At 66.7% G+C, this 97,255-nt stretch carries 87 protein-coding genes and 1 pseudogene (1 of these 88 cut by a window edge); 27 read left to right on the top strand and 61 right to left on the bottom strand.

Annotated elements, in window-relative coordinates; translation table 11 throughout:
- Nucleotides 1-128 precede the first annotated feature (128 nt).
- Nucleotides 129-2,240: a phenylacetic acid degradation bifunctional protein PaaZ gene (gene paaZ, locus IEX43_RS16375; protein WP_188812673.1), complete on the bottom strand. Its 2,112-nt coding sequence runs from the start codon at nt 2,238-2,240 to the stop codon at nt 129-131.
- Nucleotides 2,241-2,385: 145 nt separating this feature from the next.
- Here paaZ and IEX43_RS16370 point away from each other — a divergent pair, with 145 nt between their 5' ends.
- Nucleotides 2,386-2,829, top strand: coding sequence for a PaaI family thioesterase (locus IEX43_RS16370; protein ID WP_229666504.1), 444 nt, complete (start codon nt 2,386-2,388; stop codon nt 2,827-2,829).
- A gap of 25 nt (nt 2,830-2,854) precedes the next feature.
- Here IEX43_RS16370 and IEX43_RS16365 read toward each other — a convergent pair whose 3' ends face one another.
- Nucleotides 2,855-4,912 carry a S1 family peptidase gene (locus IEX43_RS16365; protein ID WP_188812671.1) on the bottom strand — a complete coding sequence of 686 codons (2,058 nt, stop codon included), beginning with the start codon at nt 4,910-4,912 and terminating at the stop codon, nt 2,855-2,857.
- Nucleotides 4,909-5,628 carry a tyrosine-protein phosphatase gene (locus tag IEX43_RS16360; RefSeq protein ID WP_229666503.1) on the bottom strand — a complete coding sequence of 240 codons (720 nt, stop codon included), beginning with the start codon at nt 5,626-5,628 and terminating at the stop codon, nt 4,909-4,911. The genes IEX43_RS16365 and IEX43_RS16360 overlap by 4 nt, the downstream gene beginning before the upstream one ends.
- 98 nt (nt 5,629-5,726) lie before the next feature.
- Here IEX43_RS16360 and IEX43_RS16355 point away from each other — a divergent pair, with 98 nt between their 5' ends.
- On the top strand, nt 5,727-6,557 hold the full coding sequence (locus tag IEX43_RS16355) for an SGNH/GDSL hydrolase family protein (RefSeq protein ID WP_188812669.1): 831 nt from the start codon (nt 5,727-5,729) through the stop codon (nt 6,555-6,557).
- Nucleotides 6,558-6,567: 10 nt separating this feature from the next.
- Here IEX43_RS16355 and IEX43_RS16350 read toward each other — a convergent pair whose 3' ends face one another.
- A complete protein-coding gene (locus IEX43_RS16350) occupies nt 6,568-7,176 on the bottom strand; it encodes a GNAT family N-acetyltransferase (protein WP_188812667.1) in 609 nt (202 codons plus the stop codon).
- A 75-nt stretch (nt 7,177-7,251) separates the two neighbouring features.
- On the opposite strand from IEX43_RS16350, the gene IEX43_RS16345 reads away from it, so the two are divergent.
- Complete coding sequence (locus tag IEX43_RS16345; RefSeq protein WP_174177928.1) at nt 7,252-7,485, top strand: DUF6480 family protein; 234 nt, start codon at nt 7,252-7,254, stop codon at nt 7,483-7,485.
- Nucleotides 7,486-7,494: 9 nt separating this feature from the next.
- Here IEX43_RS16345 and IEX43_RS16340 read toward each other — a convergent pair whose 3' ends face one another.
- The 5 genes from IEX43_RS16340 to IEX43_RS16320 form a co-directional block, all read right to left on the bottom strand.
- Nucleotides 7,495-8,379, bottom strand: coding sequence for a 3-hydroxyacyl-CoA dehydrogenase family protein (locus IEX43_RS16340; RefSeq protein ID WP_188812665.1), 885 nt, complete (start codon nt 8,377-8,379; stop codon nt 7,495-7,497).
- Nucleotides 8,376-9,224, bottom strand: a complete 849-nt coding sequence (locus IEX43_RS16335; protein WP_188812663.1) for an enoyl-CoA hydratase/isomerase family protein — start codon at nt 9,222-9,224, stop codon at nt 8,376-8,378. The genes IEX43_RS16340 and IEX43_RS16335 overlap by 4 nt, the downstream gene beginning before the upstream one ends.
- Nucleotides 9,224-10,450 carry a thiolase family protein gene (locus IEX43_RS16330; RefSeq protein ID WP_188812661.1) on the bottom strand — a complete coding sequence of 409 codons (1,227 nt, stop codon included), beginning with the start codon at nt 10,448-10,450 and terminating at the stop codon, nt 9,224-9,226. Before IEX43_RS16330 ends, IEX43_RS16335 begins: the two co-directional genes overlap by 1 nt.
- A gap of 141 nt (nt 10,451-10,591) precedes the next feature.
- Complete coding sequence (locus tag IEX43_RS16325) at nt 10,592-11,269, bottom strand: pentapeptide repeat-containing protein (RefSeq protein ID WP_188812659.1); 678 nt, start codon at nt 11,267-11,269, stop codon at nt 10,592-10,594.
- A complete protein-coding gene (locus tag IEX43_RS16320; RefSeq protein ID WP_188812657.1) occupies nt 11,269-11,727 on the bottom strand; it encodes an SRPBCC family protein in 459 nt (152 codons plus the stop codon). Before IEX43_RS16320 ends, IEX43_RS16325 begins: the two co-directional genes overlap by 1 nt.
- A gap of 129 nt (nt 11,728-11,856) precedes the next feature.
- Between IEX43_RS16320 and IEX43_RS16315 the strand changes: the two genes are divergently transcribed.
- Complete coding sequence (locus IEX43_RS16315; RefSeq protein WP_066280975.1) at nt 11,857-12,033, top strand: CsbD family protein; 177 nt, start codon at nt 11,857-11,859, stop codon at nt 12,031-12,033.
- 184 nt (nt 12,034-12,217) lie between these two features.
- Here IEX43_RS16315 and IEX43_RS16310 read toward each other — a convergent pair whose 3' ends face one another.
- A complete protein-coding gene (locus IEX43_RS16310) occupies nt 12,218-13,288 on the bottom strand; it encodes a DNA polymerase IV (protein ID WP_446686675.1) in 1,071 nt (356 codons plus the stop codon).
- Nucleotides 13,289-13,476: 188 nt separating this feature from the next.
- Here IEX43_RS16310 and IEX43_RS16305 point away from each other — a divergent pair, with 188 nt between their 5' ends.
- Nucleotides 13,477-14,412, top strand: a complete 936-nt coding sequence (locus tag IEX43_RS16305) for a type IV toxin-antitoxin system AbiEi family antitoxin domain-containing protein (RefSeq protein WP_188812655.1) — start codon at nt 13,477-13,479, stop codon at nt 14,410-14,412.
- Nucleotides 14,413-14,625: 213 nt separating this feature from the next.
- Here IEX43_RS16305 and IEX43_RS16300 read toward each other — a convergent pair whose 3' ends face one another.
- The 8 genes from IEX43_RS16300 to IEX43_RS16265 all read right to left on the bottom strand — a co-directional run bounded on the left by IEX43_RS16300 (nt 14,626) and on the right by IEX43_RS16265 (nt 24,085).
- Entirely contained in the window at nt 14,626-16,086 is a 1,461-nt protein-coding gene (locus tag IEX43_RS16300; RefSeq protein ID WP_188812653.1) for an amino acid permease, read from the bottom strand.
- A 174-nt stretch (nt 16,087-16,260) separates the two neighbouring features.
- A complete protein-coding gene (locus IEX43_RS16295; RefSeq protein ID WP_104184636.1) occupies nt 16,261-16,596 on the bottom strand; it encodes a Rieske (2Fe-2S) protein in 336 nt (111 codons plus the stop codon).
- Nucleotides 16,593-19,121 (bottom strand): nitrite reductase large subunit NirB, encoded by a 2,529-nt coding sequence (gene nirB / locus IEX43_RS16290; RefSeq protein ID WP_188812650.1) that lies wholly within the window; start codon nt 19,119-19,121, stop codon nt 16,593-16,595. Before nirB ends, IEX43_RS16295 begins: the two co-directional genes overlap by 4 nt.
- Nucleotides 19,121-19,468 (bottom strand): molybdopterin oxidoreductase, encoded by a 348-nt coding sequence (locus tag IEX43_RS16285; protein ID WP_188812648.1) that lies wholly within the window; start codon nt 19,466-19,468, stop codon nt 19,121-19,123. The genes nirB and IEX43_RS16285 overlap by 1 nt, the downstream gene beginning before the upstream one ends.
- Before the next feature lie 124 nt (nt 19,469-19,592).
- Nucleotides 19,593-21,329: an ABC-F family ATP-binding cassette domain-containing protein gene (locus IEX43_RS16280; RefSeq protein WP_188812646.1), complete on the bottom strand. Its 1,737-nt coding sequence runs from the start codon at nt 21,327-21,329 to the stop codon at nt 19,593-19,595.
- Between the two features lie 169 nt (nt 21,330-21,498).
- A complete protein-coding gene (locus IEX43_RS16275; RefSeq protein ID WP_188812644.1) occupies nt 21,499-22,368 on the bottom strand; it encodes a metal ABC transporter permease in 870 nt (289 codons plus the stop codon).
- Nucleotides 22,369-22,370: 2 nt separating this feature from the next.
- Nucleotides 22,371-23,114, bottom strand: coding sequence for a metal ABC transporter ATP-binding protein (locus IEX43_RS16270; RefSeq protein ID WP_188812641.1), 744 nt, complete (start codon nt 23,112-23,114; stop codon nt 22,371-22,373).
- A complete protein-coding gene (locus tag IEX43_RS16265; RefSeq protein WP_229666502.1) occupies nt 23,111-24,085 on the bottom strand; it encodes a metal ABC transporter substrate-binding protein in 975 nt (324 codons plus the stop codon). The genes IEX43_RS16270 and IEX43_RS16265 overlap by 4 nt, the downstream gene beginning before the upstream one ends.
- A 108-nt stretch (nt 24,086-24,193) precedes the next feature.
- Here IEX43_RS16265 and IEX43_RS16260 point away from each other — a divergent pair, with 108 nt between their 5' ends.
- Nucleotides 24,194-24,955, top strand: coding sequence for a CPBP family intramembrane glutamic endopeptidase (locus IEX43_RS16260; RefSeq protein WP_188812639.1), 762 nt, complete (start codon nt 24,194-24,196; stop codon nt 24,953-24,955).
- On the opposite strand, the gene IEX43_RS16255 is transcribed toward IEX43_RS16260, so the two are convergent.
- The 4 genes from IEX43_RS16255 to IEX43_RS16240 all read right to left on the bottom strand — a co-directional run bounded on the left by IEX43_RS16255 (nt 24,952) and on the right by IEX43_RS16240 (nt 29,939).
- Entirely contained in the window at nt 24,952-26,712 is a 1,761-nt protein-coding gene (locus IEX43_RS16255) for a hypothetical protein (RefSeq protein WP_188812638.1), read from the bottom strand. The two genes, IEX43_RS16260 and IEX43_RS16255, sit on opposite strands and share 4 nt — an antisense overlap.
- A gap of 75 nt (nt 26,713-26,787) precedes the next feature.
- Entirely contained in the window at nt 26,788-27,714 is a 927-nt protein-coding gene (locus IEX43_RS16250; RefSeq protein WP_188812636.1) for a carbohydrate ABC transporter permease, read from the bottom strand.
- Between the two features lie 2 nt (nt 27,715-27,716).
- Nucleotides 27,717-28,661: a carbohydrate ABC transporter permease gene (locus tag IEX43_RS16245; RefSeq protein WP_188812635.1), complete on the bottom strand. Its 945-nt coding sequence runs from the start codon at nt 28,659-28,661 to the stop codon at nt 27,717-27,719.
- A 3-nt stretch (nt 28,662-28,664) separates the two neighbouring features.
- Entirely contained in the window at nt 28,665-29,939 is a 1,275-nt protein-coding gene (locus IEX43_RS16240) for an ABC transporter substrate-binding protein (protein ID WP_188812633.1), read from the bottom strand.
- Between the two features lie 212 nt (nt 29,940-30,151).
- Between IEX43_RS16240 and IEX43_RS16235 the strand changes: the two genes are divergently transcribed.
- The 4 genes from IEX43_RS16235 to IEX43_RS16220 all read left to right on the top strand — a co-directional run bounded on the left by IEX43_RS16235 (nt 30,152) and on the right by IEX43_RS16220 (nt 33,721).
- A complete protein-coding gene (locus IEX43_RS16235; protein ID WP_188812631.1) occupies nt 30,152-30,592 on the top strand; it encodes a VOC family protein in 441 nt (146 codons plus the stop codon).
- 22 nt (nt 30,593-30,614) lie between these two features.
- Nucleotides 30,615-31,580 carry a 1,4-dihydroxy-2-naphthoyl-CoA synthase gene (locus IEX43_RS16230; RefSeq protein ID WP_188812629.1) on the top strand — a complete coding sequence of 322 codons (966 nt, stop codon included), beginning with the start codon at nt 30,615-30,617 and terminating at the stop codon, nt 31,578-31,580.
- A gap of 13 nt (nt 31,581-31,593) precedes the next feature.
- Nucleotides 31,594-32,775, top strand: coding sequence for an AMP-binding protein (locus IEX43_RS16225; RefSeq protein ID WP_188812627.1), 1,182 nt, complete (start codon nt 31,594-31,596; stop codon nt 32,773-32,775).
- Between the two features lie 64 nt (nt 32,776-32,839).
- Nucleotides 32,840-33,721 carry a 1,4-dihydroxy-2-naphthoate polyprenyltransferase gene (locus IEX43_RS16220; RefSeq protein ID WP_188812625.1) on the top strand — a complete coding sequence of 294 codons (882 nt, stop codon included), beginning with the start codon at nt 32,840-32,842 and terminating at the stop codon, nt 33,719-33,721.
- 30 nt (nt 33,722-33,751) lie between these two features.
- Here IEX43_RS16220 and IEX43_RS16215 read toward each other — a convergent pair whose 3' ends face one another.
- Nucleotides 33,752-34,063 (bottom strand): DUF4229 domain-containing protein, encoded by a 312-nt coding sequence (locus IEX43_RS16215; RefSeq protein ID WP_188812623.1) that lies wholly within the window; start codon nt 34,061-34,063, stop codon nt 33,752-33,754.
- Nucleotides 34,064-34,125: 62 nt separating this feature from the next.
- On the opposite strand from IEX43_RS16215, the gene IEX43_RS16210 reads away from it, so the two are divergent.
- Nucleotides 34,126-34,518, top strand: coding sequence for a PLD nuclease N-terminal domain-containing protein (locus IEX43_RS16210; protein WP_188812621.1), 393 nt, complete (start codon nt 34,126-34,128; stop codon nt 34,516-34,518).
- 34 nt (nt 34,519-34,552) lie between these two features.
- Here the strand turns inward: IEX43_RS16210 and IEX43_RS16205 are convergent, their stop codons facing one another.
- From IEX43_RS16205 to IEX43_RS16160, 10 genes are all read right to left on the bottom strand, one after another.
- A complete protein-coding gene (locus tag IEX43_RS16205) occupies nt 34,553-36,040 on the bottom strand; it encodes a dynamin family protein (protein WP_188812619.1) in 1,488 nt (495 codons plus the stop codon).
- Entirely contained in the window at nt 36,037-37,920 is a 1,884-nt protein-coding gene (locus IEX43_RS16200) for a dynamin family protein (RefSeq protein ID WP_188812617.1), read from the bottom strand. Before IEX43_RS16200 ends, IEX43_RS16205 begins: the two co-directional genes overlap by 4 nt.
- A gap of 53 nt (nt 37,921-37,973) precedes the next feature.
- Nucleotides 37,974-38,714, bottom strand: a complete 741-nt coding sequence (locus IEX43_RS16195) for an IniB N-terminal domain-containing protein (RefSeq protein WP_188812616.1) — start codon at nt 38,712-38,714, stop codon at nt 37,974-37,976.
- Nucleotides 38,715-38,863: 149 nt separating this feature from the next.
- A complete protein-coding gene (locus IEX43_RS16190) occupies nt 38,864-40,945 on the bottom strand; it encodes a LuxR C-terminal-related transcriptional regulator (protein WP_188812614.1) in 2,082 nt (693 codons plus the stop codon).
- A 1-nt stretch (nt 40,946) separates the two neighbouring features.
- Nucleotides 40,947-43,052, bottom strand: a complete 2,106-nt coding sequence (locus IEX43_RS16185) for an Hsp70 family protein (protein ID WP_188812612.1) — start codon at nt 43,050-43,052, stop codon at nt 40,947-40,949.
- Between the two features lie 150 nt (nt 43,053-43,202).
- Nucleotides 43,203-44,339 (bottom strand): c-type cytochrome biogenesis protein CcsB, encoded by a 1,137-nt coding sequence (ccsB, locus tag IEX43_RS16180; RefSeq protein WP_188812610.1) that lies wholly within the window; start codon nt 44,337-44,339, stop codon nt 43,203-43,205.
- Nucleotides 44,339-46,108 (bottom strand): cytochrome c biogenesis protein ResB, encoded by a 1,770-nt coding sequence (resB, locus tag IEX43_RS16175; RefSeq protein ID WP_188812608.1) that lies wholly within the window; start codon nt 46,106-46,108, stop codon nt 44,339-44,341. The genes ccsB and resB overlap by 1 nt, the downstream gene beginning before the upstream one ends.
- The gene (locus IEX43_RS16170; protein WP_188812606.1) at nt 46,108-46,863 is read right to left on the bottom strand and encodes a cytochrome c biogenesis CcdA family protein; all 756 of its coding nucleotides are present in this window, start codon (nt 46,861-46,863) and stop codon (nt 46,108-46,110) included. The genes resB and IEX43_RS16170 overlap by 1 nt, the downstream gene beginning before the upstream one ends.
- Nucleotides 46,864-46,877: 14 nt before the next feature.
- A complete protein-coding gene (locus IEX43_RS16165) occupies nt 46,878-47,492 on the bottom strand; it encodes a TlpA family protein disulfide reductase (RefSeq protein ID WP_229666501.1) in 615 nt (204 codons plus the stop codon).
- A gap of 2 nt (nt 47,493-47,494) precedes the next feature.
- On the bottom strand, nt 47,495-48,175 hold the full coding sequence (locus IEX43_RS16160) for a histidine phosphatase family protein (RefSeq protein WP_188726884.1): 681 nt from the start codon (nt 48,173-48,175) through the stop codon (nt 47,495-47,497).
- 211 nt (nt 48,176-48,386) lie between these two features.
- Between IEX43_RS16160 and IEX43_RS16155 the strand changes: the two genes are divergently transcribed.
- The 3 genes from IEX43_RS16155 to IEX43_RS16145 all read left to right on the top strand — a co-directional run bounded on the left by IEX43_RS16155 (nt 48,387) and on the right by IEX43_RS16145 (nt 50,401).
- Nucleotides 48,387-48,935: a YceI family protein gene (locus IEX43_RS16155; protein WP_188812605.1), complete on the top strand. Its 549-nt coding sequence runs from the start codon at nt 48,387-48,389 to the stop codon at nt 48,933-48,935.
- Between the two features lie 109 nt (nt 48,936-49,044).
- Nucleotides 49,045-49,509 carry a hypothetical protein gene (locus IEX43_RS16150; protein WP_188812603.1) on the top strand — a complete coding sequence of 155 codons (465 nt, stop codon included), beginning with the start codon at nt 49,045-49,047 and terminating at the stop codon, nt 49,507-49,509.
- A 109-nt stretch (nt 49,510-49,618) separates the two neighbouring features.
- Nucleotides 49,619-50,401, top strand: coding sequence for a hypothetical protein (locus IEX43_RS16145; RefSeq protein WP_188812601.1), 783 nt, complete (start codon nt 49,619-49,621; stop codon nt 50,399-50,401).
- Between the two features lie 62 nt (nt 50,402-50,463).
- Here the strand turns inward: IEX43_RS16145 and IEX43_RS16140 are convergent, their stop codons facing one another.
- The gene (locus IEX43_RS16140) at nt 50,464-51,168 is read right to left on the bottom strand and encodes a redox-sensing transcriptional repressor Rex (protein WP_066278751.1); all 705 of its coding nucleotides are present in this window, start codon (nt 51,166-51,168) and stop codon (nt 50,464-50,466) included.
- Nucleotides 51,169-51,286: 118 nt separating this feature from the next.
- Entirely contained in the window at nt 51,287-51,541 is a 255-nt protein-coding gene (locus IEX43_RS16135; protein ID WP_066278753.1) for a glutaredoxin family protein, read from the bottom strand.
- A 100-nt stretch (nt 51,542-51,641) separates the two neighbouring features.
- Between IEX43_RS16135 and IEX43_RS16130 the strand changes: the two genes are divergently transcribed.
- Nucleotides 51,642-52,460 carry an HAD family hydrolase gene (locus IEX43_RS16130; RefSeq protein WP_104184663.1) on the top strand — a complete coding sequence of 273 codons (819 nt, stop codon included), beginning with the start codon at nt 51,642-51,644 and terminating at the stop codon, nt 52,458-52,460.
- Nucleotides 52,461-52,582: 122 nt separating this feature from the next.
- Here the strand turns inward: IEX43_RS16130 and IEX43_RS16125 are convergent, their stop codons facing one another.
- The 10 genes from IEX43_RS16125 to IEX43_RS16080 all read right to left on the bottom strand — a co-directional run bounded on the left by IEX43_RS16125 (nt 52,583) and on the right by IEX43_RS16080 (nt 64,726).
- Nucleotides 52,583-52,681 (bottom strand): 30S ribosomal protein bS22, encoded by a 99-nt coding sequence (locus IEX43_RS16125; protein WP_003792170.1) that lies wholly within the window; start codon nt 52,679-52,681, stop codon nt 52,583-52,585.
- Nucleotides 52,682-52,829: 148 nt separating this feature from the next.
- Complete coding sequence (locus IEX43_RS16120) at nt 52,830-53,042, bottom strand: helix-turn-helix domain-containing protein (RefSeq protein WP_066278759.1); 213 nt, start codon at nt 53,040-53,042, stop codon at nt 52,830-52,832.
- 142 nt (nt 53,043-53,184) lie between these two features.
- On the bottom strand, nt 53,185-54,330 hold the full coding sequence (locus IEX43_RS16115) for a 3-deoxy-7-phosphoheptulonate synthase (protein WP_229666500.1): 1,146 nt from the start codon (nt 54,328-54,330) through the stop codon (nt 53,185-53,187).
- Between the two features lie 215 nt (nt 54,331-54,545).
- Entirely contained in the window at nt 54,546-55,874 is a 1,329-nt protein-coding gene (locus IEX43_RS16110) for a glycoside-pentoside-hexuronide (GPH):cation symporter (protein WP_188812599.1), read from the bottom strand.
- Between the two features lie 54 nt (nt 55,875-55,928).
- A complete protein-coding gene (locus IEX43_RS16105; RefSeq protein WP_188812687.1) occupies nt 55,929-56,948 on the bottom strand; it encodes an acetylxylan esterase in 1,020 nt (339 codons plus the stop codon).
- 2 nt (nt 56,949-56,950) lie between these two features.
- The gene (locus IEX43_RS16100; protein WP_188812597.1) at nt 56,951-59,542 is read right to left on the bottom strand and encodes a glycosyl hydrolase family 95 catalytic domain-containing protein; all 2,592 of its coding nucleotides are present in this window, start codon (nt 59,540-59,542) and stop codon (nt 56,951-56,953) included.
- A 62-nt stretch (nt 59,543-59,604) separates the two neighbouring features.
- A complete protein-coding gene (locus IEX43_RS16095) occupies nt 59,605-61,104 on the bottom strand; it encodes a rhamnulokinase (RefSeq protein ID WP_188812595.1) in 1,500 nt (499 codons plus the stop codon).
- Nucleotides 61,101-63,137, bottom strand: a complete 2,037-nt coding sequence (locus IEX43_RS16090) for a bifunctional aldolase/short-chain dehydrogenase (RefSeq protein ID WP_188812593.1) — start codon at nt 63,135-63,137, stop codon at nt 61,101-61,103. Before IEX43_RS16090 ends, IEX43_RS16095 begins: the two co-directional genes overlap by 4 nt.
- Nucleotides 63,138-63,143: 6 nt before the next feature.
- Complete coding sequence (rhaI, locus tag IEX43_RS16085) at nt 63,144-64,310, bottom strand: L-rhamnose isomerase (protein ID WP_188812591.1); 1,167 nt, start codon at nt 64,308-64,310, stop codon at nt 63,144-63,146.
- Nucleotides 64,311-64,378: 68 nt separating this feature from the next.
- Complete coding sequence (locus IEX43_RS16080) at nt 64,379-64,726, bottom strand: L-rhamnose mutarotase (protein WP_188812589.1); 348 nt, start codon at nt 64,724-64,726, stop codon at nt 64,379-64,381.
- Nucleotides 64,727-64,878: 152 nt separating this feature from the next.
- Here IEX43_RS16080 and IEX43_RS16075 point away from each other — a divergent pair, with 152 nt between their 5' ends.
- Nucleotides 64,879-65,892, top strand: a complete 1,014-nt coding sequence (locus tag IEX43_RS16075; RefSeq protein ID WP_188812587.1) for a LacI family DNA-binding transcriptional regulator — start codon at nt 64,879-64,881, stop codon at nt 65,890-65,892.
- On the opposite strand, the gene IEX43_RS16070 is transcribed toward IEX43_RS16075, so the two are convergent.
- Nucleotides 65,889-66,263 carry a DUF7793 family protein gene (locus IEX43_RS16070; protein WP_188812586.1) on the bottom strand — a complete coding sequence of 125 codons (375 nt, stop codon included), beginning with the start codon at nt 66,261-66,263 and terminating at the stop codon, nt 65,889-65,891. The two genes, IEX43_RS16075 and IEX43_RS16070, sit on opposite strands and share 4 nt — an antisense overlap.
- Before the next feature lie 176 nt (nt 66,264-66,439).
- Here IEX43_RS16070 and IEX43_RS16065 point away from each other — a divergent pair, with 176 nt between their 5' ends.
- From IEX43_RS16065 to IEX43_RS16045, 5 genes are all read left to right on the top strand, one after another.
- Nucleotides 66,440-66,649, top strand: coding sequence for a hypothetical protein (locus IEX43_RS16065; protein WP_188812584.1), 210 nt, complete (start codon nt 66,440-66,442; stop codon nt 66,647-66,649).
- Between the two features lie 3 nt (nt 66,650-66,652).
- Nucleotides 66,653-67,489: a phosphotransferase gene (locus tag IEX43_RS16060; protein WP_188812581.1), complete on the top strand. Its 837-nt coding sequence runs from the start codon at nt 66,653-66,655 to the stop codon at nt 67,487-67,489.
- A gap of 22 nt (nt 67,490-67,511) precedes the next feature.
- Nucleotides 67,512-68,576, top strand: a complete 1,065-nt coding sequence (locus tag IEX43_RS16055) for a spore photoproduct lyase family protein (protein WP_188812579.1) — start codon at nt 67,512-67,514, stop codon at nt 68,574-68,576.
- Between the two features lie 53 nt (nt 68,577-68,629).
- On the top strand, nt 68,630-69,496 hold the full coding sequence (locus tag IEX43_RS16050) for a hypothetical protein (protein ID WP_188812577.1): 867 nt from the start codon (nt 68,630-68,632) through the stop codon (nt 69,494-69,496).
- A gap of 163 nt (nt 69,497-69,659) precedes the next feature.
- A complete protein-coding gene (locus tag IEX43_RS16045) occupies nt 69,660-70,685 on the top strand; it encodes a DUF808 domain-containing protein (RefSeq protein ID WP_188812575.1) in 1,026 nt (341 codons plus the stop codon).
- A 4-nt stretch (nt 70,686-70,689) separates the two neighbouring features.
- Here IEX43_RS16045 and IEX43_RS16040 read toward each other — a convergent pair whose 3' ends face one another.
- From IEX43_RS16040 to IEX43_RS16015, 6 genes are all read right to left on the bottom strand, one after another.
- Nucleotides 70,690-71,373 (bottom strand): DUF1961 family protein, encoded by a 684-nt coding sequence (locus tag IEX43_RS16040; protein ID WP_188812573.1) that lies wholly within the window; start codon nt 71,371-71,373, stop codon nt 70,690-70,692.
- Entirely contained in the window at nt 71,374-72,078 is a 705-nt protein-coding gene (locus IEX43_RS16035) for a rhamnogalacturonan acetylesterase (RefSeq protein ID WP_188812572.1), read from the bottom strand.
- A 26-nt stretch (nt 72,079-72,104) separates the two neighbouring features.
- On the bottom strand, nt 72,105-72,977 hold the full coding sequence (locus tag IEX43_RS16030; protein ID WP_188812571.1) for a carbohydrate ABC transporter permease: 873 nt from the start codon (nt 72,975-72,977) through the stop codon (nt 72,105-72,107).
- Entirely contained in the window at nt 72,977-73,987 is a 1,011-nt protein-coding gene (locus tag IEX43_RS16025) for an ABC transporter permease (RefSeq protein ID WP_229666499.1), read from the bottom strand. The genes IEX43_RS16030 and IEX43_RS16025 overlap by 1 nt, the downstream gene beginning before the upstream one ends.
- Before the next feature lie 89 nt (nt 73,988-74,076).
- Nucleotides 74,077-75,606, bottom strand: a complete 1,530-nt coding sequence (locus IEX43_RS16020) for an extracellular solute-binding protein (RefSeq protein ID WP_188812570.1) — start codon at nt 75,604-75,606, stop codon at nt 74,077-74,079.
- A 143-nt stretch (nt 75,607-75,749) separates the two neighbouring features.
- A complete protein-coding gene (locus IEX43_RS16015; RefSeq protein ID WP_188812569.1) occupies nt 75,750-76,433 on the bottom strand; it encodes a YesL family protein in 684 nt (227 codons plus the stop codon).
- A 241-nt stretch (nt 76,434-76,674) separates the two neighbouring features.
- Between IEX43_RS16015 and IEX43_RS16010 the strand changes: the two genes are divergently transcribed.
- Together IEX43_RS16010 and IEX43_RS16005 are read left to right on the top strand one after the other, a co-directional pair.
- Complete coding sequence (locus IEX43_RS16010; protein ID WP_188812568.1) at nt 76,675-77,925, top strand: Gfo/Idh/MocA family protein; 1,251 nt, start codon at nt 76,675-76,677, stop codon at nt 77,923-77,925.
- Nucleotides 77,898-81,290 (top strand): family 78 glycoside hydrolase catalytic domain, encoded by a 3,393-nt coding sequence (locus IEX43_RS16005; protein ID WP_229666498.1) that lies wholly within the window; start codon nt 77,898-77,900, stop codon nt 81,288-81,290. Before IEX43_RS16010 ends, IEX43_RS16005 begins: the two co-directional genes overlap by 28 nt.
- Nucleotides 81,291-81,300: 10 nt before the next feature.
- Here the strand turns inward: IEX43_RS16005 and IEX43_RS16000 are convergent, their stop codons facing one another.
- The 6 genes from IEX43_RS16000 to IEX43_RS15975 form a co-directional block, all read right to left on the bottom strand.
- Nucleotides 81,301-82,590, bottom strand: coding sequence for an ABC transporter substrate-binding protein (locus tag IEX43_RS16000; protein WP_188812567.1), 1,290 nt, complete (start codon nt 82,588-82,590; stop codon nt 81,301-81,303).
- Between the two features lie 137 nt (nt 82,591-82,727).
- Complete coding sequence (locus tag IEX43_RS15995) at nt 82,728-83,996, bottom strand: MFS transporter (protein ID WP_188812565.1); 1,269 nt, start codon at nt 83,994-83,996, stop codon at nt 82,728-82,730.
- Between the two features lie 5 nt (nt 83,997-84,001).
- Nucleotides 84,002-84,631 carry a Poxvirus protein I5 gene (locus IEX43_RS15990; protein WP_188812564.1) on the bottom strand — a complete coding sequence of 210 codons (630 nt, stop codon included), beginning with the start codon at nt 84,629-84,631 and terminating at the stop codon, nt 84,002-84,004.
- Nucleotides 84,632-84,650: 19 nt separating this feature from the next.
- Complete coding sequence (locus IEX43_RS15985) at nt 84,651-85,568, bottom strand: carbohydrate ABC transporter permease (protein WP_066278817.1); 918 nt, start codon at nt 85,566-85,568, stop codon at nt 84,651-84,653.
- Nucleotides 85,565-86,518 (bottom strand): carbohydrate ABC transporter permease, encoded by a 954-nt coding sequence (locus tag IEX43_RS15980; RefSeq protein ID WP_188812562.1) that lies wholly within the window; start codon nt 86,516-86,518, stop codon nt 85,565-85,567. The genes IEX43_RS15985 and IEX43_RS15980 overlap by 4 nt, the downstream gene beginning before the upstream one ends.
- Nucleotides 86,519-86,565: 47 nt before the next feature.
- Nucleotides 86,566-87,858: an ABC transporter substrate-binding protein gene (locus IEX43_RS15975; protein ID WP_188812557.1), complete on the bottom strand. Its 1,293-nt coding sequence runs from the start codon at nt 87,856-87,858 to the stop codon at nt 86,566-86,568.
- Between the two features lie 173 nt (nt 87,859-88,031).
- Here IEX43_RS15975 and IEX43_RS15970 point away from each other — a divergent pair, with 173 nt between their 5' ends.
- Both IEX43_RS15970 and IEX43_RS15965 read left to right on the top strand, forming a co-directional pair.
- Nucleotides 88,032-90,047 carry a beta-galactosidase gene (locus IEX43_RS15970; RefSeq protein ID WP_188812556.1) on the top strand — a complete coding sequence of 672 codons (2,016 nt, stop codon included), beginning with the start codon at nt 88,032-88,034 and terminating at the stop codon, nt 90,045-90,047.
- A gap of 294 nt (nt 90,048-90,341) precedes the next feature.
- A pseudogene (locus tag IEX43_RS15965) lies at nt 90,342-91,529 on the top strand (DUF222 domain-containing protein); the annotation flags it as partial.
- Between the two features lie 428 nt (nt 91,530-91,957).
- Here IEX43_RS15965 and IEX43_RS15960 read toward each other — a convergent pair.
- From IEX43_RS15960 to IEX43_RS15950, 3 genes are all read right to left on the bottom strand, one after another.
- Complete coding sequence (locus tag IEX43_RS15960) at nt 91,958-93,316, bottom strand: ABC transporter substrate-binding protein (protein WP_188812554.1); 1,359 nt, start codon at nt 93,314-93,316, stop codon at nt 91,958-91,960.
- 316 nt (nt 93,317-93,632) lie between these two features.
- Nucleotides 93,633-94,574 carry a carbohydrate ABC transporter permease gene (locus IEX43_RS15955; protein WP_102975962.1) on the bottom strand — a complete coding sequence of 314 codons (942 nt, stop codon included), beginning with the start codon at nt 94,572-94,574 and terminating at the stop codon, nt 93,633-93,635.
- A complete protein-coding gene (locus IEX43_RS15950; protein ID WP_188812552.1) occupies nt 94,564-95,508 on the bottom strand; it encodes a carbohydrate ABC transporter permease in 945 nt (314 codons plus the stop codon). The genes IEX43_RS15955 and IEX43_RS15950 overlap by 11 nt, the downstream gene beginning before the upstream one ends.
- 369 nt (nt 95,509-95,877) lie before the next feature.
- Here IEX43_RS15950 and IEX43_RS15945 point away from each other — a divergent pair, with 369 nt between their 5' ends.
- Nucleotides 95,878-97,146, top strand: a complete 1,269-nt coding sequence (locus IEX43_RS15945) for an ABC transporter substrate-binding protein (RefSeq protein WP_188812551.1) — start codon at nt 95,878-95,880, stop codon at nt 97,144-97,146.
- A gap of 51 nt (nt 97,147-97,197) precedes the next feature.
- Nucleotides 97,198-97,255 carry the 5' portion of an acetylxylan esterase gene (locus tag IEX43_RS15940; protein WP_188812550.1) on the top strand. 1,112 nt of this gene lie beyond the right edge of the window, so only the first 58 of its 1,170 coding nucleotides appear in the window; it begins with the start codon at nt 97,198-97,200; the stop codon falls past the right edge of the window.

Raw genomic sequence — 97,255 nt, 5'->3', positions numbered from 1 at the left:
GCCCGGGACCGGCAGGCCAGCACACCCTCATCCTGCAACAGGAAACGGGCTACGAAAAAGGTAACGAGGGTCACACAAAAACGGGCGGTAAGTGAGAGAGGGTGCCCAGGTGCGTCTTGGGTGCGGGGCTACTTGGCTACGAGGGTGAGGACGTCGTAGGTGGCCACGATCTCGTCGTTCTGGTTGGTGAGCACCGCGTCCCAGGCCACCTCGCCGTACTCGTCGGTTTCGCGCGGGGTGATCTTCTTGGCGGTGAGCGTCACCCGGATGGAGTCGCCCGCCGCCACGGGAGTGATGAACCGCAGGTTTTCCAGCCCGTAGTTGGCCAACACCGGCCCCGGAGCCGGCTCCACGAACAGCCCGGCACCCCAGGCCAGCAGGAGGTAGCCGTGCGCCACGATGCCGGGGAAGAACGGGTTGGCTTCCGCCGCCTCATGGTTGGTGTGGGCGTAGAAGGTGTCGCCAGTGGAGTTGGCAAAGGCGGTGATGTCCTCCAAGGTGACCTGCCGCAGGTCGGAGCGGACGGCGTCGCCAATCCTCAGGGTCTCCAGCGACTTCCGGAACGGGTGCGTCCCTTCACTCTCGACGGTGAAGTTGCGGTCCGCGCCCGCGTGCCACACACCCGTGACGGCGGTGAGCATGTTCGGTGAACCCTGGATGGCAGTGCGCTGCATGTGGTGCATCACCGAACGGATACCGCCCAGTTCCTCACCGCCGCCGGCGCGGCCGGGCCCGCCGTGGACCAGGTGCGGTACGGGCGAGCCGTGGCCCGTCGACGAACGGGCGTCCTCGCGGTTGAGCATCAGCACGCGGCCGTGGTGCGCGGCGATGCCGGTCACCAGTTCGCGGGCCACAGCGGGATCGTTGGTGCACACCGAGGCCACCAGGGAGCCGCCGCCGCGGGCGGCGAGGCGCACGGCGTCGGCAACGTCCTTGTACCCGATCACCGAGGACACGGGACCGAACGCCTCCAGGGAATGGACTTCCTCCGCTTCGGGGTCCTGCCAGTTCAGCAGGACGGGCGCCATGAACGCGCCGCCGTCCACCACGCCCGTGGATCCGTCCGCTGACGTGACCGACGGCGAATCGAGCGTCCCATAGGCCAGCTCACCGCCGTTGTCCAGCATCGTCTGGACGGCGGCGCGCACGTCCTTGAGCTGTTCCACCGAGGCGAGCGCGCCCATGGTGACGCCGTCCGCGCGCGGGTCGCCGAGCACCACACGCTCCTGGATGCGCTTGCCGATGGCGGCAGAGACAGCCGGAACCATCTCCTGCGGCACGATGGCGCGGCGGATTGCGGTGCATTTCTGGCCCGCCTTCGCCGTCATCTCCGTGACCACGGACTTCACGAACGCGTCGAATTCCGGGGTTCCCTCCACGGCATCCGGTCCGAGGATGGCGGCGTTGAGGGAGTCGGTCTCGGACGTGAACCGGACCCCGCCCTGCACCACGTTGGGGTGCGACTTCAGGGACAGGGCCGTGGATGCGGAGCCGGTGAAGGCCACCAGATCGCGGTAGTCCAGGACATCCAACAGGCCGCGGACGGAGCCGGAAATGAGCTGCAGCGAGCCCTTGGGAAGGATGTTCGATTCGACGATGGCCTTGACCACTGCCGCGGCCACGTACCCGGTGGGGGTGGCGGGCTTGACGATGGTGGGGACGCCGGCAAGGAAGGCCGGGGCGAACTTCTCCAGCATGCCCCAGACGGGGAAGTTGAAGGCGTTGATCTGCACGGCCACGCCGGGGATACGGGTGTAGATGTGTTCACCGGCGAAGGAGCCGTCCTTGGACAGCACCTCCATGGGTCCGTCCACCACCACCTGGGAGTTGGGCAGCTCGCGGCGGCCCTTGGACCCGAATGTGAAAAGGACACCAATGCCGCCGTCGATGTCGATCATCGAGTCCACCTTGGTGGCGCCGGTCTGGGCGGAGAAGGCGTAGAAGTGCTCGCGCCGGGCGTTGAGGTACTGCGCCAACTCCTTGAGCTTGAGGGCGCGCTGGTGGAAGGTGAACTGGCCGAGTTCCTCCTGGCCGGTGGTGCGGCCATAGTCAACGACGGCGGCCAGGTCCAGCCCCTCGGTGCTCACTTTGGCCAGGACCTCCCCCGTGCTCGCGTCCCGGACCGGCGTTGCGGAAGCTGCCGCTCCGGCGTCGGGCGTCCACCACGAATCCATGATGAAGCTGGGCACTGTCTCCACGGTGTCGACCGTGGCCTGGGGAGCTGTGGCTGTGGTGGTCATCGTTGACGGGTCCTTCCAACAAGGGGGCAGGCAAACAGGACGAGCCATTACTGACCGTCCGTTCGGTAATATATTCACCATACATGAAGTGCCGTGCTGCACACTAGAAGGCCAGGACGGTATTCGGCCACCACAAGGAGAATTTATGAGCGCCCCATCACCCATGGATGCTGCCGAGAGCAAGCCTTCGGCGCACGAGCTGTGGAAGATCACCCTCGGCGAACTGGACGAGAAGATGGGCGTCAGGATCGTTGAGGAGTCCGTCCAGCGCGTGGTGGCCACCATGCCTGTGGAGGGGAACCGGCAGTCATTCGGGCTGCTCCACGGCGGGGCGTCACTGGCCGTGGGTGAAGCGGTGGGTTCCTGGGCGGCCGTGATCCATGCGAGCACGCTGGGCAAGACGGCGGTGGGCGTGGACGTTTCGGCAACCCACCACCGCTCCGCGCGGGAGGGGCAGATCACCATCACGGCCACGCCCATCCACCTGGGCGGCACGCTCACCACCCACGAGGTGCTCATCACCAACGAGGCCGGCCAGCGGCTCTGCACCCTCCGCATCACCAACCTGCTGATGCGGCGCCACAAGTAGCCTGTTGGCCTGTCAGTTGGCGCCGTTATTCCGGCGTGCGCTGCCTCCGGCGGCGGACAAGTGCCATCAACAAGGTTCCGACGGCGATCGCCCCCGCGGCCGCGCCTGCTGCGGGAAGTGCGTTGGCACCCGTGTACGCCAGGCCGCCGCTGGCACGGTCCCGGGAGTAGGCGCCTGACGCGTCCGCGGGAGGGGTGGCGGCAGGCGCAGGTACGACGACGGCGTCCTGGCCAGCCGGGGAGGATTCCGTCGGCGACGGGGCCGGGTCAGCCGGGGCGGGCAACGGGCTGGCCGGGGGCTCTTCCGGCTCCGGCTGCACCGGCGGGGCCGGTTCTTCCGGGGCAGCGGCGGCGAACTCGAAGTCCGCAGCACCGGAGACACTGAACCCGTTGACCGTTTCCGCGGCAAACCGGAGTGTTTCCTTGCCCTCCGGCGCCGGGAAGCTCCAGGTTCCGTCTGCGTTGACGGGTACCTCTATGGTGTCCTGCTCACGGAGGGTGATCCGGACTTTTGAGTCGGCAGCCACGGCAGAGGCAGGGGCCGCAGCGACGGTGCCGCTGATGACCTGCCCCGGTTCATAGGTGGTGCCGGGCGCGGGAGAGGACACCGAAGGCGTGTTCAGGAAGAGTTCCAGCTGGTAGCCGGGCAGCACGGCCAGGCTGTCCGCCAGGGTGGCCCCGACGGCGAAATTCTCCACCACGTTGCCCTGCTCATCAGGCGTGTCTCCGGCGGCATGGGTGCCCACGGCATAGTTGCCGCTGACATACGGGCCGCCGGAATCACCGCCGCTGGACTGGACGCCGTAGGACAGGAAGCCGTTAAACGCCCGCAGGTCGTTGGGGTCCGCGGCGTAGCCGGGCCCGGGCACCACAAAGATCCCCACCGCATCCACCGTGCCGCAGGACCAGGCCGAAGTCCGCCCCGAACGGCACACTGGCATCCCTGCCACGGGCTCGGCTGTGCCGATGATCTTGACGTCGGGTTCCGGCTGGGACGCGTCGCCCCAAGTGCTCGCTGCCGGCAGCGGGTCCAGGTCCGCACGGAGGGATTCGACCACCGCGATATCGGTTCCCACGTTGCCCGGGTCGTCCGGCTGCAGCGGGTCATCCACGCTCCCGGGGCGCAGGACCGGGCTGTTGCCAGGGCCGCCGAACTGGCTGAAACCGAACCTCCCGAGCAGCCCGGTCCGGTTGAACTGGAATTCCAGCTCCGCCGTTTCCGCCGCCCCGTCCGAGGCACAGTGGCCGGCCGTGAGGACGGCCGGCAGGCCTGCCGGGTCAAACGCCGAAAAGCCCGTGGAACAGATCCAGCCGGTGTCGGCGATGTAGCCCACTCCCCCGGGAACCTCGGCTTCCGGCGCAAGCGGCGTGCCGTCGTCGAGCTCCACGTTGGCAAACCGGGCAACAAACTCCGCCGGCGATTTCCTGCCGGCGTCCGCCGCTTTGGAGCTTCCGGGCCCGGCAGCCGGGGCACCGGTACCGTCCGGGGCCGCTTCCGGCGCGTTGACGCCACCGGTCCGGATGACGAACTTTCCTCCGGAGGTGACCACCGCCTGCATTCCCTGCAGCCCCACCTCGGCCACGTACGCCTGGAACAGCTGCTCCGTGCTCAGCGCCAGCTCGGAGCCGGGGTTCGGCGCGGCGGGGTTCGGTGAAACAGAATCCGGCAAAGCAGGCACCGAGCCGTCGGCCGTCGGCGCCTCCAGAACAAGGCCCGGGATGCCGGGAGCGAGCGCCGCAACCGCGCCCTGGAGTTCGGCACCTGTTCCGGACACCACGATCTGCCCCTCCTGGAGCCGGGTGCCCGCATAACCGGGGACGGCCCGGAGCTGCCCGGGCGCGGCTGCGGCCCGGGTACCGAGTTCCCCGGCGGCGGCGAACTGTTCCGGGGTGAGGCCGAGGTCCCGCTGCACGGCATCGGCAAGGGCGGCGTCCGGCAGGGAGGAAGAGCCCGGGCCACCGGTAACAGCCCCCTCCGAAGGAGGAACCACAGCCCAGCCCGGCGCAGCCACAACAGCGGAGGATGCGAGGACGCCCGCCGCCGCGCCGAGGGAAAGGAAACGGCGGACGCTGCGCCCCCTCATCGGGACACCCCCGCTCCGCATAAGGCCCGGACGGCGTCAAGCTCCGCGGCGCTGAGTCCGTTGTCCAGCAGGAACGCGCGGGTATCGAGGCTGCGCACGAATTGCGCCACGGCCTCTCCGCGCGCCTCAAGCAGCGGGGCCAGTTCCGCCTCGCTGAGGTAGCGTTCGCGCGCATGAGGCGGGCCGTGGGTGCGGTAGCGCTCGTTGATGCCGCGGGCCGCGCGCCGGTAGCCGTCGGCGATGTCCTGCCCGGAGTCCCCGGCAAGGTCCTGGACCATGGCCGCCACCATGCCGCTGCGGTCCCGGCCGGCCGCGCAGTGCAGCACCACGGCGCCGCGGGCCGAAGCTGCCGCAAGCTCGCGGAAGACGCCCACCAGCTTGTCCGGGAACAGCCGCGCGTTCTCCGGGTAGTGGGCCGGATCGTTGAGGTAGGGGCCGGTCACGGCGGTAAAGCGCGGATCGCCCGGCTTCTCCGTGGGCGCGGAAACCACCACCATCCCGGACCAGGCTGCCCCGCCCACCACGGGATCGGTGTCCCGGCGCTGCGCCTCCGCCTCGTTGCGGAGGTCAATCACCGTGCGGATGCCGTCGTCGTACGCCTGCCGCCAGCCCGATTCGGTGAGCCACTCGCGCCTGCCCATGCGGTAGACGCCGCCGGCCACATGCCAGGCGTTGACAGCACCGTCCCAGTCCATGGGCCTGCCCGGTTTCTTCATCCGCACAGCTAATCACACCGGCCACAGGAGGTGCACGTCACAGCCAGGTAGTACGGTGGCTCGTACTTGCCTTCTTCCACCCGTTCAAGGAGAGCCACTTGGGAAATATCACCGTACGACGCCGTCGCTCGGCTTTTGCAGCAGGCCTCGCCACCCTCGCCATGGCGGCAGGGCTGGCCACCGTGCCTGCACAGGCTGCGGACAAGACCAAGTACATTGCGCTGGGAGACTCCTTCGCCGCCGGGCAGGGAGCCGGGCCGTACCTTGACGACTGCTATCGCAGTGACAACACGTATTCAGAGCTCGCCGACGGGTCCAAGGCGATCAAACTGATGGTCAACGAGGCGTGCAGCGGGAACACAACCCGGGATGTGGTGGACTCCCAACTTGGGCGGCTGAACAAGAGCACCGAACTGGTGACCATCACCGCCGGCGGCAACAACCTCGGCTTCGGCGCCATCATCACCTATTGCGGCGTGGCCTTGGCAGGTGTCACCCCGGGCCAGGAGTGTGGCGCGGCCACCGCCTATGCCTCCGCCCAGCTCGGGAGCGGGCAGCTGTACCGCGACGTGGTTTCGATGATCGAGAGCGTGCAGGCAGCCGCGCCCAACGCCAGGATCGTGGTCACCGGATACCCCTACCTCCTCGACCCCATCCCGGCTGGGCAGACAAGTGCCGCGGCGCTGTTCATCTACCAGGCCACCCAGTTGGCTGACGCCCTGAACGGGGCCATCGCCGCTGCCGCGGGCAGCACCGGCGCGACCTACGTTGACGTGCGGTCCGCGTTCCTCGGCCATGGCGCTCTGTCCCCGGATCCGTGGATCAACCTCGGCGGCCCGGGAAACCCGGATAGCTTCCACCCGAACGCCGAGGGCTATGACGCGTATTACAAGGCCCTGAACGCCGCCGGCGCCTACTCCGCCGGCTAGCAGGGCTGGTCTAGCGGCGCTTTGCCAGCCGGTACTCCAGGCCCGCCCGGACCATGGGCCACTCGTGCTCCAGAATGGAGAACACCACGGTGTCCCTGAGGAGCCCGTCCCGGGTCCTGGAGTGGTTGCGCAGCACGCCGTCCTGTTTGGCGCCCAGCCGGGCGATGGCCTCGCGCGACTGGTGGTTCAGCCAGTGCGTCCGGAACTCCACGGCCGGGCAGCCCAGCGTCTCGAACGCGTGCCGCAGCAGCAGGAGCTTGGAATCGGGGTTGGTCCCGGTTCCCTGGACGGACGCGGCGTTCCAGGTGGAGCCGATCTCCACCCGGGGCGTGCCGGCGTCGATGTTCATGTAGGTGGTCATGCCGATGATCCGGCCGGGCGCGCCGGTGCCGGGGTCGATCAGCCGGGTGGTGAACGGCAGCATGGATCCCTGCTCCTGCAGGTCCAGGCGGCGCCCGATCTCAGCGGCCATTTCCTTGGGGGCCGGCACCGAGGTGTACCAAAGCCGCCACAGCTCGCCGTCCCGTACCGCCTCCACCAGGCCGTCGTGGTGCTCACTGGACAACGGTTCCAGGGTTACATACCTGCCCGTGAGGGTAAGGGGTTCTAGGAAAGTCACGGCACCAGCCTAGGTGCAACCACCAGGGGCGGTTACGCTGGGGACAGCATCAGGACGGCGAGCGAGGGAGTTTACGTGTCAGGAACCAATCCGGACCCGGAGGATGACAAGATCACAGGCCTGGAGCCCGGCGGCGGGGTGCCGCCCGGCGAAACGCCTCCCGGTGAAGGGTCGGTGGCAGGCACCCAGGAGCCCCGGCAGAAGGGCTCAGGGAAAGGCCAGCAGATCTTCTGGATGGGCGCCATCGGGGCCGGCGTCCTGCTGTTCCTGCTCTACTTCATCGGCTACATCGTCGGTTTCTTCGACTGACCTGCGTTCCTAGCCGGGCCAGTCGAAAAAGCCCTTGCCGGTTTTCCGTCCCAGTTCGCCCCGGGCCACCTTGTCCTTGAGAATCTGGGGCGGGGCGAACCGCTCGCCCAGGGTGGAGTGCAGGTATTCGGCGATGCCGAGCCGTACGTCCAGCCCCACGATGTCCGTGGTCCTCAGCGGCCCGGTGGGGTGCTTGTAGCCCAGGACCATGGCGTTGTCTATATCCTCGGCGGACGCGACGCCTTCCTCCACCATGCGCATCGCCTCCAGGGCGATAGCCACGCCCAGCCTGGAGGACGCGAACCCCGGGGCGTCATTAACCACGACGGCGGTCTTGCCGAGTGCCTCCACCCACCCCTTCGCGGCGGCAGCGAGCTGGGGAGACGTGCGCTCCCCCAGCACCACCTCGATGAGCGTGGATGCCGGAACAGGATTGAAGAAGTGCAGGCCCAGGAAGTTTTCGGGCCGCTTCAGTTCACCGGCGAGGCCGTTCACGGACAGCGATGACGTGTTCGAGGCCAGGTAGGCATCACCGGCAAGCCGCTCCTCGATGCCGCGCAGTGACGTGACTTTCAGGTCCCAGTCCTCCGGCACCGCTTCCACCACCAGCTGGCGGTCAGCGAAGTCGTCGTAATCCACCGTGACTGACAGCCTGGACACCATCTCGTCCAGGTTGGTGTCCGTCATGCCGCGCTCAATACTCTTTGCCGCGGCCGATTCCACGCGCTCACGGGCAGCTTCCGCAGACTGGTCGTCGCGCTCAACCACCAGCACGTCCGCGCCCTTGACCAGGAAGGCGTGGGCGATTCCGGCACCCATGCGGCCGCCGCCCAGGACGCCCACGAAGTGGGGAAGATCAGCGGGCAGGCCGGGGGAAGGTTCGGGTGTGCTCATCGGTTCTGCTCTCCGCTCTCGGCGCCTGCCGTGGTTCCGGCGGTGGCAGCACTGCCGCCGTCGTTCTTGCCGGTTTTCTTGTCGTTTTTCCTATCCAGGAACTGCTGCATCCGGTCGAATTTGGCCTCGGATTCAAACAGGATCCCTTGTGCCAGCTGGTCAATGATGGGATGCGCTTCCGCAGGGGCGTGGAACACGGACTTGGTGATCCGGACTGCCAGCGGATCCTGCCGGGTGATCCTGTCCGCCAGGCTGTGCGCCGCGTCCATGAGTTCCGGTGCGTCGTGGATTTCGGTGATGAGGTTGACAGCCAGTGCTTCTTCGGCGGTGAGGACCTTTCCCGCCAGGAGGACCTGCTTGGCTACGGGCTCCCCCACCAGTTCCTTCAGCCGCCAGCTGGCACCGGCGGCAGCCAGAATTCCCAGCCCTGTTTCGGGGTTGCCAATGCGGACGCTGGATGTCCCGATCCGGAAATCCGCCGCGTAGGCGAGCTCCGCGCCCCCGCCCAGGCAGTACCCGTCCAGCGCGGCAATGACCGGCATGGGCAGCTTGGCGATGCGGACAAAGATGGTGGAATTGATTCCCTGCAGGGCGTCGTCCCGGCGCCGTTCGCGGAGCTGCGCAATATCGGCGCCGGAGGCGAACACGCCATCCACGCCCGCGATGATCAGCACTTTGGGGTCCTGCTCCAGCGCGGCGCAGACCACGTGCAGCTCGTCCACCATCTGCTGGTCGATCGCGTTGCGCACCTCGGGCCGGTTCAGCAGCACCACCACCCGGTCGGTGCGTTCCTCCACGAGGAGCGTGTGGAACTTCTCGGCGGCCAGGTCCACGGGGCCCGCCATCAGACTTTCTCCAGCAGCATGGCCGTACCCTGGCCCACGCCGATGCACATGGTGGCGAGGCCCCTCCTGGCGTCCTCGCGCTCCATCCGGCCCAAGAGGGTGATCGCGATCCGCGCCCCGCTGGAACCCAGCGGGTGCCCCAGGGAGATCGCGCCGCCGTCGTTGTTCACGATGTCCGGATCCAGGCCAAGGCGCCGGATGCTGGCGAGGGATTGCGTGGCAAAGGCTTCGTTTAGTTCGACGGCGTCCAGGTCACCTGCGCTGAGGCCGCTCCGCTTGAGCACCTTCTGGGTGGCGGGGACCGGGCCGATGCCCATGATCTCCGGCTCGCAGCCGGCAGAGGCGCCGTCAATGATGCGTGCCCGGGGCGTCAACCCGAGCCTTTCGATGGCCGCTTCGGAGGCCACGATGATGGCGGATGCCCCGTCGTTCAGGGTGGAGGAGTTGCCTGCGGTGACCACGGAACCTCCGTGCGTCACGGGCTTCAGTTTGGCGAGGACCTCCATGGTGGTGCCTTCGCGGGGGCCTTCATCCGTGTCCACCACGGTCTCGGATTTGCGGGTCCTGACGGTCACCGGGACGATCTCGTCCTTGAACCGCCCGGCGGCGATGGCGTCCAGGGCGCGCTGGTGGGACCGGACGGCAAAGGCGTCGGCGTCCTCCCGGGAGATGTTGTCCACGCGGGCCACTTCCTCTGCGGTCTCCGGCATGGAGTAGGTCATTTTGCCGTCGCGGGAAAGCTCGCCCTTCTGGAACAGCGGGTTGGCGAACCGCCAGCCGATGGACGTGTCAAAGATGGCGCCCGGCTTTGCGAATGCCGTTGCGGGCTTTTCCTGCACCCAGGGCGCCCGGCTCATGGATTCCACGCCGCCGGCTATCACGATGTCCGCTGCACCCGACTTGATCATGTGGCTGGCCATGATGATGGCGCTCAGCCCTGACGAGCACAGCCTGTTGACGGTGATTCCGGGGATGTGGAGGGGCAGTCCGGCCAGGAGGGTGGCCATCCGGGCCACGTTGCGGTTTTCCTCGCCGGCCCCGTTGGCGTTGCCCAGGATGACCTCGTCGATACTGTCCGGGTCCAGACCCGCCCGGCTGACCGCCTCCCTGAGCACCAGGGCGGCCAGGTCATCGGGACGGACGGAGGAGAGGCTCCCGCCGTATCTGCCCACCGGAGTTCGTACCCCGCCAACAAGGAAAGCCTGCGGACCTGCGGTTGCAGCCATGGAAACACCCTTCACGCGATAAACAGCACTGTCATCAGCGGCCGGCAGATCCCCACTTACCGACCGTTCGTTCTGTAAATAGTACACGGGAGGGTGTGCCGTGGATACGGGAACCCCTCAGCGCACCGACATTCCGGAGGCTCAGAGGACAGTGAGCCCCAGATGCGCTGCCAGCAGGGGCGCCAGGAGGCCAAGCTGGGAGTCGTCAATGACCACGCCGCCAAGGCTGCCGAGTCCGCTGATCCCCCTGAGCTCCGTCCCGCGCAGGTCAAAGTCCTTGAGCCTGGCCCCGCTGAGGTCCAGGGAGCCGATGATGCAGTCCTTCAGGGCCACCCGCGTTCCGGTGGCCGAGCCAAGGTCCAGTTCGTTGATGATGCAGCCGCTGATCACGACGTCGGTGAGCTTGGCGCCACGGAGGTTGAGGAAATCGAGTTTGCCGCCGTCAATGCTGACCGACTGCCAGCCGCTCTCGTACAGTTCGGCAGAACCAAGGCGCGCATTCCGGATCTCAACCTCCCGCCAGGTGGAACGGGCCGCCAGAAGGACCGGCGCGTACAGCTCCTCCAGGATGCAGTCGCGGAAGGTGGAACCGCGCAACTGCGCTTCATTGAACGCCGCGCCCCGGAACTCACAATCGATGAAATCCGCACCACCCAGGTCCATCCCCTCGGCAGCCACGCGGCTGTACCGCGCGCCGTCGTACCGCCCTCCGCGCTGGAAGTCCGGCTCGGCGACGTCGGTCAGGTTTTCGAGCCGGACGGGGGTCAGGCGCGGTGCCGCGACACCGGGAGGTGCTGCCCGCGGGGTGCGCGCGGCCATTAGATGGATTCCGCCTTGGCCGTTATGTCTGCCAGGTCCTTGCGGAGCGCTTTCCGGGTGGCCGCCATGGCCACCTTGCCGAAGACCGCCATCATGATGCGGGTTGCGGCGGTCGGCTTGTGCATCTTTCCCCCGAACGTCACACTGAGGTCCGTCCCGCCGTCGCGCGGTGCGAGAGTGAACAGCGTGCTGTAGTCGGCGCCGCCCTGGACGGCTCTCACGGTGGTGCTGCGCGGCGGCTCAGCCTCCGCCACCCACATCTCCACCGTCTCGGATTTGCCCATCATCTTCCGGGTCTCCTTCCAGCGCGTTCCCTCGCCATACGGGCCGTCCGTCAACAGCTGGACGGACTCCACCCCGCTCAGCGTGGTGGCCGAGCCGGGAATGTCCGTAATGACGGTCCAGACTTTTTCCGGCGACGCGTGGATGTGCTGGCTGAGGCTGATGCTGTGGTCCATGGGTTCGAGCCTAGCCGCGGACCCCCGCAATCGACAGAACCCCGGCGTCCCTGGGGACTTGAATTAGTAAGCATGCTTCGTGTTAGTGTGAAAACGTTCGATCACCGGAAACGAAAGGAGGCCACCATCATGGGCCTCGGAGACAAGATCAGCAACGCAGCGGAAGACATGGGCGGCAAGGCCAAGGAAGCGGCCGGCAACGCCACGAACAATGACCGGCTGAAGGCCGAAGGCCAGGCGGACCAGGTCAAGGCCGACGCCAAGAAGGTCGGCGAGAGCGTCAAGGACGAGTTCAAGCGCGACTAGTTTTTCCTGCGCCTGTCCGGCTGGGCAGGACAGCCTGACGCAGGACGGAACGGCGGCGGATCCCACGGGATCCGCCGCCGTTCTGCATGTCCGCGGGTATCCCCACCAACACCTTCATCGATTGCTCCAATACTGCCGTTTTGGGGCGCCATAAAGGCAGATACGCAGCAATCGATGGAGCCCGTTACCAGCCGCTGCGGGTCGGGGTGTGCCCCTGCCGGGAATCCTCTGGCATCGTCATTTCGGCGCGCAGCCCGAGGAGCCGGATGGGCCGGCCCGGCTCGATCTTCGCCGCAAGGTCGAGGGCGCGCGCCAGCACTTCCGCGGGGTCCGATGTCTCCGGGATCTTCCGGGCGTACGTCTTGGTCAGGAACGGCGCGTAGCGGACCTTGAGCGTCAGCCCGACCACCGGCCGCCCTTCGGCGGCGACATCCTCCAGGACGTGGGCCGCCAGCTCCCTCACGGCACCATCGATCTGCCCGGACCCGGTCAGATCCTGCTGGAAGGTGGTTTCCCGGCTGTGCCCGCGCGCCACCCAGGGTGTGTCATCCACTGTCCGCGAGCCGTCGCCCCGCCCCAACTGCGCGTACCAGGGACCCATCTTCGGGCCGAACTCGGGGACCAGGTCATCGGGGTTGGCCGCTGCCAGCTCGGCAACCGTCCCGATGCCGAGTTTGCCCAAGCGGGCCGACACCTTCGTCCCCACGCCCCACAGCTCGATCGTCGGCCGGCTCCCCATGACCTCCAGCCAGTTGCCTTCCGTGAGCCGAAAAACCCCGGCCGGCTTGCCGAACGTCGTTGCCACCTTGGCGCGGACCAGGGTGTCGCCGATGCCTACGCTGCAGTGCAGCCGCGTCGCCTCCAGGACGGCGTGCTGCAAACGGCGGGCATAGGCCTCCGGATCTTCCGTCCGGACGCCAACAAAGGCCTCATCCCAGCCGAGCACCTGGACCGTGGCGCCGGGCTGTGAGCGCAGCACCGCCATGACCTTCTCGGAGGCCTCAAGGTAGGCCTCGTGATCCACGGGCAGGATCACGGCGTCGGGAACTTTCCGTGCTGCGATGCGCAGCGGCATTCCCGAGCCCACGCCGCAGGCCCTGGCTTCGTAGGACGCCGTGGACACCACTGCCCGCTCGGTGGGATCGCCTCGGCCGCCAACAATCACCGCCTTCCCCGCGAGCTCGGGCCGGCGGAGCACTTCGACGGCTGCGATGAACTGGTCAAGGTCCACATGCAGCACCCACGGTTCGTCCACACGCCCAAGTCTGCCCCCGCCGGACGTCCGGCACCACCGTTCCCGGCCCTCCGCCGTCGTAATCGCCGGAACGGTGCCCGCACACTGAACCGCTCCAGCGGCCGGGCAGCCTTCCGGCGTCTGCGGGGCTTTCCACATAACGACGCCGGCGCCTGGCCACCGCGTTTCCCTCACCGGAGGCTGGGTGGATGACACAACTACCCGCACTATTGCCGCAGCTGCCAGCCACTGGAAACCTCTGGCGCACTGACCAACTGCATGCCGGCGGGCTTAACTCGCGGGCCATTCGGCACTTGGTCAAAAGCGGCGGCCTGGTCCGCCTCAGGTACGGCTGCTACATTAGGGCCTCCCTGTGGGAGAAGCAGTCTCCCAGAGTCCGCAGCCTGCAGCTGATCCATGCGCACGCGCACGGGACGCTGACCACATCAACGGGAAACTTCGTTTACAGCCACACCTCAGCCGCCCGCCTGCACGGCCTCTTCCTGTGGAACACGGACGACCTGGTTCATGTCCTGCTCCGGGTGCGGCCCTCCAGCGAGCGCCTTGGGAATGATGTCCGCGGGCACACCCGGCCGTATGCGGATGCCGAAGCCATAACCCTCGGCCGGTTGAGGGTCACCTCGCTTGAGCGGACAGTGGTGGACTGCGCCCTGATGCTCGAGTACCGGCAGGCGCTGGTCCTGGTGGACCATGCGCTCAGGCTTGGCGCCGATCTCGAGGTCATGAACGCTGCGGCGGACAGCCTTGCGGGCCGCAACGGGGTGAGGAACCTTCGACGGGCGCTGGCCAACGCCGATATCCTCGCGGAATCTGCCGGGGAAACCCTCACGCGGGAGCTTTTGGTACGGCTGAAGCTGCCTCTGCCCGAGGCGCAGGTTGAGGTCCACAGCCGCGTGGGCCGGCATCGCCTTGACATCGCGTGGAGGGAGAAGAAGGTGGCCCTCGAATTCGACGGGAAGGTCAAGTATTTCGACTACGAACCAACCGGCGAAGTCCTCTACCAGGAGCGGCGCCGGGAGAAAGCACTCACTGAAGACGGATGGCTCTTCGTCCGCGTGGAATGGAAGGACCTGTTCCGGGAGCCCGAGTTCAAGAACCGGATCCTCGCAGCCCTCCGGCGCTGAGCCCGGTCCCCACGACGCGACGGCAGCCAAATCGCTGGAACGGCGCCCGGACGCCGGAGCGTTCGGGCGACCGTGCAGCGTTCCGGCGATCGCGGCGGCGGGGGCGGGGGCAGGGCGGGCGGCGGGGGCGGGGGCAGGAAGACCCGGGAAACGCCGACGGCGGGACTACCCTCCCAAGGGGCTTCCCGCCGTCGTTTCGTCATGCTCTGGGCGCTAGTTGTAGAGCGCGTGCTTCGGTTCGTTGGCCTTGACCTTCTGCCAGCCCAGCCACAGGAGCAGCGCGAAGAACGGGATGGTGGCCAGGGTCCACAGGCCCAGGTGGAACACCTCACCGGTCTTGCTGGTCATGGTGTCGAAGCCGATCAGTACCGTGATAACCAGCAGCGAGACCAGGCCGGCCCAGCTGGTCCACGGGGAGCCGGGCATCGGCAGGCTGGAGGTGACGCCCTTCTTGTGGCGCAGCGCGATCTGGCTGGCGAAAATGGCACCCCAGGTGAAGATCACGCCGATGGAGGCCGTGTTCAGGGCGAGGTCGAAGGCGTGCGAGCCGCCCAGCCAGATGTTCAGCAGGATGCCCACCAGGTAGAACGCCGCGATGGCCAGGATGGCCGCGTACGGAACGTGGCGGCGGGACATCCGGGTGAGCCACTGCGGGGCGTGGCCGTTGTTGGCCATGGTGCGGAAGACGCGGCCGATCGAGTACAGGCCCGAGTTGCAGGATGACAGCGCCGCGGTGATCACGATCATGTTCATCACGTCGCCCACCCACGCGAGGCCCATCTGGCCGAACACAGTAACGAACGGCGAGGTGCCGGCAACGTACTGGTCGGACGGCAGCAGCATGGCGAGCAGGGTCACGGAACCGACGTAGAACACCACGATGCGCAGGACGACGGCGCGGATCGCCTTGGGGACTTCGCGCTGCGGGTTCTGCATCTCGCCGGCTGTGATGCCCACCAGTTCGATGCCGTTGTAGGCGAAGATCACGGCGTTGAGCACCAGCACCATCACCAGGGCACCCTTGGGGAACATGCCGCCCTCGGCCGCGAACAGGTTGGCCACCGAGGCGTTGCCGTCGCCCACCTGGGCGTTGGTGACCACCATGAACGTGCCCACCACCAGGAACGTCAGGATGGCGCCCACCTTAAGGCAGGAGGCCCAGAACTCGAACTCGCCGAACGCCTTGACGCTCAGCAGGTTGACGGCCACCAGCAGGGCCAGCGCGGCGATGGCGGAAGCTTCCACGGGAACATTGGGGAAGAAGAACTGGAAGTACAGTCCGATGGCGATCAGCTCGGCGATGCCGGTCATGCCCCAATTGATGAAGTACATCCAGCCGGACAGGAACGCGCCCTTCTTGCCGAACATTTCACCGGCGTAGCTCACGAACGAACCCGAGGTCTGGCGGTACATGATGAGCTCGCCGAGTGCCCGCATGAGCAGGTAGGCGATGACGCCGGCAATGGCGTAGGAGAAGATCAGGGCGGGGCCGGTGGAGGCCAGGCGTCCGCCGGCGCCCATGAAAAGGCCGACGCCGATGGCGCCGCCCATGGCGATCATGGTGACGTGGCGCCTGCCCAGCGTCTTGCTGTAACCCTCGGCGCTGAGGGTGGGGTCGACGGCGGCGGATGGTGCCGTGGGGTTCTGGAGATCTGTGGGGGTACTTTGAGGCACAACTGTTCCTTGTGGGTTGGGGGGTTGGCCGCATCCGGAACACGCATGATTCCGCCCACAAATTCGGATTAATGCCTTCTGGGCATCCGAATGTGAGCGGAATCTCTTGTGGCGCCGAAGCTTCGCGCGGCTCGTCTATCCTACAAGACCCACCGGGGTGCTACGTGACCCGCACTACACCCCACCCGTCTCCAACACAAGGTTCTGCTCACCGTCCACGCTCACGCGGTAGGCCTGCAGCGGTTCGGCGCCGGTGGTTGAGCAGCCGCTGGTGAGGTCGAACGCGTGCTGGTGCAGCGGGCAGATCACCTGCTGGCGGTCGATGGTGCCGTCCGCGATGGGACCGCCCCGGTGCGGGCAGACTGCCGCGAGCGCCCGCACGGTTCCGTCGCGCAGCCGGAAGACGGCCACCTGTTCGCCGTCCACCGCAAATGCCCTTCCTTCCCCCAACGGAACCTGGTCCACGGGGCCGAGGATGTGGGACGCTGCGGCCGCACCGGTGGCGCTCATCGGACCGGCACCTGCGGAAGGACCGTCAGCGGCAGGGACGTCCTGAACTGGCCGGGCGTCAGCGGATCCACGCGTTCGCTCCATGGATCCACGTAGCTGTCCACGGACGCCTGCATCGCGGCATCCAGCTGCGCCGCAATCCCCTCCGCGTCCTCGACAATCACCGCGCGGAGATGCTCGATGCCTACCCGGGGCACAAAGGCGTAGGTCCGTTCCAGCCAGTTGGCGTGTTCGCGGTAGTACTGCATGAAACGGCCGGTCAGGACCTTCACCTCTTCCGGGCTGTCAACGGTGGCCAGGAGGTCGCCCTTGCGGATGTGGGCGCCAGCCGCTCCCCCGACGTAGATTTCCCAGCGGCCGCCTTCCACAGCCACCACGCCCACGTCCTTCACCAGTGATTCCGCGCAGTTGCGGGGGCAGCCGGAGACTGCCAGCTTCAGCTTGGCCGGCGACTCGATGCCCTGGAACCGGGATTCGATCTCGACGCCCAGCTTGGTGGAGTCCCCCGTCCCGTAACGGCAGAAGTCCTTCCCAACACAGGTCTTCACGGTGCGGAAGCTCTTGCCGTAGGCGTACCCGGACGGCATGTCCAGATCGGCCCAGACCTGCGGCAGGTCCTCCTTGGGGATGCCCAGCAGGTCGATCCGCTGGCCGCCGGTGAGCTTGATCAGGGGCACGTTGTACTTCTCGGCCACGTCCGCGATCCGGCGCAGCTGCTGCACGGACGTGACGCCGCCCTTCATCTGGGGCACCACGGAGAACGTGCCGTCCCGCTGGATGTTGGCGTGCACGCGGTCGTTAATGAAGCGGGCATCGCGTTCGTCGACGTACTGGTCCGCGAGCATCATCTTGAGCAGGGACGCCAGGCCCATTTTGGACTTCGCGTCCTCGGCGCCGCCCGGGGCCAGCGCGTGGAACACGGCCGAAACGGACCGGAGCCCGCGTTTCCGGATCTCTGCCATCAATGCGGCTTTGTCCAGGGGGATGCCCGGTACGTAGTAGGTGGCGGCAGGATCCTCCTCCACGGCCCCGTCCGCCGCCCACTCCACTACCTGTTTCACCAGGAGCTTGCACGAGCCGCAGCCCTTCCCGGCCCGGGTGGCATCCATGGCCCCGGACACCGAGGCGCAGCCGCCCCTCACGGCTGCGGCCAGGTCCTTCTTGCTGACACCGTTGCAGTTGCAGACCTGGGCGTCATCATCCAGTTCCGCGACGCCCACGTCCTCCCCGGGCGTCCCGAGATCGAACATGAGGCCAAGCCGCTCCTCGGGCAGGGGGAGGCCGCGGTCGTAGGCCTGGGTCAGGAACGCCACCTTGCGGCTGTCGCCCAGGAGGGTGGCGCCCACCATCTTGTTGTCGCGGACCACGATGGACTTGAAGACCCCGCGGCTGGGTTCGGAGAAGACGATGTGCTCGTCGGTGTCGAGCTCCGGCCCCTGCAGGCCCATGGAGGCGACCTCGACTCCTGCCACCTTGAGCTTGGTGGCGGTCCGCGAACCCAGGTACGCGGCGCTGGTATCTGCGCCGGTCACGTGGTTTGCCAGCACCACCGCCTGCTCCCACAGCGGTGCCACCAGCCCGTACACCTCACCGCGGTGCTGGACGCACTCCCCCACGGCGTAGATGTGGTCCTCATCCTGCACGCGGAGCCGGTCATCCACCACGATGGCCCGCTCCACCGGCAGTCCGCTGAGGACCGCCAGGTCCACGTTGGGACGGATCCCGGCCGCCACCACCACCATGTCGCAGTCGATGTCCGGCCGGTCGCGGAGGCTGACGCCGGTCACCCTGTCCCTGCCCAGCACGGCTGTGGTCCGGCTGCCCGTCAGTACCCCGATGCCCAGGGCCTCAACGCTCCGGCGGAGCACCGCACCGCCGTCGGGCCCCATCTGCGCACTCATGAGGTGGCCGCCCGAGTGGACCACATCCACCCCCAGCCCGAAGCTGCGCAGCCCGGCGGCGGCCTCCAGCCCCAGCAGGCCCCCGCCGATCACCACGGCATGCCGGTGATGGTCATGCCGGGCGTGCTCGGCCATCTTGCGGGTGTCATCGATGGTGCGGAAGCCGAAGACACCCGGCTTCACCGAACCGCCGGGCGTGTAAAGGCCGTCCATCGGGGGCAGGTGCGGGCGGCTGCCCGTGGCGATGACCAGGGTGTCGTAGGGCGTCACCCTGCCGTCGCTGGAAAACACGTGTTTGGCGAACCGGTCGATCCTGTCCGCCCGGACCCCCGCGTGGAGTGTGATGCCGTTGTCCTCATACCAGGACAACGGGTTGAGGAAGATGTCCGCATCGCTTTCCTCCCCGGAGAGGACATGGCTGAGCATGATCCGGTTGTAGTTGCCGTAGGGTTCGTCCCCGAACATGGTGATGCTGAACTGCTCCGCACCGCCCCTGGCCAGGATCTCCTCCACGGCGCGGGCTCCTGCCATCCCGTTCCCGATGACCACCAGGCGCCGGCGGCTGTCCCGGCTGCGTGCCCGGCCGTCCGGCCGGGATTGGGCCCGTTCGGCCACGCTGGTCATCAGTGCTCCACCATGCCCAGGTCGATCACCACGGTGCCGTTGACGCCCTCGGGCGCGGCCAGGTGGAGCTCGATGGCCGAGCCGCCTTCGATGTCCTCCACAACGCGCAGCGGGACGTGGACGTCACCCTTGGCGCCGATGGGGAAATACCGCATGGGCACCCCGTTGCGCATCAGCACCACGGCGATCAGTTCGCCGCTGGAGTTGCCGCCGCGGAAGTACAGCGCCTGGTTGACGACGCCGTCCGGGACATAGTGCGAGAGCTCGCTGTGCAGGGGCACGGGTTTCTCCATCCCCACACCCTGGAAGTGGTAGATGCCCTGCATGAAAAGGTTCCTGGTGATCACGGGCAGATCCTTTCGGCCGGCGGAACGACGGGCATGGCCCTATCTTCCGCCGCCGATGTTTCCGCCTGCCGATCCCTCGGTAAAGACTGCTTAACGCAAACCTCACCGGTTCCCGGGCCTGCCCCTAGACCGGCGCGAGCACGCCCTTGTCCATGGAATACCGGGTCCAGCGTCCGACGGCGGTGTGCCCGGCCCGGGTGCCTTCCGGGCCGGCCTCACCACGGCTCCGCCGCGCGCGGGCAGCGAACCATTCCCGCAGGGCACGGTCGTGGCTGACCATCACCAGGGTCCCGGTGAAGCCTGCGAGCGCCGCCTCCAGCTGTTCCACCAGCACTGGTGCCAGGTGGTTGGTGGGTTCGTCCACGACCAGGGTGCCGTAGCCGCCCAGCAGCAGCCGTGCCAGGGCCAGCCTTCGCTGCTGGCCGGCGGACAGGCTGCCCACGGGCACGTGGAACTCGCTGGTTCGGAAGAGGCCGAGGCGGAGGAGGGCCTCGGCATGCTCGTCGATGTTGCCGCCGAGGCCCGCGGCGAAGGCCGGCAGCAGGCGCAGGGATGGCCGTTGCGGCAGCTCCAGTTCCTGCTGCAGGTAGCCGACGCGTCCGGGCCGCGTGACAGAGCCGGCAGCCGGGTCCAGGGTTCCGGCAAGGACGGAGAGCAGCGTCGATTTGCCCGCGCCGTTGGGCCCGGTGATCAGGACCTTCTCGCCGGGACCCGCCTGGAAGTCGGTGGTTCCCAGCCGGCCGGGCACGCACACCCCGTGCACAGCCAGCACCGGCGCGCCGTCCTGCGCAGACCCGGAAGGCCCAACACCCGGGTCCGCGGCCGGAGACGCCACAACACCCGGGTCCGCGGCGAGATCGACGTTCAGCCGCAGGGGTACCGGCGGCCGGTCCACGGGGCTGGCTTCGAGCCGGCGCAGGCGTTCCTGGGCGTTCCGGACCTGGCTGCTGGCAGCTTTCTGCCAGGTGCCTGCCTTGAAGTCAAAGCCCATCTTGTCGCCGTCGCGCTTGCGTCCGTACCCCATGGTCCCGGCAACGGTCTCTGCCTGCCGCTTTTCGGACTCCATCGCATCAATCCAGGTGTGGTACTGCTGGACCCAGCGCGCGCGTTCGGCTGCCTTCTCCCGGAGGTAGCCGTCGTAGCCGTTGCCGTAGCGGGTCACGGCGCGGCGCTCGGCATCCACTTCGATGATGGTGCTGGCCACCTTGCGGAGGAGCACCCGGTCATGGGACACCACCACCACGGTGCCGCTGTGGGCGGCCAGCCGGTCCTCCAGCCAGGCCGTTCCGCGGGCGTCCAGGTGGTTGGTGGGCTCGTCCAGGAGCAGGATGTCCGCGGGATCGGCCAGGACACACGCCAAGGCCACACGTTCCTGCTCCCCGCCGGACAGCGATCCCAGCACCCGGTTCCGGTCCAGGCCGCCCAGGCCCAGCCGGTCCAGCGCAGCCTCCACCCGGGACTCGGCTGCGTAGCCTTCCCGCAGTTGATATTCCGTCTGGAGCCTGCCGTAGGTTTCCAGCTCGTCGTCGCCGGCGTCAGCCAGCCCTGCCTCCAGCCGGTCAAGCTCCGCTTCGATGGCACGCAGGGCGGCCAGGGAAGCGTCGACGGCGGCACCCACGGTGAAGGTTTCCGGCAGGCCATGGGTCTGGGCGAGGTAGCCCACCCGGCCCTGGATTGCCGCCGTGCCTTCGTCCGGGGTTTCAAGGCCTGAAAGGAGCCGCAGCAGGGTGGATTTGCCGGCACCGTTTTCGCCGACGACGGCCACGTGTTCGCCGGGGGTGATGGCCAGGGTGATGCCGTCCAGCAGCAGGCGGTCGCCATAGCCGTGAGAGACGCCGGAAAGGGTCAGGTGTTCAGTCAATGGAAGTCCTCGCAAAGTTCCGCAGTGTGGCCGCGGGGTGGACCGGATTTTTCCGGTCCCAACGGCGGCCCTGGATTGGGGAAGGCAGCCCGGCATGGCCGGCTGCTGGCTAGGACTTCATCGCTCCAGCCTGCCCGCCGCGGGTGGCCGAGTCAAGCGGAAAGCCGGGTCAGGCAGCGGCGAGCGCGGCGGCCTTCCTGCGCCGCGCCTTCGCCAGCCGGGTCCCGATCAGTCCCTGCCGCGGGCTGAAGAGGTAGACGACGGCGAAGACCACACCCTGCGTGAGCACCACCATGGCGCCGGAGGCTGTGTCCAGGTAATAGCTGAGGTAGATGCCGGCGATGGAGCAGACTGCCGAGACCACCGGTGCGATGACCAGCATCCGGGAGAACCGGTCCGTCAGCAGGTAGGCCGTGGCACCGGGAATGATCAGCATGGCCACCACCAGCACCACGCCCACGGTCTGCAGCGCCACCACGGAAGTCAGGGCAAGCAGGCCCAACAGCAGCGCCCCCAGCCTTTGGGGCGACAGCCCGATGGCGTGCGCGTGGGTGGGGTCGAAGGCGTAGAGGGTAAGGTCCCGCCGCTTGAGGATCAGGATGGCGAACGCCACAACGCCCAGCACCAGGACCTGGATGAGGTCCGGGATGCTCACGCCCAGCAGGTTGCCGAAGATGATGTGGTTCAGGTCCGTTTGGCTGGGCGTGACGGAAATCAGCACCAGGCCCAGGGCAAACAAGGAGGAGAACACGATGCCGATTGCGGCGTCCTCCTTGACCCGGCTGGTGTTGCGGACCACTCCGATCAGGGTCACGGCAATCAGTGCGAACACCAGCGCCCCCAGCGCGAAGGGGGCACCCACGATGTACGCCAGCACAACGCCGGGCAGGACGGCATGCGAGACGGCGTCACCCATCAGGGACCAGCCGATCAGGACCAGCCAGCAGCTGAGCACTGCGCAGACGACGGCGGCGAGCGCGGTGGTGACGATGGCCCGGACCATGAAGTCATAGCTGAGGGGTTCGAGGAGGAGTTCCATCGTCAGCCCGCTTCCTTCCGGTTGAGCACGTCCAGGCCGAACGCCATGGCGAGGTTTTCCGGCTGCAGCACCCGCTCCGGCGGGCCATGCATGAGGACCTTGTGCATCAGCAGCACGGCTTCGTCGCACAGCTGCGGGAGGGCATGGAGATCGTGGGTGGACACCAGGATGGTGCAGCCGTCCGAGGCGAGCTCGCGCAGCAGGCGGGTGATGGTGGCCTCGGACCGCTTGTCCACACCCGCGAAGGGCTCGTCCAGCAGCATGATGGTGGCGCCCTGGGCGATGCCGCGGGCCACGAACGCACGCTTCTTCTGGCCGCCGGACAGCTGGCCGATCTGCCTGCCGGCGTAATCCCCGAGCTCCACCCGGTCCAGTGCCTCGTCAACGGCGGCGCGGTCGGCCTTGGACGCCCGGCGGGTGAACCCCTGGTGGCCGTACCGGCCCATCATCACCACGTCGCGCACGGACAGCGGGAACTGCCAGTCCACTTCCTCGCTTTGCGGAACGTAGCCGATCCCCCCTTCCCGGCGTGCCTTCGAAGGCGGCTGCCCTCCAATCCGCACCGTGCCGGCGTCGGGCTTGACCATTCCCATGATCACCTTGAACAGGGTGGACTTCCCGGAGCCGTTCATGCCCACCAGGCCGCAGATCCGTGCCGGGTCCACCGTCAGGGAGGCAGCATCGAGGGCCAGGACTTCGCCATAATGCACCGTGACATTCTCGACGGCGATGGCCGGGGTGCTCATGACCCTGCTCCGGCGGTGAGGGCGCTGGTAATGACCTCGGCGTCGTGCCGGATCAGGTCAAGGTAGGTGGGGACCGGCCCGTCCGCTTCCGAGAGTGAGTCCACGTAGAGCGTGCCGCCAAAGCTGGCGCCCGTGGCTTCCACCACCTGCTGCATGGGAGCATCGGACACGGTGGATTCGCAGAACACCGCGGGGACATTGTTGGTTTTGACGTACTCGATGGCCCGGGTGATCTGCTGCGGAGTGGCCTGCTGCTCGGCATTGACAGCCCAGATGTAGACCTCCTTCAGCCCGGCGTCGCGGGCCAGGTAGGAGAAGGCGCCCTCACACGTGACCAGGGCCCGCTGGTTCTCCGGGACGCCGGCCAGGCTGGAGGTCATCTGGTCCTGCACAGCCTGGAGTTCGGCCTTGTAGGCATCCCCGTTCGCGGCGAAGGCGGCCGCATTGTCCGGGTCCAGTTCGCTGAACGCCCGGACCATGTTGTCCACGTAGGTCTGCACGTTCACCGGCGACATCCACGCGTGCGGATTGGGTTTGCCCTGGTATGAGTCCTCGCTGATGGACATCACCTCCACGCCCTCGCTGACCACGGCATGCGGCACGTCCAGCCCCTCAACGAACTGCCCGAACCATGCCTCCAGGTTGAGTCCGTTGTCCAGGATGAGGTCGGCTTTTGAGGCCTTCCGGATGTCGCCCGGCGTGGGGTCATAGCCGTGGATCTCAGCGCCGGCCTTGGTGATGGACTCGACCGTGAGCTTGTCCCCCGCAACATTCCGGGCGATGTCCGCCAGCACGGTGAAGGTGGTCAGGACCACGGGCTTGCCGTCTCCGTTGCCTGAAGCTCCCCCGCCGCAGGAGGTCAGCAAGAGGGAAAGCACGACGGCGGCCACGGCTGCGGCGCGGAAACGCACCGTCCGCCCGGGGCGGGTCCGGGCGGCTACTTTGGCGCACCGAAACATAAATTTAGGCATACCGAAGATTCTACGGGACGCACGTTTCGGCCAGCAACGCTTCCACCCCACCCCCCAAGGCTCCAGAACGACACTTAGCGCTACCCAGTTGGAGGCTAGGCTGAAGCTATGGCTACCGCCCACCGAATACCACCCGCAGCGCAGCCGGAGCTGTACCGCTTCAAGCCGTTGGATTTCGCCACCCTCATCACCTATGTGGCCATCGCCGGGTTTTTTGCCGTGGCCGGTGAGCTGCTGGCTCCCTTCCTGCGACAGATAACTCCCAGCCCGGCGGCCGCCTCCTACGCGGTCAACCTGCTTTTCTATGCCTCCGTGGGCATACTCGCATTCCTCGCGGCCAGGAAGGTGGTGGGCCGCGACGTAAAGGTCCTGGCCACCCGGCCGTGGTTCACGCTGCTGATGGTTCCGGCCGCGGTGATTGCCATGATGATCCTGACCGCCGTGGTGGTAGCCCTGAGCGGCGAGGCCCAGACGTCACAGAACCAGGCGGGACTGCAGGAACTGGCCCAGCAGATCCCGGCCTGGCTGATGGTCCCGCTGCTGGTGGTGGTGGGACCGTTCGTGGAGGAATACATCTTCCGCCACCTGCTGATCGGCAAGCTGAGCCGGCGGGTGAACATCTGGATCTGCTGCGCCCTGTCCGTGGTGCTGTTCGCGGCCCTTCACATCGTGGGCCAGGAAGCGGTCACCTTCACCGCGATGCTTCCCTACCTGGCCATGGGCGCCACGCTGGTGTTCGTCTACGTGTGGACCGGGAAGAACCTGATGTTCGCCTACTTTGTGCACGCCGCAAAGAACCTGCTGGCCGTGGTGTTCATCTACGCCATCCCGCCGGAAGTCTTCGAACAGCTCCAGCAGATCCAGCCCTAGGAACTCCGGGGCACGGCGCGCAGCGTGAACCGGTGGCTGCCGCGGGTGCGCCCGGTGATGTACACCTTCACGCCTCCGGACGCGTTGGTTCCGGCCAGGTACCGGTAGCTTTCACCGGGGTTGTAGGCAGCCGGAGTGTCCGGGCCGGCAGGCAAACCGGGTCCGAACTCGATGGCGTCCCCGCCCACCCCGTAGCGGCCCATCCCCTCCACCAGCTGGAAGGCGCCGGTCCCGCCCAGGGGGACAACGCCGTCGAGCGTTCCGCCCGGCCGGAACGTCAGCTCAAGGGCGAAGGCCGTGTCCGCGCCGTCGAAACTGACGTCCAGCACCGCCTGTCCGCCGTCAGCCTGCACGGCAATGTCCGTGGCAAGCCGGTGGACCACGGTGGGCCGGCTGCCGAAGTCCATGCCCGCGCTGAAGCGGCCCTCGTGCTCCAGCGTGTAGATGCCGTCCGCCCGCCGCTTCTGCGGAGGCAGGGGCAGGTAGAAGTTGGCCTCCAGCTCCTCGGACAGGGTCACGGCATTCCCGCGCGCCTCCGTGTGCTGGCTGCGGAAGGGCCCCAGGTCAAAGAAGCTGCGCGACAACCTCACGTCCGTGAGCACCGCCGCGCCGTGCGCAAACCGGAGGAAGGTGGGATTCGTGGCAAGCCCGGACACCACACCAGGCTCCAGGGCGTCGCAGCCGCCAAACACCGTAGCCACCGTTCCGGCACCCCGGAACCGGTACACGCCGCAGCTCTCCAGCGCAGCGCCCGCGGGTGCCATGGCGGCGTGGAATGAAATGTCCGACGACGGCGGCGCGCCTTCTGCCGGGGTGCGTCCGGGCAGCGCCTCCCGCAGCCAGGGATCCAGCCGGGCCAGCGCCAGCAGCTTGGCCGGCTCATGCAGGGGCAGCCCCTCCAGCCAGGTGGCCGCGGCGGCGAAGTCCTCCCGGCCGTCCTGGTTGGCCATCCGCCGGTACAGGTGCAGGAAAGGGGCGGCGTCGAAGGTCATCCACTGGTCCTGGCGGCGCGAGAACACCGACTCCACGCTGCCGTCCGGGCTGAACCACGGCAGGAACGCGGTAAGGTTCCGGCGGACGTGGTCCAGCAGTTCCGGCCGTCCCGAACTGTCCGCGATGGCCAGCAGGGACGGATTGGTGACGGCGGTGGCATACAGCGGACTGCGCTCGGAGTACATCCCGTCCGGCAGCTGGTCGATCCCCTCCGCCAGCCACTCCGAGATCCTCTCCGCAATGCCCGGCCGCGGCTGCAGCCGGTCCATCTGCGCCAGCGCCGCGCACAGCTCCCACCGGTGGTTGGGCGTGTGGACCCCGCCCGCAACCATGGCATTCGTGGCCCGGGAGACAATGCCGCTGAGCCTTGCGTCCACCTCCGCCAGCACCGGGTCCGGCGGGGTGTCCAGGGCCCGGAGCAGGCCCAGCGCAAGGCACACGTCATTGAGCGTGAAGGCCGAGTCCGGCGGGGAGCACAGGTTGGTGCCGTCGAACAGGCCGGTGGAGCCCTGGAGCTGTTCCAGCCGGTCAAGGCAACTGGACATCGGCTCCCGCAGCCCGCCAGCGCCGTCGAAGCGGGCACCGTAAAAGCGGGAGCCGGGCTCGGTGATGACCGTCACCATCGCCAGCAGCCTGCCCATGGCAGGCCGGTGCGCCAGGGCCGCCACGTCGGCGTCGTGCGTTTCCAGTAGGGCCTGCACGGACTGGTCCGCCGCCTCCCCCACACGGTTGAGGAACGCTGCGTCCACGGAAGCTGTCTGCAAGATGTTGCCTTTCATGGGTCTGCCCGGGGTCCTGTCCCGGCGCAGGCTGGCGTAATAGCGCTTCGGGGCAGGATGCTAGTCCTTCAGGCCCGCGCTGACGTCGGCGTTGAGCACGTATTTCTGGAAGACAAAGAACACCAGGACCAGCGGCAGGATGGAGATCACCGAGGCGCCCAGCAGCACCGGCCAGTCGATGTTTTCTGCGCCCACGATGCTGCGCAGTGCCACCTGGAGCGTGTACCACTTGGGATCGTTGAGGACGATCAGCGGCCAGATGTAGTCGTTCCACCGCCACTGGAACGAGAAAATGGCGAGCGTGAACAGGATGGGCCGTGAGAGCGGCAGCATGATCCGGAAGAAGATGGCCAGTTCGCTGGCGCCGTCGATCCGGGCCGAGTGCAGCAGGTCATCCGGGACCGTGAGGAAGAACTGCCGGAACATGAACACGCCCGTGGCGGTGAGGACGGACGGCACGATGATGCCGGCCAGCGAGTTGTAGAGGCCCAGATCGCGGATCACCGTGAACGTGGGGTTCAGGATCACCTCGGTGGGCAGCATGGTGGTGGCCAGGATGCACACGAAGAACAGCCTGGTGCCCTTGTTGTTGTACTTGGCCAGCGCGTAGCCCGTGCAGGCGCTGAAGAACACTGTGAGCACCGTGGTGACGATGGCCACCGTTGCCGTGTTCAGGAAGTACTGCGCGAAGTCCACCCGTTCCCAGGCATCCACGAAGCCCTGGAAGGTCCATTCCCGCGGAATCATGGACAGCGGGTAGCTGAACAGTTCGCTGCCCGGCTTGAAGGAGCTGAGGAGGAACCAGAGCAGCGGCAGTGCGTAGATTGCCGCGATGACCCACATGAGCACGGTGAGGGGGACGGACAGCCTGGCCCGGCCTTCCCGGTTGCTACGGGGGCCCCGCCTGCCCCTGGCGGAGTCCACCTTCTCGGCTCCCAGGGCGGATTCCTCCGCAATGGCGGGAGGGAGGTTGGCTGCTGTTGCCATGGTCAGGCCTTCTTCCGGTTGAAGCGCAGCTGGATGAGGGCGATCGCCAGCAGGACCACCATCAGCACCATGGAGGCGGCACTGGCGTACCCCACCTTGGACTGCTCGAAGCCGGTCTTGTAGATGTACTGCACGATCAGGGTGTTCTCCGTTCCGGGGCCGCCGTTGGTCAGGGCCTGGATCATGGCGAATTCCTTCATGGCATGGATGGTGGAGAGCAGGATGACCATGAACGACGTCGGCGCGATGCCCGGGAGGGTGACGTTCAGGAAGCGCTGCCACGCGTTGGCGCCATCCAGTTCCGCTGCCTCCAGCAGGGCTTCCGGGATGTTCTTCAGGGCCGCGATGAAGAGCAGCATGTTGAAGGCCGTCCCGCCCCATGCGGAGGCGAAAATGACCACCGTGAGGGCCAGGTTGCCATTGCTGGACCATGGGACCGCGCTGCCGCCGGCACTGGTGATCAGGAAGTTCACGAACCCAAAGTCCTGGCCGAACATCCACTTCCAGATGACGCCCACCACGATGGGTGAAATCAGCCAGGGCAGGAAAATGACGATCTTGGCCGCGGTGCGTCCCCGGACTGCCTTGCTGACCAGCAGCGCGGCTACCCCAAGGGAGCAGACGTAGATCAGCGGCACGGACAGGACCGTGTACACAAAGGTCCTGCCCAGTGCGGCGTAGAAGGTGCCGTCCGCGAAGAGCTTCTGGAAGTTGGCCAGGCCGATGAAGTTCAGCTTGCCCACGCCGCGGTAGTCCGTGAAGGAATACAGCAGCCCCAGCGCTCCGGGCCAGACGAAGAAGACCAGGAAGAGCACCACGTTGACGCCGATGAGGACCAGCGGTGCGATGACGTAGCGGTTCCGGCGCTTCTGCTGGGACTTGCTCCGGACTGCGCCTGGTTCCGGTGCCCGCGGCGCCACCGTGGTGCTCATGGTTGGGTTGGCCACGGATCAGGCTCCGTTGTAGAGCTTCACGATGTTGTCCACCGTGGTCCTGGCATCCTGGCTGCCGGAGAGCATCTTGACGGTCTCTTCGCGCAGGGGGTCGCCGGAGAACGGGGTTTCCGCGTAGGCCTCGGCCACCACGCGTTTGATGGCGTTGTCCCCCTTGGCCTCGTTGCCGGCGATCTGCTTCTGGTACAGCTCAAAGGAGGCCTGCTGGAACGGGTACTCCACCTGCAGGTCCTTCACCGGCAGGTAGCCGCCCAGCTTGGCGAACTCGGTGTAGTTGGCGTCCTCGTAGAACCAGTCGATGAACTTCTTGGCTTCCTCGTCGGCGCCGGTGTCCTTGAACGCGATCATGAAGCCGCCGCCGAGGTTGGTGGCGCTGACTTCCTTCTTGGGCAGCGGCACGGAGAGCCACTCGAAGTCCTTGATGTTCTTGTTGAAGTCCGCCACCTGCCAGCTGCCGGAGTAGTACGCGGCAACCTGGCCGCTCTTGAACATCGCGTTGCCGTCCTCGCCGCTGAGCCAGACCGACTTGGGCATGGTCTGGTCATCGTTGATCTTCTGGAAGTACTCGAGGGTTTCCACGGCCTCGTCGTCCGCAGAGTACTTGTCCCCTTCCTTGGCGAAGGCGGTGCTGCCGAACTCGTACATCATGGCGCGCAGGCGGTGGCCGGAGCGGTCCATCACGAAGCCGTACTTGGCGCCGGCCTTCTCGCGGACCTCATTGACCGCGGCCACGAACTCGTCCCAGGTCCACGCCTGTGCAATGTCGGTGGGGTAGCTGACACCGGCTTTGTCGAACAGGCTCTTGTTGACGAACAGGCCCACGGCGGTGAGGTCGGAGGGTATGGCGGGGATGATGCCGTCCGGGGATTCCTGCAGGAAGTTCTGGTCGATTCCGCGGGACTGGGCGATGTCCGAGAGGTCCTGGAGCTGGTTGACCCACAGCGGATCCAGGCCGGTGACGCGGGCCAGGGCAGGGAGATCATTGGCCGTGGCCGCGTTCTTGAGCTTGGTGGTGATATCCGCGGTGGGAACGTCCACCACCTCGATGGTGATGCCGGTGGCTTCCTGGTACTTCTTGGCCGCGGCCGCGAAGGCGCCGCCCTGGTTGGTGTCACCGGAGAGGACCAGCTGCAGGGTTTTTGCGCCGCCTTCCGATCCGCCTCCGCTGCTGCCGCCGCAGGCCGTAAGCCCCGTGGCCAGGGCCGAGAGTCCGAACGCCGTCAGTCCGAACTGGCGGCGGCTGATGCTGGAGATTCTTGTCTTCTCTGACAATGGTCTGTCCTGTCTCTCGCTGGGCTCCGGGCCCTCCGTTGGCGGCCCTGGGTGAAAGTGGTGGCGCTGCCCGCCGGAAAACAATCCGGAAGGGAAAAGCCTTTCCGCCCAACTGTGACTTATGTCATGACAATGTGTCAAGAGAACTTTCTATCGTTATACAATCCTTGCCGGGCCTTCCACGGCAGCACGTGCCACCGTACCTTGGTGGGATGGGACTGAACATCCAGATAGTCATCGACTGCACCCGTCCGCACGAGCTTGCCGACTGGTGGGCTGAAACCCTCGGGTGGTCCGTGGAGCCCCAGGACGCCGCCTTCATCCGCTCCATGATCGAGCAGGGCTTCGCCACGGAGGACATGACCATGACCCACCGGGGCAACCTGGTGTGGCGCGAGGGCTGCGCAATCCGCCCAATGGAGGAACTCGAGTCCAAGGCGCCGGAACGGCGCCTCCTCTTCCAGACGGCGCCGGAGGCCAAAACGGTGAAGAACCGCGTGCACTGGGACATCAACCTGGCCGGCCGGGACAAGGACGAGGTCCGCCGGGAACTTGAGGCCCGGGGCGCCACGTTCCTGTGGACGGCCAGCCAGGGGCCGCACTCCTGGCACACCATGGCGGACCCCGAGGGCAACGAGTTCTGCATCAGCTGAGGCCGATTACTAGACTTGGACGGTGAGCAAACAGATTCCCGCCCAGGTGTCCGACGTCTTCGACCCCTCCCGCTGGCGCACCGTGGCCGGCTTCGAGGACTTCCAGGACATGACCTACCACCGGCAGGTGGAGCGGGATTCCGACGGCGGCTGGGTGCGTGACCTGCCGACGGTCCGGATCGCATTCAACCGGCCCGAGGTGCGCAACGCCTTCCGGCCGGGCACCGTGGACGAGCTCTACCGGGCCATGGACCACGCGCGGATGTCCCCAGACGTTGCCACCGTCCTGCTCACCGGGAACGGCCCCTCCCCCAAGGACGGCGGGCACTCGTTCTGCTCGGGCGGGGACCAGCGGATCCGGGGCCGGGACGGCTACAGGTATGTAATACAAGAAACAGACGGCGAAACCCAGGAAACCATCGACCCCGCCCGTGCCGGCAGGCTCCACATCCTGGAAGTCCAGCGGCTCATGCGGACCATGCCCAAGGTGGTCATCGCCGTCGTCAACGGCTGGGCGGCCGGCGGCGGGCACTCCCTGCATGTGGTGGCGGACCTCACCATCGCCTCCCGCCAGCACGGCAAGTTCAAGCAGACGGACGCCACGGTGGGCAGTTTCGACGCGGGCTACGGCTCGGCCCTGCTGGCCCGCCAGATCGGGCAGAAGGCAGCCCGCGAGATCTTCTTCCTTGCCCGCGAATATTCCGCTGAGGACATGGTTCGGATGGGTGCCGTCAATGAGGCCGTGGACCACCAACGGCTCGAAGAGGTGGCCCTGGAATACGCCGCGGACATCGCACGGCAGTCGCCGCAGGCCATCCGGATGCTGAAATTCGCCTTCAACCTTGCCGACGACGGCCTGGCCGGGCAGCAGGTGTTCGCCGGGGAGGCCACGCGGCTGGCGTACATGACGGACGAGGCGGTGGAGGGCAAGGAAGCCTTCCTGCAAAAACGCGAGCCCGACTGGTCCACCTTCCCGCACTACTTCTAGGCAGGAGCGGAACATGAATACTCCAGCGAAAGCCGCCGGCCCCATCAACATCGAGCCGGCCCTGAAAGCCCTGGCGGCCGCCCTCCATGGCGAGGGACCCGCCGTCGAACTCTCCATCGGCGAGAACGGCGCCCTGGTGGTGGGGCACGTGGAGACTCCGGGCTGCGATGACGCGGTGGCCGTGGTCCGTACGTCCGGCTCCACGGGCGCGCCCAAGGCCACCGTGCTGACCGTCGAGTCGCTGGCGGCGTCCTCGATGGCTACGGCCCTGGCGCTCAAGGGCGAAGGCCAGTGGCTCCTGGCGCTGCCCGTGCAGTACGTTGCGGGCATCCAGGTGCTGGTGCGCTCCCTGTTCGCGGGCACCCGCCCGTGGGTCATGGACATGTCCCACGGCTTTACGCCCGAGGCCTTCACCGCCGCGGCCCAGGAACTCACGGACAAAATCCGGTTCACCTCGCTGGTCCCCACCCAGTTGCAGCGGCTCCTCGACGCTCCGTCGACGGAGACCCTGGCCGCGCTCCGCCGCTTCAACGCCGTCCTGCTGGGCGGCGCCCCCGCGCCGGCATCCCTGCTGGCCGCCGCCCGCGAGGCCGGAGTGCGGGTGATCACCACCTACGGTTCCGCCGAATCCTGCGGCGGCTGCGTGTACGACGGTTTCCCGCTGGAGGGCGTCTCGGTCCGGGTCGAGGAGGACGGCCGCATCCTGCTGGGCGGGGACACCATCGCTGCGGGCTACCTCGAGTCGCCGGAGAGCACGGACACGTTTTTCGAGGAGGACGGCGTGCGCTGGTACCGCACCAGCGATCTCGGCAGCATTGACGACGACGGCCGGCTGACCGTGCTGGGCAGGGCCGACGACGTGATCATCACCGGCGGCGTGAAGGTTTCCGCCGCTCACGTGCAGGAAGAGCTGGAGAAGTCCGACGGCGTCGCGGCGGCTTTCGTGGCAGGGGTGCCTTCCGCCGAGTGGGGCCAGGCCGTGGCGGCCTACGTGGCGCTGGCGGACCCCGCGCCGGCTCCGGGCGCGGAAGGCGGGGACACCGCCGTCGTCCTTGAACAGCAGTGGCACCGGATGCTGGGGGTCCTTGCGCCCAAAACCGTCCTGGCGGCCTCCGCGCTGCTGATGCTTCCCAACGGCAAACCGGACCGCCTGGCCATGACCGCAGAACTCAAAGCCCGGCACCAGGGAAAGTAAAGTAGACCTGCACCACCCGGCAGGACCCCCTCCTGCAGCCCCCAACACACGCGAGGTACTTAACGTGGCTACAGCCGCACAATGGATCCAAGGCGCCCGGCTCCGGACGCTGCCCGCAGCGATTGCGCCGGTGCTGATCGGCTCCGCCGCAGCCTACGAGATGGGTTCGTTCCTCCTGTTCAACGCCATCCTCGCGGCGCTGGTGGCCCTCCTGCTCCAGGTGGGGGTGAACTTTGCCAACGACTACTCGGACGGCATCCGGGGGACCGATGATGACCGCGTGGGCCCGCTGCGCCTGGTGGGATCCGGGGCGGCCAGCCCTGAGCACGTGAAACGGGCGGCGTTTGCTGCGTTTGCGGCCGCCATGGTGTTTGGCCTGGTCCTGGTGGTGATCACCCAGAGCTGGTGGCTGATCCTGGTGGGCCTGGGCTGCGTCATGGCCGCCTGGGGCTATACCGGCGGCAAGAACCCGTACGGCTACATGGGCCTGGGCGACGTGTTCGTGTTCGTGTTCTTCGGGCTGGTGGCAACCCTGGGCACCACCTACACGCAGGCCGGGCTGATCAACCTGCCCGCCATCATCGGTGCAATCGGCACCGGGCTGATCGCCACCGCCCTGCTCATGGCCAACAACGTCCGGGACATCCCCACGGACATGCAGGCCGGCAAGAAGACCCTGGCGGTCCGGCTGGGCGATAAGCATGCGCGCGAAAGCTACGTGCTGATGCTGGCCGTGGCCATCCTGCTGGTGGTGATCCTGGCTCCCGGCCGGCCGTGGATGCTGATAGTGCTGCTGCTGATTCCGGCCTGCCTCATGCCCGCGTGGCTGATGATCAACGGGCGCAAGCGCAAGAGCCTTATCCCGGTCCTCAAGCAGACCGGACTGATCAACCTCGGCTACAGCCTGCTGTTCTCACTGGGGCTGGTGCTTAGCCGGGGCTTCTAGCGGACCAAAGCCTGCAGGGGGTGGCGGGGCTTATGGGCGCTTGCGGCCCTTCGCATCATTGCTGATGGTGACGTCGGGGTTGGCGTCCAGCAGTGCATCCTCGGCGTGCGCGTCCTGGACTTCGCCGGCGGAGCGCAGCGGCTTGGCCTTGCCGGAAAAACGGTGTTGGAGTGCCGCCGCGGCGTCGTCCCGCTGCTTCTGGAAAAACAGGTAGCTCACGGCGAAAGCGATCAGGGCCGCGCAGATGACGGACATGAGGGCGCCCAGCCCCAGGAAGGTGAAGAGCACGAACAGGGGCGCGAAGAGAGCCAGGCGGATCAGGGAATATTTCAAAAAGGCCACTATTCAAGTTTAGCCGCCTCCCGCCTGCGGCCCCTGCCCCTCCTGACGATAGACTTAATGGCATGCTCTTCCGTGTGGCTTTGGCCGTCGCAATCCTCGCCATCTTCGTGTATGGCCTCGTCGACGTGATCCGGACCGACGGGCGCCTTACCCGCGGAATTTCCAAACCCGCCTGGATCGTGGTCATGATCGTCCTGCCGGTACTGGGCGCGATCCTCTGGCTCCTGATCGGCCGGCCGCGCGGCACACCCCCGCAGCGGCAGGACTACCGCCATCCCACCGCCCCGGACGATGACCCGGACTTCCTCCGCAACCTGGAGGTCCGCCGCCGGCAGGAGGCGGAAGCCGCCCGCCTCAAGAAGCTCAAGGATGAGCTGGATGCCAAGGCCAAGGACGTCGACGGCGGGAAAGACAAGCACGAGACCGACGAGCACGATAACGACGGACTGAAATAGGTCTCCGCCGGGAGAGCACTCCCCCGGCCGTCCTTCAGGCCGGTTGGCGCTGGCGGGCAAACGACTCCGCCAGCACGCCCTCGCAGCTGCGGACCACAACCCGGCAGGCATCAAGGGCCAGCCCGTCCGTCAGCGGGCTCTCCGCCACCGCGCGCCAGCGCAGCAGGTACCGGCGGGCTTCGTCAGCCATGTCGCCGGGCGCTGTGTCCGCATCCAGTCCCAGCCTCATATGCGGCGCAGCGCCGCGGCCGCCGATCAGGCCCTCGGCTTCCGCCGCCAGTTCGGGGCTGAGCGGCACGCCCGTGGTCCGCAGGACGGCCAGCAGCCGCAGTTCGCGGAACTCATGCGCATTGGCCTGCAGCCGCTCCAGGGCCGCAGCCAGGTGCCCGGTGCCCGGGCGGGGCGAGGTGCGCAGCAGGGACTCCACCGCCACCAAAGCCGTGCGCGCCTTCAGCGCCTCGGCCCGTGCCTGGAACTGGCGGCCCAGCAGGTCCAGCAAAGGATCCAGGCCGCTGCGCCGGGCCAGCTCGTGGGCCAGCGGGGTGGGTTCATTGAATCCGCTGGAGATCAGGACCACGGCCAGCCGGATCCCGAACAGGCCAAACCTTGCCAGCAGCGAGGCCCTGGCCTCCGCCGCCAGCCCTTCCGGGATGGTGGACCGGATGAACCTGTCCGCCGAGAGCAGTGCCTTCTCGCGGTCGCCGCGGTCCAGGCCCGCCAGCAGCTGGAGGGCGGCGAATTCCTGCTGGCGCATGGTCCGCGCGCTTTGGGCAAGGAGCCCTGCCACCGGCACGACGCCCAGCGCGAGTTTCCGCAGGTTGTGGTCCCGGCGGTACCTGTCAGCGATTTCTCCGGCGGAGAGCAGCGAATCGATGCGGCCGCCACCAACCTCATCGGCCCTGGAGAGTACCGCGATTGCGTTGACCGTTCCCGAGCGGCCCGCTTCCGTGTCCCGGAAGGACTCAAGGAACCGAACGTCCGCTGCGTGCATGTGGCGCATCAGGTAGACGATGGCGTCCGCCTCGGACTCGGTGTCCGCCGGGGCCAGGAAGGCGGTGGAGCGGGCGGACACCTCACGGGACAGCGAAGCGATGCCGGGGGTATCAATCAGGGTCATGTCCCGCAGTGCCGGCGACGGCCACTCCACCTCCAGCCGGTCCACATCCGCCGCGTCCACATCCCCCAGCACGAAGACGAGGCGGCCGTCCACGCGTTTGAGCGGCAGCACCCTGGGCTCGCCGCCGGTGGGATGGAGGGTGATGCGGGGAGTGTGCCCGTGCCGGTACCAGGTGATGATCCGGGTGCACTCCCCCGTGTCCGTGGGCGCTATCTCCTCGCCGAGAATCGCGTTCAGCAGGGTGGACTTGCCGGCTTTGACCATGCCCGCAATGGCCACACGCAGCGGCTCCGCGAGCCTCCGGGCAATACGCTGGAGGCTGGCCACGCTGGCCGGATCATCCGCGTAGGTTTCCAGCGCCTCCTGGACCAGGCCAGCGGCACCGGCAACTGTTGAACCAGTCATCGGGGGCCGCCCGCCGGCATCATGGTTCCGGATACTTCGGCGGCAACGGCCTGCGCGGACCGGTGGAGTGCATCCACCTTCTTGAGCTCAGCCTTGATGTCCCTGATGCGGGCGTCCTTTTCCAGGGCGTAGGTATTGGCGGCTTTCTGTGCCGCGGACACCGAGTCGGCCAGGGAGCGGTGGTGCTCGTCGGCTATCTCAGTGAAGTGGTCGCGGATGGAGCGCTGCACCAGCCGCAGGCGGTCCTTCAGTTGCTTGCCCACCTGGAAAGTCACGTCGTCGAGCTGCCGCCTGACCAGGGCCTTGGCCTCCCCCTGCCGGCGCTTGAGCCGCGCTTCCTTGTCTTCCCGGTATGCCTTGCGTCCCAGCAGGAGACCGGCACCCAGGGAGAACGGGTTGATCAGCGCCATACCAAAGATGCCGGTCAGGAGCCCGAACATCAGCACCCCTCCGTAGGAGCCCCGCATGCCGATCAGCACTTTCTGCACGGGGTTGACGTGCCCGGGGTCCATCCCCGGCATCGCGTCCACGGGATCCAGCACGTCGGCGGAATGGGACACCTGCATCACCGGCAACGGGACTTCGTCCGCGGCGAAATGGTCAGCCACCTGCCCGGCCAGCGACTGCGCCCGCTCGCTGGTGAGGACGAAGGTGTCAGAGACGGCGGCCGCGGTGGATACTTCCAGCCACTTGGAAAAATCAGTCCAGGCCGGTCCCGGGTCCTCCTGGTCAATGGCGGCTTCAGCTTCCCGCTGGATGTGGCGGAGACGGTTGCGGAGGTCGTACTCCATATCGGCGATGAGGTCGCTAATGCCGTCGCTGAGGGTGACCTGCCAGCGTGCGGTCCGTTTCCGAAGGTCGTCAGCCTCGGCCCGGGCCGCCTCCAGCTCCGAAATCATCTGGGGTGTGCCGCCAGGGTTCTCGAGTGCTTCAAGCTCCGATTGCAGGGAGAGTCGCAGGTTCTCGGTGACGGCGAGCAGGTCCTGGCTCACGGAGCGGCCTTGGAGCCGCTGTGCCCCTTCCACGATTCCGCTGCGGAGGTGGGCAACCAGTGCGGGGAAGCCGGATTCCTCATTCAGCTCGCTGTCCTGCAGGCGTGCTGCCTCCAGGCGGAGGTCGGAGGAGACGGCAAACAGCGGGATCCCGGGCGCTACGTTCCCGAGATGGGAGCGGTCCATCTCCTCCACCCGCCGCCAGTCCGGGTAGAGGTCGGTCTTGGTCAGCACCCCCACAACGTTCGGAGTAATCCGCATTGCTTGCCGCAGGAAGCGCAGCTCCGGTTCGGTGTATTCCTGGGAGGCGTCCGAGACCAGGAGCATCGCATCGGCGGTGGGCAGGGCCGTGAGGGTGGCCAGGGTGTGCGCGGACCCGAGGCCACCCACGCCGGGTGAATCGATGACGACGAGCCCGCCGGCCAGGATCCTGCGGGGCAGGCATACCTCTGCAGCCAGGAGTTTCTTGCTGTTGCCGGGATTGCCTTGTTCGGAAACATAAGCCGGGAGGTCGGCGACGGGAATCGGTTGGCGGTCAACGGCACCGTCATCGCCGGAGTCCGCGTCGGAGGTGGGGACCAGGATCGCTGCCGAGGCCGGGTCCCCGTAGCGGACAACCGTGGGAACGGACGTGGCGACGTCGTCATCGACGGGGCAGGCCGGCGCACCCACCAGGGCGTTGATGAACTTGCTTTTACCTTGCTTGAACTCACCCACCACGATGATCCGGATGCTGGGATCCCTCAGCCGCCCCAATGCCAGCTCAAGGCGTTTCCGGAGGTCCTCCCGGTCCCCGGTGCCCACGAGCTGGAGTCCGTGCTCCACAAGCTGGATCAGCTGGCCGGCCGTCACCGGAGTTGCTGGGTGTGCCGGTCCTGCTTCTGCCACAGCCTGTCCTCTGTACTACGCCTTAAATACCGTTCGGGGACCGGGGGCGGCTGCTAGGCACCAAAGTCCATGGAGTCCGCCGCCTCCCCAGCGCCAGCGTCGTCGATGTCGTTGTCGATGTCAATGGTGGCCGCGTCGTCCTCCGTGAACTCGAGCCCGGCACCGGCGGTATCCACATCCACCTCGACGAATGTCGGCTGCTCTTCGGTGAAGGATTCGTCGATCAGGGTGGCCGGGTGGACGGCCCCGCCGGCGCCCACCGTCGCGGCGTCGCTGTCCGCGTCCAGGTCGAAGAGGCCGTCGATCCGGATGTCAGCAAATCCCATCCCGGTTCCGGCACCGATGGCGGGGTCGCCGAAAGCCGGCACGGAGTCGTTGTCGAACCATTGCTCCACGTCGCCGTCGGCCCAGATGTTGAGTGCCGGGGATTGGTCCGCCGTGGCGCCGCGGTCATCCGGTGTGGACGGGAAGGAGTAGCTGGCCACGACGTGGGTGAGCTGCTCCACCGCCTGTCCGTGGTCGTCGTCGTGGCCTCCGCCGGAGGGAAGCGGGCTCCAGCCACTCCCGGCGTGGCCAGTGCCGGCACTGATCTCCCGGTCAACGGTGGAAGCCGTAACGCTCAAGGGGGCGTAGTCCAGGACAACCGGCATGGCGGCGTCAACATCTGCGGAGCTGACACCGGCCAGGCCGTGCCTCTCCAGGACGCCTTCGGGATCATCCAGGAAGTCGTGGGCCGCCTGGCGGTCTCCGAAGATGTCCATCAGGAACTGGACCACTTCCTTTGCCACTGTCATGTGCTGGTCCTCAGATCGTCTTTATTTCGGTGCGCCGGCCCTGATGCCTTGGATCAAACCTATTGTTCTTGTGGGGAACCGGCATCGGGCCGGTCCCCCTTACCGCCGGCGCCCCTGGTGGGGAACCGGGGACCTCCCCGTTAGGGGTGTTAGGGGGACTGGTCATGGGCCTGGTTCTCCGGGCCAAGCGCAAGGCGCAGCTTGGCCATCAGGTCCGACCGGTTTTCCGCGCCCAGCCTGCGCCGCATGCGGGCAATGTGGTGCTCAGCGGTGCGCGGGGAAATGTAGATGGCCTCGCCAATTTCCCGGTAGGTCTTGCCGTCGAGCACCAGCCGGGCCACTTCCTTTTCCCGCTCGCTCAGCCCTGCGCCGTCTGGTTGCATGCCATTACCTGCCTCGGTGGGGGGAGCGTTGCGGGCTTCGGAGGACGCCGGAGCCCCCGGGCCCGCCGAACTGGCCTGTGGGTGGAGTTCCCGGGCGCAGGAGAGCAGGCGCACCATGTCCTTGCGCTCGTCCGCCCGGGCCGCGGCGTGGCCGGCAAGCCGTGCCCCTTCCCAGGGCATTCCCACCAGCCCCAGGCCCCGTGCCGCCGCCTCGACGTCATCAGGACGGAACCTCTCGGCCAGAACTGTTACCCACGCTTTGCCGGCCGCCGCGAGTACGGCCGCCAGGTGGCTTTGCCCTGCGGCCCGGGCGAGCGCTGCTGCGTGCGGTGCCAGGTCGGCTGGGCTTTCGTTCAACAGGGCAGCCTGGACGGCAGCCCAGTGCAGCGGCACGGCCCACAGCGGCGGATTGCCCAGGCGCTCCAGGAGGTCCCATGCGTCATTGAGGTACGGGGCAACCCTGCGGCCCTCCCGAAGGCGGGCGGCTGCGATCATGAGCTCCCCCCAGGGCAGCAGGCTGTACAGGTCCACGGCGGTGTGAAGCGTCGCTTCGCGCGCCCGTTCCCAGGCCTTGATGAGCTCGGGGAAATCGGCGTTGCGCCGGGCAAGGCCCACTTCCAGGGCCGAACAGAGGAATTCATCGCGCGGCACCAGCGGCCAGTGGTTCGCTTTGGATGCCTCATTGATCGCGAGCCGGGCATCCTCGAGCCTGTCCTGCATCATCGCTGACCACGCCTGCAGCAGGAAGAGGCGCGGTTTGGCGGTATCGCCTCCCTGCCCGGCGGCGGCCGCGGACCGGCAGATTGTTTCCGCAAGGTTCGGCTCTCCGCTGTGCAGCGCCACCAGCGCCGCCAGTGCAGCCGGAGTCTCCGGCAGGGGAAGCGCAGCACCCCCCGCGTTCAGCATGTCTGAGGCGTGGATCAGGGTCTGGAGTCCTTGGTGCGGGTCCCCCGCCAGGGACTGGAGGATGCCTCTTCCAAGGTGGGCAAGGGTGGCGGCAAGCAGCGTGGGCGACGCGGGCGGCGCGTCGGCCCCGAAGATGTTTTCAGCACCGGACAGGTCGCCGCAGCCGATCAGGGTAACGGCGGCAAGGGGCGCGGATTGGCCTATGCGGGAGGGGCCCAGCCAACTGTAGACATCCGCTCCGCGGGCCAGCATTCCCCGTTGGGCCCACACCGCGGCTGCCACATCCGCGGCGCGGCGGACGTCCGGTGGGCTGTCCTGCCCCAACAGGGTGTCCACGATGCGGGTGGCCGTGTCGAGGTCGCCGTTGGCCGCCGCGGCCTGGGCACGCCGGGCCGCTGTGGCCTTCTCGTCGGTGCCGGCCAGCAGGGCCTCATCGTAGAGCTGGTACGCCAGTCCGGGATCGCGCTCCAGCGCCTTGTCCGCCGCATGCTCCAGCTCGGTTGCCACCCGCGGATCGGCAAGTCCGGTGCGCGCCAGTTCCCGGGCGAGATCTCCCAGCGGCTGGCCGTTGGCCGCGTAGACGCCCACCAGCTCCCGCTGGAGCGCATGCACCTTGGTGGTGGGGGCGACGGCGAGCAGCGCGTGCCGGGCCGGGCCGACGACGGCCCCGTCAGGAGTCAACAGGCCTGACGACTCTGCCCTCTGCACCAGGGCGTCAAGGCTCTCCACACCGTTCCCGTCGATCTTGCGCTGCAGGTCTGAAGGCAGCGGTCCCGGCAGGGCAAAACCCACGGACAACGCCAGCAGCAGTTCCCGGACTGCTGCGTTCTCACCTTTGAGCTGGCTGGCCATGAGTTCTGCGCTCTGCAGTGCCGCCACCTGATGGTCCGGCTCCGGATGGCGGAATGCGGTCTTTTGCGTGTGCGGCTGGTAGCTGACCATGTCAGGCCGCCGGAATTGTCGTCGTGGCCGTGGCGGTGTCCGTGGCAGTGGACGTGCCGGACGGACCTGAGCCCACGGACTCCTCCGCCACAGAGGTGACAAGATTGTTTTCCGTCGGGGACGCCGATACCTGGACCGTCGGTGAAGGGGAAGCCGTGAGATCCCGCGACTTCGAACCTTTCACCGGTTTAAGCCATCGGCCAGGTTCGCTTGGTGTGGCCGTCGTCTCCGTCGGCGTGGGCTCCGCCGTGTTTGACCCCGTACCGGAATCCGTAACGTAGGGTGTCGGCGTCTCAGGCTGGCTGTCAGATGCCGTGGGCGAAGGGCTCGACGTGCCCGGCTCCGTGGCTTCTGTCGTTGTTGGATCAACGGTGGGGGTCGCTCCGCCAGTGGTCGGCGTCCCGGTCGGCGTTGATTCGTCAGTAGTCGCCGGATCCCCCGGCGCAGTGGTGCCGGCGGCCCCACCTGCGGCTACGGCGCTGACGGAGGGCCCTTCGGAGGCGCCCTTCTCGATGGACCGGATGGAAGGCACCTTCCCGTCCGCCACGGGGCCGGGTGCCTGGGACGCAGCGGCCCGCTGCATGCCGGAATCGATGCCTCCCACCGGGACCTGGACGTCTCCCGCAGCCCCGGCCGCCGCGCCGGCACCATTGCCGCCGCCCGCGGCGCCAGTGGCGGGCACCGCCGCCCGGTCATTGGAGGCCCCGGCCGGCGGGACGAACACAGAGGCCAGGCTGTTGAATCCTGCCGGGCTCTGGGCGGCCGTGGCGGTGAGGACAGTGAACAGGACGGCGGTGGCCGCCACGGCAGTAAGCCGCACCCGCGGTTTCGGGGCATGAGCTCCGCCCTTGTCACCATGGCCCTGGCTGAGGGCTGCCGCCGCCAGGGACTGCGGGGCAGGCGTGGGGTTCCGGGACCAGCTGGCCAGCCGCAGCGGCGCCTGCGCACCATCCGGGGCGGGGCTGGAAACAGCCCCACCGGGAGCTTCGGCCGGACTCGATTCCGCCGCGGCGGCAGCCGCCAGAGCCGCCCGGCCCAACACCGCGGAAACTGCTGCGCCCATGCAGATGGAGGCCTTGGGATCGGCGTCCACGGCGATGGGACGGTCAAGCTGCTCCGAGATCAGCTGTGCAACCAGGGGGATGCGGGAGGATCCGCCAATCAGCAGCACGGCGGTAAGGTCAGCCGGCTCCAGCCCAAGCTGGCTTAGCGATTCTTCCAGGGCATCCACGGTGTCCCGGACGGGGTCTTCGATCAGCGCTTCGAATTCGGGGCGGACCATGCGTATTTGCTGCTGGATGCCGGGCAGGAGCACGGAGATGTTGGCTTCGCTGTCGCTGGAGAGCGCTTCTTTGGCTTCCACGCACTCCCGCCGCAGCCGGGAAAGCGCGGCGAGCACTCCGGGGGCTGCCGGGTCCAGCCGGGCCAGGGCGCCATCCGTATGTTCAGCCACAAAGCGGAAAAGGGCGGCATCGAAATCGGCGCCGCCCATGTGTTCAAAGCCTTCCGGTTTCCCGAGTAGTTCAAACCGGCTGCTGGCCTCCTTGCGGAGGACAGCGGTATCGAAGGTGCCGCCGCCCAGATCATAGACGGCAATGATGCTGCCGTCCTCCACCCGAACCTGGGATGCGTAATGGAGTGCCGCGGCTTCCGGTTCCGTCAGCAGCGTGACGTTGTGGAGCCCCTTGGCGGCGAGGGCGCCTTTGATGAGGGATGTGCGGTGGAAGCCCCAGGCAGCGGGGTACGTCAGGATGATTTCCGACGGCGGCGCCCCCTGGCGTTCTTCCGCACGGTCTGCCACCCAGCGGGCCATGGTGGCGAACACGTCCTCGGCGGCCAGGGACAGTGTGCCCACGGAGATCGGCACGGCGTCGCCAATGCGGCGCTTGAATTCCCGCACAACCCGCCCGGGGGAATCCAGGCCGCGGCGTTCTGCGGCTTCCCCCACCAGGACGGGGCCGTTGTCGGGGTAAAAAAGAACAGAGGGTACCGAGGTTCCACGGAGTCCCAGCGGCAGGCACTCGGGAGAGGAACCGCCCTGGTCAAAACGGGCGATGGCAGCAGCTGTGAAGCTGGTTCCCACGTCAACGGCGAGAACATAGCTCATGGGTACCTCAGGAAAAACTGTTGTTCCGCCAGCAAACTTCATCACGGGCGCACGAAACCAACGTAGCATTACCGGCTGACCGGGAACAGCCCTGTTGCTACATCGATTTTAGAAGTCTCCGGGCACCCGGGAACTCCACAGAAGTCCTGCTCAGAGCCCTGAGTACGAGTGGAGCCCGTTGAAGAACTGGTTAACGATGGTGAAGTTGAAAACCACGCAGAGGTAGCCCACGATCGAGAGCCAGGCGGCCCGGGTGCCGGTCCAGCCTCGGGTGGCCCGTGCGTGGAGGTATCCGGCGTAGACAACCCAGATCACGAAGGTCCACACTTCCTTGGTGTCCCAGCCCCAGAACCGCCCCCAGGCCTTTTCTGCCCAGATGGCACCGAACATGAGGGTGAACGTCCAGCCGATAAAGGCGATGGCGTTGATGCGGTAGGACAGGTTTTCCAGGCTCAGCGCGGAGGGCACCAGGCGCATGAAGCCCAGTTTGTCCGCCCCGCCGGCAGCCACCGTTTTCTGGCGGTGGGACTGGACCAGCTGCAGCGCGGACATCGCGAAAGTCAGGGTGAAGAGGGCTGAGGACAGCACGGCGATGGACACATGGATGATCAGCCAGTAGCTCTGGAGGGCGGGAACCAGGTGCCCCACGGGAGTCCAGTAGGCCACGGAGGCGGCCACCAGCATAATGATGGCCAGGCCCACCACGAAGGTTCCCAGGAAGCGGAGGTCGCGGCGGACCAGCACCAGCAGGAACACCGCCACGGCCACGAACGCGCCGGTGGTGAGGAATTCGTACATGTTGCCCCACGGCACGCGGCCGGCGCCCAGCGCACGGGTCAGCACGCCGGCGGCGTGGATCAGGGCGCCAAGAATGGTCAGGGCCACCGCCACCCGCGCGGGTGCGCGGCGTTCCGCGGCATAGCGCATGTCGGCGTCGGCAGTGATGACTCCCCCGCCTCCCGTACCCGCTGCCTTGGTGGTGGACGACGACGGCCGCTCGGCCCTGCCGGCCGGTCCGCCCAGGTGCGCCGCGGCGGAGTCGGCACGGGAGCCATCAGCGGCTGCGGCGTGTTCCCCCACCCCGGCTGCCACCGGAACCCTGGCTGCGTCCTGGGCCTGGCCGGACTGCGAGGCCTGCGCAGCCTTGAGGTCGATCGCGCGCAGCGCCTTGCTGCTCTTGGCCAGGTCCCAGGCGAAAGCGATGAAGGCGACGGTGTACGTGCCGGCCGCCAGCAGCATAAAGAGCTCGCTGTACTGGCCCATGGTTTCGTTGATTCCGTACGGCATTACTGGTCCTTTTCGGGCCCGGTGGGGCCGGCTGGGGTGGTGGCTGGGCCTGTGGTTGCGGCAGCTCCGGTGCTATTGTCCCCCGGGCTGCCGGGAGTTTCCTGTGAGGGCCGGGGCGGGCCCTGGTCCGGATCCAACTGCCACTCTTCGGTCAGCAGCTTCCGGAGGGCTGCCGCTTCCCCGGCAAGCCGGTGGTCCTCGCCGCGGGCCAGGAGCCCGTACTCAACCATGGTGCGGCCGTCCTCGTGGGTGCCGGTGCGGATCCACACGCGGCGGCGGTTGACGTACAGCGAGAGGATCAGGCCGGCCACGGCCAGCAGCGCGAAGATCAGGGCGTAGAGCTGGCCGGGGTTGTGGTGGATGTCCACGCCGATGTAACGCTTGACGCCGTCGAAGCTGATGGTGCCCTTCCCGTCAGGGAGTGTGTAGCTGGTCCCCGGCGAGAGGGTAATGCCGCCGGCGTCCAAGTTGCGGGCGTTCAGCGGGGTCAGGTCCTTGACGTCCAGTTCGAAGACGTTCTGCGGCGCTCCGTCATCCAGGCCAAGGTCGCCGTAGTAGGAGTTGAGCGTGAGCTGCGGGTTGAAGAGTTCCGGGTCACCGCTGAAGGAAACCCCCTCATCGGTGATGAAGGCGGTGGGCAGGAAGAAGCCGGCGAATCCCAGCTGGTCGGGCGCGGCGTCGGGGACCTTGATCACCACGGAGGAGTAGTAGTTGTCCCCCTGCAGCTTGGCCACCACGGGGCCCTGCATGGCCACGTTGCCGGCGCCGTCCCGGATGGTCACCACGGGCGCATAGCCGTTGCCGGTGAGGTAGATGCTGGTGCCGCCCAGGGTGACGGGATCGTTGACCTTCAGGGTTTCCTGCCGCGCGGGCGCGTCCGGGTTTTCCTTGGTGGTCACTGCCGCCGAGAAATCGATGGGCTGGCCGAACTTGCCCTCGGACTCGCGGTCGAACGTGATGTCGAACTTGTCCAGCTGAATGGAATAGGGCTGCAGCTGGCCGGACTGGAAATTGGTGCCGGGCGTGAACTGGTCGTAGCCCACCAGGGTGTTCACGAACGTGTCCCCCTCCACCAGGATCCGCTGTCCGCTGTAGCCGAACAGGCCCCCGATGGCCACGGACACCAGGACGCCGATGAGGGACGTGTGGAAGACGAGGTTGCCCACTTCCTTCAGGAAGCCTCGCTCGGCCCCCAAAGACGGCCGCGCGCCGCCGTCGTCCCTTACCTCAACGCGGTAGCCGCGCTTCTTCAGCAGTCCGGCGGCGCCGTGGATGGCGTCCGACGCCGGGATCCCGGCCCGGGCGGGTATCACCAGGGTCCCGTACTCGGGGAGGCGGGAGAGCCGCTTGGGGGTTCGCGGCGGCTGGGACCGCATCGCCTTGTAGTGGGCGATGGCGCGCGGTACCACGCAGCCGATCAGGGAGATGAACAGCAGCAGGTAGATGGCCGAGAACCAGGCCGAGGAGTAGACGTCGTACAGCTGCAGGGTGTCCAGCAGCTTGCCGTAGTCCGGGTTGTCCTTGATGTACTGGGTGACCACGGACGGGTTGGCGGGGCGCTGCGGGAACAGCGAGCCCGGAACGGCGGCAACGGCCAGGAGCAGCAGCAGGAACAGCGCCGTGCGCATGCTGGTCAGCTGGGTCCAGGCCCAGCGCAGCATCTCCTTGGGACCCAGGGCGGGAAGCGCGGCGTCAGCCTTGGCCGCTGCCACACCGTCGCGCGTCGCCGGGGTGGAGGACTTTTTCTCTACGTTCACGCGCTCGCTCATCAGATCGGCAACTTCACATCGGTTTGGAACCAGTACTGGAGTTCGGTCACCCAGGCGCCCCAGACGCCGCTGGCCATCAGCAGGCCCAGCACCACCAGGATGCCCCCGCCGGTGCGCTGGATGGCCAGCCGGTGCTTGCGGAAGAACGCCATCACACCCATCCCCCGGCGGACCGCCAGTGCGATCAGCAGGAAGGGGATGCCCAGGCCCAGGCTGTAGACGAAGGCCAGGAAGGCGCCCTTGGCCGCGGACGATCCCCCGGAAAGGCTCAGCAGCTGCACGGCCGAGTAGGTGGGGCCGATGCACGGCGCCCAGCCCAGCCCGAAGGTCAGGCCCAGCAGCGGCGCTCCCCAGAGCCCGGCCGGCGGCCTGGCGGAGATTTTGGCGTCGCGCTGCAGCCAGCTGAAGCCGCCCATGAAGACGACGCCCATGACAATCACCAGGATGCCCAGGAGCTGGGTGATCCAGGCGTTCTGGGAACCCGTGATGAGGGTTCCCAGCTGGCCGAAAGCTCCGCCGAGGAGGACGAAAATGACGGAAAAACCGAGGACGAACAGCCCGATGCCCACCAGCATCCGGCCGCGCTTCTGCTTCTGCAGGTCCACGCCGCTGAGCCCGGTGACGTAGCCCAGGTATCCGGGGACCAGGGGCAGCACGCACGGAGAGAGGAAGGAAACCAGTCCGGCCAGCAGGGCCACCGGGATGGCAAGCAGGAGCGAGCCGTTCAGGATGGCTTCGGCGAAGGGGCTGTTCACGGTCCGGACCGCCGCTACTCTGCCACGGCGGCAGCGATGAGGGCCTTCAGGGTGCCCTTTTGGACTTCGCCCAGGACACGGGAGGCCACGCGGCCCTGCTTGTCCAGCACTAGGGTGGTGGGGACCGCGCCCGGCGGAACCAGTCCGGAGACAGCCAGGAGGACGCCGCCGTCCTTGTCGTCAAAGCTGGGGTAGGTCAGGTTGAAGGTCTTCTCGAAGGCCTCGGCAGTGGCTTTCTCGTCCCGCAGGTTGACGCCGTAGAACTGCACGCCCTGGTCCTTGAACTCCTGGTGGAGCTCTTCCAGGATGGGGGCCTCCACGCGGCACGGGGCGCAGGCGGCGAACCAGAAGTTCAGCACCGTCACCCCGCCCTGGAAGTCGGCGGGCGCCACGGTGGTTCCGTTGAAGAGCGTGCCGTTGACCTGGATGGCGGACTTGCGGTCCCCGGCCGCAAACTCCGTCACGGAGCCGTCGCCGGCAACATAGTTTTTGTTGTCCCCTGCCTTGGCCTGCTGCGCCAGGGCATCCTCCTGGGCGCAGCCGGACAGGCCCAGGGTCACAGCGGTCAGGGCGAGGCCACCGGCAGCCAGCAGGCTCCGGCGGGAGGTCACGGGATTGCGGTGGGTCACAGCTAGGCTCCAGGGGTGCTGGACGCACCCGGAAGAAGGGAAGCCGCCGGTTCGCTGTACTGCACGCGCAGGAGCGTGCCGGCGTCGTCGAACACCAGGGAGGTGATGGAGGTCAGGGTGCATTCGCGTTTCCGCGGGTCATGCCACAGCGGTTTTCCCTCGGCGCTGAGGCGGGTGGCCCAGATGGGGAGCTGGTGGCTGACCATGATGGCTTCCGGCCCGTCCGTTCCGAAGTCCCCGGCCGCCAGTTCGATGGCACGCAGCCGCGCGTCCTGGACCGCCTCCATGACCCGGGACGCCTGCTTCTTGTACGGTTCGCCCCAGGAAGGCCGCAGCGGGTTGACCAGCCGCGGCCAGTGCTTCGGGCGGCGCAGTTCAGCCTTGGTGACCCTCATGCCCTCGAAGTAGTTCTCCGCCTCGATGATCCGCTCGTCCGTGTGGATCTGCAGGCGCAGGGCGTCCGACGTCGGCCGGGCAGTTTCCTGCGCACGGTCCAGCGGCGAGGCTGCCAGGTAGGTGATACGGGCACCGCCGGCGGCGCGGCGGCTGAAGTGTTCGGCGAGGGTGCGTGCCATCTCCTGCCCCAGTTCGGAGAGGTGGAATTCGGGCAGCCGTCCGTACAGAACGCCGTCGGGATTGTGGACCTCGCCGTGGCGGAGCAAATGGACAGTGGCTTGGGGCATGTTTACCAGTTTCTCAAAGATGGCGTGCGATCCGAAATCTCCCGCACAGGCTTCTACAGAGAGTAGAACTGAAGTTTTTGAAGAAATGTTCCGAAGTCGGGAACAAAACATGCAAATGCATGTTTATACTGGATGCAGCAGTTAGTTGAGACTTCAACAGATGAAGTTTCAACAGCAAACCCGACAGTTCGCAAACCCAAGGAGCATCACCATGGCACTTCCCGCAGACATCACCACCGGCACCTGGACCCTGGACAACTCACACAGCGAGATCGGCTTCACGGTCCGCCACGCAGGTATCAGCAAGGTCCGCGGCCAGTTCACCGAAGCCGACGCCACCCTTGACCTCCCCGAGGACGTCACCGGCGCCCGGATCAACGCCACCATCAACACCGCCAGCTTTGATTCCGGCGACGTAAACCGCGACGGCCACGTCAAGGGCGAGGACTTCTTCGACGTGGAGAAGTTTCCCGAAATCTCCTTTGTCTCCAACGGCCTCGTGGCCAAGGGCGACAGCTACGAGCTGACCGGCGACCTGACCATCAAGGGTGTCACCCGCCCCGTCACCCTGGACACCGAGTTCAACGGTGTGGCTGTTGACCCCTTCGGCAACACCCGTGCAGGCGTTTCCGCCGAGACCACCATCAGCCGCAAGGACTTCGGCCTGACCTGGAACGCCATCCTCGAGACCGGCGGCGTCCTGGTGAGCGACAAGGTTGCCATCAACCTCGAACTCGCCTTCATCGCTCCCGCGGCATAATTCCTTCCGCTCCGGCACCCCGGCCCTGGACTCCCGCAGTCCGGCGCCGGGGTGCCGTCTTTAAGCACACCGCTCCTTCCGGGTCCCGGCGGGGTTTACAGTGAGGGCCATGAGCAATTCACCCAGCGCGCCGCGGAGCGGTTTTGCCCGAATGTTCCTGGTGACGGGCCTGCCCACCGAACTCAAGGTCTCCTTCTGGATCTGGTTTGTGGGCGGCATCCTGGGCATGCTGGGTGGAATGCTGGGCATGCTGGCGTCGCTGGTGCTCTTTGCCGCGGCACCAGGGGCGGCCACGCTGGTGCTCCTGCTCATGCTGCTGGCGGCAGCGGTCGGTGCTGCGCAGATTGTCCTCGCCCTTGCCATGAAGGACGGAAAGCATTGGGCCCGGCTGGGCCTCACGGCCCTCACCGGCGCCACCCTAATCCTGGCGGTGGCCAACGCCATGATGGGCGTGGGCCAGGGCGGCAACTGGGCAACGTTCCTCATCAGCCTGGCGGCAACGGTCCTGCTGTGGCTGCCCAATTCCCAAGCCTTCTTCACGGCGGCCCGCTCCGGGAATACCTCTTCCGAATGACCCACAAGGCGCCTGCCCGGGGGTACGGTGGACGTAAGTGATGCTGGGGGTAGGGGACAGGACCGATCCCGGCGATTTACCTGGAACCCGACACGCAAAAGGACCGCCCATGAGCACTCCCCCCGTCCCGCCTCCCGTTCCGAACGAGCCCGAGCCCGGCTCCGAGTCTGGCAGCCAGGGTCCGCGCTACGGCCAGAATGCACCCCAGTATGGCCAAAACCAGCCCCAGTACGGCCAGCAGTCCGGAGCACCGCAGTATGGGCAGAATGCCCCGCAGTACGGCCAGTCCGGCGCACCCCAGTACGGGCAGAACCCGCCGCAGTTCGGACAGAATCCGCCGGCAGCACCCGGCTATGGCCAGCAGCCGTACGGACAGTCCCCCTACGCGCAGTATCCGTCGGAGCAGCCCCAGCCGTCCGGCAGCACGGGCGTCCCCCAGATGGTCAACATCTCCTTCTGGCTGTTGATTGCATCCGCCGCGATCTTTGTCATTTCGATGCTGACCGGGCTGACCACGCTGGACGATCCCATGTTCCGAGACGCCTTCGAAACCCAGATCGAGGGCAGCGGCGCTGGAGTCACCTACGAGGATATGAAGGGCGTCATCGCCGGCACCCTGGTGGTGTTCGCCATCATCGGGCTCGCCCTCTACTTGCTGGTGGCGTTCTTCGTCCGCAAGGGCAAGAACTGGGCACGGATCCTGGGCACGGTCTTCGCGGCACTGTCCATCTTCGGCCTCTTCGGCCCGCCAAGCTTTGCAACCATCGGCACCCTGCTGGGGATCGCGGCCATCGTGCTGCTCTACCTGCCGGCCTCGGCCCCGTATTTCCGGCGCCAGCAGCCGTTCGCCAACCCTTACGGCGGCAATATGGGTAACCCGTACGGCCGGTAACTCCAAGCACCACCCACCCTTCGGGCGTGGGCCCCGGAACCAGCAAGCACCGCTGACGTAATCTAGGCGGTCTGCCCCGGGGCCTGCGCCCGTTGTGCGTGATAGGCGAGGATCTGCAGTTCCGTTGCCATGTCCACCTTGCGAAGGTTAACGCCTTCCGGCACCTGGAGCATGATGGGGGCGAAGCTGAGGACGCTGCGGACCCCGGCCGCCACCACGCGGTCGCAGATGTCCTGGGCCACGGACGCGGGCAGGGCGAGGACCACCATATTGGCTCCCGTGCGGTGGAGCACGGTTTCCAGGTCCGCCACATCGCTGACGCGCAGCCAGCCGACCTCGTTGCCCACCACCATCTGGTCCGCGTCAAAGATGGCCACGACGTCGAAGCCCCGGGATTCGAAGCCGCCGTACCGTGCAAGGGCCTTGCCCAGGTTGCCGGCACCGACGATGGCCACCTTCCAGTCGTGGGTGAGGCCCAGGGCGGCGGCGATGTGCCGGCTGAGGTACTGCACCTCATAGCCCACACCGCGGGTGCCGTAGGAGCCCACGTGGGAAAGATCCTTGCGGAGCGTTGCGGAGCTGACGCCGGAGGCCTCGGCAAGGGATTCGGAGGAGACCCGCTCCACGCCCTCGGCCAGGAGCGTATTGAGGGCACGGAGGTAGAGTGTCAGCCGGGCCACTGCAGCGGGCGGAATCTGTTTGGCTGCCGTGCCCGCGGCTCCCGGCAGGTCCGGGACAGCCTGGGGGGTTGAATCCAGCGAAGCCACCAGCCCCTCCCTCGCATCGCGTTGTGACTCCACTCTAGGGCCCAACCGGCGATGCCATCAAAGCAGGTGCCGCCGATGCAAAGGACACGACAAGCCTCTCCGCCACGGTTCTGCTCCCCTACTGTGCCATGGCCCGCTGGAGCACGCGTGCCAGCCGGGCTTCGTCGATTTTCCAGAAGTCGCGCTGCACGCCATCCACCAGCACCACAGGGATTTCTTCCGCGTAGCGCTCACGGAGTTCCGGCTGGTGGTCCACCAGCTCTTCGCTCCACTCAAGTCCCAGCGAGGCGGTAACCCGGCTGACGGCGTCGCGCGCGTCTTCGCAGAGGTGGCAGTCTGCCTTGGTGATCAGGACAACGCGGGGTGTGGCCATGCCTTAACCGTAGTCCCGTTCCCCCGGGTCCGGCGACGCCGGGCAAGGGGTGGACAAGGCTAAACGGGGATTGAACAGTGGATTGACTAGACTCGACTGCATGCCCGAGGAGAAGTACGTTGCCGTAGTCACCAAACCGGTTGCTGCGCCGCAACCGGGCGAGGCGGCGTTCTTCGATGTGGACAACACCCTGATGCGCGGCGCCAGCCTCTTCCACGTTGCCCGCAAGATGCACCAGCGCGGGGCGTTCACCATGGCCCAGGCCGCCGGATTCGCGTGGAAGCAGCTCAAGTTCGTGGCCCGCGGCGAAAACATGGATGATGTCCACGCAGTCCGCGACTCCGCACTGACTCTGGCCGCAGGCATCACGGTTGATGACATCAAAGCGCTCGGCGAAGAGGTCTACGACGAAATGATCGCCTCCCGCATCTGGCCGGGCGCCAAAGCGCTGGCGGAGCAGCACCTGCGCGTGGGCCGCCGGGTGTGGCTGGTGACCGCCACCCCCATCGAAGTGGCCACCGTGATCTCCACCCGGCTGGGGCTGACCGGAGCGCTGGGGACAGTGGGGGAAATTTCCGAGGGCATGTACACCGGCCGCCTGGTGGGTGACATCCTGCACGGCTCGGCCAAGGCCGTGGCTGTCCAGGCCATTGCGGACGCCGAGGAGCTGGATCTCAAGCGCTGCTGGGCGTACAGCGACTCCTACAACGACATTCCGCTGCTCACCCTGGTGGGCCACCCGGTGGCCATCAACCCGGATGCCCGCCTGCGCCGGCACGCCCGCGACAACAACTGGCCGGTCTACGATTTCCGGTCCGGCCGGCGAGCAGCCACGTTCGGCCTCAAAGCCGCAACGGCCGGCGGCGCCGTCTACGGGCTCTGGAAGGGCTTCGCCCGCATCCGGGGCCCGCGCATCTAGGTAGCCGTAAGTGTCGTTTTGGGCCCTCAAAACGACACCTACTGCTACCTAGTTGGGGACAGCACAAGAAAATGCCCGCCGCCTCGGAAGGCGACGGGCATTTCTGCGCTGTTGAAGTATCTCTACTTCTTGTTGCGGCGCTGGTGACGGGTCTTGCGAAGCAGCTTGCGGTGCTTCTTCTTGGCCATACGCTTGCGACGCTTCTTAATAACTGAACCCACGTAAGTTCCTTACAAACTAGATGCAGTACCTGTCTGATGGAAATGTTCGTGGACAGAGCTACGAACTGAACAACTGACAGATTCTTACAATGACGTAAAACGTTCCTTAACAGGGTACCGCTTCCGGGAGGCGGCTACGGACAGTTGCTCAAGCTGTCTCAGTGTGGCCGTCCACGACAGCACCTTTGAGGTACTGCTCAACGGCCTGTTCCGGAACCCGGTAGGAGCGGCCGAAGCGCACTGCCGGCATTTCGCCGGAGTGCACCAGCCGGTACACAGTCATTTTGGAGACGCGCATGACCTGGGCGACTTCAGCCACGGTCAGGAACTTCGCGTTGGAGAAGTTCTGTTCTGCCGACATTTCCCTATTTCCTTTGCTGACGGATGGACAACAGTGACCCCAGGTACATGCCAATGCGGTGTTCCGATGCTGAGCCATCCACCAACCACTTATCTAGATACTCTAGATGTTCCTGTGGCAGAAGTGAAAGTAGTAAATCCCCCTAGTTCGCTTCCCGGCGCTTGCGCGCGGACGCCGCCAGCTGGTCCAGGACGGAGACCGAAACGTCCCACTCCATGCAGGCGTCGGTGACACTCTGCCCGTACACCAGCTCAGCCCGTCCGGCCGCGTGCTCGGCAACATCCAGGTTCTGCGCACCGCCCACCAGGAAGCTTTCCAGCATGACGCCGGCAATCGCCTGCGCCGACGTGCCGCCGTCCTCGAGCTGCGCACCGATCTCCAGCGCCACCTCGGCCTGCCTGTGGTGGCTCTTGCCGCTGTTGGCATGGCTGGCGTCCACGATGAGGCGCGGGTTCAGCTGCTTGCCGGCCAGCTTGGCTGACGCCGCCCCGACGTCGGCGGTGGAGTAGTTGGGTCCCTTGCGTCCGCCGCGGAGGATGACGTGGGTGTCCGGGTTTCCGGCGGTGGACACCAGCGCTGCCCTGCCGTCACCGTCAATGCCGAGGAAAGCCTGGGCCGCGGCGGCTGCACCGCAGGCGTCGATGGCCACCTGGAGGTCGCCGTCGGTCCCGTTCTTGAAGCCGATGGGCATCGACAGCCCGGACGCGAGCTGCCGGTGGATCTGGCTTTCGGTGGTCCGCGCCCCGATGGCACCCCAGGAGATGAGGTCGGCCATGTACTGCGGGCTGATGGGTTCGAGGAACTCCGTTGCGGTGGGGAGGCCCAGGGCGGTGACCTGCTGCAGGAAGTGCCGGGCGGTGCGGAGGCCGGTCACCATGTCGTGGCTGCCGTCCAGGCGGGGATCGTTGATCAGGCCCTTCCAGCCCACGGTGGTGCGAGGCTTTTCGAAGTAGGTGCGCATCACGATCAGCAGGTCTTCCCTGTGCTTCTCGGCCTGGCTCACCAGCCGGCGTGCGTACTCCAGGCCCGCCTTGGGGTCGTGGATGGAGCAGGGCCCCACGATCACCAGCAGGCGGTCATCCACGCCGTCCATGATGGCCCGGACTTCATCGCGTCCGCGTTCGACGACGTCCGCCACCCGGGCGTCCAGGGGCAGTTCCGCGATGAGTTCCTGCGGTGTGGGCAGCGCCGTGAATTCGCTGACGCGCAGGTTCGACGTGGACCTGGCCGCGGATTCCGTTGCGGAAGTGCCGGCGGTTGTGGTTGCGGGGGCTGTTGCGGTGCTCATGTTCGGGTCCTGTTCCAGATGGGAAGCGGGCCCGGATCAGAACCCGCCGGAGAAACGGCGAAGGGCAGAGAATAATCTCTGCCCTGTTGGCTCTGAAGGAAAGTTGGATGCGTGTCAGTTAGACGCGGGCCCCTCCAGAGCCAACGAAAAATACGCATACCAACGGTTAGTCATGCCATGAACCATAACCGCAGCCTCCGCGGATGGCAAAACGGTTACGTTGCGTCGCGCGACAGGCTTGCCACCAGCTCGGCATGCTTCCGGTCCGTGAGGCGGTACCAGTACATGATGCCCACGGCCGCCAGGACCAGGGCGCCGGGCAGCAGTCCCGCCGCGGCCCGGATGGCCAGGGTTGCGGATTCCGGCTGTTCTGCCGCACCCGAGGCGTAGCCGCCCCAGGCCAGGGAAAAGGCCACAACGCCGGCACCGAAGCCCATGCCCAGCTTCCTGGTGGCGGCCAGGAGTGCGTAGTTGATGCCCTGCACCCGGACCCCGGTCTTCCACTCGCCGTATTCCACGGTGTCCGCGATCAGCGCCCACGTGACAATGCTGACGGATGCGGAAGCAAGCAGTCCCAGCACCAGGCCTGCCACGCCCAGCAGGGGCACCTCCGCGGGGGCCAGGAAAACCAGCAGACCACCAACGGCGCCGAGGCCGGCGCCGGCGCTGTAGACAGCACGCTTGCCCCAGCGCGCCACCGGACGCGGAATGAGGACCGCCAAAGTGAGCGTGATGGCCACCTGAGCGGCGGCCATGAGGGGGAACAGGTCCACCCGGGACAGGACATCGCGGAGGTAGTAGAACTGGGATGCTCCTGTGGCGGATGTTCCAGTGACAAAAAGCACCGAGCTGACGCAGAGGATCACCAGCGGCGAATTTGCCTTGAGGGCCGCCACGCTCTGGCTGAGGGTGATCCTGGGGATGGTGCCGGGAACCTGCTCGGCGCAGGCGGCACCGGTGAAGGCGTACAGGGCTGAACCCACAACCGCGAAGGTGATGGTCAGCCAGGTGAAGACCTGCTGCATGTCCTGCCCGGCCCCCAGGAGCGGGGCGATGAAGAAGCCGAGCGTGGCGCCGACGGACAGCCCGCCAAGGGTCCGGGCGCCGCCCAGCCGGGCGCGCTGCCTTGCGTCCTGCGTCATGGCCCCCACCAGGCGGCCGTAGGGAACATTGACCATGCTGTAGGCGACGCACACCAGGCCATACGTGCAGTAGGCATAGAGCAGCTTCAGGGACGGTTCGACGTCCGGAACATGGAACACGGCCACGCTCAACAGGAGCGGGACGAAGCCGAACATCAGGAACGGCCGGAACTTCCCCCACCGCCTGCTGTGCACGCGGTCCACGATGCGCCCCGCCGCGATGTCCGTGAAGGCGTTGAAGACCCGCAACAGAAGCAGCAGGGTTCCCGCGGCGGCCGCCCCGATCCCGGCGACATCCGTGTAGTAGACGAGCAGGAACATGTTCCCGGTGCTGATGATCATGCTGTTGGCGGCATCACCCGCGCCGTAGGCAAAGACACTGAGCCTGCTGAGTTTCTTCATTGCTTCCTGTTCCGGCGGGCGAAGAAACCGTTTTCTCACCCCCGCAGGAGGAACTTACCCCAAAATCTTGCGCAGAAACAGCAGCTGGCGGATCCAGTGGTGTTCCTGGCCGCCCTCGTGGTTGTTGAACCGGTACACCTCAATCTCCTTCCCGGCACCGGTTCCGGAGGAGCCTGCCGTTCCGGAGCCGTAGGCGTTGAAACTTGCGAAGACTGTGGACGGCGGGCAGATATCGTCCATCTGGGCCGCTGAGTACAGCGCAGGGGCTGTTGCCCACCGGGCCAGGTTGACGCCGTCGAAGTAGCGCAGGACGGCGAGCGCGGCATCGTACCGGTCCCGGTGCCGGGCCAGGAACTGGGCGATCTCGGGGTACGGGCCGCGCGGTGTGATGTCGATGGCCCGGGGAAAGTCCTGCAGGAACGGGACATCAGGCAGTGCGGCGATGACGCCGTCGAGCCTTCCGGCGGCCAGGCCTGCAGTGGCCACCACGATCCCACCGCCCTGGCTGACGCCGACCAGCACCACCCGGGCGGGGTCGACGGCGGGGTGGGACTGGGCGGCTTCCACGGCCCGGAAGGCGTCCACGTACACCCGGCGGTAGTAGTAGTCCTCGCGGCTCCCGATGCCCCGGGTCATGAGTCCGGCGTGGGCGACGTCCCCGGCGGAGGGGTGCAGGTCCGGCGTATCGCCCAGCGTGCCGCCGTAGCCCTGCCCGCGGGTGTCCATGATGAAGTGCGCGTAGCCGGCCTGGGCCCAGCGGGTGTCCTGGTTGACCAGCCCGCGGCCGCCGGAGTAGCCAACGTACTGGACCACCACCGGCAATGATGCCCCGGGTTCCCTGTGAGCCGGGAGGTGGAGCCAGCCCCGTACCGGAGCGCCGCCATAGCCTGCGAAGGTGACGTCAAAGGTGTCGATGACGGAAAGGTAGTTTTCCACCGGCTCAAAACTGGCGTCCAGCGGAAAGGCCCGGGCTTCCCTGATGGTGGCGTCCCAGAAGTGGCCCAGGTCCTCCGGGGGCGTCACGTCCGAGGAGTAGGCGCGGAGCTGCGCAAGGGGGAGGTCGAAGAGCGGCATGGTCATCCAATCCTGTCAGTAGGGGCGCTGCGAGGTGCGCTGCGATGGGCGCTGTAGGTGAGAACTGCGGGCTTTCCTGGCTCAAGGTGCGCTTCCCTGACGCCCGGTCCATACCGGACCAGGACCTTGACCGGCTTCCGTGCGGCCAGGGTTGCCTGCACCAGCAGCCCGTCCCGCCAGTCCAGGTCCACGTCCACCCCGGGCCGTGCCCGGAGCCGCCCGGCCCGGCCGGCGGGCAGTTCGGAGGGGAGGGCGGGAAGCAGCTCTATCTCGTGCAGCCCGTCCACGGTGCGGTGGCTCTGGACCAGGCACTCGGCCAAGGCGGCCACGTACCCGAGGTTTCCGTCGATCTGGAACGGCGGGTGGGCGCCGAAGAGGTTGGGGTACAGGCCTCCGCTTTGGCCACCGCGGGGTGTCTCCATGTCCCGGAAGTAGAGCCGCAGGAGGTCGCTGACCTTTCCGGCCTGGCGGAGCCGTGCGCGCAGCAGGATCTTCCAAGCCAGCGACCAGCCGGTGGCTTCGTCACCCCGGCCGTCCAGGCTGGCCCGGACGGCCGCTTCGAGCCCGGGGGTGAGTGGCGTGTCCCCGGGGTAGGCGAGGTAGAGGTGGCTGACGTGCCGGTGCCCGGGTTCCCATTCCTCCGGATCATCAAGCCACTCACGAAGCTTTCCGCCACGTCCGGGTGCCGGCGCGGGAAGCCGGGGCAGGGCACTCCGCGCCGCGGAGGCCACGGGGTCGTCCTCCAGGCCCAGGCGGCCGGCCAGGGCGTCCAGCATCCGGAAAACATCGCCAATGAGGGTCAGGTCCATGGTGGCGGAGCGGGCGGCGGATCCCTGCACCCGCGTGCCGGTGGAAGGGTGCGCGGCCGCAAACGTGTTTTCCGGGGACGTGGACGGGCTGGTTCCCAACGAGCCGTCGGGGAAGTCCACCAGCAGGTCCAGGGCGAATTCAGCGGCACCGCGGATGGCCGGCCAGGCTGTGCTCCGGGCGAAACTGTCCGGGTCGAAAGTGTCCGGGGCGAACGTGTCCGCGTCCGCGGAACTGTCCGTGCTGCCGAACTGCAGATGCTCCCACAGGTGCCGCACCAGCCAGAGGCCTGCCATGGGCCAGTACGCCCACTCCGGCGAATGCGCCCCGTGCCCCACAGGTTTTGCGTAGGCCCACAGATCCGAGTTGTGGTGCACGGCCCAGCCGCGGGCACCGTAATACTCCCGGGCCACCTCGGCCCCGGTCCCCTGCATCGCCTCGATGAGGGCAAAGAGCGGTCCCACACACTCGGCCAGGCCGGTGGGTTCGGCACCCCAGTAGTTCATCTGCAGGTTGATGTTGGTGGTGTAGTTGGAGCTCCAGGGGGCCGGCAGCTCGGCATTCCAGATGCCCTGGAGGTTGGCCGGCACTCCGCGCCAGGCTGTCCCCTGCCGGGAGCCCGCAGGGGCGGACCGCGAGCTGGAGATCAGCAGGTACCGCCCGTAGTTGAAGAGCAGCGCAGCCAGGCCCGGGTCGGCCGCCAGCGGCCCGCCAGGGTGGGCGTTGGCCGCCAGCAGCCGCCGGCCCGTATCCCCGCCCTCCCGCACCGGAACATCGAACTCCACCAGCGCGGCCCCGTAGAGCCTGGAATGGCTCTCCCCGTGCCGGTCAAGCAGGAGCTTCCGCCCGGATGCCCGGGCCTGGTCCACCACGGCGCGGGCGGCGGCCGCGGCAGTGGCGGCGGTACCCCGCGGCTGGCGGGCCAGCCCCGCGAAGGTGGTTTCGGTGGTGAGGTAGATGTCGGCGCGCCGGACGCCGGTGGCGGCCAGGCCGTCGTCGTGCCCTGACACTGGGCCGGCTGGGCCTTGCACGGGCCGGCCGTCGTGCTCCCAGGTGGCCGCCACCGCACCCTGCATGCTGAGGGAATCGTCCTCCGAGTACTCCACCACGCCGCCGTCGTGCGCCGGGGCCGCGTCGGAGGGCATCTTCAGTTGGAGGGACAGGCTCCCCTCCCCGCCGGAGCGGCGGAGGATACGCAGCGGGGAGTCCAGGCGTATGGCAAGGTCGAGGCCCTGCGGCGCGTCGGTCCGCAGCGAAACCACCAGCACTGACGGATCGTGGCTGATGAACGCTTCCACCCGGACGGCATGGCCGTCCAGGAGGTACGTGTTGGTGTTGAGGGCGCGGGCAAGGTCCAGGCCGCGGTGATAGCCCGACGACGGCTGTCCGGGAGCCCCGCCGTCTCCCCGTTCGCCTGCTGCAGGGTTTGCTGCCGTGGCTGATGCCGTGAGGTAGAGGTCGGCGAACGGGAGGTACGCCTGGGAGTGCCGGTGCTGCAGGCTTTTCAGGGTGCCCGCGGCGCCGGCGAAGTCGCCGGCGCCGATCAGGCGGCGGCTTTCGGTGAGGATCCGGTCCGCCTCCTCCCGGCTGAAGACGGGCTCCCGGTCCTGGCTGTGCGGTGACCCGGACCACGCGGACGAGTCATTGAGCTGGAACCGGTGTTCCACGTCCGCGTCCGCCTGGCTGCCGCCGAACACCATGGCGCCCAGCCTGCCGTTTCCCAGGGGCAGGGCCTCCAGCCACCGGGCAGCAGGGGCGTCGTAGGCAAGGAGGTGTTCTGGGGGCATGGGTTCAGATCCTAGGGCCGGCCGGGGAACAAGGGAAGGTCAGGCCACACACTGAACAGCAGCTACAGCCGCGAGAGTTCCGGGACAAACACCCGTAGGTCGTGGCTGTGCACCACCAGGGCACGGAGGTCGGCCAGTTCCCCGGAGACTGCCCCTGTGGCGCGCGCCTGCACCAGGACGTTGCCCAGCGCGGTTGCTTCCACGGGCCCGGCCACCACTTTCTTCCCGGTGACGTCCGCCGTGAGCTGGCAGAGCAGCCTGTTCTGGGAACCGCCGCCCACTATGTGCACCACGTCCACGGTCCGGTCAGCCAGGCGTTCGGCGTCCCGGAGGGTGCGGGCGTAGCCGGCGGCAAGGCTGTCCATGATGCAGCGGGTGATGGCGGCGGGGTCATCGGGCAGTACCTCTCCGGTGCGCCGCACGGCGGCACGGATGCGTTCGGGCATGTTGTCCGGGGCGATGAAGTAGGGATCGTCCGGATTGATCTGCGGCCCTCCCGGCGGCAGCGCGGCCGCCGCGGTGAGCAGCGCCGTCAGTTCCGGCCGGAACCCCTCCTGCGCCCAGGTCCGCTGGCATTCGCTAAGGAGCCAGAGCCCGCCCATGTTGCGCAGGTAGCGGATGGTGCCGTCCACGCCGCGTTCGTTGGTGAAATTTGCTTCGCGGCTGGCTTCGGTGAGGACCGGGTGCTTGAGCTCGAGCCCTACCAGGGACCAGGTGCCGGAGGAGATGTACGCGAAGTTTTCCCCGCCGTCGTCTGCCGTCGCAGGCACCGCGGCGACCGCCGAGGCGGTGTCGTGTGAGCCTACTGCCACCACCCGGGTTTCCTGCGGCAGGCCCACCCGTGCGGCAATCTCCGGCAGGAGGGTGCCCACGGTTTCGCCGGGCTGGATCAGGGGTGGGAACAGGTCCTTCCGCAGGCCCAGCGCGGTGAGGAACTCGGTGGCCCACTCCCCCGCCACGGCGTCGAACAGGCCCGTGGTGGAAGCGTTCGTGGCCTCCGTCCGGCGCTGCCCGGTGAGGAGGAACGCGATCAGGTCCGGGATCAGGAGTGCCTGCATCCCGTCCAGGTTCTTCTCGCAGGCCAGCTGGTAGATGGTGTTGAACTGCAGGAACTGCAGCCCCGTGGTCCCGTAGAGGCGCGCGGGGTCCAGCTTCCGGTGTACGGGCTCCACAGCGGTCCGGCTGCGGTCATCGCGGTAGCTGAACGGCTGGGCGGTCAGCTCCCCTGCAGCGTTGACCAGGCCGTAGTCCACAGCCCAGGTGTCGATGCCGATGCTGGCCACCTGCTCCCCCTGCGCGGCGGCGACGGTGGCCGCTGCCGACAGGCCAGTGAGCACCTCGGCGAAGAGGGCGTCGAAGTCCCAGCGGAGGCCGCCGTCGATCTCCACCACGCCGTTGGGGAAGCGATGGACCACCTCCAGCTCCACGCTGCTGTCACGGCTTTCGCCGCCTGCCTGGACGCGGCCCAGGATGACCCGGCCGGAGGAGGCGCCAATGTCGACGGCGGCGAACACCGAACCGCCGTCGACACGTCCCTGTGCAGGGGATGCTGACGTGCTCATCGCAGGAAGGCTGCGGCCACTCCGGCGTCCACGGGGATGTGCAGGCCGGTGGTGTGGGACAGTTCGTTGCCGGTGAGCACGGCGGCGGCGTTGGCCACGTGCTCGGGCAGGACCTCGCGCTTGAGCAGGGTGCGCTGGGCGTAGTACTCGCCCAGTTTCTCCTCGTCCACGCCGTACACGGCGGCGCGCTTGGCGCCCCAGCCGCCGGCGAAGATGCCGGAGCCGCGGACCACGCCGTCGGGGTTGATGCCGTTGACGCGGATGCCGTGCTCGCCCAGTTCGGCCGCGAGCAGCCGCACCTGGTGGGCCTGGTCTGCCTTGGTGGCGGAGTAGGCGATGTTGTTGGGGCCGGCGAACACGGAGTTCTTGGAGGAGATGTAGATGATGTCCCCGCCCAGGCCCTGCGCGATCATGACCTTCGCTGCGGCCTTGGCCACCAGGAACGAGCCCTTGGCCATCACGTTGTGCTGCAGGTCCCAGTCCTTCTCGGTGGTTTCCAGCAGCGGCTTGGAAATGGACAGGCCGGCGTTGTTGACCACCAGGTCCACACCTCCGAACGCCAGGACAGCGGCGTCGATCGCTGCGGCCACCTGTGCCTCGTTGGTGACGTCTGCCTGCACACCGATAGCAACGTCCGGGCCGCCGAGCTCTTCGGCCACTTTTTCGGCGTTCTCCAGGTTCAGGTCGGCAATGACAACGCACGCGCCTTCCGCGGCGAGGCGGGTAGCGATGGCCTTGCCAATGCCCGACGCCGCGCCGGTCACCAGCGCGATGCGGGTGGCGTGGGACTTTGGCTTGGGCATCCGGGCCAGCTTGGCTTCCTCCAGCGCCCAGTACTCGATCCGGAACTTCTCGGATTCCTCGATGGGTGCGTAGGTGGAGATGGCTTCGGCGCCGCGCATCACGTTGATGGCGTTGATGTAGAACTCGCCAGCCACGCGGGCGGTCTGCTTGTTGGCGCCGAAGGAGAACATGCCCACGCCGGGAACCAGCACGATCGCCGGGTCCGCGCCGCGCAGCGCCGGGCTGTCCTGGTCCGCGTGGCGGTTGTAGTAGGCCTGGTAGTCCTCGCGGTAGTCCGCGTGCAGCTCGTGCAGCCGCGCGATCGAGTCCTCAACCGAGGCGCCGGCGGGCAGGTCCAGGATCAGCGGCTTGACCTTGGTGCGCAGGAAATGGTCCGGGCAGGAAGTACCCAGTGCGCCCAGGCGCGGGTGCTCGGCGGCTTCCAGGAAGTCAAGGACGACGGCGTCATCGCTGAAGTGCCCCAGCTGCGGCTTGTCCGTGGACGCCAGCCCGCGGATCACCGGTGCCAGCGCTGCGGCCTTGGCGCGGCGCTCGGCTTCCGGCAGGGCTGCGTAGCCGGGGAGCTTGGCCCCGAAGGGTTCGGCCTTGCCGTTGTCCCGGATGTAATTCTCGGCCTGTTCGATGATCCAGAGCGAGTTCTGCTCTGCTTCTTCGGACGTGGCGCCCCAGGCGGTGATGCCGTGCCCGCCCAGCATGGTGCCGATGGCCTGCGGGTTGGCGTCCTTGATCGCGGCGATGTCCAGGCCCAGCTGGAACCCGGGCCGGCGCCAGGGCACCCACACCACCTTGCTGCCGAAGATCTTGGTGGTCAGCGCTTCGCCGTCCACAGCCGTGGCAATGGCGATTCCGGAGTCCGGGTGCAGGTGGTCCACGTGCGCCGCGTCCACCAGGCCGTGCATGGCGGTGTCGATCGACGGGGCTGCGCCGCCTTTGCCGTGCAGGCAGTAATCGAACGCGGCCACCATTTCGTCTTCACGCTCAACACCCGGGTAGACGTTCTTCAAAGCGTTCAGCCGGTCCAGGCGCAGCACTGCAAGGTTCTCCGCCTTCAGCGTGCCCAGGTCCCCGCCGGAACCCTTCACCCACAGGAGTTCAACGTCCTCACCGGTGACCGGGTCCTTTTCGGTGCCCTTGGCGGAGGTGTTGCCGCCGGCGAAGTTGGTGTTCCGCTTGTCCGCTCCCAGGCGGTTGGAACGGGAAATCAGGTCTTCAACAGTCTTGTTGCTCATAACTAATCAGGCGCCCCATCCGGCTTGCTGGCCGCCCACGCGGTCCTCGTTGATCTTTTTCTGGTAGCCGCTGGCCTTGAAGGCGGCCAGCGGGTCCGCGGGCAGCCCGCGGGATTCACGCCACTCGGCCAGGACCGGGCGGACGTCGGTGTAGAACGCGTCATTGAAAATGCCGTTCGCCGCCAGGACATCCCCGGCGCGCTGCGCTTCGCCCAGGGCTGCGGTGTCCACCAGCAGGGCGCGGGCGGTCATTTCCTGGACGTTCAGCACGGACCGGATCTGGCCCGGGATCTTTTCCTCCAGGTTGTGGCACTGGTCCAGCATCAGCGCAACCCCGGAGTCCTTGCCGAACCCGCCGCCGCGGATAACCTCGTGCATGATGCGGAAGAGCTGGAACGGATCCGCGGCACCCACGATGAGGTCGTCGTCGGCGTAGAAACGCGAGTTGAAGTCAAAGGAGCCCAGCTTGCCCAGGCGCAGCAGCTGCATCACGATGAACTCGATGTTGGTGCCCGGCGCATGGTGGCCGGTGTCCAGGCAGACAAACGCCTTATCACCCAGCGCGAGGGTCTGCGCGTAGGACGTGCCCCAGTCCGGAACATCGGTGTGGTAGAAAGCCGGCTCGAAGAACTTGTATTCCAGCACCAGCCGCTGCTCGTCCCCCAGGGCGGCATAGATCTCCTGCAGCGACTCGGCCAGTCGATCCTGCCGGCCGCGCATGTCATCCTGGCCCGGATAGTTGGTTCCGTCAGCCAGCCAGATCTTCAGGTCCTTGGACCCCGTGGCGTGCATGATCTCAATGCACTCCAGGTGGTGGTCGATCGCCCGGCGGCGCACCGCCTCCTTGGACGATGTCAGGGAGCCGAACTTGTACTCGTCATCCTGGAAGGTGTTGGAGTTGATCGTGCCCAGGCCCACACCCAAACCGGCCGCGTACTCCTTCAGGGCGGCGTAGTCATCCACCTTGTCCCACGGGATGTGCAGCGCAACGGTAGGAGCCAGGCCAGTCAGTTCGTGGACCTTCGCCGCATCCGCAAGCTTCTCCTGCACGGTGCGCGGAGTGCCGGGCGTGCCGAACACCTTGAACCGCGTCCCCGAATTTCCATAGGCCCACGAAGGGACCTCGATGGCAAGCTCCTCGAGCCTGCCCAGCGCCGTTGCTACGTCATTCATGATGGTTCTTTCCGGTGTCGTGATGCTGTGGTCGGTGGTGTGGGCCCCGCTGCTGGAGCCGGTGTGCGTCAGTTCGCGGTGGACTCGGCCGCCGCCAGCTGGCTGTCAAGGTTGAAGACTTCTTCAAGGACCTGGAACCCTTCATCGGGAGCCTGCCCGGAGTCTTCAAAAAGCGTGGCCATTTCCGCCTGCCAGCGGGCGTTGACGTCCGTCAGTGCCATGCGTGCCCGGACGGCGTCGAAGTCGTCGCATTCCAGGTAACCCACAAGGAGCCCGTCCCCGGAGAGGAACAAGGAGTAGTTGTTCCAGCCGGCGTCCTTGAGGGCGCGAAGCATGTCCGGCCACACGGCGGCATGCCGCCGGCGGTATTCGTCGATCATGGCCGGCTGGACCGAGGAGCGGAAACACACCCTCATGTTTGGTTCTCCTGAAATCGCGGATCTTTGAATCGTTTCATTGTTACGATTCAAAGTACTCTTGAATCTGAGCAGGTGTCAAGCATTCCCGCCCGCGGTCCACACCCCGGGCTCAATGCGTGCCACAAAGAGCAGCAGCAGCACGGAGAATCATGAATCGTTCAGCCAGTATCAAGGACGTCGCCAACCATGCCAGCGTGGCGGTGGGCACGGTGTCCAACGTGCTGAATTACCCGGACAGGGTTTCGCAGCGGACCAAGGACCGCGTGCTGAAGGCCATTGACGAGCTTGGCTTTGTCCGCAACGACGCCGCCCGCCAGCTGCGCGCGGGCCACAGCCGCACCATCGGGCTCATCGTCCTGGATGTGGGCAACCCGTTCTTCACCGCCGTCGTGCGTGCGGCCGAGGACGCCGCCGCACTCCACGGCAGTGCTGTCCTGCTGGGAGACAGCGGCCACGACGCCGCCCGCGAGGCCAATTACATCGACCTTTTCCAGGAACAGCGGGTCCAGGGCCTGCTGATCTCACCCGTGGGCGATGTGACCGAGCGGCTGGACCTCCTCCGCGAGCGCGGCGTGCCCACCGTCCTGGTGGACCGGCTGGCGGACGAGGCAAAGTTCAGTTCCGTGGCTGTGGACGACGACGCCGGCGGGTACCTGGCAGCGCGGCACCTGCTGGACACCGGCCGCCGTCGGCTCGCCTTTGTGGGCGGCCCCACCTCCATCCGGCAGGTTGCCGACCGCCTCCAGGGCGCCCGGCGTGCAGTCAAGGAGGAAGCGGACGCCACGCTGGAGGTGCTGGAGTCCGAGGGGCAGACGGTCCTGGCCGGACGCAGCGTGGGCAACTCGCTGGTGGAGCGGGGCCGTGAAGGACTGCCGGACGGCATCTTCTGCGCCAACGACCTCCTGGCTTTGGGCGTGATGCAGTCCCTGACCATGACCCACACGTTCCGCATCCCGGAGGACGTCGCGCTGATCGGCTACGACGACATCGACTTCGCCGTCTCCGCCGTGGTTCCGCTGTCCTCCATCCGGCAGCCCACGGAGGCATTGGGACGTACCGCCATCCAGCTGCTCGCCGAAGAGGTCGGATCCCGGAACCCGACGCACCGTTCGGTGGTCTTCACGCCGGAACTGGTGGTACGGCAGAGCACGAAAGCCAATTAGTTTTCGGCCTGCAGCCACTTCATCGACTCGGTCCGGGAGGTAAAGAAGCGGGTGGGACATGGCGGGATATGCACGCCAAGGAAGAAATTGGCGATGATCCGGTCCACAGGACTGGCACCCAGCAGCGCAATGCGGTCGGCGGCGCAGGGGATGGAAAACACGGAGCGGGCCGCCCGGGTGACGTCCTCGGTGGTCGCCATGTCCACCAGCATGGGATACGTCTGGTCCCCCGCTATCTCGTTGACGGCCGCCATGGCAGCCTGCGCGTCCTCGATCTCTATCCGGACCTTGGGTTCCCAGATCAGGTGGATGACGCCGTCGGAACGCAACTCCACCGTCCCCTTTCCGCCGTCGACAGTTAAAGGCTCCAAACCTGCTTCCCCTCCCCTGAACAAACCCGATGACCCGAGCAGACCCGCATGACCCTCCTATCATGCCGTAGCTTTTCCGCCCCACCCTCCCGCAGCCCCTCCGCAAGGCCTGGTCCCTGCGCCAACAGCTGGCACCGGCCCTTGTGGGCGGACGGCAGCAGAAGCAAGGATTGGCTATGGATGACCTGCGGCGCACCGCCAGAGACCTGTTGCAGCGGCAGGACCGCGGCCTGGTTGACCTCTGGATCCTGTACTGGAACCATGGCGGGCGCTGCCACCCCTTCGACTTTGATGCCTTCGTCCACGACGTGCTGCCGGTTGAGTGGTTCGACCTGGGCGCCCTGGCGGTTGCTGTTGAGGAACTGGCGCTGGAAAGCATAGCCTGATGGATGCCCGCTTCAGTTACAGATGAGCAGAACCGGCTTCTGAGGTCCTGGCTTGGCCCGTTCAGGGTGGTCAAGGACTACTCCTGGCCCCTGCAGGACACCTCCGTGCTCCACGTGTCCACGCCCGGCGGCGGGAGCTTCATCGTCAAGGCCAGCACCACCAGCCACCATATCGGGCGGGAGATCGCCGCCCTCGCCCCGGGCTTGCCCGGCCTTCACGGCACAACCCCCGTGCTCAGGCAGGCTTCGGCAGAGGCGGGAATCCTTGTGACGGAATTCCTGACCGGAACGCCGGTGGGTGGATCCGCTGCCGAGTACCGCCCCGAAACGTACCGCCAGGCCGGAGCGCTCCTGGCACGGCTGCACCGCCCGGCCGGGACCTCGGCCGATTATACGAAGAAGATCGCCTACCAGACACAGCTGCTCATCAGCTCGGCTGAAGGACTCCTGGCCGCCGGCCTGCGCGCCCGGGCCGCTGGGGAACTGGCCGGCATCACACCGGCCCCCGTGGAGCTGGTGACCACCCACGGTGACTACCAGCCCAGGAACTGGCTGGTGGACGGGGGCAAAATCAAAGTCATCGACTTCGGGCGGGCCGACGCCCGACCCTGGGTCCATGACCTGGTCCGCCTCACCCACCAGCAGTTCCTGGGGCGCCCCGCCCTGGCGGAGGCCTTCTACAGCGGGTTGGGGAAGCACCCCAACAGCGCCGCAGCCGACGTGTGGCAGCTGGAAAACCTGAACCACGCCCTGGGGACCGTGGTCTGGGCCCACAAAATAGGTGACGCCGCCTTTGAGCAGTCCGGAGTGGAGCGGCTGGAGCGGATACTGGCGGGCTAGGACCTCCTGCGAGGATGGAGCCATGGAATTCAACCGGCTGCTGCAGATCCGGCGCATCTATGCCCAACCTGCCGCCCTGGAACTGCCCCGGGGCAAGGACATCGTCGGACGCTGGCCGGACGCCGACGTCGTGCTTGTTGACAGCCACTGGAACATCCCGGAGCTGCACGGGGAGGAAACGAACGTGCCGCGCTGGTCCCGGATCAAAACCGAGGCGCTGGTCCTGGGCGTCAAAACGGCGCTGTCCGTCAAGCCCAACGGCCGGTCAGCTGACTTCATTGCCCCTTCAACAGCTAACGGCTGCGCCATGGCATGCGCCTACTGCTACGTGCCGCGGCACAAGGGGTACAGCAATCCGGTGACCGTGTTCGCGAACATCGACCAGATTTCCAGGGCCCTTGAACGGCACGTCACCCGCCAGGGCATCAAGCTGGAGCCCAACCAGTGCGACCCCGAGCTCTGGGTGTACGACATCGGCGAGAACAGCGACTGCTCGGTCGATGCCCTGATCAGCGACAACGTGGAGGACCTCGTCACGCTCTTCCGCGACCTGCCCACCGCCAAGCTGTCCTTTGCCACCAAGTTCGTCAACCCGGCGATGCTCGGCTGGGACCACGGCGGACACACCCGGATCCGGTTCTCCCTCATGCCCGCGGCCCTGGCGAAGTCCATCGACGTCAGGACCTCCCCCGTGGCCGACCGGATGGCCGCCATCAATGACTTCGTTGATGCCGGCTACGAGGTCCATGTGAACTTCTCCCCCGTCATCATCACGGACACGTGGCTCAGCGATTGGGAGGAACTGCTGCGCCAGCTGGACCGCACCCTCAGCTCCGCCGCAAAAGCCCAGCTCGCGGCGGAAGTCATTTTCCTGACCCACAACGAGCGGCTGCACGAGGTCAACCTCGGCTGGCATCCGCAGGCCGAGGACGTGCTGTGGCGCCCGGACCTCCAGGAGTCCAAGATCTCCTCCAACGGCTTCACCAACGTCCGCTACCGCTCGGGGACCAAGGCACGCTACGTGAACCAGCTGACGGCGCTGATTGAAAAGATCGCGCCGTACTGCCGCGTCCGCTACGCGTTCTGAGGCTAAGCGGCCCACCGGACAGCGGGAGGGGCCCGCGCTAGACTGATCCCATCATGACCGGCGCCCGTCCCCGTCTCCTTGCCTGGCTCGTCGCCCTGGCGACCTGCCTCGGGGCCTGCGCGCCCGCCGTCGGCGTCAACGAAGCGCCCGCCGGGCAAACGGTCCCGGCCTCCCCCGCACAGCCGGCACCTGCCTCCCCTGCACAGCCCTCCGCAACGGGCATTGCCCTCGCCCCGCAGGGGACCACCGCTCCGGTTCCCACCGCCACGCCCACACCAGCACCTCCGCCGCCGGCCCCCGCACCACCCCCGGTCCCCCAGCCTTACGCGTTCAACCTCTACCAGGAGGGTGACTTCGTGCCGCAGTACACCTTTGACTGGTGCGTTGCGGCGAGCATCCAGATGGCGCACAACCTCGTTGACGACACCGGTGGCGGCACCTGGGCCGATTCCGCCCAGCAGGGTGAACTTTGGGAAATGGCACGGGCACGGTCCTCCAATTCCTTCAACGGCGCCAACCCCCTCGGCTGGGCGCAGGTGCTGACGGAAGTGGGCATAGGGCCGTACAAAGTGGTCAGCATCGCCGACTACGGGTCTGCCCTCCAGACGGCGGCACGCGCCATCGCTGACACGGGCCGGCCGGTGGGACTGGTCATGTGGAGCGGCCGCCATGCGTGGGTGATGAGCGGTTTCGAATCAATCGGCGACCCCGCCCAGTTCCCGGAGTTCTCGGTCACGGGCGTCCATGTCCAGGATCCGCTCTACCCGCACGGCAGCGGACAATGGGGCCCGTCGCCCGAGCCCAACAGCCTTCTTACCCCCGAGCAGCTGGCCACGCAGTTCGTGGTCCGCGAGCCGCGGCGCTGGAGCAGCGAACTGCCGGCGGGGTACCTGCTGGTGCTCCCGGTCGCCGGGGCCTGACTGTCCGCGGGCGGGGACGAAGCTCGGCGGAGCACCGGCCGCGCGCGGCGGAGCAGGGCGGGTACGGTGGCCCGCCACCGTATAATCGCAGCATGCCGATCACGCGCCTGCACTCAGGCAGCCACGCCCAGCCGTCCGAACGCGAACACCGCGGGAGCGGTCTGTGAGCGGCGGCCTCGTCGCCCTGCTGGACGACGTCGCAGCCCTGGCCCGCATCGCGGCAGCCTCGGTGGACGACGTCGCAGCCGGAGCGGCAAAGGCAGGAGCCAAGGCTGCCGGTGTTGTCATCGACGACGCCGCCGTCACCCCGCAGTACGTGTCCGGGGCGGACCCGTCCCGCGAACTGCCGATGATCAAGCGGATCTTCTGGGGCTCGCTCCGGAACAAGCTGCTGATCATCCTGCCGGCACTGCTGCTCATCAGCGCCTTCCTCCCGTGGGCCATCCCGTTCATCCTCATGCTGGGCGGCACGTACCTGTGCTTTGAAGGTGCCGAGAAGGTCTGGCACAAGCTCCGCCGGGACCACTCGGACGAAAAGGCGCCGGCAGTCGAGCGCGGGCCGGAGGCGGAAGCGAAGGTGGTCAAGGGCGCCATCACCACCGACTTCATCCTCTCCTGCGAGATCATGGTCATCTCGATGAACGAGGTTGCCGCGGAATCCATCTGGGCGCGGGCCGCCATCCTGGTGGTCGTGGCCCTCGCCATCACGGTGCTTGTGTACGGCGCCGTGGCACTGATCGTCAAGATGGACGACATTGGCCTGCACCTTGCCGCCAAGGAATCTGCGGGCTCGCAGCGCTTCGGTGAGATGCTCGTCAAGGGGATGCCCGGCGTGCTGGCCGCAATCACCCTGATCGGGACAGTCGCCATGCTGTGGGTTGGCGGACACATCATGCTCCAGGGGGCCTACGACCTCGGCTGGCACCTGCCGTATGACCTGGTCCACGCCCTCGAGGCCCCGGTTGCCGGAATCGCGGGGATTGGCGGCCTCCTGGCCTGGCTCGTGAACACCCTCTGCTCAGCCTTCCTGGGACTCGCCTGGGGCCTCGCAGTGATGGCTGTCCTGCACCCGCTGCTGAAGGCCCTGCCGTTCGGCAAGGAGAAGGGCCAGCACGAGGAAGGTGACGTTCGCGCCGAACTCGCCGGCTACCGGCCGACGAAGAAGCACACGTCGGATCCCGCTCCCTAGCGGACTAAAGCTCCTCCACCACCAGGTTCCGGTACGCCGCCCGGAGCGGGGCCATCTGCCGGAAGCCCAGGTATCCGCCGCCCAGCACGGCCGCGGCAGCGGCAGGGGAAGAATCGTGCCACTCAAAAAGCGGCAGCCCGTTGATGGCGAAAGCCACCCGCGGCCCGTCCTTCACCACCTCCATCCGGTAGAAGTCCACCGCGTCCCCGGCCGGCGGCAGCGGATCGGCACCCTGCGCCACCAGGTCAAACCCGGCGCTCTTCCGGAGGTTGCAGGTCCGAAAAGCCCGCTCCGACTCGTATTTGTGCCGGAAATAGGAGACGTGGAGGGCATCGATGTCCCCGGAATGGTACTGCGGGTAGTACCCCGTCCGCGGCGTTAGCGCACTGGAAAACAGGTCATGCCCGCCGTGCCCCCGGGCGGCGAAGAACAGCATGGCCAGGCCCGGTTCCTCCAGCGGCAGGAATTCCCAGCTGATCCGGATGCCGTCCGGGAACTCCACCGGGCACCAGAACGTCCAGTGCGCATGGTCCCCGAATTCTGCGTCGTCCAGCGAACCTGACACTTCCAGGGCGCCCTGGTGGGTCCCCAGGCTCAGCGGCCCTTCCGCCACCCAGTCCGCCACGTCCGCCGGGGACGTGAGGGCGTTGCTGTACAGCACCTTCGCCTCGGGGCCGGGCGTGCCCACCTAGCCGCGTCCCGCCGCAGTACGCACCAGGCTGCCGGGCACCAGGCCCAGCTCACGGAGCCGGGCGGCAACGTGCCCCGCCACCACTGCTGCTCCCTGCTGGGAGAAGTGGGTGTTGTCCGCCAGGCCGTCCGGCCAGTAGGCATGCGACCCCGGCTCGAAGTGGCAGAAGAGCGGCGCCGATTCCTCCCGCCCCAGCTGCAGGTACAGCCGGCGGGTCCACGCGTTCAGGTCAAGCACCGGAAGTCCCAGCTCCAGGGCGATCTCCCGCACCACCTCCGGATAGTCCTCCAGGCTCTGTTCCAGCCTTTGTTCCGCAGCAGCAGCGCCCGACGACGGCCGGTCCAGGAAGTGCCTGCGCTCCACCGGGGTGCACAGTACGGGGAGCGCCCCCAGGTTCTGCACCTCCCCCGCCATGGTGCGCAGGTTGGCGGCGTAGCCGGTCCGGGCCGCGAGGTGCTGCTTTTTCTGGTCGTTGTGGCCGAACTGGATCAGGACCAGGTCCCCCTCCCCGGCCTCCGCCAGCAGGCGGTCCCACAGCCCTTCCTCGCGGAAGGACTCCGTGCTGGCCCCGCCCTTGGCGAAGTTGTGCACCGCCGCCCAGGTATAGGAATGCGGGGCAAGCTGCGCTCCCCAGCCGCTCATGGGGTACTCGTGCGTGGGGCAGTTTGCCACCGTGGAATCTCCGGCGAGCAGGATTTTCATGCTGTGCTTTCTCTCGTGGTGCAGGCTCAGCCCTTGACGGAGCCGATGAGCATGCCTTTGGCGAAGTGCTTCTGCAGGAACGGGTAGAAGATGAGGATGGGCAGGGTGGCCACCACAATGACCGCGAACTTGATGCCCTGTTCGGGCGGGATGTAGTTCGGATCCACGTTGCCCGTGCCGAGCAGGTCCGACGACGCCGTGACCTGGCGGAGGTACATCTGCAGGGTCCACTTGGAGTTGTCGGAGAGGTAGAGCAGGGGCGACATGAAGTCGTTCCAGATGCCCACGGCGTAGAACAGGGCGAAGGTGGCCAGGACGGGTTTGGACAGGGGCAGCAGGATCCGCCACAGGATACCGATTTCGGTGGCGCCGTCCATCTTGGCCGATTCCTCAAGCTCCTGCGGGAGTTCCTGGAAGAAGTTCTTGATGATGATCAGGCTGAACGGGTTGATGGCCGCCGGCAGGATCAGCGCCCAGTAGGAGTTGAGCAGGCCCAGGTCCTTGACCAGCAGGAAGGTGGGGATCATGCCGCCGGAGAACACCATGGCAAAGACCACCAGGGACAGGATGACCTGCCGTCCGCGGAGGGTCTTCTTGGCCAGCGGGTAGGCCATGGTCACGGTGAACGCGAGCTGGACCAGGGTGCCGACGGCGGTGACCAGGATGGTGGTCACCAGCGCCCGGGTGAATGCTGGGGTGGAGAAGATGTACTCGTAGGAGCCCAGCGTGAACTGTTCGGGCCAGACGAAGAACGCCCGCCGCGTGATTTCGGCCTCGTTGGCGAAGGACCCTGCGCTCACGTAGATGAACGGCAGCAGGGTGATGATGCCGATCAGGGCCAGGAAGATGTAGTTCGCGGCGTCGAAAATCCGCCCGCCGGTGGTGTTGTGAATCTTCATTAGAACAGTCCGCTCTGGTTGAAGCGCTTGGCCAGGGCGTTGGTGCCGAAGATCAGCACGATGCCCACCAAGGATTTGAAGAGCCCGACGGCGGTGGAGTAGCTGTAGGCGCCCTGGGTGATGCCCACAAAGTACACGTAGGTGTCGAACACGTCGGCCACGGACCGGTTCAGGGCATTGGTCATCAGGTAAATCTGTTCGAACCCGGTGTTGAGCATCTGCCCGATGGCCAGGATCAGCATCACGATGATGGTAGAGCGGATGCCCGGCAGGGTGATGTGCCAGACCCTGCGGAACCGGCCGGCGCCGTCGATGATGGCGGCCTCGTACTGGTCCTGGTCCACGGTGGCCAGCGCGGCAAGGAAGATGATGGTGCCCCAGCCGGTGTTCTTCCAGATCTCCTGCAGCACGATCAGCGGCCGGAACCAGTTCGGATCGGACAGGAAATCGATGTTCGTGCCCATCACGTTGTTCAGGAACAGGAACAGCGGGCCGAAGTCCAGGGCGAACAGCAGGAAGCTCAGCGACGCCACGATGGTCCAGGACAGGAAGTGCGGAATATAGACGAGCGTCTGGACGGTGCGCTTGAGGATGGAGAGGCGGACCTCGTTCAGCAGCAGTGCCAGGACGATGGTCAGCGGAAAAGCGATGCCCAGGTTCAGGAACGCCAGGATCAGCGTGTTTCCGAGCAGCCGCGGGAAGTCCGGGTTGGAGAAGAAGTCCTGGAAGTGCTGGGTCCCCACCCAGGGGCTGCCGTTCACGCCCAGGAACGGGACATAGTCCTTGAACGCGATGGACACCCCGTACATCGGGGCATAGCGGAACACCGCGAAGTACACCACCCCCGGCACCAGCAGCAGGTAGAGCCACTTGTAGTGCGCAAAATGGACGGAGAATTTACCGCGGGGGACTTTTGGTGGCTTGCGCGGCTTGGAGCTCTTGCCCGCATCCGTCCCGGGGCCCTGGCCATGGCCGATGTTCGAGGCCAGCGCGTCTGTCAGCTGTGACATTCAGGGCCTCCTTTCTGGAAGTGGTGGTGGGTCCTGGACCGGCGGGCTCCATAGCGAAGGTGCAGAGCCCGCCGGTGCGGGCGGGACTGTTACTTGTTGTCCTGCCAGAGCTGGTTGATCTCTTCCGTGACCTTGTCGCCGCCGCTGGTGTTCCACAGCTTGATGGCGTCCTTCAGCCCCTGCTCGTCAATCTGGCCGGCAAGGTACTTGATCCTGGCGTCAGCCACGATGTTGTCCAGCTGGGCACCCTTGGAGACGTAGGTCGCGGACACGTACGGGGCGGCCGGGTTGTAGACGGCGCTCTTCAGGTCCTCTGCCATCACTTCCGTGCGCTTGTCGAAGACCTGCTGCTCGTATTCCGTGGGCTGCTTGACCGGGTAGAAAGTGTTGCCGCCAACGTTCATTCCAAGTTGGGCGTAGCTCTTGATGTCCGTAGTGACGGCCTTTGACTCCTCAGTCTCGGGCTTGATGCTGGCGGCCTTGCCGTCCTCCACGGTGAAGTTCACGCCCTCGATCCCGTTGTTGAGCAGGATGGCCACGTCCTTGCCGTTCATCGTGTTCAGGACTTCCAGCACCTTGGCCAGCTCGGCTTCGGTGCGGACGCTCGATTTGGGCACTGCCAGGAAGCCGGAGTAGCCGTCGGTGGGGTGGGCGTGCAGTTCGCCGTCGGGGCCTTCGAGGTTGCCCACGAAGCCCACCTTGTTCTCGTAGTTGTTGGGATCTGCCTGCTTGAACAGGTTGACCAGGACGCTGACGCGGGAGTCGACGTCCACGATGATGCCGCCCTTGCCGTTGAAGAACGGCTCATTCCACTTGGTGCCGTCAAAGGTGGCGAAGTCCGGGTTGATGAGCTTTTCGTCCACCATCTTCTTGACGAACCGGTTGGCCTCGAGGAACTCTTCTGTTTCGAAGCTGGGGATCAGTTTCCCGTCCTTCTCGGTCCAGCGGTTTCCGGCGCCGTACCATTCCTCGATGAGGTCGTAGGGGCTGTTGCTGCCCAGCGCGCCCCACTTGGGGATGGTGATGCCCCAGGTGTCGTCCTGGCCGTTGCCGTCGGGGTCCTGCTCGGTGAAGGCCTTGGCCACCGTGTACAGGTCCTCGGTGGTCTTGGGCGCCTCGAGGCCCAGCTTGTCCAGCCAGTCCTGGCGGAACATCACGGCGGCGCGCATCGGGGCGCGGCCGCGGAACACGCCGTACACCTTGCCGTTGATGCTGGCGTTCTGCTGGATGTCCGGGAAGGTGGTCTTCAGGTTCGGGTAGTCATCAAGTTTGTCCGTCAGGTCCCAGAACGCTCCGGCTTCCGCGTTCTTGACGAAGCCCGGGGTCTTGCCCTGGATCACCATGATGTGCGGGATCTCGGAGGAGGCAAGCGTGATGTTGGTCTTGTCCTCGTAGGACGCGTTGGGGGTCCACGTGATGTTGATGTCCTTGCCGGTGAGCTCTTCCAGCTTCTTCTGGACGGCACCGTCCGCACTGGGCGGCTGGGCCTCGAGGAACGGCGCCATGATGGACACCGTGCTGAGGTCCGCTGCCGGGGCTTCGCCGCCGCTGCAGGCGGTGAGGGAGATGGCCGTGGCCGTTACCACCGCGGCCGCCAGGGAGAGTTTTCTGCGCATCATGGGTTTCCTTTTCCACTTCTTCGGGGTTTTGTTTGGTCAAAAATTGTTGATGGGGTCTCGTTGATACGTTTCAAGCAGAGGTAGCAAGCAGGGGAAGGCCGACTGCACTTCCCGGGCCCGGGTGCCGCGCAGCCTTCCGGGCGTTAGGCCACGGAGGCCGACGGGATGGAGCCCTTCCCTGCAGGTATGTCCGCTCCGGCCGCCGGATTCCCGGCCACGGATTCGTCATTGGCGGTGAAGAACCGGTCGCACAGCCAGCCGGTCACATACAGCCAGGCCCCGATGCTGAAGAACGGGATCAGGCCCGGGACGGTGGTGCTGGCATAGAACGCGGCAGCGGAAAGAAACAGCAGGATGACCGTTCCGGCGAGGTGCCGGAACGCGAAGCGGGAAGACGTCAGCAGGTACTGCCCCAGGGGAAGCTCGTACCTCGCATACAGGGGGAAGAGGTAACAGGTTGCGCCGGCCAGGAAGATGGCCGCCACAAAAATGCCCGCCGCCATCAGTTGCGAGAACAGGTCCCCCGACGCTGAAAAGTAGTTCCAGTTCATGGACAGCGCAACTGCCGCCGCCAAGACCGGCAGGGCGAGCACGTTGGCCCGGCCGAAGTTCCGGAAGTAATTCGCGCCGAAGCTGCGGAGCAGCGGCATTGCGTCACCCCGTGCGCGCTTCCGCACGGCGATCTGGGCGGCCGCAGTGGCAGGGCCTGCGCCGAGGACGCCCAGGCCAAGCAGCGTAAAGAGGATCCACAGCAGGTTCAGGCAGGCGATCCACAGGAGGGTGTCAAAGAACAAGTAGGCCCGGGCACTGAACGATCCAGACAGCATGGCGCAGCTCCCCTCATTTCTCCATCGTTGCAGAGGCGAAGGCGGAAGTGTTCCGCGTCACGCCGGTAATCGGTTTCTCGAAAATCTAGACGCACGCAGGCAGCAAGGTCAAGCGAAATTTTGAATCGTTACATAGCTGGACTCCGGCGACGCCCATGACGCACACTGAGGGGTGGAAAGCGCTTGCTGGAGTTCGCGTGCGCCCACACAACAGTGCCCTGTTGGGCGGAAATGGAGAATCATGGCAACGCCAACCGGCACCGACAGCCCGGACGCGCCCGCCCAGGCAGCGGCAGCAACGGCTGGCCGCGGCGCTGCCTCCGGAACCTCAGGCCCCAGGGCCGCCCGCGTGGCTTTGGTCGGCGTGCACGGCTTCGGCACCCACCACCTCCGCAACCTTGAACACCTTCAGGCGGCAGGCGCCGTCGAGCTCGTTGCCGTGGCTGATCCGCAGCCGCCGGCAGCCGCATCCGTTCCGGCCTCGGCCCGGGTCTTCCCGGGACTCGACGAACTGCTGTCCGCAACCACATCCCTGGACCTGGTCATCGTGGCAACCCCCATCCAGACCCACGCCCCGCTGGCGCTCGCTGCTTTGCGCACCGACGCGGACCTGTACCTGGAGAAGCCCCCGGTGGCGTCCCTGGCCGATTTCAACCGGCTCTGCGATGCCGCGGCGGCGTCCGGCAGGAGCATGCAGATCGGCTTCCAGAGCCTCGGCTCGCACGCCCTGCAGGAAATCGAAAACCTGGTGGCAGCCGGCACCCTCGGCACGCTCCAGGGCATCTCCGCCACGGGCCGCTGGGTCCGGGACCGGGCCTACTACAAGCGCTCCCGGTGGGCTGGAAAGCGCAGCATCAACGGCGTGGACGTGGTGGATGGCGTGGCCACCAATCCGCTGGCCCATGCAGTGGCAACAGCACTGAGGATTGCCGGGGCACGGACCACGGCCGACGTTGCATCGGTGGAGACCGAACTGTACCGCGCCAACGACATCGAGTCGGATGACACCTCGGTGATCCGCATCCGGACAGCCTCGGGCGTGCCCATCACCTGTGCCCTGACCATCTGCGCTTCCGAATCCGTGGAACCCTATGTCACGCTGCAGGGCTCCGCCGGGACTGCCGTGTTCCACTACACGGAGGACCGCCTCACCGTCACCACGGCGTCGGGCACCACCGAAGAGACGTACGGACGCGAGGACCTCACCGAGAACCTGCTGTCCCACCGCAATTCCGGATCCCCGCTGATCAGCCCCCTCCTGGACAGCGGTGCCTTCATGCTGGTCCTGGAAGCGGTCCGGACCGCTCCGCTGCCCGCGCTCATCGGCGATGCCCACGTCAGGTGGGAGGGCGACGGGGAAGCAGCGCACGCCGTCGTGATTGATATTGAGGCGGCCCTGGAACGTGCTGGCCGCGAGCACGCCACGTTCAGCGAGCTGGGCCTGCCGTGGGCAACATCGGCCCCATGCGCCTTCAGCGTGCCGGCTTCCTGATGCGCCCGCAGCCTGCAACGACCCCGGTACAGGCCACGGCGTGGGGCCAGCTGCACGCCGCCAACCTGCTGACGGAGGGCATCGCCGAGTGCCTGACCGCATCACCCCGGCCCACCTTCAGCTGGCAGCTGGCCCAGCCGGACGGCTCCGATCCGGCGCGGGCCCTGCAGACCGGCTACGAGGTCACGGTGGAGGACTCGCAGGGGCTCAAGTTCTGGAGCTCCGGTCCGGTCCCCTCCCCCGCGCAGCACGGGGTCCAATATGACGGGCCTGCGCTCGACGGCGACACGGACTACGCGTGGCGGGTGCGGGTCCGCGATGCCGCAGGAATTCCCGGGGAATGGTCTACTCCGAAGATGTTCAGCACCGGCCTCCCGGACGCTTCCTGGCAGGCCGACTGGATCCGGCGCGCCCCCGGCGGCCGCGCCCCCCTGGAAATCCTGAACAACGCCCTACGCGTGGCGGGCTCACCCCACCTGCCGGTTCCCTGCCCGCCTGCCCGCACCATCCGCATCGAAGCCCGCGTCCGCCCGGTCATGGGGTGGGCCGGACTCATCCTTCGCAGCAGCGGCCCCGGCACCGGCCTGCTGCTGGAACTCAACACGGCCGGCGAGGTGGTCCTCCGCCATGCCCCGGTGTGGGAAATTCCAGCCCCTGCCGTCCCCGAAACCGCGGAGCTGGCCAGGGCCCGGGCGGACCGGAACCTGGAGGTCCGCCAGGAGCGGCTGCCCGGCAAGGACCTGGTGCCCGGCTCCTGGCGGGACCTCGTGGTCACCGACGACGGCCACAGCATCACCGTTGCGCTGGATGGCGTGGACCTGCTGGAGGTGCAGGAGCCCGCCAATCACGGGTTCACAGGGAAGCTCGCCCTGCACCAGGGTCCCCGCAGCCAGGCCGAGTATGCATCGCTGCGCATCACCAGCGGCGGCCAGGACGGTGCCGGCGCCGCCCTGCTGGAGCACCGCTTCGACGCCAGCGGGGACCACGCCCGTGCCTGCCTGGCGCAGTGGGCCGCCACCACGGCGCACCGCCAGCCGGACGAATGGACCGTATTCCGCAGCACCCTGCAGCTCACCGGCACCGTGCGCCGGGCACGGCTCTTCATGGCGGCCCACCACCACGCGCAGATCTCCCTGGCCGGTGTCCCCTGCCTGGCAACAACCTCTTTCGGGTATCCGGGCGAAGGCTATTACGACGCCGCGGACGTCACCGGACTGCTCGCAGCCCAGCCTCCGGGCGCAGCCGTTCCCCTGACGGCAGTGCTGCACTGGTACGGCCCGGGCCAGGGACGTGCGGCCGGACTCCCCGGCCTGTTGGTGCGCATCAGCGTGCAGTACACGGACGGCCGCCGCGAAGCCTTCTGTTCCGGGCCGGAGTGGTCAGCCGGGGAGGCGCCGTACCGGCAGTCCGGCTACCGCAATGACGAGGGCGACCCCGTGGAACACCTGGACGGGCAGGCCGCACGGGCCCTGGCCGCCGCGCCGTCCTCCCCGTCCCCATCGTCCCCGGACCTGCCGCCAGCCATCAGCTGCGGCCGCCACCCTTCAGCGGAGTCCCCCGGGCTGCACCCGCGCCGGACCTTCCTGGCCGGCGGGTTTGTTGCTCCCGCGGCTTTCCTGACGGCCGACGACGGCACCATGGTGGCGGACTTCGGCCAGGTTCTTCCCGGGCGCCCGGAAGTGGACTTCCTGGACGGAGTTCCTGGCCGCACCGTGATGATGCGGGCCGGCTACGCCCTCCGGCCCGACGGACGGGTGGACGCGGGAAAGACCGCAAGCCAGAACACAGACATGTCCTTCCCGTATACGCAGGCGGCCGGGCCCCAGCAGTTCAGCGCCACGGTGCACCTGGGTTTCCGCTACCTTGAGCTTCCCGGCGTGGAGGCCGCCGAGGTGTCCCGCGTCGGGGCCGTGCTGGTCCACGGGCACCACCCGGCTGAGGGAAGTTTCGGCAGCTCGGATCCCATGCTGGACCGCGTTTTCACGCTGCTGCGCGACTCGGCCCTGTACGGCGTCCAGGAACAGTTCGTGGACACACCCACCCGGGAGAAGGGCCAGTTCCTGGCGGACGCGGTGAACATTTCGTATGCCACCATGGCCCTCTTCGGGGAGCATGCCTATACGGCGCAGGCGCTGCGGGAGTTCGCCTGGTCCGCCGCCCGCTACTGGTCCGAGGGGCAGGACCGCGGCCGCTACAACGCCGTGTACCCCAACGGCGACGGCAAGCGGGACATTCCTGATTTTTCCCTCATGGTCCCTGAGTGGGCCGAGGAGTACCACCTGCGCACCGGGGACCTTGGCCTGGTCCGGGAACTGCTGCCGCACCTGCGCAACACCGCAGACTACGCGTTGCGGTACGTTCCGGCGGAAGGGCCGACGGCGGGACTGGTCACCCGGCTGGGCGGCGGCTCCGGCCCCTACCTTCACGGCATCGTGGAATGGCCCAAACCCGGGCGGTTCGGTTACGACATGGAGTGCGCCGCGAAGACCACCGTCAACGCCCAGGCCTACTCGGCGCTGGTGTCCACGGCCCGGCTCTGCAGCCTTGCAGGCGAGCATGATGCCGCCGTCCGTTACGCCTCCTCCGCCCGCCAACTGGCTGACGCAATCCGCACCCGCCTGCGGGTGGACGGGGTGATGGTGGACGGCCTGCACGCCGATGGCACACCCAGCCCGCATGCCTCCCAGCATGCCGCGTCCTTCCCGCTCTCCCTGGGCATCACCGCTGCGGAGTTCGCCACCGCCGATGCGGTGCGGATCGCTTCGATGGGGATGAAGCAGGGGCCGCTGACGGTCCACCGGCTGGTCCGCGCGCTGCTCTCCCAGGGCATGACGGACGCCGTGCTGGATCTCCTGACGGACAGGGACCAGCCCGGCTGGGCCAACCTGCTGGAGCGCGGCGCCACCTTCACGTGGGAGGCCTGGGACCTGGTGGAGGGAACGGACTACAGCCAGTCCCACGCCTGGTCCGCGTCAGTGGTCAAGGAGATCCTGGACCACCTGCTCGGCGTCCGGTTCAGCTCCCCCGGAGGCGCGGAGCTGCTGATCGAGCCTCCGCTGTGCCGGCTGGACCACGCCCGCGGCGCGGTGCCCGTCAGCAATGGCTACGTGGAAGCGAGCTGGACCCGGGAAGGTGGACAGATACGGCTGGAATGCACGGTCCCTGCCGGGACAGCGGCAGTTGTCCGGCTGCCCGCGGGCAAGTACACGGTCACTTCCGGAGATAAAGGAACGACGGCGGAGGCCGCCGTCGGGCCTTCCTCTGCGGAAGGCGGGGCTGCTGCCGCCGCGAACGCCCCGGCCGCGCACGCGACGCGGGATTTCAGGGTGCACGCCGGGACGTGGAGCTTCACGCCCCGGGCGTAGCCACCACCGGTCAGAGAAGGGCGCTCTTTGCCTCCTCCATTGCCTTCTTTGCCGCGTCCTGCGGCGACAGGCGGCTGAAGTGGACCTCCAGCGAGTAGCGGCCCAGGACCTCCACCACTGCGGCGGACCCGGCGGGCGGCACCGGCACGGCCTCTCCGAGTTCGTCCGAGATTTCATCGATGAACTCTGCAGTCTTTGCGTCAGCAGGGCTCAGCTTGGCGGCTATGGCCTCCCGGATGTCCGAGTTGGCCGGGATGCCGCGGTCCGCAAGTCCGATCTCGCCGGCTACGGGGTTGTTGGTGACGAAGTCGATGAACTTTTGCGCTTCCACCGGGTGCTTTGTCCGGGAGCTGGCGGACCAGAACATGGACGATTTGTAGAACTGCCGGGCTTCGGATGCCTTGCCCTCCAGGCTCGGCGGGCGCCGGATCTCCAGGTCCTGCCCGGAGGCTTTGCTCAGGGCGCCCAGCTGGTTGGACCAGTACATGTTCATGGCAAACCTGTTGGTGGACAAGCCCTGCTGGTCGATGGACGCGCTGGCGTCCTCGGTGATCACCGACGCCGGAGGCACTGCCTTGGAGTCGCGCATCTTCGCCTGGTACCCGTACCACTCGGCCAGGGCTGCCTCATCAAATCCCAGCTCCCCGTCCGGGGTGAACAGCGACTTCCCGTGCTGCCGGAACCACAGGTTGGCCGCGGCATCGCTGTTCACCTGGCCCGTCCCGTACACGCCGTCCGGGCTGGCTGCCGTGATGGCCGCGGCGGTGTCATTGAGGTCCTCCCAGGTCCACGCCTCATCGTCCGGGAGGGTCACTCCGCTGGCCGAAACCAGCGAGGGGTTGGCCAGGACAACCATGGCGTTCACGCCACTGGTCACGGCATATTGCTTGCCGTCCACTTTCCCGGAGTCCGCCACGGGCTGGTCGAACTTTGACAGGTCAACATCCTTCAGCTCGAGCAGGGCGCCGCGCTCGGAATACTCACCCAGGTAAGCCGCGTCCATCTGGATGATGTCCGGGGCATCCTGCGAGGCCACCTGGGTGGCCAGCTTGTCCCAGTAACCGGACCAGTCGCCGTACTCCCCTTCGACGTTGATGTTGGGATTCTCGGCCTCGAAGGCTTCAATCAGCTTCTCCGTCATCTTGTGCCGCACGTCGGAGCCCCACCAGCTGAACCGCAGGGTCACCGGTCCTTCCGACGCGGCTTCCGGCGAGCTGCCGCACCCGGTGAGGACCAGGGAGAGGGCGGCCGCTGCGGCGGCAGCTTTGGGCAACAGGGATTTCTGGGCGCGAAACATCATTGTTTGTCCTTTGGCGCGGGTTGCTGGGACCTGAAAGAAACCGGTTTCCCACAGCCTAGGTGTGAGCTGGCGCACGCGTCAAGGCTTCGGAGGACCCCAGTGGCGGGAGCCAGATATGCCTCTGGGAAGGCCAACGGTCAGGCCTGCCTGGCACCCGCCCTGCGCCCTTGCCGCCACAGCAACAGCCCAATAACAAGGGCGGAAAGCATGCCCAGCCCGCCGGTGGCCACCAGTCCGGTACGCACTCCGAACTGCTCCGTGAGCCAGCCCGCCAGGAGGCCTCCCAGCGCGTGCCCGCCCAGCAGGAGGGGAAGGTAGAGGGCCATCACGCGGCCGCGGATCTCCGGCCCGGCCTCGAGCTGGACGGCGGTGGCCGCGCTGGTCAGGAACAGGAGGGTCATGAGCCCCACCACTACCAGCATCACCATGAACAGGGTAAGGGTGGGCATCAGGGCCGCCACCAGCTGGGACAGGCCGAATAGCCCTGCAGCGGCGACGATCCCTCTCCCGCCCAGGCTCCGCAGCCGGGCGGCCAGCAGCGCACCGGCTAGGGCCCCGACGGCGCTGACGGTGTTGAACAGGCCGAAGCCTTCAACGCCGTTGTGCCACACCCGTTCGGCAAAGGCGGCCAGCACCACAGGCCCGTTCATGCCGAACATTCCCAGGAGTCCGGCCAGGGCGATGACCAACAGCAGGGACGGCCGTTCCCGGACGTACCGGAACCCGGCCAGGAGCTGCCCGCGCCCCCGCGCCGCCCGGGTGCTGGGATGCAGCTCGGCGGGGCGGATGGCGGCGATGAGGCAGAGCACCAGCAGGCACAGCACGGAGTTCGCCGCGAACGCAGCAGCCGATCCTGCCTGGGCGATGACCACACCGCCCACGGCCGGACCCGCCATCGCTCCCAGCTGGCCGATGGCGTTGTTGAGGCCGATGGCCGGCCGGAGGTTGGCGTCGCCCACCACTTCGTTGACGAAGACCTGGACCGCCGGCTGGTTGATGGCCGACGTGACGCCCAGCGCCACACAGCTGGCGTATACGGCCCAAACGGTAATGGTTCCGCTCGCGGCCCACGCCGCGAGGCCAAGGGCCAGGATGGCGATCACCGACTGGCAGCACAGCATGATCCGGCGCTTGGGAAACATGTCCACCAGCAGGCCGCTCAGGGGTCCCACCACCAGCATCGGGAGGAACTGCAGGGCAACGGCCACCCCCACCGCGGCGGGGCTGCCGGTCAACTGCAGCACGAGCCAGTCCTGCGCGAGCCGCTGCATCCACACGCCCACGCTGCCGGTGAACACCAGTGCCAGGAAGAGGCGGTAGTTGCGCTGCGTCAGGGGCTGGTACCAGGCCGGCTGGTTCGTACGGGTGTGGAGGAACTGCTTGGAACGCTGGCGGTTGAAAGGCACGTGCTTCAGGCGCGGGTGGAACGCAGTTTGACGGCCGCAGCCGCCAGGATCAGGGTGCCGGGAACCACCACGAAGAGGGCGGCCAGCATCCAGACGAACACTACGGTTCCGAAGAGCGCGGCAGCGAGCAGGAGGGACCCGCTCCAGTCCTTGAGGGACAGCGCCTGGCCGGCCTCGAGCGCTGAGCGCCAGGCGGTGCGGGCATCCGTGTGGGCGCCGGCGGCATCAGACCACGCTGCGGTGGTGCGCAGGAGCAGGATTGCCCCGGCGGCCGCGAGGAGCAGGGTGGCGGGCAGGACCACTTCCCGGCCCGGGAGCTGCCCCACCCAAGCGAGCAAAAGGTTAAGGATAATCACGCCGGCGGCTGCCGCCGTCGTGATTCCAAGCTTCCAGCTGCCTGGCAGGGCAGCCTGGAAGGTGCCCCAGAGGCCGCGGACGGAATCGTCCCTGCCCGAGAGGTGGCGCTCCAGATGGGCGATCCCAGCCGCATAGGCGGCGGGGATCGTCACCAGCGGAAGGGACAGCACCAGCACCAGCACCCCTGCCAGCAGGGTCTCGGAGAACAGCGCGAAGCGGTTGACCGGGACGGGTTCGTGGTGGTTGGGGGCGGGTGTGGTGCTGTCCATGACGCTCATTCTCTGTCTCGTTTTTCCGTCAGCCCTTGAGGCCCTGGGTGGAGACGCCTTCAACAATGTACCGCTGGAACACCAGGAAGAAGATCAGCACCGGCAGCAGGGCCAGGACGGACATGGCGATCATGGCGCCGTAGTCCGAGGACTGGGTCTGGTCCACGAAGAGTCGCAGGGCCAGCGGCAGCGGGTACTTGTCCGGGGTGTTCAGGTAGAGCAGCGGGCCCAGGAAGTCGTTCCAGCTCCAGATGAAGGAGAAGATCGACGTCGAAATCAGGGCCGGCTTCATCAGCGGGAGCATGATGGAGGTGAAGATCCGGACGTGGCCGGCGCCGTCGATGCGTGCTGCTTCGTCCAGTTCGGCAGGGAGGTTGCGCATGAACTGGACCATGAGGAACACGAAGAACGCGTCGGCGGCGAGGAACTTGCCGATCAGCAGCGGCACGTAGGTGTCCACCAGGCCAAGCTGCTGGAACACGATGTACTGCGGGATGATCACCACGTGGAAGGGCAGGAGCAGCGTGGCGATCATCATGCCGAAGAAGATGCTGCGGCCGGGGAACTTGATCCTGGCGAACGCGTACGCTGACACGGACGCGGAGAGGATGGTTCCCACCACAGCGCCGATGGCCAGGATGAGCGAGTTGGTGAAGAACTGGAGGGTGGACACCCCGCCGATGCCGTCCATGGCCGTGACGAAGTTGTCGAAGCTGAAATTGTTGGACCACAGCGAGGTGTTGGAGCCACCGATTTCAGAGTTGGGCTTGAACGCGGAGGCGATCATCCACAGCCCCGGGTACAGGACCACCGCCGTGAGGGCGAGGGCCACCAGGTGGAAGACGGTGCTTTTGACGCGCTTGGTCCCGGCCGATTCGGACTTGGGGTTGTAGTGCGCCAGTTCTGCGTCCGGGAGGGACTGGGTGGGGGTTGCCGTGCTTGTCATTTTGCATCACCGCTGTAGTGGACCCAGGACTTGGAGGTCTTGAAGAAGATCAGCGTGATGATGCCGACGACGATCACCAGGAGCCAGGCCATGGCCGAGGCGTAGCCCATCCGGAAGTCGCTGAAACCACGCAGGTAGAGGTAGAGGGTGTAGAAGAGGGTGGATCCGGCGGGGCCGCCTTCACCGTTGGAGATGATGTACGCAGAGGCGAAGATCTGGAACGCGTGGATGGTTTCCATCAGCAGGTTGAAGAAGATCACCGGAGAGAGCATGGGCCAAGTGATGTTGAGGAACTTCCGCACCGGGCCGGCACCGTCCATGGACGCCGCTTCGTAGAGGTCCGCCGGGATCTGCTTGAGGCCGGCGAGGAAGATCACCATCGGGGCGCCGAACTGCCACACGGTCAGCAGGATGAACATCGGCATGGTCATGGCCGGGTTGCCCACCCAGCCGCCCAGGTTGATCCCAAAGAAGGAGAGGCCCTGGTCCACCGGACCGGCATCGCCGAACATGGCTTTCCAGACGATCGCGATGGAGACTGACGCGCCGATCAGGGACGGGGCGTAGAACGCGGAGCGGTAGAAACCCTGGCCGCGGCGCTTACTGTTCAGCAGCATGGCCACCGCCAGTGCGGCCGCGAGCTTGAGCGGGGTACCGAAGACCACGTAGGAGACCGTCACGCCCACCGACTGCAGGAAGCGTTCGTCCTGGAAGAGGGTGGTGTAGTTGTCCAGGCCGATCCACTTGGGCGGCTCGAACAGGTTGTAGTTGGTGAAGGAGAGGTAGAGCGAGGAAATCATGGGCCCAACAGTGAGGGCGATGAATCCCAGCAGCCAGGGCAGCAGGAAGGTGTAGCCGGCGCGGGCATCCGCCCCCCGCTGCCGCGACTTGCGCGGCTGCGAGTGGGCGGACGACGACGAGCGCCTGCTCAGTGTTGGGCTTTGAGTCACAAGTTCATTCCGTCAGTCATGAAAGCTTTCACAGGCAAGGTGCCTGGTCAGGCGTTCTGCTTGATGAGGTCTTCGGCTTCCTTGAACCATGCGTCGGCGGCGCCGTCGATGGTGAGCTTGCCGTAGTTGAGGTCGGAGGCAACACGCTTGAAGGACGCCTCGAGCGTGCCGAAGCCGACGATCGGCGGCTCGGGTGCGTCCTTGAGGTACTGCTCGATGGACTTCTCGTAGTCCACCACGAGCTTGTCCGTACCTTCGAAGGTGGTCCCGTCCCGCTGGGTCTTCGAGGCCGGAACACCGCGGGAGGTCTTGAAGATCTGGCCCACCTCGGGGTCGTTGACCATGAAGTCGATGAAGCGGGCAGCAGCGTCCTTGTACTTGGTCTTGGCGCTGGCCACCATCAGCATGGAGGGCTTCAGGAACAGGCCCAGGTTGTCCGGGTCATCCGAGGGGACCGGAGCAAGCTTGAGTTCCGTGGCGCCGCTGTCCGCAAGGTAGCCTGCCATGAAGTTGTCCCAGGTGACCTCGGTGGCGGTTACGTTGGAGCCGAACGGGGACTTGGGGGCGAGCTGGGTGACGCGCTCTTCGGAAACGATGGCCGGGGTGCCGCGCAGGGCAGCAGTCTGGTTCCACCACTTCTTCATATCGTCCTTGGTGAAGCCGAGCTTGCCGTCCTCGGTGAAGGCCTCGATATTGTTCTGGCGCAGCCAGATGTTGAACATCCACCAGACACCGGTGTAATCCGTGCCGCCAAAGATCTCGCCGTTGCTCTTGGCGCCCACCTCGGCCAGGAAGTCGTTGAATTCCTGGTAGGTCCACGTTCCGTCCGGCTCCGCGATGCCCAGGGACGCCAGCTTGGCGGGGTCGTAGTACACGGCGAACGCGTTGGTGCTGGTGGGGATGCCGTAGGTCTTGCCGCGGATCTGGCCCGAGGGCAGGAGGGACTTCTCGAACGCGTCCGTGTTGATGTTCACGGTGCCCAGGTCCAGGAGCTGGTTGCGCTGGCCGTAGTCACGCAGGTAGGACAGGTCCCACTGCATGACGTCGGGCAGCCCGCCGCCGGCGGCTTCGGTGGCGCGCTTCTGCCAGTACCCGGCGAAATCGGTGAAGTTGCCGTTGACCTTGATGTCAGGGTTCTTCTCCTCGAACAGGGCGATCGCCTTGCGGGTACGCTCGGCACGGTCGTCGTTCCCCCACCACGTGTAGTTGATGGTGACCGGGTTCTCCGCGGAACCCGTCTCTCCAGCGCTGGTGCTGGATCCCGTTCCACACGCGGCCAAAGCTGCGGCAGATGCGGTGCCGACGGCCACGGTGGTGAGGAAATGCCTTCTGTTGATCATGGGAGCCTCCTTGCTCAGTGTGTGCAATCCCGATCTCACCTACAACGAAAGTAGTGAGCTGGCTTACACGGCTTCTGAAACGATACAATATCCCCAATCCAGCAAATGGGCAAGCGTTTTCCAAGCGGCTGGTTTCACCGCGCGTCCATCCACCCCGCAGACAAAGGAGTCCCATGACCAACCAGGCAACCCCAGGCACGGCCAGCGTTTGGAACAACATCGAGGGCATCGGTTTCGGTGGCGACTACAACCCGGAGCAGTGGCCGGTCAGCGTGAGGCTGGAGGACCTGGAGCTGATGCAGGAAGCCGGCGTGAACTTCCTCAGCGTCGGCATCTTCTCGTGGGCACTGCTGGAGCCGGCTGAGGGCCAGTACGACTTCGGCTGGCTCGACGACGTGATGGACAACCTGCACGGGATTGGCGTCAAGGTGGCACTGGCTACCGCCACCGCCGCTCCCCCGGCGTGGCTGGTGCGGAAGCATCCGGAAATCTTGCCGGTCACGGCTGACGGAACCACGCTGGGACCAGGGTCACGGCGGCACTACACGCCGTCGTCGGCCGTTTACCGGAAGTACGCCGCCGGCATCACACGGGTGCTGGCGGAACGCTACAAGGACCACCCCGCCCTGGCGCTGTGGCATGTGGACAACGAACTGGGCTGCCACGTTTCGGAGTTCTACGGCGAGGAAGACGCCGCCGCGTTCCGCCTGTGGCTCGAGCGGCGGTACGGAACCATCGATGCGCTCAACGCCGCCTGGGGCACAGCCTTCTGGTCGCAGCACTACGGCTCCTTTGAGGAGATCCTTCCTCCCGGCGTCGCACCCTCCACGCTGAATCCCGGCCAGCAGCTGGACTTCCAGCGTTTCAACTCCTGGGCGCTGATGGACTACTACCGCAGCCTGGTTGCCGTCCTCCGGGAAGTCACCCCCGCAGTCCCCTGCACCACCAACCTGATGGCTTCCAGCGCCACCAAGTCCATGGACTACTTCAGCTGGGCCAAGGACTTGGACGTCATCGCCAACGACCACTACCTGGTGGCGGCAGATCCTGAACGGCATATCGAACTCGCGTTCAGCGCGGACCTCACCCGGGGCATCGCGGGAGGTGACCCATGGATCCTGATGGAGCATTCGACGTCGGCCGTCAACTGGCAGCCGCGCAACCAGCCCAAGATGCCCGGGGAAATGCTGCGGAACTCGCTGGCGCATGTGGCACGCGGCGCGGACGCGGTGATGTTCTTCCAGTGGCGGCAGAGCTTTGCGGGCTCGGAGAAGTTCCACTCGGCCATGGTCCCGCACGGCGGCCGGGACACCCGCGTATGGCGCGAGGTGGTTGACCTGGGAGCTGCACTCCAGCTGCTGGCACCGGTCCGCGGGTCGCGGGTGGAGTCGCGTGCGGCCATCGTGTTCGACTACGAGGCCTGGTGGGCCAGCGAGATCGATTCCAAGCCGAGCATCGACGTGCGGTACCTTGACCTGCTGCGGGCCTTCCACCGGTCACTGTTCCTGCGGGGCGTCTCCGTGGACATGGTGCATCCGTCGGCGTCGCTGGACGGCTACGATCTTGTCCTCGTGTGCACGCTGTATTCGGTGACGGATGAGGCTGCTGCCAACATTGCCGCTGCCGCTGCCGGCGGGGCGACCGTCCTTGTCAGCTACTTCAGCGGGATTACTGATGAGAAGGACCACGTGCGGCTGGGCGGCTACCCGGGGGCATTCCGGGAACTCCTGGGCGTACGCGTTGAGGAATTCCACCCGCTGCTGGCTGGATCGCAGCTGAAGCTGAGCGACGGCACGGTGTCCTCCATCTGGAGCGAGCACGTGCACCTTGACGGCGCCGAGGCCTTCCAGACGTTCACCGGGTACCCGCTGGAGGGCGTTCCCTCCCTGACCCGGCGGGCAGTAGGGACAGGCGCCGCCTGGTACCTCGCCACGTTCCCCGACCGCGACGGCATCGAGTCCCTGGTGGACCGGCTGCTGGCGGAATCAGGAGTCTCCCCCGTCGCCGAGGCCGATGCCGGAGTGGAACTGACCCGCCGGCGGTCGGCCGACGGCGGCAGCTTCCTGTTCGCCATCAACCACACCCGGGCTGCCGCAAGCGTGCGGGCCTCCGGCACGGACGTGCTCTCCGGCGAACGGTTCACCGGCACCGTGGAGGCCGGCAGCGTTGCGGTGATCGCGGAGGACTGAGCCTCCGGTTAGTGGGGGCGTCGCACGATCTTGCGGCGCCCCACGCGTGGCTGAGCGTTTTCCACATACAGATTTCGGCCCCCGGCTAATGTCGGACCCTGCTGGAAGACTTTGTCCATGGAAGCGGTTGAGGGGCTGGCAGGGGCACTGCCAACAGCGCAGGTGGCGGGAGTTCCCGCTGCGGCTGCGGCCGCCGGGCGCCTTGCTTTCGGGGCGCCGGTTCCCGGAGTCCTGTTCGTTGCTGACATCTCGCGCTCCCTGTTATCGGTTCCGGTTGCGGCTGACGGCCCCGGGATGATTGATCAGTTGCGGGAGCTTGAGGACATGAAATCGCTGGCGGCTGCGCAACAGGCCCGGATTGCTGTGGCTTTTGATCTTTCACAGCGGCGGGAGCAGGCCGCGGCCGGTGTCCCGGTCAAGGAACAGGGCGCCGGTGTTGCCGCGCAGGTCGCGTTGGCGCGCCGGGAGTCCCCGGCCCGCGGCGGCCGCCTCCTGGGCCTGGCCAAAACCCTCGTCACCGAGATGCCCCACACCCTTGCCGCCCTGGAATCCGGGCAGTTGAACGAATGGCGCGCCACCCTGATCGTGAAGGAACAGCGTGCCTGTCCGCCGAAGACCGGTGCGCGGTGGATAAGGAACTCGCCGCCGACACCGGCACCCTGACAGGTGCAGGGTCACTGGCAGGGGCCGGGGACCGGGCCATCATTGCCGCGGTCCGGGCCGCCGCGTACCGGCGCGACCCGCACTCCGTTGCCAGACGAGCCGCCCATGCGGTGAACGACCGGACCGTGACGCTCCGCCCGGCGCCGGACACCATGGCCCGCCTGACCGCCCTGCTGCCCGTCGCCCAGGGGGTGGCCGTGTACGCGGCCCTGACCCGGCATGCGGATACGTTGCGGTCCTCTGGGGACGAACGGTCCAAGGGCCAGATCATGGCCGATCAGCTCGTTGAGAACGTTACCGGCACCCCTGGCGGGGTCGCCGGCATCGAGGTGCAGCTGGTCATGACCGACCGCACCCTGTTCCAGGGCGACAGCGAACCAGCCAAGCTCTCCGGCTACGGCATCGTCCCCGCCGAATGGGCCAGGAAAGCAGTCCGCACCGAATCAGAAGCTAACGCCGGGGAACTGAAAATCTGGCTCCGCCGGCTCTACACCGCCCCCGGCACCGGTGAGCTGCTCGCGATGGACTCCAAGGCCCGGCTCTTCCCGCCCGGGCTCCGGCGGTTCCTCCAGGTCCGCGACGACACCTGCCGCACCCCCTACTGCGACGCGCCCATCCGCCACCACGACCACATCACCCCCTGGCACAGTGACGGCACAACCACCAGCACCAACGGCCAAGGCCTCTGCGAAGCCTGCAACCACACCAAAGAAACACCCGGCTGGACAGCCAAACCCGTACCCGGACCACGACACACCGTGGAACTCCACACCCCCACCGGCCACACCTACCACTCCACCGCACCACCACCACCCGGATCACCGCTAATGAGCCAAGTGCTGGCCGGGGTGCACCCTCCGGGCGCGCCAGCCGGTCCTGCAGCCGCTGCCTCAGCCACGGGCCCGCCGCATTACTTGGCTTCCCCGGGCAACACGGGCCTGTTCCGCGGCGACCCCGGATCCACCACGCGGGAAAGGGCAGAGTGTCCCAGCCCAAAGAAGCACGGTGTCCAGGTCCTCGGCCGCGTTGTTCCGTACCGACCCCTGGTTGTACAGCGTCGGCCCAAGGCCGTACCGGCCGCACCGCCGTAGTCCTGCCGCCGCAGCTTTAACCCCCGCAGCTTAAACAGCTCCGTCCCGGAAGGAACTCGAGGTTCCTGCCGGGACGGAGCTGCCACCCGCCGTCGGATGCTGGGAGTGAGGAGGCGTCCACCCAAGCTGTCCGGAGCCGTGTTGGCGGTGTGAGGACTAACTGCTGATTGCCGACTTCATCTCGTCGTGGGCCTTCTTGCCTGCTTCGTCCGTGGAGAGCCGCTCGAAGAGAACCTCGGAGGTGTACCGCTTGATGATTTCCTGGATTGCGCCGGCGCCCTTCGGCGGCGGAGCGGGTGCCTCGCCAAGTTCATCCTTGATCTGGTCGATGAACTTGACCACCTTGACGTCGGCCGGGGTCAGCTTGGACTCGATGGCCGCGCGGACCTCTGAGTTCGGGTAGACACCGCGGTCTGCCAGGAGGGCCTCGCCTGCCTTGACGTTGTTGGCCAGGAAGTCGATGAACTTGGCGGTCTCCTCGGGGTGCTTTGTGCGTGAGGATGCGGACCAGAACTGGGAAGCCTTGTACCAAAGCCCTGCATCAGCCGAGGACCCGGTCTTCGTTGGGAACCGCAGGATCTCGAGATCACTGCCGGAAGCCTTTTCCAAAGCCGGGGCCTGGTTGGACCACCAGAAGGCCATGGCATTCTTGCCGGTGGCGAGTCCGCTCTGGTCCAAGGGGGCAGCCTCGGCTTCAATTACCTCGGAGGCCGTGGGAACTGCCTTGTTCTCGCTGAGCTGCTTCAGGAACGCCCACCATTCGGAAATGTCACTGGGCTCAAAACCCAGCTTGCCGTCGGAGGTGTACAGTGATTTGCCGTTCTGGCGGAGCCAGACACCCAGGGACGCCTCGTCCGTGCCGTAGGCGGCGGCACCATAAGTGCCCTGCGGGGACTTGGCCGTGATCTCGGAAGCGATCTTCTCGAAGTCCTCCCAGGTCCACGTGGAGTCGTCCGGCATCGCAACACCTGCGGCCTCGAAAACCGCGGGGTTGGCCAGGATGGTGGCTGCGTTAATGCCGGCCGCGATGCCGGTCAGGCCGTCCTCGCCCTTGCCTGCGTTCAGTGCCGCCTCATCAAGCTTGGAGGTGTCGATCTCGTACTTGGACAGGTCAAGCAGGGCACCGCGGCTGGAATATTCGGTAATGTACTTTTCGTCCATCTGGATGATGTCCGGGGCGTCGTTGGCGGCAACCTGGGTGGCCAGCTTGTCCCAGTAGCCGCTCCAGTCGCCGAACTCCGGCTTGATCTTAATGTCCGGGTTTTCAGCCTCGAACTGCTTGATGGCTTCCTGGGTCAGCTGGGCGCGCTTGTCGCCGCCCCACCAGGAGAATCGCAGTTCAACGGGACCATCGGCGTTTTGCGGGGAGGATCCTCCGCCGCAGGCACTGAGGGCCATCACGACGGCCGCGGCCGCCGCGACTACGCCCGTCTTGCGGATGCGGCGTGCTGCGCCGGGGGGACGCGACTCTGCCGGTTGCCGGGCAGCAGACGCAGGGCGGGAAAAAAGCTGCACTGGTAACTCCGATCTTCTTTGATCTAGGTGCTGGGGACTAACGCACTGTGGAACAGGGATGAAACGCGAAAGCGCTTTCTAGATGTAATAGTACAAGTAGGTGACTTGTATTACAAGATGTTGGGCCAACAGTTCTGGCCGGCAAATTCCTGCGGGACACATTACAGCCCGGCGCGGTCATGGACGGCACGTTCCGGCGCGGCACAGTCTTCAAACAGGACGCTTCTGGACGGCCGAACGGCCCGCCACAAGGACGGGCCGTTCGGTTGGTGCTGCAGGCCTGCTGGCCGGCGGCGCATGAGTCCAGGAGCTGGATCTACTTGATGCCGGTGGTCGCGATTCCCTTGATGAGGAAGCGCTGGCCGAAGAGGAACACCAGGAAGACCGGCAGGAGCGAGACGATGGACATCGCGAACAGCGATCCCCAGCTCGTGGCTGACTGCGAGTCGACGAAGGCCCTCAACGCCACCGGAACGGTGAACATGTCCGGATCCGTCAGGTAGATCAGGGCGCCGAAGAAGTCGTTCCAGGTCCAGATGAACGTAAAGATGGTGGTAGTGGCCAGCGCCGGCACCATCAGCGGCAGGATGACCCGCAGGAAGATGCGCGGGTGGCCTGCGCCGTCGATCCTTGCAGCCTCATCGAGCTCCCGCGGAATACCGCGGATGAACTGCACCATCAGGAAGACGAAGAACGCTTCCGTGGCCAGCAGCTTGGGCACGATCAGCGGCCAGAAGGTATTAACCCAGCCGATCTGCGAGAACAGGATGTACTGCGGAACGATCACCACGTGGAACGGCAGCATGATGGTCAGCAGCATGATGCCGAACAGCAGCTTCTTGGCAGTGAACTGCAGCCGTGCGAAGGCGTAGGCCGCCATGGAGCACGAGATCAGGTTGCCCAGGATGGAGCCGATGACCACAATCGCCGAGTTGATCATGTAATGGCCGAAGGGGTGGGTCAGGGCAGACCAGCCGGAGGTGTAGTTGCTCATCTCCAGGCTGTTGAGCCAGAGCCCCGGTTCGCGGAAGATCAGCTCGTTGGGGCGAAGCGATGAAACAACCATCCAGAGCAGCGGGTAGATCATCAGTCCACCGGCAAGGATGAGGATGCCGTGCTTCATCAGGGATTTTCCGCGCTGGGCCCGGCTGAAGGCCAGGGTGCCGCGGGACTCGCGGGGCTTGCGGTGGTTCGTAGGCTTGCCGGCGCCTCCGGACTTCTTGTCCGGGGTGGGCAGCGTCTCCAGCTTAGTCGTCATAGAAAACCCAATACTTAGAAGCGATGAAGTTGATGGCGGTGAATACGCCGATGATCACCAGCAGGACCCACGCCATGGCGGACGCGTAGCCCATGTCGAACTGACCGAAGCCCTTTTGGTAGAGGTACAGCGTGAAGAACATCGTGGAGTCCGAGGGGCCGCCGTTGCCGCCCGAGACGATGAAAGCCTGGGTGAACGACTGGAAGGATCCGATGATCTGCAGGACCAGGTTGAAGAAGATGATCGGGCTCAGCATCGGCAGGGTGATCCGCCAGAACTGCTGGAGGGTGGTGGCCCCGTCAACCCGTGCTGCCTCGTAGTACATGTGCGGGATCTGCCGGAGGCCGGCCAGGAAGATGATCATGGGTGCGCCGAAGGTCCAGACGTGGAGCAGGATGATGGAGCCGAGCGCCGTGCTGGGGTCTGAAATCCATCCCGGACCCTGGATGCCGAACATTGCCAGGACTTGGTTCACCAGGCCCGTGGTGCCGAAGATCTGCTTCCAGAGGATGGCGACTGCCACCGAACCGCCCAGGAGGGACGGCAGGTAAAACACCGAGCGGTAGAACGGCAGGCCGCGCAGGCCCTTGTCCAGGACCAGGGCGATCAGGAGCGCTACGGCAAGCTGGAGCGGCACACCGACGAACACGTAGGTGAAGGTCACGCCGAGCGAGTTGTGCAGGCGTGCATCATCGAGCATCCGGGTAAAGTTCTCCAGCCCTACCCATTCCGGAGGCTGGAGCAGGTTGTAGTCCGTGAAGGACAGGTACAAGGACATGATCATGGGGCCGAAGGTGATGGCGACGAGGCCCACCAGCCACGGCAGCAGGAAGATATACGCTGCCTTGTTGTCCCGGCCGTTGGCCTTCTTCTCTGCGGCGGTGAGTTTGCCCTTCCGCCGGGTGATGGAGCTGAGTTCGCTGATGGCGCTCACTGTTGCCGTCCCGTTCGTATCATCAGGCCCGCTGCTGCCGGCATTCCAGCCGGGCGCAGCGCCCTGGGTATGTGCTTAGCGGCCATGTGGTCTCCTTTGGTCATCGTGGCCTCCACGTTCTTGGTATCGCCTGGGCGATAGGTGCGCTCCCGTGGCCGAGGGGGTGGCCGCCGGAGTCTCGGCGGGTTCCCACCGTTGCGGGAGGTGCGGATTGAAAAAGCGGCTCCGTACCAAAGTAAACGGTTTCTTGACTCCTGTATAGCCCTTTGTTAGTTTTTGAGAAAACGCTTTCTGTTATACACGTCACTACGAATAGAACCACAACATATAAGGGGCAGGACAATGCGGTTACGTCTCAGGAAATCAGTCATGGGGGTTGCGGGCGCAACAGCTGCCCTCGCCATGGTACTTACGGGTTGCGGCAGCAACGCAGAGGCCGGGAAAGTCGGGACGGTCGAGGATCCCGTCACCATCCGTTTCGCCTGGTGGGGCAACGATTCCCGCGCCAAGACCACCCTGGAGGTCATCAAGGACTTCGAGGCCGCGAACCCCACCATCAAGGTGCAGGGCGAGAACACCGAGTTCAGCTCCTACTGGGACAAAATGGCCACCCAGATCGCCGGCGGCACCACCCCGGACGTCTTCGCCATGAGCGGCGCCTACCCCAGCGAATACGCCAGCCGGGGCGTGCTGCTGGACCTGGACGAGGTCAAGGACCAGATCGACACCTCCAAGTTCGCCGAAGGCACGGTGGACCTGGGCAAGATCGACGGCAAGCAGTACACGCTCACCGCAGGCGTGAACTCCATGTCCATGGTGATCGACCCCAAGGTCTTCGAGGCAGCAGGCGTTGAGCTTCCGGACGACGAAACCTGGACCTGGGACGATTACGCGCAGATCGCCGCTGACATCACCAAGAACTCCCCGGCGGGAACCTTCGGCACCACCCCCATGTCCAACGACTCCTTCCTGGCGGTATGGGCACGCCAGAGCGGCGAGGAGCTCTACACCGACGACGGCAAGAAGCTGGGCATCAGCGAGGACACTGCCGCCGAGTGGTTCGAGCTCAACAAGAAGCTCATGGACACCGGCGGCGCCCCGTCCGCTTCGCAGACCGTGGAGGACGGCTCTGCGCAGCCCGAAATGACGCTCATGGGCCAGGGTAAACAGGGCATGAAGATCTCCTGGAGCAACCAGATGAACTCCTACTCCGGCTCACCGCTGGTGATGATGAAGATGCCGGGCGAAAGCAAGACGCCCGGCGCGTGGCTGCGCTCCTCCATGGAGTACGCCATCTCCTCCAAGTCCGCGCACCCCAAGGAAGCCGCCCTCTTCATCAATTACCTGGTGAACAACGTGGACGCTGCCACCAAGATCAAGAGTGACCGCGGCATGCCGGCCAACACCGAGCTCAAGGCGGCCATCACTCCCCTCCTGAAGGAATCCCAGCAGAAGGAAGCGGAGTACCTGGACCGCATTGCGGAGATGGACATCGAGCCGCCGCTGCCGTTCCCCGCAGGTTCCTCGGCCACCATGGAGGTCCTGAACAGGTTCAATACGGATGTCCTGTTCGGCAAGATCTCACCACGGGACGCGGCCAAGGGCTTCATCCAGGAAGTCAACTCGAACCTGGGCTGACCGCCGGCTGCTTAAGCCATCACAACAACATCCCGAACAGGAGGCAGGCCAGTGACTGAAAGCACCGTGCCCGTCAGGCCCAGCGCCATCGCCGGCTACGAGGACTGGC

It is taken from the genome of Pseudarthrobacter polychromogenes (genome assembly GCF_014644495.1).
Lineage (GTDB): Bacteria > Actinomycetota > Actinomycetes > Actinomycetales > Micrococcaceae > Arthrobacter > Arthrobacter polychromogenes.
This window is presented reverse-complemented; position numbering and strand designations above follow the sequence as displayed.

Excerpts from the sequence above, each read along its gene's own strand:
- ccsB (WP_188812610.1), bottom strand. The coding sequence starts at position 44,339 with ATGCCGTACGGAATCAACGAAACCATGGGCCAGTACAGCGAGCTCTTT.
- IEX43_RS16130 (WP_104184663.1), top strand. The coding sequence starts at position 51,642 with ATGCCCGAGGAGAAGTACGTTGCCGTAGTCACCAAACCGGTTGCTGCG.
- IEX43_RS16000 (WP_188812567.1), bottom strand. The coding sequence starts at position 82,590 with ATGATGTTTCGCGCCCAGAAATCCCTGTTGCCCAAAGCTGCCGCCGCA.
- IEX43_RS16185 (WP_188812612.1), bottom strand. The coding sequence starts at position 43,052 with ATGAGCTATGTTCTCGCCGTTGACGTGGGAACCAGCTTCACAGCTGCT.
- IEX43_RS16360 (WP_229666503.1), bottom strand. The coding sequence starts at position 5,628 with ATGAAGAAACCGGGCAGGCCCATGGACTGGGACGGTGCTGTCAACGCC.
- IEX43_RS16335 (WP_188812663.1), bottom strand. The coding sequence starts at position 9,224 with ATGGCGGGCCCCGTGGACCTGGCCGCCGAGAAGTTCCACACGCTCCTC.
- IEX43_RS16005 (WP_229666498.1), top strand. The coding sequence starts at position 77,898 with ATGCGCCTTCAGCGTGCCGGCTTCCTGATGCGCCCGCAGCCTGCAACG.
- IEX43_RS16100 (WP_188812597.1), bottom strand. The coding sequence starts at position 59,542 with ATGCCCCCAGAACACCTCCTTGCCTACGACGCCCCTGCTGCCCGGTGG.
- IEX43_RS16235 (WP_188812631.1), top strand. The coding sequence starts at position 30,152 with ATGGGACTGAACATCCAGATAGTCATCGACTGCACCCGTCCGCACGAG.
- paaZ (WP_188812673.1), bottom strand. The coding sequence starts at position 2,240 with ATGACCACCACAGCCACAGCTCCCCAGGCCACGGTCGACACCGTGGAG.
- IEX43_RS16295 (WP_104184636.1), bottom strand. The coding sequence starts at position 16,596 with ATGAGCGCCACCGGTGCGGCCGCAGCGTCCCACATCCTCGGCCCCGTG.
- IEX43_RS16015 (WP_188812569.1), bottom strand. The coding sequence starts at position 76,433 with ATGCTGTCTGGATCGTTCAGTGCCCGGGCCTACTTGTTCTTTGACACC.
- IEX43_RS16050 (WP_188812577.1), top strand. The coding sequence starts at position 68,630 with ATGACCGGCGCCCGTCCCCGTCTCCTTGCCTGGCTCGTCGCCCTGGCG.
- IEX43_RS16135 (WP_066278753.1), bottom strand. The coding sequence starts at position 51,541 with ATGGCCACACCCCGCGTTGTCCTGATCACCAAGGCAGACTGCCACCTC.
- rhaI (WP_188812591.1), bottom strand. The coding sequence starts at position 64,310 with ATGAATGACGTAGCAACGGCGCTGGGCAGGCTCGAGGAGCTTGCCATC.
- IEX43_RS15990 (WP_188812564.1), bottom strand. The coding sequence starts at position 84,631 with ATGAGCGTCATGGACAGCACCACACCCGCCCCCAACCACCACGAACCC.
- IEX43_RS16075 (WP_188812587.1), top strand. The coding sequence starts at position 64,879 with ATGAATCGTTCAGCCAGTATCAAGGACGTCGCCAACCATGCCAGCGTG.
- IEX43_RS15985 (WP_066278817.1), bottom strand. The coding sequence starts at position 85,568 with ATGACAAGCACGGCAACCCCCACCCAGTCCCTCCCGGACGCAGAACTG.
- IEX43_RS16325 (WP_188812659.1), bottom strand. The coding sequence starts at position 11,269 with ATGGCCGCGCGCACCCCGCGGGCAGCACCTCCCGGTGTCGCGGCACCG.
- IEX43_RS16110 (WP_188812599.1), bottom strand. The coding sequence starts at position 55,874 with ATGAAGAAACTCAGCAGGCTCAGTGTCTTTGCCTACGGCGCGGGTGAT.
- IEX43_RS16080 (WP_188812589.1), bottom strand. The coding sequence starts at position 64,726 with ATGAGGGTGTGTTTCCGCTCCTCGGTCCAGCCGGCCATGATCGACGAA.
- IEX43_RS16365 (WP_188812671.1), bottom strand. The coding sequence starts at position 4,912 with ATGAGGGGGCGCAGCGTCCGCCGTTTCCTTTCCCTCGGCGCGGCGGCG.
- IEX43_RS15955 (WP_102975962.1), bottom strand. The coding sequence starts at position 94,574 with ATGACGACTAAGCTGGAGACGCTGCCCACCCCGGACAAGAAGTCCGGA.
- IEX43_RS16035 (WP_188812572.1), bottom strand. The coding sequence starts at position 72,078 with ATGAAAATCCTGCTCGCCGGAGATTCCACGGTGGCAAACTGCCCCACG.
- IEX43_RS16260 (WP_188812639.1), top strand. The coding sequence starts at position 24,194 with ATGGCTACCGCCCACCGAATACCACCCGCAGCGCAGCCGGAGCTGTAC.
- resB (WP_188812608.1), bottom strand. The coding sequence starts at position 46,108 with ATGAGCGAGCGCGTGAACGTAGAGAAAAAGTCCTCCACCCCGGCGACG.
- IEX43_RS16160 (WP_188726884.1), bottom strand. The coding sequence starts at position 48,175 with ATGCCCCAAGCCACTGTCCATTTGCTCCGCCACGGCGAGGTCCACAAT.
- IEX43_RS16115 (WP_229666500.1), bottom strand. The coding sequence starts at position 54,330 with ATGAGCACCGCAACAGCCCCCGCAACCACAACCGCCGGCACTTCCGCA.
- IEX43_RS16155 (WP_188812605.1), top strand. The coding sequence starts at position 48,387 with ATGGCACTTCCCGCAGACATCACCACCGGCACCTGGACCCTGGACAAC.
- IEX43_RS16105 (WP_188812687.1), bottom strand. The coding sequence starts at position 56,948 with ATGCCGCTCTTCGACCTCCCCCTTGCGCAGCTCCGCGCCTACTCCTCG.
- IEX43_RS16065 (WP_188812584.1), top strand. The coding sequence starts at position 66,440 with ATGGATGACCTGCGGCGCACCGCCAGAGACCTGTTGCAGCGGCAGGAC.
- IEX43_RS16120 (WP_066278759.1), bottom strand. The coding sequence starts at position 53,042 with ATGTCGGCAGAACAGAACTTCTCCAACGCGAAGTTCCTGACCGTGGCT.
- IEX43_RS16330 (WP_188812661.1), bottom strand. The coding sequence starts at position 10,450 with ATGGCTGCAACCGCAGGTCCGCAGGCTTTCCTTGTTGGCGGGGTACGA.
- IEX43_RS15975 (WP_188812557.1), bottom strand. The coding sequence starts at position 87,858 with ATGATCAACAGAAGGCATTTCCTCACCACCGTGGCCGTCGGCACCGCA.
- IEX43_RS16190 (WP_188812614.1), bottom strand. The coding sequence starts at position 40,945 with ATGGTCAGCTACCAGCCGCACACGCAAAAGACCGCATTCCGCCATCCG.
- IEX43_RS16020 (WP_188812570.1), bottom strand. The coding sequence starts at position 75,606 with ATGATGCGCAGAAAACTCTCCCTGGCGGCCGCGGTGGTAACGGCCACG.
- IEX43_RS16275 (WP_188812644.1), bottom strand. The coding sequence starts at position 22,368 with ATGGAACTCCTCCTCGAACCCCTCAGCTATGACTTCATGGTCCGGGCC.
- IEX43_RS16250 (WP_188812636.1), bottom strand. The coding sequence starts at position 27,714 with ATGGCAACAGCAGCCAACCTCCCTCCCGCCATTGCGGAGGAATCCGCC.
- IEX43_RS16270 (WP_188812641.1), bottom strand. The coding sequence starts at position 23,114 with ATGAGCACCCCGGCCATCGCCGTCGAGAATGTCACGGTGCATTATGGC.
- IEX43_RS16210 (WP_188812621.1), top strand. The coding sequence starts at position 34,126 with ATGCTCTTCCGTGTGGCTTTGGCCGTCGCAATCCTCGCCATCTTCGTG.
- IEX43_RS15945 (WP_188812551.1), top strand. The coding sequence starts at position 95,878 with ATGGGGGTTGCGGGCGCAACAGCTGCCCTCGCCATGGTACTTACGGGT.
- nirB (WP_188812650.1), bottom strand. The coding sequence starts at position 19,121 with ATGACCAGCGTGGCCGAACGGGCCCAATCCCGGCCGGACGGCCGGGCA.
- IEX43_RS16150 (WP_188812603.1), top strand. The coding sequence starts at position 49,045 with ATGAGCAATTCACCCAGCGCGCCGCGGAGCGGTTTTGCCCGAATGTTC.
- IEX43_RS16305 (WP_188812655.1), top strand. The coding sequence starts at position 13,477 with ATGACACAACTACCCGCACTATTGCCGCAGCTGCCAGCCACTGGAAAC.
- IEX43_RS16010 (WP_188812568.1), top strand. The coding sequence starts at position 76,675 with ATGGCAACGCCAACCGGCACCGACAGCCCGGACGCGCCCGCCCAGGCA.
- IEX43_RS16225 (WP_188812627.1), top strand. The coding sequence starts at position 31,594 with ATGAATACTCCAGCGAAAGCCGCCGGCCCCATCAACATCGAGCCGGCC.
- IEX43_RS16205 (WP_188812619.1), bottom strand. The coding sequence starts at position 36,040 with ATGACTGGTTCAACAGTTGCCGGTGCCGCTGGCCTGGTCCAGGAGGCG.
- IEX43_RS16370 (WP_229666504.1), top strand. The coding sequence starts at position 2,386 with ATGAGCGCCCCATCACCCATGGATGCTGCCGAGAGCAAGCCTTCGGCG.
- IEX43_RS16030 (WP_188812571.1), bottom strand. The coding sequence starts at position 72,977 with ATGAAGATTCACAACACCACCGGCGGGCGGATTTTCGACGCCGCGAAC.
- IEX43_RS16340 (WP_188812665.1), bottom strand. The coding sequence starts at position 8,379 with ATGAGCACACCCGAACCTTCCCCCGGCCTGCCCGCTGATCTTCCCCAC.
- IEX43_RS16025 (WP_229666499.1), bottom strand. The coding sequence starts at position 73,987 with ATGTCACAGCTGACAGACGCGCTGGCCTCGAACATCGGCCATGGCCAG.
- IEX43_RS16055 (WP_188812579.1), top strand. The coding sequence starts at position 67,512 with ATGGAATTCAACCGGCTGCTGCAGATCCGGCGCATCTATGCCCAACCT.
- IEX43_RS16265 (WP_229666502.1), bottom strand. The coding sequence starts at position 24,085 with ATGCCTAAATTTATGTTTCGGTGCGCCAAAGTAGCCGCCCGGACCCGC.
- IEX43_RS16060 (WP_188812581.1), top strand. The coding sequence starts at position 66,653 with ATGCCCGCTTCAGTTACAGATGAGCAGAACCGGCTTCTGAGGTCCTGG.
- IEX43_RS16095 (WP_188812595.1), bottom strand. The coding sequence starts at position 61,104 with ATGAGCACGTCAGCATCCCCTGCACAGGGACGTGTCGACGGCGGTTCG.
- IEX43_RS16315 (WP_066280975.1), top strand. The coding sequence starts at position 11,857 with ATGGGCCTCGGAGACAAGATCAGCAACGCAGCGGAAGACATGGGCGGC.
- IEX43_RS15970 (WP_188812556.1), top strand. The coding sequence starts at position 88,032 with ATGACCAACCAGGCAACCCCAGGCACGGCCAGCGTTTGGAACAACATC.
- IEX43_RS16320 (WP_188812657.1), bottom strand. The coding sequence starts at position 11,727 with ATGGACCACAGCATCAGCCTCAGCCAGCACATCCACGCGTCGCCGGAA.
- IEX43_RS16090 (WP_188812593.1), bottom strand. The coding sequence starts at position 63,137 with ATGAGCAACAAGACTGTTGAAGACCTGATTTCCCGTTCCAACCGCCTG.
- IEX43_RS16145 (WP_188812601.1), top strand. The coding sequence starts at position 49,619 with ATGAGCACTCCCCCCGTCCCGCCTCCCGTTCCGAACGAGCCCGAGCCC.
- IEX43_RS16195 (WP_188812616.1), bottom strand. The coding sequence starts at position 38,714 with ATGACAGTGGCAAAGGAAGTGGTCCAGTTCCTGATGGACATCTTCGGA.